Origin of the sequence: Pseudomonas sp. LFM046 (assembly GCF_000949385.2) — a bacterium.
GTDB lineage: Bacteria > Pseudomonadota > Gammaproteobacteria > Pseudomonadales > Pseudomonadaceae > Metapseudomonas.
Window position 1 is genome coordinate 4,796,619 of record NZ_JYKO02000001.1, and the last position, 110,738, is coordinate 4,907,356.

General features: G+C 64.2%; 111 protein-coding genes, 3 tRNA genes, 1 pseudogene and 1 riboswitch (2 of these 116 cut by a window edge). Of the genes and pseudogenes, 48 read left to right on the top strand and 67 right to left on the bottom strand.

What is annotated here, in order from left to right; all coding sequences use genetic code 11:
* The 6 genes from TQ98_RS22085 to TQ98_RS22110 form a co-directional block, all read right to left on the bottom strand.
* Positions 1–18, bottom strand: partial view of an SDR family oxidoreductase gene (locus tag TQ98_RS22085; protein ID WP_044873589.1) — the start only. The gene continues 894 nt to the left of window position 1, outside the view; the window shows 18 of its 912 coding nt (coding positions 1–18); the start codon lies at positions 16–18; its stop codon lies off the left edge, out of view.
* 106 nt (positions 19–124) lie between these two features.
* Positions 125–376 carry a hypothetical protein gene (locus tag TQ98_RS22090; protein WP_044873588.1) on the bottom strand — a complete coding sequence of 84 codons (252 nt, stop codon included), beginning with the start codon at positions 374–376 and terminating at the stop codon, positions 125–127.
* A 120-nt stretch (positions 377–496) separates the two neighbouring features.
* A complete protein-coding gene (locus tag TQ98_RS22095; protein ID WP_044874126.1) occupies positions 497–1,321 on the bottom strand; it encodes an alpha/beta hydrolase in 825 nt (274 codons plus the stop codon).
* 50 nt (positions 1,322–1,371) lie between these two features.
* On the bottom strand, positions 1,372–2,154 hold the full coding sequence (locus tag TQ98_RS22100; protein WP_044873587.1) for a class II aldolase/adducin family protein: 783 nt from the start codon (positions 2,152–2,154) through the stop codon (positions 1,372–1,374).
* 94 nt (positions 2,155–2,248) lie between these two features.
* Positions 2,249–2,935, bottom strand: a complete 687-nt coding sequence (locus tag TQ98_RS22105; protein ID WP_044873586.1) for an LrgB family protein — start codon at positions 2,933–2,935, stop codon at positions 2,249–2,251.
* Positions 2,925–3,311, bottom strand: coding sequence for a CidA/LrgA family protein (locus TQ98_RS22110; RefSeq protein WP_044873585.1), 387 nt, complete (start codon positions 3,309–3,311; stop codon positions 2,925–2,927). The genes TQ98_RS22105 and TQ98_RS22110 overlap by 11 nt, the downstream gene beginning before the upstream one ends.
* Positions 3,312–3,407: 96 nt before the next feature.
* On the opposite strand from TQ98_RS22110, the gene TQ98_RS22115 reads away from it, so the two are divergent.
* Entirely contained in the window at positions 3,408–4,298 is an 891-nt protein-coding gene (locus TQ98_RS22115; protein WP_044873584.1) for a LysR family transcriptional regulator, read from the top strand.
* A 5-nt stretch (positions 4,299–4,303) separates the two neighbouring features.
* Here the strand turns inward: TQ98_RS22115 and TQ98_RS22120 are convergent, their stop codons facing one another.
* Positions 4,304–4,762: a cupin domain-containing protein gene (locus TQ98_RS22120; protein WP_044873583.1), complete on the bottom strand. Its 459-nt coding sequence runs from the start codon at positions 4,760–4,762 to the stop codon at positions 4,304–4,306.
* Positions 4,762–5,211, bottom strand: a complete 450-nt coding sequence (locus tag TQ98_RS22125) for a flavodoxin (RefSeq protein WP_044873582.1) — start codon at positions 5,209–5,211, stop codon at positions 4,762–4,764. Before TQ98_RS22125 ends, TQ98_RS22120 begins: the two co-directional genes overlap by 1 nt.
* A gap of 105 nt (positions 5,212–5,316) precedes the next feature.
* Here TQ98_RS22125 and TQ98_RS22130 point away from each other — a divergent pair, with 105 nt between their 5' ends.
* Positions 5,317–5,763: a PAS sensor domain-containing protein gene (locus TQ98_RS22130; RefSeq protein WP_044873581.1), complete on the top strand. Its 447-nt coding sequence runs from the start codon at positions 5,317–5,319 to the stop codon at positions 5,761–5,763.
* An 83-nt stretch (positions 5,764–5,846) separates the two neighbouring features.
* Here TQ98_RS22130 and TQ98_RS22135 read toward each other — a convergent pair whose 3' ends face one another.
* On the bottom strand, positions 5,847–6,794 hold the full coding sequence (locus tag TQ98_RS22135) for a MerR family transcriptional regulator (protein ID WP_044873580.1): 948 nt from the start codon (positions 6,792–6,794) through the stop codon (positions 5,847–5,849).
* Between the two features lie 233 nt (positions 6,795–7,027).
* Between TQ98_RS22135 and TQ98_RS22140 the strand changes: the two genes are divergently transcribed.
* The 7 genes from TQ98_RS22140 (at position 7,028) to TQ98_RS22170 (ending at position 10,806) form a co-directional block, all read left to right on the top strand.
* On the top strand, positions 7,028–7,597 hold the full coding sequence (locus TQ98_RS22140; protein WP_044873579.1) for an antibiotic biosynthesis monooxygenase: 570 nt from the start codon (positions 7,028–7,030) through the stop codon (positions 7,595–7,597).
* Positions 7,598–7,697: 100 nt separating this feature from the next.
* Positions 7,698–8,408 (top strand): dihydromonapterin reductase, encoded by a 711-nt coding sequence (gene folM / locus TQ98_RS22145; protein WP_044873578.1) that lies wholly within the window; start codon positions 7,698–7,700, stop codon positions 8,406–8,408.
* A 22-nt stretch (positions 8,409–8,430) separates the two neighbouring features.
* Positions 8,431–8,991 carry a GTP cyclohydrolase I FolE gene (folE, locus tag TQ98_RS22150; RefSeq protein WP_044873577.1) on the top strand — a complete coding sequence of 187 codons (561 nt, stop codon included), beginning with the start codon at positions 8,431–8,433 and terminating at the stop codon, positions 8,989–8,991.
* Between the two features lie 3 nt (positions 8,992–8,994).
* Positions 8,995–9,366 carry a dihydroneopterin triphosphate 2'-epimerase gene (gene folX / locus TQ98_RS22155; RefSeq protein WP_044873576.1) on the top strand — a complete coding sequence of 124 codons (372 nt, stop codon included), beginning with the start codon at positions 8,995–8,997 and terminating at the stop codon, positions 9,364–9,366.
* Between the two features lie 74 nt (positions 9,367–9,440).
* On the top strand, positions 9,441–9,734 hold the full coding sequence (locus tag TQ98_RS22160) for a DUF1244 domain-containing protein (protein ID WP_044873575.1): 294 nt from the start codon (positions 9,441–9,443) through the stop codon (positions 9,732–9,734).
* Positions 9,731–10,072: a HopJ type III effector protein gene (locus TQ98_RS22165; RefSeq protein WP_044873574.1), complete on the top strand. Its 342-nt coding sequence runs from the start codon at positions 9,731–9,733 to the stop codon at positions 10,070–10,072. Before TQ98_RS22160 ends, TQ98_RS22165 begins: the two co-directional genes overlap by 4 nt.
* A 146-nt stretch (positions 10,073–10,218) precedes the next feature.
* Positions 10,219–10,806, top strand: a complete 588-nt coding sequence (locus tag TQ98_RS22170) for a putative glycolipid-binding domain-containing protein (RefSeq protein ID WP_044873573.1) — start codon at positions 10,219–10,221, stop codon at positions 10,804–10,806.
* Between the two features lie 51 nt (positions 10,807–10,857).
* On the opposite strand, the gene trxB is transcribed toward TQ98_RS22170, so the two are convergent.
* Positions 10,858–11,805: a thioredoxin-disulfide reductase gene (gene trxB / locus TQ98_RS22175; RefSeq protein ID WP_044873572.1), complete on the bottom strand. Its 948-nt coding sequence runs from the start codon at positions 11,803–11,805 to the stop codon at positions 10,858–10,860.
* A 283-nt stretch (positions 11,806–12,088) separates the two neighbouring features.
* On the opposite strand from trxB, the gene cysZ reads away from it, so the two are divergent.
* Positions 12,089–12,835 (top strand): sulfate transporter CysZ, encoded by a 747-nt coding sequence (gene cysZ / locus TQ98_RS22180; protein ID WP_044873571.1) that lies wholly within the window; start codon positions 12,089–12,091, stop codon positions 12,833–12,835.
* A 74-nt stretch (positions 12,836–12,909) separates the two neighbouring features.
* Here cysZ and TQ98_RS22185 read toward each other — a convergent pair whose 3' ends face one another.
* On the bottom strand, positions 12,910–13,272 hold the full coding sequence (locus TQ98_RS22185; protein ID WP_044873570.1) for a hypothetical protein: 363 nt from the start codon (positions 13,270–13,272) through the stop codon (positions 12,910–12,912).
* 364 nt (positions 13,273–13,636) lie between these two features.
* On the opposite strand from TQ98_RS22185, the gene TQ98_RS22190 reads away from it, so the two are divergent.
* On the top strand, positions 13,637–14,845 hold the full coding sequence (locus TQ98_RS22190; RefSeq protein ID WP_103103168.1) for a glycosyltransferase family 1 protein: 1,209 nt from the start codon (positions 13,637–13,639) through the stop codon (positions 14,843–14,845).
* On the opposite strand, the gene TQ98_RS22195 is transcribed toward TQ98_RS22190, so the two are convergent.
* From TQ98_RS22195 to TQ98_RS22215, 5 genes are all read right to left on the bottom strand, one after another.
* A complete protein-coding gene (locus TQ98_RS22195; protein WP_044873568.1) occupies positions 14,842–15,801 on the bottom strand; it encodes a DegV family protein in 960 nt (319 codons plus the stop codon). The two genes, TQ98_RS22190 and TQ98_RS22195, sit on opposite strands and share 4 nt — an antisense overlap.
* A gap of 191 nt (positions 15,802–15,992) precedes the next feature.
* Positions 15,993–17,102, bottom strand: coding sequence for an NADH:flavin oxidoreductase (locus TQ98_RS22200; RefSeq protein ID WP_044873567.1), 1,110 nt, complete (start codon positions 17,100–17,102; stop codon positions 15,993–15,995).
* Between the two features lie 56 nt (positions 17,103–17,158).
* Positions 17,159–17,749: a TetR/AcrR family transcriptional regulator gene (locus TQ98_RS22205; RefSeq protein WP_242443217.1), complete on the bottom strand. Its 591-nt coding sequence runs from the start codon at positions 17,747–17,749 to the stop codon at positions 17,159–17,161.
* A gap of 143 nt (positions 17,750–17,892) precedes the next feature.
* Complete coding sequence (locus tag TQ98_RS22210) at positions 17,893–18,375, bottom strand: glutathione peroxidase (protein ID WP_044873565.1); 483 nt, start codon at positions 18,373–18,375, stop codon at positions 17,893–17,895.
* A gap of 126 nt (positions 18,376–18,501) precedes the next feature.
* On the bottom strand, positions 18,502–18,987 hold the full coding sequence (locus TQ98_RS22215; RefSeq protein WP_044873564.1) for a peptidylprolyl isomerase: 486 nt from the start codon (positions 18,985–18,987) through the stop codon (positions 18,502–18,504).
* On the opposite strand from TQ98_RS22215, the pseudogene TQ98_RS22220 reads away from it, so the two are divergent.
* The 3 genes and pseudogenes from TQ98_RS22220 (at position 18,986) to TQ98_RS22230 (ending at position 22,561) form a co-directional block, all read left to right on the top strand.
* Positions 18,986–19,308 (top strand): annotated as a pseudogene (locus tag TQ98_RS22220) (DUF3565 domain-containing protein). The gene TQ98_RS22215 and the pseudogene TQ98_RS22220 sit on opposite strands and share 2 nt — an antisense overlap.
* 91 nt (positions 19,309–19,399) lie before the next feature.
* A complete protein-coding gene (gene pta / locus TQ98_RS22225; RefSeq protein ID WP_044873562.1) occupies positions 19,400–21,436 on the top strand; it encodes a phosphate acetyltransferase in 2,037 nt (678 codons plus the stop codon).
* A gap of 219 nt (positions 21,437–21,655) precedes the next feature.
* Complete coding sequence (locus TQ98_RS22230; RefSeq protein ID WP_044873561.1) at positions 21,656–22,561, top strand: acyltransferase; 906 nt, start codon at positions 21,656–21,658, stop codon at positions 22,559–22,561.
* 49 nt (positions 22,562–22,610) lie between these two features.
* Here the strand turns inward: TQ98_RS22230 and TQ98_RS22235 are convergent, their stop codons facing one another.
* The 6 genes from TQ98_RS22235 to TQ98_RS22260 form a co-directional block, all read right to left on the bottom strand.
* A complete protein-coding gene (locus TQ98_RS22235) occupies positions 22,611–22,925 on the bottom strand; it encodes an EthD family reductase (protein WP_044873560.1) in 315 nt (104 codons plus the stop codon).
* 140 nt (positions 22,926–23,065) lie between these two features.
* Positions 23,066–25,228, bottom strand: a complete 2,163-nt coding sequence (locus TQ98_RS22240; RefSeq protein WP_044873559.1) for an EAL domain-containing protein — start codon at positions 25,226–25,228, stop codon at positions 23,066–23,068.
* Positions 25,209–28,937: a response regulator gene (locus TQ98_RS22245; RefSeq protein WP_044873558.1), complete on the bottom strand. Its 3,729-nt coding sequence runs from the start codon at positions 28,935–28,937 to the stop codon at positions 25,209–25,211. The genes TQ98_RS22240 and TQ98_RS22245 overlap by 20 nt, the downstream gene beginning before the upstream one ends.
* A 198-nt stretch (positions 28,938–29,135) precedes the next feature.
* Positions 29,136–29,840, bottom strand: coding sequence for an OmpA family protein (locus TQ98_RS22250; RefSeq protein ID WP_044873557.1), 705 nt, complete (start codon positions 29,838–29,840; stop codon positions 29,136–29,138).
* 79 nt (positions 29,841–29,919) lie between these two features.
* Positions 29,920–30,561, bottom strand: coding sequence for an MBL fold metallo-hydrolase (locus tag TQ98_RS22255; protein WP_044873556.1), 642 nt, complete (start codon positions 30,559–30,561; stop codon positions 29,920–29,922).
* Between the two features lie 48 nt (positions 30,562–30,609).
* Positions 30,610–31,629 (bottom strand): AraC family transcriptional regulator, encoded by a 1,020-nt coding sequence (locus tag TQ98_RS22260; RefSeq protein ID WP_044873555.1) that lies wholly within the window; start codon positions 31,627–31,629, stop codon positions 30,610–30,612.
* Positions 31,630–31,752: 123 nt separating this feature from the next.
* On the opposite strand from TQ98_RS22260, the gene TQ98_RS22265 reads away from it, so the two are divergent.
* A complete protein-coding gene (locus TQ98_RS22265) occupies positions 31,753–32,589 on the top strand; it encodes a metal-dependent hydrolase (RefSeq protein WP_044873554.1) in 837 nt (278 codons plus the stop codon).
* Positions 32,590–32,742: 153 nt separating this feature from the next.
* Here the strand turns inward: TQ98_RS22265 and TQ98_RS22270 are convergent, their stop codons facing one another.
* Positions 32,743–33,684, bottom strand: coding sequence for an alpha/beta hydrolase (locus TQ98_RS22270; RefSeq protein ID WP_044873553.1), 942 nt, complete (start codon positions 33,682–33,684; stop codon positions 32,743–32,745).
* Positions 33,685–33,870: 186 nt separating this feature from the next.
* Between TQ98_RS22270 and TQ98_RS22275 the strand changes: the two genes are divergently transcribed.
* Complete coding sequence (locus TQ98_RS22275) at positions 33,871–34,734, top strand: hypothetical protein (RefSeq protein ID WP_044873552.1); 864 nt, start codon at positions 33,871–33,873, stop codon at positions 34,732–34,734.
* Here TQ98_RS22275 and TQ98_RS22280 read toward each other — a convergent pair.
* The 4 genes from TQ98_RS22280 to TQ98_RS22295 form a co-directional block, all read right to left on the bottom strand.
* Complete coding sequence (locus TQ98_RS22280) at positions 34,723–37,419, bottom strand: LuxR C-terminal-related transcriptional regulator (protein WP_242443171.1); 2,697 nt, start codon at positions 37,417–37,419, stop codon at positions 34,723–34,725. The genes TQ98_RS22275 and TQ98_RS22280 overlap by 12 nt on opposite strands.
* 176 nt (positions 37,420–37,595) lie before the next feature.
* A complete protein-coding gene (locus TQ98_RS22285; RefSeq protein ID WP_044874125.1) occupies positions 37,596–38,963 on the bottom strand; it encodes a DUF1329 domain-containing protein in 1,368 nt (455 codons plus the stop codon).
* Positions 38,964–38,993: 30 nt separating this feature from the next.
* Positions 38,994–40,886 carry a DUF1302 domain-containing protein gene (locus TQ98_RS22290; RefSeq protein WP_044873550.1) on the bottom strand — a complete coding sequence of 631 codons (1,893 nt, stop codon included), beginning with the start codon at positions 40,884–40,886 and terminating at the stop codon, positions 38,994–38,996.
* A 240-nt stretch (positions 40,887–41,126) separates the two neighbouring features.
* The gene (locus TQ98_RS22295) at positions 41,127–42,809 is read right to left on the bottom strand and encodes a fatty acid--CoA ligase (RefSeq protein ID WP_044873549.1); all 1,683 of its coding nucleotides are present in this window, start codon (positions 42,807–42,809) and stop codon (positions 41,127–41,129) included.
* Between the two features lie 178 nt (positions 42,810–42,987).
* Between TQ98_RS22295 and TQ98_RS22300 the strand changes: the two genes are divergently transcribed.
* Positions 42,988–44,163, top strand: a complete 1,176-nt coding sequence (locus TQ98_RS22300) for an acetyl-CoA C-acyltransferase (RefSeq protein WP_044873548.1) — start codon at positions 42,988–42,990, stop codon at positions 44,161–44,163.
* A 122-nt stretch (positions 44,164–44,285) separates the two neighbouring features.
* On the opposite strand, the gene TQ98_RS22305 is transcribed toward TQ98_RS22300, so the two are convergent.
* Positions 44,286–45,473 (bottom strand): MFS transporter, encoded by a 1,188-nt coding sequence (locus TQ98_RS22305; protein ID WP_044873547.1) that lies wholly within the window; start codon positions 45,471–45,473, stop codon positions 44,286–44,288.
* A gap of 89 nt (positions 45,474–45,562) precedes the next feature.
* Between TQ98_RS22305 and TQ98_RS22310 the strand changes: the two genes are divergently transcribed.
* Entirely contained in the window at positions 45,563–46,345 is a 783-nt protein-coding gene (locus TQ98_RS22310; protein WP_044873546.1) for a helix-turn-helix transcriptional regulator, read from the top strand.
* A gap of 131 nt (positions 46,346–46,476) precedes the next feature.
* Here the strand turns inward: TQ98_RS22310 and TQ98_RS22315 are convergent, their stop codons facing one another.
* Positions 46,477–47,106, bottom strand: a complete 630-nt coding sequence (locus TQ98_RS22315; RefSeq protein ID WP_103103047.1) for a LysE family transporter — start codon at positions 47,104–47,106, stop codon at positions 46,477–46,479.
* An 83-nt stretch (positions 47,107–47,189) separates the two neighbouring features.
* Between TQ98_RS22315 and TQ98_RS22320 the strand changes: the two genes are divergently transcribed.
* The 5 genes from TQ98_RS22320 (at position 47,190) to TQ98_RS22340 (ending at position 52,236) form a co-directional block, all read left to right on the top strand.
* Positions 47,190–48,152: a 2-hydroxyacid dehydrogenase gene (locus TQ98_RS22320; protein ID WP_044873543.1), complete on the top strand. Its 963-nt coding sequence runs from the start codon at positions 47,190–47,192 to the stop codon at positions 48,150–48,152.
* A 49-nt stretch (positions 48,153–48,201) separates the two neighbouring features.
* Positions 48,202–49,200: a class I SAM-dependent methyltransferase gene (locus TQ98_RS22325; protein ID WP_044873542.1), complete on the top strand. Its 999-nt coding sequence runs from the start codon at positions 48,202–48,204 to the stop codon at positions 49,198–49,200.
* A gap of 74 nt (positions 49,201–49,274) precedes the next feature.
* Positions 49,275–50,750, top strand: a complete 1,476-nt coding sequence (locus tag TQ98_RS22330; protein WP_103103048.1) for an amino acid permease — start codon at positions 49,275–49,277, stop codon at positions 50,748–50,750.
* A gap of 46 nt (positions 50,751–50,796) precedes the next feature.
* A riboswitch (yybP-ykoY riboswitch) is annotated at positions 50,797–50,916 on the top strand.
* Between the two features lie 95 nt (positions 50,917–51,011).
* Positions 51,012–51,593: a TMEM165/GDT1 family protein gene (locus TQ98_RS22335; protein WP_103103170.1), complete on the top strand. Its 582-nt coding sequence runs from the start codon at positions 51,012–51,014 to the stop codon at positions 51,591–51,593.
* A 199-nt stretch (positions 51,594–51,792) separates the two neighbouring features.
* A complete protein-coding gene (locus TQ98_RS22340; RefSeq protein WP_044873540.1) occupies positions 51,793–52,236 on the top strand; it encodes a ketosteroid isomerase-related protein in 444 nt (147 codons plus the stop codon).
* A gap of 11 nt (positions 52,237–52,247) precedes the next feature.
* Here the strand turns inward: TQ98_RS22340 and TQ98_RS22345 are convergent, their stop codons facing one another.
* On the bottom strand, positions 52,248–53,231 hold the full coding sequence (locus tag TQ98_RS22345) for an NAD-dependent epimerase/dehydratase family protein (protein ID WP_044873539.1): 984 nt from the start codon (positions 53,229–53,231) through the stop codon (positions 52,248–52,250).
* Positions 53,232–53,372: 141 nt separating this feature from the next.
* Positions 53,373–54,191: a M48 family metallopeptidase gene (locus TQ98_RS22350; protein WP_044873538.1), complete on the bottom strand. Its 819-nt coding sequence runs from the start codon at positions 54,189–54,191 to the stop codon at positions 53,373–53,375.
* 177 nt (positions 54,192–54,368) lie between these two features.
* Here TQ98_RS22350 and TQ98_RS22355 point away from each other — a divergent pair, with 177 nt between their 5' ends.
* Positions 54,369–56,507: a methyl-accepting chemotaxis protein gene (locus TQ98_RS22355; RefSeq protein WP_044873537.1), complete on the top strand. Its 2,139-nt coding sequence runs from the start codon at positions 54,369–54,371 to the stop codon at positions 56,505–56,507.
* A 69-nt stretch (positions 56,508–56,576) separates the two neighbouring features.
* On the opposite strand, the gene TQ98_RS22360 is transcribed toward TQ98_RS22355, so the two are convergent.
* From TQ98_RS22360 to TQ98_RS22370, 3 genes are read right to left on the bottom strand one after another with little or no spacing between them, the layout of a single operon-like run.
* Entirely contained in the window at positions 56,577–57,191 is a 615-nt protein-coding gene (locus tag TQ98_RS22360; RefSeq protein ID WP_044873536.1) for an SOS response-associated peptidase, read from the bottom strand.
* A gap of 24 nt (positions 57,192–57,215) precedes the next feature.
* Positions 57,216–57,476, bottom strand: coding sequence for a DUF2007 domain-containing protein (locus tag TQ98_RS22365; protein WP_103103049.1), 261 nt, complete (start codon positions 57,474–57,476; stop codon positions 57,216–57,218).
* Positions 57,476–57,658: a CPXCG motif-containing cysteine-rich protein gene (locus TQ98_RS22370; RefSeq protein WP_028629947.1), complete on the bottom strand. Its 183-nt coding sequence runs from the start codon at positions 57,656–57,658 to the stop codon at positions 57,476–57,478. The genes TQ98_RS22365 and TQ98_RS22370 overlap by 1 nt, the downstream gene beginning before the upstream one ends.
* Before the next feature lie 104 nt (positions 57,659–57,762).
* Here TQ98_RS22370 and TQ98_RS22375 point away from each other — a divergent pair, with 104 nt between their 5' ends.
* Positions 57,763–58,926 (top strand): 1-acyl-sn-glycerol-3-phosphate acyltransferase, encoded by a 1,164-nt coding sequence (locus TQ98_RS22375; RefSeq protein WP_044873533.1) that lies wholly within the window; start codon positions 57,763–57,765, stop codon positions 58,924–58,926.
* A gap of 62 nt (positions 58,927–58,988) precedes the next feature.
* On the opposite strand, the gene TQ98_RS22380 is transcribed toward TQ98_RS22375, so the two are convergent.
* Positions 58,989–59,276 (bottom strand): hypothetical protein, encoded by a 288-nt coding sequence (locus tag TQ98_RS22380; protein ID WP_044873532.1) that lies wholly within the window; start codon positions 59,274–59,276, stop codon positions 58,989–58,991.
* A gap of 230 nt (positions 59,277–59,506) precedes the next feature.
* Complete coding sequence (locus tag TQ98_RS22385; RefSeq protein ID WP_044873531.1) at positions 59,507–60,088, bottom strand: YajG family lipoprotein; 582 nt, start codon at positions 60,086–60,088, stop codon at positions 59,507–59,509.
* Positions 60,089–60,264: 176 nt separating this feature from the next.
* On the opposite strand from TQ98_RS22385, the gene TQ98_RS22390 reads away from it, so the two are divergent.
* Entirely contained in the window at positions 60,265–60,498 is a 234-nt protein-coding gene (locus tag TQ98_RS22390; RefSeq protein ID WP_044873530.1) for a hypothetical protein, read from the top strand.
* 338 nt (positions 60,499–60,836) lie between these two features.
* Positions 60,837–62,366: a malate dehydrogenase (quinone) gene (gene mqo / locus TQ98_RS22395; protein ID WP_277949295.1), complete on the top strand. Its 1,530-nt coding sequence runs from the start codon at positions 60,837–60,839 to the stop codon at positions 62,364–62,366.
* Positions 62,367–62,615: 249 nt separating this feature from the next.
* On the opposite strand, the gene TQ98_RS22400 is transcribed toward mqo, so the two are convergent.
* Both TQ98_RS22400 and TQ98_RS22405 read right to left on the bottom strand, forming a co-directional pair.
* Positions 62,616–62,903 carry a PA4642 family protein gene (locus TQ98_RS22400; RefSeq protein ID WP_044873528.1) on the bottom strand — a complete coding sequence of 96 codons (288 nt, stop codon included), beginning with the start codon at positions 62,901–62,903 and terminating at the stop codon, positions 62,616–62,618.
* A gap of 64 nt (positions 62,904–62,967) precedes the next feature.
* Entirely contained in the window at positions 62,968–63,456 is a 489-nt protein-coding gene (locus TQ98_RS22405; protein WP_044873527.1) for a hypothetical protein, read from the bottom strand.
* Between the two features lie 128 nt (positions 63,457–63,584).
* Here TQ98_RS22405 and dauA point away from each other — a divergent pair, with 128 nt between their 5' ends.
* Positions 63,585–65,339: a C4-dicarboxylic acid transporter DauA gene (dauA, locus tag TQ98_RS22410; protein ID WP_044873526.1), complete on the top strand. Its 1,755-nt coding sequence runs from the start codon at positions 63,585–63,587 to the stop codon at positions 65,337–65,339.
* Here dauA and TQ98_RS22415 read toward each other — a convergent pair.
* Together TQ98_RS22415 and TQ98_RS22420 are read right to left on the bottom strand one after the other, a co-directional pair.
* Positions 65,306–65,779, bottom strand: a complete 474-nt coding sequence (locus tag TQ98_RS22415; protein WP_044873525.1) for a WbuC family cupin fold metalloprotein — start codon at positions 65,777–65,779, stop codon at positions 65,306–65,308. The genes dauA and TQ98_RS22415 overlap by 34 nt on opposite strands.
* Before the next feature lie 3 nt (positions 65,780–65,782).
* Positions 65,783–66,340: a hypoxanthine-guanine phosphoribosyltransferase gene (locus TQ98_RS22420; RefSeq protein ID WP_103103050.1), complete on the bottom strand. Its 558-nt coding sequence runs from the start codon at positions 66,338–66,340 to the stop codon at positions 65,783–65,785.
* 279 nt (positions 66,341–66,619) lie between these two features.
* On the opposite strand from TQ98_RS22420, the gene upp reads away from it, so the two are divergent.
* A complete protein-coding gene (gene upp / locus TQ98_RS22425; RefSeq protein WP_044873522.1) occupies positions 66,620–67,258 on the top strand; it encodes a uracil phosphoribosyltransferase in 639 nt (212 codons plus the stop codon).
* Positions 67,259–67,261: 3 nt separating this feature from the next.
* Positions 67,262–68,539: a uracil-xanthine permease family protein gene (locus tag TQ98_RS22430; RefSeq protein ID WP_044873521.1), complete on the top strand. Its 1,278-nt coding sequence runs from the start codon at positions 67,262–67,264 to the stop codon at positions 68,537–68,539.
* 137 nt (positions 68,540–68,676) lie between these two features.
* Here TQ98_RS22430 and TQ98_RS22435 read toward each other — a convergent pair whose 3' ends face one another.
* The 3 genes from TQ98_RS22435 to TQ98_RS22445 form a co-directional block, all read right to left on the bottom strand.
* Positions 68,677–70,044, bottom strand: a complete 1,368-nt coding sequence (locus tag TQ98_RS22435; RefSeq protein ID WP_044873520.1) for an MFS transporter — start codon at positions 70,042–70,044, stop codon at positions 68,677–68,679.
* A 200-nt stretch (positions 70,045–70,244) separates the two neighbouring features.
* Positions 70,245–71,273 carry a ferrochelatase gene (gene hemH, locus TQ98_RS22440; RefSeq protein ID WP_044873519.1) on the bottom strand — a complete coding sequence of 343 codons (1,029 nt, stop codon included), beginning with the start codon at positions 71,271–71,273 and terminating at the stop codon, positions 70,245–70,247.
* On the bottom strand, positions 71,273–72,181 hold the full coding sequence (locus TQ98_RS22445) for a TIGR01777 family oxidoreductase (protein ID WP_044873518.1): 909 nt from the start codon (positions 72,179–72,181) through the stop codon (positions 71,273–71,275). The genes hemH and TQ98_RS22445 overlap by 1 nt, the downstream gene beginning before the upstream one ends.
* A 197-nt stretch (positions 72,182–72,378) precedes the next feature.
* On the opposite strand from TQ98_RS22445, the gene TQ98_RS22450 reads away from it, so the two are divergent.
* The 4 genes from TQ98_RS22450 to phrB all read left to right on the top strand — a co-directional run bounded on the left by TQ98_RS22450 (position 72,379) and on the right by phrB (position 76,878).
* Complete coding sequence (locus tag TQ98_RS22450; RefSeq protein WP_044873517.1) at positions 72,379–73,362, top strand: NAD(P)/FAD-dependent oxidoreductase; 984 nt, start codon at positions 72,379–72,381, stop codon at positions 73,360–73,362.
* Positions 73,363–73,550: 188 nt separating this feature from the next.
* Positions 73,551–74,519, top strand: a complete 969-nt coding sequence (locus TQ98_RS22455) for a DUF523 and DUF1722 domain-containing protein (RefSeq protein ID WP_103103051.1) — start codon at positions 73,551–73,553, stop codon at positions 74,517–74,519.
* Positions 74,520–74,521: 2 nt separating this feature from the next.
* Positions 74,522–75,442: a MerR family transcriptional regulator gene (locus tag TQ98_RS22460; RefSeq protein WP_044873514.1), complete on the top strand. Its 921-nt coding sequence runs from the start codon at positions 74,522–74,524 to the stop codon at positions 75,440–75,442.
* A gap of 11 nt (positions 75,443–75,453) precedes the next feature.
* Positions 75,454–76,878: a deoxyribodipyrimidine photo-lyase gene (gene phrB / locus TQ98_RS22465; protein ID WP_044873513.1), complete on the top strand. Its 1,425-nt coding sequence runs from the start codon at positions 75,454–75,456 to the stop codon at positions 76,876–76,878.
* A gap of 146 nt (positions 76,879–77,024) precedes the next feature.
* Here the strand turns inward: phrB and TQ98_RS22470 are convergent, their stop codons facing one another.
* The 6 genes from TQ98_RS22470 to hemA form a co-directional block, all read right to left on the bottom strand.
* Complete coding sequence (locus TQ98_RS22470) at positions 77,025–77,540, bottom strand: acyloxyacyl hydrolase (RefSeq protein ID WP_044873512.1); 516 nt, start codon at positions 77,538–77,540, stop codon at positions 77,025–77,027.
* Positions 77,541–77,643: 103 nt separating this feature from the next.
* A complete protein-coding gene (murI, locus tag TQ98_RS22475) occupies positions 77,644–78,438 on the bottom strand; it encodes a glutamate racemase (RefSeq protein ID WP_044873511.1) in 795 nt (264 codons plus the stop codon).
* Entirely contained in the window at positions 78,431–79,186 is a 756-nt protein-coding gene (locus TQ98_RS22480) for a molybdopterin-synthase adenylyltransferase MoeB (RefSeq protein WP_044874122.1), read from the bottom strand. Before TQ98_RS22480 ends, murI begins: the two co-directional genes overlap by 8 nt.
* Positions 79,180–80,010: a peptide chain release factor N(5)-glutamine methyltransferase gene (gene prmC, locus TQ98_RS22485; RefSeq protein ID WP_044873510.1), complete on the bottom strand. Its 831-nt coding sequence runs from the start codon at positions 80,008–80,010 to the stop codon at positions 79,180–79,182. The genes TQ98_RS22480 and prmC overlap by 7 nt, the downstream gene beginning before the upstream one ends.
* Position 80,011: 1 nt before the next feature.
* Complete coding sequence (gene prfA, locus TQ98_RS22490) at positions 80,012–81,094, bottom strand: peptide chain release factor 1 (RefSeq protein ID WP_044873509.1); 1,083 nt, start codon at positions 81,092–81,094, stop codon at positions 80,012–80,014.
* Positions 81,091–82,365 carry a glutamyl-tRNA reductase gene (gene hemA, locus TQ98_RS22495; RefSeq protein WP_044873508.1) on the bottom strand — a complete coding sequence of 425 codons (1,275 nt, stop codon included), beginning with the start codon at positions 82,363–82,365 and terminating at the stop codon, positions 81,091–81,093. The genes prfA and hemA overlap by 4 nt, the downstream gene beginning before the upstream one ends.
* Positions 82,366–82,551: 186 nt before the next feature.
* Here hemA and TQ98_RS22500 point away from each other — a divergent pair, with 186 nt between their 5' ends.
* From TQ98_RS22500 to ychF, 9 genes are all read left to right on the top strand, one after another.
* Entirely contained in the window at positions 82,552–84,282 is a 1,731-nt protein-coding gene (locus TQ98_RS22500) for a tetratricopeptide repeat protein (RefSeq protein WP_044873507.1), read from the top strand.
* Positions 84,283–84,285: 3 nt separating this feature from the next.
* On the top strand, positions 84,286–84,903 hold the full coding sequence (gene lolB, locus TQ98_RS22505; protein WP_044873506.1) for a lipoprotein insertase outer membrane protein LolB: 618 nt from the start codon (positions 84,286–84,288) through the stop codon (positions 84,901–84,903).
* Between the two features lie 2 nt (positions 84,904–84,905).
* Positions 84,906–85,757 (top strand): 4-(cytidine 5'-diphospho)-2-C-methyl-D-erythritol kinase, encoded by an 852-nt coding sequence (gene ispE, locus TQ98_RS22510; RefSeq protein ID WP_044873505.1) that lies wholly within the window; start codon positions 84,906–84,908, stop codon positions 85,755–85,757.
* Between the two features lie 32 nt (positions 85,758–85,789).
* Positions 85,790–85,864: transfer RNA gene (locus TQ98_RS22515), tRNA-Gln, on the top strand.
* Positions 85,865–85,924: 60 nt separating this feature from the next.
* A tRNA-Gln gene (locus TQ98_RS22520) sits at positions 85,925–85,999 on the top strand.
* An 86-nt stretch (positions 86,000–86,085) separates the two neighbouring features.
* Positions 86,086–87,027: a ribose-phosphate pyrophosphokinase gene (locus TQ98_RS22525; RefSeq protein WP_028629917.1), complete on the top strand. Its 942-nt coding sequence runs from the start codon at positions 86,086–86,088 to the stop codon at positions 87,025–87,027.
* Positions 87,028–87,132: 105 nt separating this feature from the next.
* Entirely contained in the window at positions 87,133–87,735 is a 603-nt protein-coding gene (locus TQ98_RS22530) for a 50S ribosomal protein L25/general stress protein Ctc (RefSeq protein ID WP_044873504.1), read from the top strand.
* 38 nt (positions 87,736–87,773) lie between these two features.
* The gene (gene pth / locus TQ98_RS22535; protein WP_044873503.1) at positions 87,774–88,358 is read left to right on the top strand and encodes an aminoacyl-tRNA hydrolase; all 585 of its coding nucleotides are present in this window, start codon (positions 87,774–87,776) and stop codon (positions 88,356–88,358) included.
* A 26-nt stretch (positions 88,359–88,384) separates the two neighbouring features.
* Positions 88,385–89,485, top strand: a complete 1,101-nt coding sequence (gene ychF / locus TQ98_RS22540) for a redox-regulated ATPase YchF (RefSeq protein ID WP_103103052.1) — start codon at positions 88,385–88,387, stop codon at positions 89,483–89,485.
* A gap of 88 nt (positions 89,486–89,573) precedes the next feature.
* Here ychF and TQ98_RS22545 read toward each other — a convergent pair whose 3' ends face one another.
* Entirely contained in the window at positions 89,574–91,139 is a 1,566-nt protein-coding gene (locus tag TQ98_RS22545) for a BCCT family transporter (protein ID WP_044873501.1), read from the bottom strand.
* Between the two features lie 474 nt (positions 91,140–91,613).
* Here TQ98_RS22545 and TQ98_RS22550 point away from each other — a divergent pair, with 474 nt between their 5' ends.
* On the top strand, positions 91,614–93,323 hold the full coding sequence (locus TQ98_RS22550) for a BCCT family transporter (protein ID WP_044873500.1): 1,710 nt from the start codon (positions 91,614–91,616) through the stop codon (positions 93,321–93,323).
* Positions 93,324–93,560: 237 nt separating this feature from the next.
* A tRNA-Met gene (locus TQ98_RS22555) sits at positions 93,561–93,637 on the top strand.
* 119 nt (positions 93,638–93,756) lie between these two features.
* Here TQ98_RS22555 and TQ98_RS22560 read toward each other — a convergent pair.
* The 6 genes from TQ98_RS22560 to TQ98_RS22585 all read right to left on the bottom strand — a co-directional run bounded on the left by TQ98_RS22560 (position 93,757) and on the right by TQ98_RS22585 (position 99,405).
* Complete coding sequence (locus TQ98_RS22560; protein ID WP_052659223.1) at positions 93,757–94,329, bottom strand: Arm DNA-binding domain-containing protein; 573 nt, start codon at positions 94,327–94,329, stop codon at positions 93,757–93,759.
* Between the two features lie 166 nt (positions 94,330–94,495).
* Positions 94,496–94,669, bottom strand: a complete 174-nt coding sequence (locus TQ98_RS27820) for a hypothetical protein (RefSeq protein ID WP_158249369.1) — start codon at positions 94,667–94,669, stop codon at positions 94,496–94,498.
* Between the two features lie 444 nt (positions 94,670–95,113).
* The gene (locus tag TQ98_RS22565; RefSeq protein ID WP_082073262.1) at positions 95,114–95,386 is read right to left on the bottom strand and encodes a hypothetical protein; all 273 of its coding nucleotides are present in this window, start codon (positions 95,384–95,386) and stop codon (positions 95,114–95,116) included.
* Positions 95,387–96,034: 648 nt separating this feature from the next.
* Positions 96,035–96,937, bottom strand: coding sequence for a hypothetical protein (locus TQ98_RS27700; protein WP_146036034.1), 903 nt, complete (start codon positions 96,935–96,937; stop codon positions 96,035–96,037).
* Entirely contained in the window at positions 96,938–98,269 is a 1,332-nt protein-coding gene (locus tag TQ98_RS22580) for an AAA family ATPase (RefSeq protein ID WP_146036035.1), read from the bottom strand.
* Positions 98,270–98,535: 266 nt separating this feature from the next.
* Entirely contained in the window at positions 98,536–99,405 is an 870-nt protein-coding gene (locus tag TQ98_RS22585; protein ID WP_044873496.1) for a restriction endonuclease, read from the bottom strand.
* A gap of 149 nt (positions 99,406–99,554) precedes the next feature.
* Between TQ98_RS22585 and TQ98_RS22590 the strand changes: the two genes are divergently transcribed.
* Positions 99,555–99,899 (top strand): hypothetical protein, encoded by a 345-nt coding sequence (locus tag TQ98_RS22590; protein WP_044873495.1) that lies wholly within the window; start codon positions 99,555–99,557, stop codon positions 99,897–99,899.
* Positions 99,871–100,548 carry a hypothetical protein gene (locus TQ98_RS27705; RefSeq protein ID WP_146036036.1) on the top strand — a complete coding sequence of 226 codons (678 nt, stop codon included), beginning with the start codon at positions 99,871–99,873 and terminating at the stop codon, positions 100,546–100,548. Before TQ98_RS22590 ends, TQ98_RS27705 begins: the two co-directional genes overlap by 29 nt.
* 21 nt (positions 100,549–100,569) lie before the next feature.
* Here TQ98_RS27705 and TQ98_RS22595 read toward each other — a convergent pair whose 3' ends face one another.
* The 3 genes from TQ98_RS22595 to TQ98_RS22605 are packed head-to-tail and all read right to left on the bottom strand — an operon-like array spanning position 100,570 to position 101,522.
* Positions 100,570–100,917 carry a hypothetical protein gene (locus TQ98_RS22595; protein WP_044873494.1) on the bottom strand — a complete coding sequence of 116 codons (348 nt, stop codon included), beginning with the start codon at positions 100,915–100,917 and terminating at the stop codon, positions 100,570–100,572.
* A gap of 46 nt (positions 100,918–100,963) precedes the next feature.
* On the bottom strand, positions 100,964–101,254 hold the full coding sequence (locus TQ98_RS22600; RefSeq protein WP_044873493.1) for a type II toxin-antitoxin system RelE/ParE family toxin: 291 nt from the start codon (positions 101,252–101,254) through the stop codon (positions 100,964–100,966).
* Positions 101,247–101,522, bottom strand: a complete 276-nt coding sequence (locus TQ98_RS22605; RefSeq protein ID WP_177410191.1) for a type II toxin-antitoxin system Phd/YefM family antitoxin — start codon at positions 101,520–101,522, stop codon at positions 101,247–101,249. The genes TQ98_RS22600 and TQ98_RS22605 overlap by 8 nt, the downstream gene beginning before the upstream one ends.
* Before the next feature lie 223 nt (positions 101,523–101,745).
* Between TQ98_RS22605 and TQ98_RS22610 the strand changes: the two genes are divergently transcribed.
* Positions 101,746–101,973, top strand: coding sequence for a hypothetical protein (locus TQ98_RS22610; protein ID WP_044873492.1), 228 nt, complete (start codon positions 101,746–101,748; stop codon positions 101,971–101,973).
* A 137-nt stretch (positions 101,974–102,110) separates the two neighbouring features.
* On the opposite strand, the gene TQ98_RS22615 is transcribed toward TQ98_RS22610, so the two are convergent.
* From TQ98_RS22615 to TQ98_RS22650, 8 genes are all read right to left on the bottom strand, one after another.
* Positions 102,111–103,106 (bottom strand): isocitrate/isopropylmalate family dehydrogenase, encoded by a 996-nt coding sequence (locus TQ98_RS22615; protein ID WP_044873491.1) that lies wholly within the window; start codon positions 103,104–103,106, stop codon positions 102,111–102,113.
* Positions 103,107–103,109: 3 nt separating this feature from the next.
* Positions 103,110–104,021, bottom strand: a complete 912-nt coding sequence (locus tag TQ98_RS22620) for a DMT family transporter (protein WP_044873490.1) — start codon at positions 104,019–104,021, stop codon at positions 103,110–103,112.
* 3 nt (positions 104,022–104,024) lie between these two features.
* Positions 104,025–104,669 (bottom strand): carbonate dehydratase, encoded by a 645-nt coding sequence (can, locus tag TQ98_RS22625; protein WP_044873489.1) that lies wholly within the window; start codon positions 104,667–104,669, stop codon positions 104,025–104,027.
* A 71-nt stretch (positions 104,670–104,740) separates the two neighbouring features.
* On the bottom strand, positions 104,741–105,193 hold the full coding sequence (gene rimI, locus TQ98_RS22630) for a ribosomal protein S18-alanine N-acetyltransferase (RefSeq protein WP_044873488.1): 453 nt from the start codon (positions 105,191–105,193) through the stop codon (positions 104,741–104,743).
* Positions 105,190–105,990: an energy transducer TonB gene (locus TQ98_RS22635; protein ID WP_103103053.1), complete on the bottom strand. Its 801-nt coding sequence runs from the start codon at positions 105,988–105,990 to the stop codon at positions 105,190–105,192. Before TQ98_RS22635 ends, rimI begins: the two co-directional genes overlap by 4 nt.
* On the bottom strand, positions 105,987–107,537 hold the full coding sequence (locus tag TQ98_RS22640; protein ID WP_044873487.1) for a 2-isopropylmalate synthase: 1,551 nt from the start codon (positions 107,535–107,537) through the stop codon (positions 105,987–105,989). The genes TQ98_RS22635 and TQ98_RS22640 overlap by 4 nt, the downstream gene beginning before the upstream one ends.
* 385 nt (positions 107,538–107,922) lie before the next feature.
* Entirely contained in the window at positions 107,923–110,247 is a 2,325-nt protein-coding gene (locus TQ98_RS22645; RefSeq protein ID WP_044873486.1) for a DUF6160 family protein, read from the bottom strand.
* Positions 110,248–110,257: 10 nt separating this feature from the next.
* Positions 110,258–110,738, bottom strand: the 3' portion of a protein-coding gene (locus TQ98_RS22650; RefSeq protein ID WP_044873485.1) for a DUF6160 family protein. The gene runs 128 nt beyond the window's last position; only the last 481 of its 609 coding nucleotides appear in the window; its start codon lies beyond the right edge, outside the window; its stop codon occupies positions 110,258–110,260.

A 110,738-nucleotide genomic window follows, 5' to 3' on the forward strand; every position in this document is an offset into this window, starting at 1 on the left:
GCGGATTGCATCGCTCATGGGGGTGGGCTCCTTGGCAGGCCAGTGAATGGGCCGAGTCTCCGGCAGCCGGCACTGCGCCCACAACGAAAGGAGCCGACATGAATGGTGCCCGATAAGGGCAACGCTACTTGAACGGGATGAACAGGCAGCCACGCGGCCGCAGCTTGAACAGCCACCACTGGTAACTGTCGTAGAGCAGCGCGAAGAACGCCGCCAGCAGCAGGCAGACGATGGCAGCCAGCCAGTTCAACAAGCTCGGATCGCGCATCAGGGCGTAGCCGATCAGGCTGAGGCCGATGATGAACAGCAGGGCGGCGACGGCAGGCCCCAGGGTGCGGATGACGGGATAGAGGAACACCAGGAGACGGAACAGCATGATCAGACCTCGATGCTGCCGGTCAACCTGTGACCGGCCAGTGGGTGAGGCCCGAAATGCTAGTTCCGCGCCGCCAGCGACTGGAGGCGGCGAATGCTGATTCGGCGGGGGAAAATTCCGTTATCCGTGTCGGTCGCGAAAGGCCAGGTAATGCTCCAGCACTTGCTCGGGGGCTTCGGTCTGCGGGTAGTGGCCGATGCCGTCGAGCAGCACCGTGTCGGCATGCGGGATCAGCTCGCGGTAGCGCGCCACCATGTGCGCCCCGGAGATCGGGTCCACGGCGCCATCGATCACCCGCAGTGGCACCCCGCCCTTCTGCATGGCCGCCACCCAGCGGTCGCGCTGCTGGCGCCGCTCGGGGATGTAGTGGATGAGCCGGTGCATTACGGCGGGGCCATCCTGTTCGGCGATCAGCCGCCAGAAGTCATCCAGCTCCGCCGCGCGCAGCTGGGTATGGGGACCGAACACCTGGGCGAAGCTGGCCGCCAGCTTGCGCCGCGAGAACCGCCGCCCCACCAGTCCGCCCAGCGGGCTCAGCAGCAGCTTCTGCACCAGCACCGGCCGGTGGGTTTCCGGGAACAGGCCGCCATTGAGGAACACGCAGCTGGCCATCGCGAAACGCCCTTCGTGGTGCCGCGCCAGCAGTTCCTGGGCGACGCTGTCGCCGTAGTCATGGGCCAGCACATGTACCGGCCCCGGGATGCCCAGGTGGGCGAGCAGGGCCTGGTTGATGTCCGCCTGCTCCAGCAGCCGGTAGTCATGGCCACGCGGTTTGTCGGAATAGCCGAAGCCCAGCAGGTCGCAGGCGATGACCCGGAAGCGCCGGGCCAGCGGTGCCCAGAGGTAGTGCCAATCCCAGGACGCGGTGGGGAAGCCGTGGATCAGCAGCAGCGGCTCGCCCTCCCCCGCCGTCCAGTAGCGGATGTGCTGGCCGTGGAAGTCCATGTCCCGTGCCCGGGCGCGCCAGTCGCCCAGGGGAATGCCGGCCAGCGCTGTCACTCGGCGAACCCGGGCATCTGCAGGTCGAGCTTGCGCAACAGTGCCGGCCAGGGCAGCGACCCGCCCATGCCCTGGGAGGTCTTCATCACGCCGGCGATCATCGCCCTGGCGCCGTCGAGGATCTGCTGCGGGATGTGGATAAGTTCGCCGCCACCCGCCTGGGCCATCACCTGAATCTCGCAGGCACGCTGGAAGGTGAACATGCCGAGGAAGGCGTCGGCGATGCTGCCGAAGGCGGTGAGCAAGCCGTGGTTGGGCAGGAGCATGAAGTTGGCCTGGCCAAGGTCGGCCTGCAGGCGGGCCTTCTCCTCATGGTGCAGGGCGACGCCCTCGTAGCCGTGGTAGGCGAGGCTGGCGAGCACGAACAACGACTGCTGGGACAGCGGCAGCAGGCCGTTCTTCTGCGCCGATACCGCAATCCCGGCGGGGGTGTGGATATGCAGCACGCAACCGACGTCCGGGCGCACCTCGTGCACGGCGCTGTGGATGGTGTAGCCGGCCGGGTTGATGTCGTAAGGGGTGTCCATGAGCTTGTTCCCAGCCAGGTCGATCTTCACCAGGCTGGAGGCGGTGATCTCATGGAACATCAGCCCATAGGGGTTGATCAGGAAGTCTTCGGTGCCAGGGATCTTGGCGGAGATGTGGGTGAAGATCAGGTCATCCCAGCCGTACAGGGCGATCAGGCGATAGCACGCAGCGAGGTCGACGCGGGTCTGCCACTCGGCGGCGGACACCTTGTCCTTGAGGTTGAGGGACGGGAGGGCTTGAGCGGCGGTCATGGCGAAACCTCGTTGTCGTTATCCGTGCGAGGAGTCTAGCCACGGGCTGCCTCGGCGATAGTCGCCTTGGCAGCCAGCTTAGTGGCCTTGCGAGTCAGATCAGGCTGGCCACCAGAGGCGCGGCGAAGAGGTTCAGCAGGCCCATCAGCACCATCACCAGACCGGCAACGGTGCCCTCTTCACGCCCCACTTCCTGGGCCCGGCTGACGCCCGCACCGTGGGCGCCGACGCCGAACAGCGCACCACGGGCCAGGGCGCTCTTGAGGGGCAGCCAGCGGATCAGCAGGCTGCCGGCCAGGGCACCGAACACCCCGGTGAGCATGACGAAGACCGCCGCCAGTTCAGGCACACCGCCCAGATCCTGGGCCACCGGCATGGCGAAGGGCGTGGTGATGGAACGCGGCACCAGCGACAGGCTCACCTGCGACTCCAGCGCCAGCGCGTTGGCCAGGCCCCAGGAGCTGGCGATGGCCACTCCACTGCCGGCCAGCATGCCCAGCAGCAACGCCGGCCAGTGCTTCGCGAGCAACGCCCGCTGCTGCCAGATGGGCACGGCGAACGCCACGGTGGCCGGGCCGAGCAGCAGCATCAGCCAGTGGGTGGCGCCGGCGTACTCGGCGTAAGCGGTGTGCAGGGGGACAGCCACGGCGAGCAGCAGGGCCGGAACGAAGATCAGCGGCGACAGGAGGTAGCGCCCGGTGCGCCGGTACATCCAGCGGCTCGCCAGATAGCCGGCCAGGGTCAGGGCCAGCCAGAACCAGGACATGGGCTCAATGTTCATGGCGCACGCTCCAGCGGCAGACGAACTCGACGGTCAGGGCGGTGGCCAACATCACCAGCAGGGTGCTGGCGCCGATCACCAGCAGGATGCGCCAGCCGTCCTGGCGCAGCAGCGCGCCGTAGTCCAGCAGGCTCATCAGGGCCGGGATGAAGAACAGCAGCATTTCCGCCATCAGCAGGCCGGCCCCCAGTTGCAGCGCCGCCGGCTTTACCCAGCCGCTGGCGAACGCCACCAGCAGCAGGCCCAGCCCGATCACCCCGCCGGGAATCGGCCAGCCCAGCACCGCTGCCAGTTTGCAGCCCAGGGCGTAGAGCCCCAGGAGGACGGCAAGTTCGGCGGCGAGACGGCTGAGGCGGAGCAATTGGGAACGGTTCATGGCGGTGACCCTCGGTACTGGTGGCCAGCTTAGGTCCGCGCCTATCATCCCAAAAGCGAATTGTTCGACTTGCAGCCATTCGAAATTGGAATAGCCATGGAATTCCGCCAGCTACGCAGCTTCGTCGAGGTGGTCCGCCAGGGCGGCTTCACCCAGGCCGCCAAGACCCTCCACGCCACCCAATCCACCATCAGCAAGCAGGTGGCCCAGCTGGAGCAGCGCATCGGCGTGCAGCTGCTGGAACGCAGCGGCCCCCAGCTGCGCCTGACCGACGCCGGCACGGTGGTGCTGCGCCACGCCGAGGAGATGTTGCGCCAGCGCCAGGACCTGCAGAGCGAGCTGGATGACCTGAGCCACCTGCGCCGTGGCGAACTGCGCCTCGGGCTGCCCCTGCTGGGTGGCGAGGTGCTGTTCGCCGAACTGTTCGCCGAGTACCGCCGGCGCTACCCGAACATCGTGGTGCGCCTTTCCGAAGGCGGCAGCAAATTGATGGAAGAGGCGCTGCTCCAGGGCGAGCTGGAGCTGGGCGGCAGTCTCACCCCCAGCGATCCGGCGCTGGACTACCAGCCCTTCTGCAATGAGCCGCTGGACGTCGTCCTACCGGCGGACCATCCCCTGGCCGGTGAAAAAAGCCTCGCGCTCGCGCAACTGGCCGACTCGCCCTTCCTGCTTTATCAGCAGAGCTTCACGCTCAACGATCGCCTGCTGCTGGCCTGCCGCCAGGCCGGATTCACGCCGCGCGAAGTCGGCCGCAGCGGCCAGGCGGATTTCCTTGCCGCCCTGGTGGCCGCCGGCCAGGGGCTGGTGCTGCTGCCACGCATCGTCGCCCGCCCCCTCCAGCGGCCCGGCCTGCGGCTGGTGCCCCTGCGGGAGCCGGACCTGCGCTGGGATATCGCCTTCGTCTGGCGCAGAGGGGCCTACCTGTCGCGGGCGGCGCAGGCGTGGTTGGAGTTGCTGCGGGAGTATTCGCCGCTACAGAACGTGTAGCCTCCTTACAGCAGTGCAGAATCCAGCAACGGCCAATCCTTCTGCGCCTGCGGTTCATCCGCCAGCAGGCGGAAGCCGGCGAACTCGAAGCCCGGCGCCACGGTGCAGCCCACCAGGGTATAGGCCCCCAGCGCGCGGGCGGCTTGCCAGGCGTGGGCGGGCACGGCGCGCTGGGGCAGGCTGTGTTCGGCCACCGGACCGAGGATTTCGCGGCGGACGTCCCGGGGAGACTCGGCGATCAGCAGCTCCAGCGGATCGCCTTCGTAGAAATGCCAGAGCTCGTCCGCGTCTACCCGGTGCCACCGGCTCACGACGCCTTCAGGCAGCAGGAACAGGATCGCCGACGACGCGGCGCGGCCACCCGGCAACCGGCTGGCCGACTCGAACACGCGCCGGTAGAAGCCGCCTTCGGGGTGCGGCTCCAGGCGCAGTTCGCGGATCAACTGCTCGGCGCGCGGGTGCATCAGGCTTTCAGCGCCGCGATGAAGCTGGCCAGCCAGGGCTCGGCATCCAATTCCGGGGTGACGGTCTCGCTGGCATCCAGGCGGTTCATCTCCACCACTTCCCGCAAGCCCAGCTCGGCGTAGAGCTCGCGGATCAGTTCGCCGCCGCCGCAGAACACGTCATAGCTGGAGTCACCCAACGCCAGCACGGCGCCGGGGCGGCCACGCCAGTTGGGCAGGCGGTCGCGCAGCTCGGCGTACAGCGGCATCAGGTTATCGGGCAGCTCGCCCATGCCGGTGGTGGCGGTAACGGTCAGCAGCGCCTCGGGATCGAAGGCGATCAGTTCATCCAGGGTCACGCGCTGCAGGTAGTGCGCATCGAGGCCGGCGGCCTTCAGCAGCTTCTCCGCATGACGAGCGACTTCTTCGGCGGTGCCGTACACCGAGCCGGACAGGATGGCGACTTTCATTGGGAACTCCGAATCTGGGGCGAAATGCCGAGCATTATGCCGCAACTGGCGGGGGCGGAAGGATGCCGTAGACTGCTTGGCGAAGGTTTCCAACAGGCTCCGAACATGATCAACGCCAAGCTGCTGCAACTGGTGATAGACGCGTCCAACGACGGCATAGTGGTGGCCGAGCAGGAAGGCGAGGACAACATCCTGATCTACGCCAATGCCGCCTTCGAGCGACTCACCGGCTATCCCCGCGACGAGATCCTCTACCAGGACTGCCGCTTCCTCCAGGGCCAGGACCGCAACCAGCTGGGCCTGGCCACGATTCGCCAGGCGATCCGCAGTCGCAAGCCCTGCCGGCAGATACTGCGCAACTACCGCAAGGACGGCAGCGCCTTCTGGAACGAGCTGTCCATCACCCCGGTGTTCAACGAGTCCGACCAGCTGACGTACTTCATCGGCATCCAGAAGGACGTCACCGAACAGGTGGAAGCCCGCCAGCGGGTGCGCGAACTGGAAGCGGAAGTGGCCGCGCTGAAGGCCGAGCTGGCGGCGCTTAGAAGCTAAGGGGCCAGGCCGTAGGAGCGAGCTCTGCTCGCGAAACCCAGTCGCGGAGCTATTCGCGAGCAGAGCTCGCTCCTACAACGTGTTCAGGTATCCAGGTGTCCGGCGAGAAACTGCCGCAGGCGCCGCTGCATCAGCCGCCCTTCACTGCCCAGGCAGGCGACGGGGCTGCCGTCCAGCTCGTCGCCCATCAGGTCGGCCGTCTCGCCGGCCAGGGCCACGGGGCAATCCAGCCCCAGGGCGAGGCGACCGAGCTGGAGACCAAGGTCGTCGGCCGGCGGATGGTTGGAGAAGAGCACCAGGGCCTGGGGCTGGACCTTGCCGCAGACCATCGCCAGCTCCGCAAGGGGCTGGCCCAGGCCGAGCACGCTGACCGCCACTTCGCTGCTGCCCAGCAACAGGCCGGCCACCAGCAGTTCCAGCTCTCGCCCGTGCCCCGGCAGGGGCGCCAGCAGCACCCGTTCCTGCTGGCCGCAGCGTGCCAATTGCAGGCGTTGCAGGGCGCGAGCGCGAAGGAAGCTGTCGAAGAACACCCATTCACTGCCACGGCCGAACTCGTCCTGGCGCAGCAGCAGTTCCCGCCAGACCGGCATCAGCACATCGGCGAACACCACGTGCAGCGGGTAGGTCGAGAACACCTGGCCGTAGACCCGCTCCAGCGCCACCTCATCCAGGGTGGAAACGGCACTGCGCACCTGGGTGCGCCATTCGCTCCACTCCGCCGTCGACGAAGCCTGGTAGACCGACGCCACCGGCGATCGCGCGGCATTGCTGCGGGCCAGCAGCTTGCCCACCTTGCTCACCGAGACGCCACGCTCGATCCAGGCGAGGATGCTGCGCACTGCCTCGACGTCGGCCAGCGAATAGAGACGGTGGCCGCTTTCGGTGCGGGTCGGCTGGATCAGGCCGTAGCGCCGCTCCCAGGCGCGCAGGGTGACCGGGTTGACGCCGGTCAGGCGAGAGACCTCCCGGATGGGGAAGAGCTCTTCCTGTTTCAGGGCGCCCGAGGCGCGGGATGCACCGGATTCGGTCATGGTGAGGACATCGTCAGGGAAGGATTCAGGCAGTTTAAACCCTGTTCCGTGGATTCCAATCGACGCCAGGCCACAGCCGGTGCGACACGACCCGCCGGTCATCGTTCGCGCTGGCGTCTTGACGAAAAAACGGAATAATCCTTGCCTGTCTTTCACCGCAGCCCATCACCCCGGCGCTGCGTGATAAGCGCCTGCCCTACCCGGGCGGGTGCCCGGTTGCAAGGAGATACACGATGTCTGCCGATCCCGTCACCCTGATGGTGGCCCGCCGCGTCCCGCGCGAGCGCTACCACGACTTCATGGCCTGGCTCCGCGAAGGCGAGCAACTGGCCGCCGACTTCCCCGGCTACCTCGGCTCGGGCGTGCTGGCACCGCCGCCGAATGATGATGAATTCCAGATGATCTTCCGCTTCGCGGACGAGCCGACCCTGGCCGCCTGGGAACATTCCGCCTCGCGCCGCGCCTGGCTCGAACGTGGCACCGGGCTGTTCGAGCAACCCCACGAACACCGTGCCCTGGGCCTGGACGCCTGGTTCGGCAAGGCCGAGCAGCGACCGCCACGCTGGAAGCAGAGCGTGGCCATCTGGCTGGCGTTCTTCCCGGTCTCCCTGGCCTTCAACCTGATGTTCGGAGGCTGGCTGGGCGACCTGCCGTTGGCGCCCCGGATTCTCCTCAGCACCCTGGTGCTGACGCCGCTGATGACCTACTGGTTCATCCCCCTCTCCACCCGCCTGCTGGCACCCTGGCTGCAGGGCGGCCGCACGGCCATGGCACGCCACGGAGCAGCGGTGCAGCCGCGCTGAGGCCATTTGTACATCCCCCACCCCTGGTATAACGTGGTGCAGATTCGGCCTGCACCACAGGCTGGCCCCCGCCTTCCGAACCTCGGACTTCGACGCGTCAATGAGCCGACCCGCTGCCCCTATCCTGATCACCGGCGCCAGCCAGCGCGTCGGCCTCTACTGCGCCGAACGCCTGCTGGACGATGGCCAGCCGGTGATCGTCAGCTACCGCACCGAACGCGACAGCGTGCAGCACCTGCGCGAGCGCGGCGCCCTGGCACTGCAGGGGGACTTTTCCAGCGAAGCCGGCATCCTCGCCTTCATCGCTGAACTCAAGGGCTGCACCGACAGCCTGCGCGCCATCGTCCACAACGCCTCGGACTGGCTGACGGAAAGTCCCGGCCAGGAAGCGGACGCCTTCCAGCGCATGTTCAGCGTGCACATGCTGGCGCCCTACCTGATCAACCTGCATTGCGAGGAACTGCTGCGTCGCAGTACGCCGGCGGACATCATCCACCTCAGCGACGACGTGGCGCGCCGGGGCAGCGAGAAGCGCATCGCCTACTGCGCCAGCAAGGCCGGGCTGGACAACCTGACCCTGTCCTTCGCCACGCGCTTCGCCCCGCACATCAAGGTCAACGGCATCGCCCCGGCGCTGGTGATGTTCAACCAGGGCGACGATGACGCGTATCGCCAGAAGACCCTGGCCAAGTCCGCGCTGGGGATCGAACCCGGCCCGCAGGTGGTCTACCAAAGCATTCGCTATCTCCTGGACAATCCCTACGTCACCGGAACGACGCTCACCCTGAACGGCGGCCGCCACCTCAAATGACGCGGCCGCGAGGACTGCCATCATGAGCGAAGAGCTGAACCGGCATTACCGGGAGATCCTCCTGGGCCTGGGGGAGGACCCGGACCGCGAAGGGCTGCGCGACACCCCCATGCGGGCCGCCAAGGCGATGCGCTACCTCTGCCACGGCTATCAGCAGAACCTGGAGGAAATCGTAAACGGCGCCCTGTTCTTCTCGGACAATGACGAAATGATCACGGTGAAGGACATCGAGCTCTATTCCCTCTGCGAGCACCACCTGCTGCCCTTCATCGGCAAGGCCCATGTAGCGTACATTCCCACGGGCAAGGTGCTGGGGCTGTCGAAGATCGCGCGCATCGTCGACATGTTCGCGCGGCGGCTGCAGATCCAGGAGAACCTCACCCGCGAGATCGCCGAAGCGGTGGAGAAAGTGACCGACGCCGCTGGGGTGGCGGTGGTGATCGAGGCCCAGCACATGTGCATGATGATGCGCGGTGTGGAGAAGCAGAACTCGGTGATGAGCACCTCAGTGATGCTGGGGTCCTTCCGGGAGTCCCAGAACACCCGCCACGAATTTCTGAAATTGATCGGACGGAGCAACTAGAGAATGCCGAGACTGGAGCCCGGAATGGCGCGAATCCGCGTCAAGGACCTGCGCCTGCGCACCTACATCGGAATCAAGGAAGAGGAAATCCTCAACAAGCAGGATGTGCTGATCAACCTCACCATCCTCTACCCGGCAGATGAGGCGGTGCGCGACAACGACATCGAGCACGCGCTGAACTACCGCACCATCACCAAGGCCATCATCCGCCACGTCGAAGAAAACCGCTTCGCCCTGCTGGAGCGCCTGACCCAGGAAATCCTCGACCTGGTGATGGCCAATCCCAGCGTGCGTTACGCCGAGGTGGAAGTGGACAAGCCTCACGCGCTGCGCTTCGCCGAGTCGGTGTCGATCACGCTGGCCAGTCATCGCTGAACAGATTGTCGGGGCCACGGAGGGCTCCTATCATCCCCGCCAATTCCTCCCGCAAGCCCCTGGAGAATCCTGCCATGACCGAGCAAGAACGCCTTGAACTCGAGGCCGCAGCCTTTCGCAGTCTGGTGCAACACCTGCGCAGTCGCCCCGACGTGCAGAACATCGACCTGATGAACCTCGCCGGCTTCTGCCGCAACTGCCTGTCGAAGTGGTACAAGGCCGCCGCCGACGACCTGGGCCTGGACGTAACCCCGGATCAGGCCCGCGAAGAGATCTACGGCATGCCCTACGCCGACTGGAAAGCCAAGTACCAGAAAGAAGCCAGCGCCGAGCAACAAGCGGCCTTCAACAAAGCGAACAAAGAATGAGCAACCTGAACGACTTCCGCGCCCGCCTGCACAGCGACCAGTACCTGTTTGCCGAAACCCTGGCCTTCATCGCCGACGGCTACGACTACCAGCAGAGTGCCTTCATCAACGGCTCTGTGGAGAACGCCGCCGGGCAGAACGAAGGTTCCTGCAAGACCCTCGGCCTGGCCCTGCTGGAAGGCTTCAGCCTGGAAGAAACCCTGCTGGCCTTCGGCGAGCACTACCGCTCGGTGCTGGCCACCCCGGACGGCACTGACCACGGCAATATCCGCGCCCTGATGGCCACCGGCCTCGCGGGTGTGCGCTTCGAGCGCCAGCCCCTCAGCCGCAAGGCCTGATCCCGCCCCGCCGCCCCGTCCGGGGCGGTCTTCTTACGCTTTGGCTTCGGCTTTCTGTCAGCAATGGCTGACATCAACTTTCCACCCCAGTGCGTAGGATTCTCATCCGTAGTGTCGGACGACTTCTCCCATCCCGGAGCGCACGGATGCAGCAGACTCTCGTATGGAAGCCACTGACCACGCCCGGCGTGGAAAGCCTTCGGCTGTCCATGGATGAACAGGGCATCCATGCCAGCAGCCACCTGATCCAGAACCGCAGCGGCCAGAGCATCGCCGCCACCTACGTGCTGGACAGCGATCCGCGCTGGCGCTTCCGCCATCTCTGGCTGAAGGTGGAAAACCACGGTCAAAGCAGCCTGCGCCTTGACCGCGATATCCGTGGCCGCTGGCTGCTGAACGGCCAGCACCGCCGCGATCTGGACTCGTGCCAGCTGGTGATGCTCTCCGGCACCCCCTTCACCCACACACCTGCTCTGCAGCGCTGCGCCCTGGAAACCGGCCAGAGCGAGCAACTCCAGGTTGCCTATATCGACCTGCCAAGCCTGCGGGTGGAAGCGCGCCAGCTGCGCTACCACTGCCTGCGCCAGCAGGCCCAGCAGACCCTCTATCGTTGCGAAACGGAGGGTCGCAGGCCAATGGAACTCATGGTGGACCGCCAGTCGGTGCTGCTGGAGGCCCAGGGCCTGTACCAGCTCATGAGCGCGCGCACCCTGTCGCTGAATACCTGGGTCTGAGCGCAAAAGAAAAAGCCCCGCATTCGCGGGGCTTTTCATCATCAGGCGTTCTTACTGCGCGTCGAGGTAACGCTCGACGTCCAGGGCCGCCATGCAACCGGCGCCGGCCGAGGTGATGGCCTGGCGATAGACATGGTCGGCCACGTCACCGGCGGCGAACACGCCGGGGATGTTGGTAGCGGTGGCGTTGCCGTCGCGACCGCCGTTGACCACCAGGTAGCCATCCTTGAGGGACAGCTGGCCCTCGAACAGCGAGGTGTTCGGGGTGTGGCCGATGGCGACGAACAGGCCGTCCACCTTCAGCTCGTCGCTGCCGCCGTCATTGCGCTTCAGGCGCACGCCGGTGACGCCCATGTCGTCGCCCAGCACTTCATCCACTGCGGCGTTCAGCTTGAGCACGATCTTGCCTTCGGCAACCCGCGCCATCAGCTTGTCCTGGAGGATCTTCTCGGCGCGGAAGGTCTCGCGGCGATGCACCAGGGTCACTTTGCTGGCGATGTTGGCCAGGTACAGCGCCTCTTCCACGGCGGTATTGCCGCCACCCACCACCGCCACTTCGCGGTTGCGGTAGAAGAAACCGTCGCACGTGGCGCAGGCGGACACGCCCTTGCCCATGAACGCCTCTTCCGAAGGCAGGCCCAGGTAACGGGCGCTGGCGCCGGTGGCGATGATCAGTGCGTCGCAGGTGTAGGTGCCGCTGTCACCCACCAGGGTGAACGGCTTGCCCGCCAGGTCCACGGCATTGATGTGGTCGAAGACGATTTCGGTCTCGAAGCGCTCGGCGTGCTCCTGCATGCGCTGCATCAGGGCCGGGCCGGTGAGGCCATGGGGGTCGCCCGGCCAGTTGTCGACTTCAGTGGTGGTGGTCAGCTGGCCGCCTGCCTGCATGCCGGTGATCAGCAGCGGCTTGAGGTTGGCGCGGGCAGCGTAGACAGCCGCGGAGTAACCGGCAGGGCCGGAACCGAGGATGATGACCCGCGAATGACGTGCTACGGACATGACTGACTCCTGCCCTGTGGGCAATAAAAAGGAGCCACTGCTGCACTTGGGGAAGGCTTGGGATGCAGTGGCTCCATTGAACGGGGTCTGGCCGTTTCCAGTTGGCCAGCAATGGTCGCAAGGTTACCGACCGCCCCTCGATAGCGGAAATACCCCCTCTCAATCCCACCCATAGGAAGCGCCTATTGGCCCGCGGCGAAATTGTTCCTGCCCGTTTCCGAACTATCCTCGATGCCGTCAAAGCCGGTAAGGTCGGCGCGTTTGCAACCTTGGGGGACCCAACATGCCCACACCCGCTCTTTCCGGGCCGCAATACCTCGGCGAAGGACTCAAGCTGGTCCTGAGCCCCGCCCTGCGCGCGTTCGTCCTGCTGCCGCTGACCGTCAACCTGCTGCTGTTCACCGCCCTGATCGGCTTCGCGACGCAGGAATTCAGCGGTTGGGTGGATGCCTTCATGCCCAGCCTCCCCGACTGGCTGAGCTTCCTCCAATACCTGCTCTGGCCGCTGTTCGTGCTGCTGGTGCTGGTGCTGGTGTTCTTCAGTTTCACCATGCTGGCCAACATCATCGCCGCGCCCTTCAATGGTTTCCTCGCGGAAAAGGTCGAAGTGGTGTTACGCGGCCAGGACGACTTCCCGGCCTTCAGCTGGGCCGAACTGATGGCGATGATCCCGCGCACCCTCGGCCGCGAGCTGCGCAAGCTGGCCTACTTCGTGCCACGCGCCGGTGCGCTGCTGATCCTCTCCTTCATCCCCGGCATCAACCTGCTGGCCACGCCCCTGTGGATCATCTTCGGTATCTGGATGATGGCGGTGCAGTACATCGACTACCCGGCGGACAACCACAAGCTGGGCTGGAACGAGATGCTCGCCTGGCTGCGGGAGAAGCGCTGGCAGAGCCTGGGTTTTGGCGGCATCACCTACCTGGCGCTGATGATTCCCTTCGTGAACATCCTGATGATGCCCGCCGCCGTGGCTGGCGCGACCCTGTTCTGGGTGCGCGAGGGTGGCGACAAGGCGCTGGTGAAGTAAGGCAGCGGCTCGATCACCGCAAGTCGCGGCAGGGCACCCCGTGTAACCCGTGGGGCACCCTGCCGGGGATGGGGCTATGAGCTCCGTTCGGGGGTGCAGGAAAGCCTGGCACTCGTGCTCCGGCCGATTGGCCGGCTGTCGACGATAACCAGTGCGCTGGTGCCCGGCTCGAGCAGCACTCGCTTGCCCGCCGGGCGCATGGCGTCGGCCACGCCCGGTTCGACCCGACACTGGGCAACCTGCGCACCGTGGTTGGTGAGCCTGAGGACCTGGCTGGCGCCCCGGCTGATGGCAGAAGAATCGACGGTATGGATCAACGGCGCACTCAGCGCCAGGTCGATATCGAGTCCGTTCAGTTCAGCCGCCATCCTGGCGTCGGCGAATGCCGTCAGCGGCAGGCATGCCGCGAATCCGCTTATGAGGAGCAGTTTGTTCATCTCGAACCTCCGGGAGATTCAGAGTGAGCCTCTACCTGGTTGTAGAGGCGGGCACCCAGCCCCGGACGGGAACAGTCCGTCGGCTGGATCGATCCGCTGCCGGTGAGGGTCCGGCGCAGATGCATTGCCCATCACGTCAGGAGGGACGTGGTCACTGCCGGGCCATCCGCTGGCCTATGCCTGGAGGCAAAGGATTGCGCGGCCCCGCCGGCATGAGGGACGTGCCCTATCAAGTCTAGGAGGGTCCCGCGAAGCACCCGGCAGCGGGCGACAGGCGTCCCCCCCTGGACGGGTCCTACCGCCCTGTGGACCGCGCCCCGGAGGCTACGTCATTCAGCGGTCATCCAGCTGTCATACGGGCTACATCGCCAGTACCGACACTGACGCCATGACCATAGCGCCCCTGTACATCTCGCTGATCAGCGAAACCTTCCTGCCCGAAGTCAATGGCGTGGCCAATACCCTTGGCCGCCTGTGCGACGGCCTGCGCGCCGCCGGGCACCGTCTTCAACTGGTGCGCCCGCGCCAGTCCTGCGACAACGGCCGCCGCAGCGACGACGACCTCTTGCTGATCCGCGGCTGGCCGCTGCCCGGCTACCCCGGCCTGCAGTGGGGCCAGTCCTGCCTGCACAAGCTGTTGCGCCGCTGGCGCCAGCGCAAGCCGGACGTGCTCTACATCGCGACTGAAGGCCCGCTGGGTCTGTCCGCCCTGCGCGCCGCACGGCGCCTGGGTATTCCGGTGGTGAGCGGCTTCCACACCAACTTCCAGCAGTACACCGGGCATTACGGCGCCGGCCTGCTGACCCGGGTGCTGACCAACTACCTGCGCTGGTTCCACAACGCCACGCGGCTGACCCTGGTTCCCAGCATCAGCCAGTTGCAGGACCTCACCCGGCGCGGCTTCGAGCGTCTGCAGTTGCTGTCACGGGGCGTCGACGGCCAATTGTTCAACCCGGCCCGCCGCTGCCCGGAACTGCGCGCGCAGTGGGGCCTGGGGGAGGCGGACATCGCGGTGATCCATGTCGGCCGCCTGGCCGTGGAGAAAAACCTCGGCCTCCTGGGCGAAACCTTCCAGCACCTTCAGCAGCGTTATCCACAGCTGCGCCTGAAGCTGGTGGTGGTAGGCGACGGCCCTCAGCGCGCACCGCTCCAGCGTGCCCTGCCGGACGCCATCTTCTGCGGCGTGCAGCGGGGCGATGATCTGGCGCGGCACTACGCCTCGGGAGACCTGTTCCTCTTCCCCAGCCTGTCAGAAACCTTCGGCAACGTGGTGCTCGAAGCCCTGGCTTCCGGGCTTGCCGTGGTGGCCTTCGATCAGGCCGCAGCAGCCCAGCACATTCGCCACGGCCACAACGGCGCCCTGGCCCTGCCCGATGAGCCGTCCAGCTTCACCGAAGCCGCCACCTGGCTGCTTGAGGACCCGGAAGTCCTGCGTCGCGTGCGCCTGAATGCGCGTATGCACGCCGGTCGCCAGGGCTGGGAAGCCATCGTCCAGCAGTTCGAGCAGTACCTGGTGCATGCCCGCCGGCCGGAGCTGGAAGCGCCCGCGGGTGGACTGCCACCTCACGCCTAGGAGAAGCCTACAGGCGGCGCGGCAAAGGCCAGGCTCAAGGCGCCCGGCCCCAGGTTGATCGCGCCGGTGGGGCTGAGCATGGCCAGATGCAGGGTCACGCCCCGTTCCCCGCAAGCCGCCTCCAGCTCGGCAAAGCCCGGCAGGTCCCGCACCTGCGACAGTTCGCCCGCGAAACTCATGCACAGCTGCGGCGCCAGCAGATCACCCGCCAGCACCCGCGCCCGGGCATGGGCCAGCAGCTTTTCCGCCGCCTTGTCGAAGCTGGGTGCCAGGGACACGGGCTTGTCTTCGCCCTGCTGCACGCTGATGACCGGTTTCACGTCCAACAGCGAACCCAGCCCGAGGGCCGCGCCGCGCAGATGATCGATCAGTCCGCCCCGCTCGCCCTTGCGGAAACCGCGCCGGCGAAGGTGGCCGAGGTCATCGGGAACCAGGAAGGTACACACCTGCCCGGACAGTTGCTCCAGCCTCGCCCGCAGACTGTTGGGATGGGCGCCGTCGCCGATCAGCCGGATCGCCTCGGCCGCCAGCACGGCGGTGCCGGCGAAGATGTTGCCGCCATCCAGCACCCGCATCGCGAAATGCCCCGCCACGCCTGCCGCCGCGCGCCGCTCGCGGTAACGCTGGAGCAGGCCGAAGGACGCCTGGGTGGCATGCTCGAAGATCAGGCTGCGCTGGGCCGAAAGGGTCAAGCAGAGGACCTGGTCGAAGCGGGTCACCAAGGTTTCCAGGAACCACTCCTGCATCTCCGCCACCTGCAGGGGCTCGCTGCGGTCCTCGCTACCGACCTTGGGCAACAGGTCACGGTAGAAGGCCTGAGTGGCCTGGGGCACACGACGGTCCATCAGCGACTGCCCGGCCAGGTGGATGCGGATGGGCAGCACCGGAATGCGGTGCTTCTGGAGGAAGTCCTGGGGCAGGTCACAGGTGGCGTCCACGACCAGGCCAATGCGCATGGGGTACTCCTTCGGCCGGTGACCGGCGCTTGTTGTGATGCGCGCACAGTGCCGGGAGGAGTGGATGGTGTCAGCCCAACTGATTGAGGGTTTGAGGGGGAAAGTCTAAGCGGTGAGGGCAGGTAGGACTGGCTGGGAACCGATCTTGCCGCAAAAAAAGCCCCGCATCAGCGGGGCTTCCTTCGGGCCTCTTACACCAGGCTGCCCAGCGCATCCCGGCTGAACGGCAGGATGTCGTCCATCCGGCCTTCACGCACTTTCACGGCCCAGTCCGGGTCCACCAGCAGGGCGCGACCCACGGCTACCAGGTCGAACTCTTCCTTGTTCAGGCGTTCCAGCAGGCCTTCGATATTGGCCGGCTGGGCGACCTTGTCGGTCTTGACCATGAACTGCAGGAACTCGCCATCCAGGCCGACACTGCCGACGGTGATGGTGGGCTTGCCGGTGAGCTGGCGGGTCCAGCCGGCGAGGTTGAGGTCGGAGCCTTCGAACTCCGGCTCCCAGAAGCGGCGGGTGGAGCAGTGGAAGATATCCACACCGGCCTCGGACAGCGGTTTGAGGAAGTCACCCAGGGCTTCGGCGGTGGTCACCAGGCGCGCGGTGTAGTCCTGCTGCTTCCACTGGGAGTAGCGGAAGATGATCGGGAAGTCCGGGCCGACGGCGGCGCGGATGGCCTGGATCACTTCGATGGCGAAGCGCGAGCGGTTGGCCAGGCTGCCGCCGTATTCGTCGGTGCGCTGGTTGGTGCCTTCCCAGAAGAACTGGTCGATCAGGTAACCGTGGGCGCCGTGGATTTCCACGCCGTCCATGCCGATGGCCTTGGCGTCGCGGGCGGCCTGGGCGTAGGCGGCGACCACTTCCTGGATGTCCTCGCGGGTCATGCCGTGGACCACCACCTGGCCGTCCTTCACCTTCTCCGTCGGGCCGTAGCCGGGAACGCTGGCATCCGGCTCGGTGCCCAGGCGGCGCACGTTACCCACGTGCCAGAGTTGCGGGACGATGCGGCCACCTTCGGCATGCACGGCGTCCACCACGTCTTTCCAGCCGGCCAGAGCATCTTCGCCGAAGAAGCGCGGCACATGGGGATAACCGTTGGCAGCCTTGTGACCGATGGTGGTGCCCTCGGTGATGATCAGGCCCACGCCGGCGGCGGCGCGGCGACGGTAGTACTCCACCACCTTGGCGTTGGGCACGCCGCCCGGAGAGAAGGAGCGGGTCATGGGCGCCATCACCACACGGGTGGGCAGCTCCAGGGCGCCGAGGCGGAAGGGTTCGAACAGGGCTTGTACGGGAGCGGACATGGGTTCTCCTGTGGCCGGCGATATGACCGGTAGTCTCGGTTTCAAGGCATTGAAAATCACGCCCGGAGCAGCAGCTCCAGACGGTCTACGAATGCAGTCATGGGTGCCGTCCCGCCGCCCACCTTCAGGCGGGTCAGCACGCCCTGCCAGGCGTTGGCGATAAAGGCGGCAAGGTTGGCGCAGTCTTCATCGGCCGGCAGTTCACCAACGGCCACGGCTTCTTCCAGGCAGCCCTGGAGAATATCCACCGAGCCCTGGAGGATGCTGTCCACCTGCTCGCCAATGGCGGGCGAAAGCTCGGCCATCTCGTAGCCGAGGCTGCCGATGAAACAGTGGTGCTCGGGCTTTTCGCGGCTGGCAAAGTGCGCCAGCAGGTCGCGGTAGTACGCGAGTATGCGCTGGCAGGGGCTCAGCGCCCGGTTGGCCAGAGCCTGTGCATAACGCTCCAGGCGCGGCTGGTACAGGTACTCCAGGGCCTGCAAGGCGAAGTCTTCCTTGCTGGCGAAGTAGTGATAGAAGGAGCCCTTGGGAATGCCCGCGGCCTGGACGATCTCCTGCACGCCGGTTCCGTGGTAGCCACGGCGAGTCATCACCTGGGAGCCCTTGGCGAGGATGAGGTCGCGCTTGTCGAGTCGGATGCTGTTCATGGCGGCGAGCATATGACCGGTCGTCTCGCCCTGCCCAGCACTATTGATCAGCGTGATTGGATGGCCAAAGGCCGGAAGGATGGAGGAAGGGAAGTGAGCGCGGGGCGAATCCGTCCGCCCCGGTCGTCATGAGTGGAGGTGGATCAGGCCAGGGCCTTTTCGACAGCCTGGATCAGCGTGGGATCTTCAGGCGCGGTGCGCGGCGAGAAGCGCGCCAGCACGCGGCCGTCCTTGCCAACGAGGAACTTCTCGAAGTTCCAGGTGATGTCGCCGGGGAACTCGGCACCCTCGCCCGCCAGCAGGCGGTACAGCGGATGGCGCGCCGAGCCGTTGACCTCGATCTTGCTGCCCAGGGGGAAGGTCACGCCATAGTTGAGGCTGCAGAACTCGCGGATCTCCTCCTCGCTGCCCGGTTCCTGGGCGGCGAACTGGTTGCACGGCAGGCCCAGTACGGTGAAGCCCTTGTCGCGGTATTGCTGGTAGAGCTTTTCCAGCCCGGCGTACTGCGGGGTCAGGCCGCACTTGGAGGCGACATTCACCACCAGAACCACCTGGCCCTTGTAGGGCGCCAACGGCAGATCCTGACCGTTGAGCGCACGCAGTTTTAGGTCGTGAAACACACTCATGACTGACTCCTCGAAAATCTCAGGGATTTCACAGCAGACAAAAAAGGCGCCCCGGGGCGCCTTTTCCGTTTTTTCAGCTTAGCAGCCGGGCCGCGGTTTGCCGGGTCGGCAGTCGCGGACGGCCGGTCAGTGGTGGTGACCGCCTTCACCGTGAATGTGGCCGTGGGCGATCTCTTCGTCGCTGGCGTCACGCACGGTGACGACCTTGACCTTGAAGTTCAGGCGCTGGCCAGCCAGCGGGTGGTTGCCGTCAACGGTCACGTCGTCGCCGTCGATGTCGCGGATGGTGACGATCTGCATGCTGCCGTCCGGGCCGGAAGCGTGGAACTGCATGCCGACTTCCAGCTGATCCACGCCTTCGAACATGGCGCGGTCCAGGGTGGCGACCAGCTCGGCGCTGTACTCGCCGTAGGCGTCTTCCGGCTCGATGGCAACGCTCAGCTCGTCGCCGGCCTGCTTGCCTTCGAGGGCGCGCTCCAGGCCGATGATGATGTTGCCGGCGCCGTGCAGGTAGACCAGCGGAGCACCGCCGGCGGAACTGTCGATCACCTCACCGGCGTCGTTGGTAAGGGTATAGTCGATGGACACGGCCTTGTTGGCGGCGATCAGCATGGTGCGAGACCTTCTGGAATGAATGATGAACGAGCGATTTTAACCGCGCAGGCAGTCGATTGCGACCAAAACACTGACGGGCGGCCGCGATTGGTCGGCTTTAGGCAGGATGACGACGGTCACTGGGTGGCGGTGCTTTCCTGCGGCCATACTCAGCATCTGCGGCACCAGCCGCCGTGGCAATCGCGGGCCTGGGTACTCGACCCCGCCCAGCGCGCTGCCCAGTTGGGTCGCCTCTTCCCCTGCGGCTGGTGTGCCCAGGGCCTGGCGCCCGAGCCCCCCGATGAAACTGATGCCGGCGCGCAAGACGTCGCCGACTGAATCGGGCTGAACTTCCCCGCCAAGATCGGCGAGAATTCAGCCTTCGATCCTCCGGCCCTGCCCGCCTGAACCGCCTTTGCCAAGGAGCCCCATGCACTGCTTTTTCATCGCCCCGACCGGCTTCGGCGTCGGCCTCACTTCCACCAGCCTGGGCCTGGTGCGCGCCCTTGAACTGGCCGGCCTGCAGGTCGGTTTCCTCAAGCCCGTGGCCCAACCCCACCCCGGCGATCTCGGCCCTGAGCGCTCCACCGAACTGGTGGCCCGCACCCACGGCCTGAAACCGCCCATGCCACTGGCCCAGTCCCACGTGGAACGGATGCTCGCCGACGGCCAGTTGGACGAGCTGCTGGAGGAGATCACCGGTCTCTTCCACCACGCCGCCCAAGGCAAGGACGTGGTGATTGTCGAAGGCATGGTCCCCACCCGCCACGCCAGCTATGCCGCGCGGATCAACTTCCATCTGGCCAAGAGCCTCGACGCCGACGTGATCCTGGTCTCGGCGCCGGAGGACGAGAGCCTGTCCGAGCTGTCCGACCGCCTGGAAATCCAGGCCCAGCAGTTCGGTGGCCCCCGCGATCCCAAGGTGCTCGGGGTGATCCTCAACAAGGTGCGCGACGACGATTTCGTCCGCCGCCTCAAGGAACAATCGCCACTGCTGCGGGGCAATGATTTCCGCGTGCTCGGCAGCGTGCCCTGGCTGGACGAGCTGAACGCGCCGCGTACCCGTGACGTGGCCGACCTGCTGCAGGCCCAGGTGATCAACGCCGGCGACTACGACCAGCGCCGCGTGCAGAAGATCGTGGTCTGCGCGCGCACCGTGCCCAACACCGTGCAGCAGCTGAAACCCGGCGTGCTGGTGGTGACCCCGGGCGACCGTGACGACATCATCCTCGCCGCCAGCCTGGCCTCCATGAACGGCGTGCCCCTGGCGGGCCTGCTGCTGTCCAGCGACATCCAGCCCGACCCGCGCACCCTGGAACTCTGCCGCGGTGCCTTGCAGGGCGGCCTGCCGGTGCTGGGGGTGGCCACCGGCACCTACGACACCGCCACCAACCTGAACCGGATGAACAAGGAAATCCCGGTGGACGACCGCGAGCGCGCGGAGAAGGTCACCGAGTTCGTCGCCCGCAATCTCGACCTCGACTGGCTGCGCGCCCGTTGCGGCGCCCCCAGCGCCACCCAGCGCCTGTCGCCGCCGGCCTTCCGTCACCGCCTGATCCAGCAGGCTCAGCAGGCCGGCAAGCGTATCGTCCTGCCCGAAGGCGGCGAGCCGCGCACCCTTCAGGCCGCAGCTGCCTGCCAGGCCCGAGGTATCGCCCATTGCGTGTTGCTGGCCAAGCCGGATGAGGTGCACGCCATGGCCCGCGCCCAGGGCATCGAGCTGCCCGAGGGCCTGGAAATCCTCGACCCGGACCTGATTCGCGAGCGCTATGTGCAGCCCATGGTCGAACTGCGCCAGAGCAAGAGCCTGAACGCCCCCATGGCCACCGCCCAGTTGGAGGACAACGTGGTGCTGGGGACCATGATGCTGGCCCTGGATGAAGTGGACGGCCTGGTTTCCGGCGCCATCCACACCACCGCCAACACCATTCGCCCGGCCCTGCAGCTGATCAAATCGGCCCCCGGCTATCGCATCGCCTCCTCGGTCTACCTGATGCTCATGCCCGAGCAGGTGGTGGTCTATGGCGACTGCGCGGTGAACCCCAATCCCGATGCCAGCGACCTGGCGGAAATCGCCCTGCAGAGCGCCGACTCCGCTGAGGCCCTGGGGATCGTCCCGCACGTGGCGCTGATCAGCGATTCGGGCAGTGCCGAGGAACAGGCCAAGGTCCAGGAAGCCATCCGCCTGGTGCGCGCCGCCCGCCCCGATCTGCCCGTCGACGGCCCCCTGCCCTATTCCGGCGTTGCCCGGGACGGTCGCACCACGGTGATCGTGTTCCCCGACCTCGCCACCGGCGATGCGGCCTACAAGGACGCCCAGCAGGACAGCTATGTGGTCAGCGGCGGCCTGATGCTGCAGGGCCTGCGCAAGCCGGTGAATGACCTGCCGCGTAACGTCCTGGTGGACGACATCATCCACACCATCGCCCTGACGGCGATCCAGGCGGCGTGCGGCAACGAGGGCTGACCTGCCTGCCTTCTGTGGGGGCGAATAGATTCGCCCCCACAATGGAGCCCCGGCCCCTGCGCCAACGAGCCACCCTGACCACCCGGTCACCCTTCTCGCTTGCAGTCCAGTGAACAACCGTTAACCTTGCCACCATTCTGCCCGTAGCCAGGGAACGCAGCGGGCCCGATCCATAACGAGGTGGCCATGACCACCCCACGGTGAGGCTCCATCCCTTCCATGCTCAGCTTTATTCCCGCCCCCCTGCGTGGCGTCCTGGCGGCGCTGCTGCTGGCCCTCAACACCCTGTTCTGGTGCATCCCGCTGTTCGCGATCACCCTGCTGAAGGTGCTGCTGCCGTTCCGTGCCACCAAGGGCTTGCTGAACTGGGCTCCGGCCGCGATCGCCGAAGGCTGGATCGGCTGCAACAAGCGGTGGATGCGCCTGGTGCGCGACACCCGGTGGGACGTGCAAGGCCTGGAGGGGCTGGACTACCAGCACAGCTACCTGGTCACCAGCAACCACCAGAGCTGGGTGGACATCCTGGTGCTGCAATTCCTGCTCAATCGCCGTACCCGCCTGCTGCGCTTCTTCCTCAAGCAGGAGCTGATCTGGGTTCCGGTGATCGGCCTGTGCTGGTGGGCGCTGGATTTCCCCTTCATGAAGCGCTACTCCAAGGCCTACCTCGCCAAGTACCCGGAGAAGAAAGGCAAGGACCTGGAAACCACCCGTCGCACCTGCGCCAAGTTCCGCGACAACCCAGTGGGCATCTTCAACTTCCTCGAAGGCACCCGTTTCACCCGCGCCAAGCATGACCAACAGGGGTCGCCCTTCCAGCACCTGCTCAAGCCCAAGGCCGGCGGCATCGCCTTCGTGCTGGACGCCATGGGCGAACAGCTGGATTCGCTGGTCAACGTCACCATCCACTATCCCGACGGCAACCCCAGCTTCTGGGCCCTGCTGTCCGGCCAACTGCGTCAGGTGGTGGTGCGTATCGAGAAGCTGGAGATCCCCCAGGAGTTCGTCGGCCGCAACTACGACCAAGAGGAGCAGTACCGCCTGGCGTTCCAGCAGTGGGTGAATCGTCTGTGGGAAGCCAAGGACACGCAGCTGGCGCAGCTGCACCAGCAGTTCCCGCCGGCCTGAGCCGGACAATGAAAAGCCCGCCGATCGGCGGGCTTTTTCTTTTGGGTTTCTAGGCCGTCTGTAGCACCTCATCCACCTGGAGCAGCGGCGCCAGGTTGGTGTAGTTGGGGATATCGGCGCTGATCTCATCGCCGTTGAGTTCCAGCGTGCTGCGCAGTTCCTCCACCGACAGCACCCATAGGTTGGCCATGCAAATGAAGGGCGCCACTGCGCCATCGGCCGCGGCCAGGCCCTTGCGCACTTCAACTTTCACCAGGTTTTCGCCGATCAGGCGGGTCAGGAGTGGAATGTGCTCCTCGCAGTAGTAGGTGAAATCGAACTTGGCGCCCGGCGCGTTGGGATACGCCACAACAAAGCAGTACATGAAACCTCCTTATCGCGATGTGCCGGGGGCGTTGTCCCGGATGCCCCGACAGGTGAAGTGTAGGCCTGGAGATCGGGGTGTGCGTGATGGCAACCCGCCCCCTGAGCGCCTGTCCGGCCTGGCTGGGGCCCCTCTCCTGGTCAGGGGGAGGGGCTGGGATCGAGGACTTCCTTGACGCTTTGCAGCGCGTTCCAGTCCACCACCCGCGAAAAGGCCTCGGCCTTGGCCACGGGCAGCCCTGGGGATACCAGGAAGCCCTGCATGTAGCTGCAGCCGTGCTCCAGCAGCCAGTCCCGCTGGGCCAGGGTTTCCACCCCTTCGGCGATGACTTCCAGGCCCAGGTGACGGCTGAGGTCGATGATGGTGCTGACCACCGCGGCGTCGCGCCGCGACTCCAGCATGTTGGCGATGAACAGGCGGTCGATCTTCAGGGTGTCCAGCTCGAAATGGCGCAGGTAGGCGAGGGACGAATAACCGGTGCCGAAATCGTCGATGGCGATTCGCACGCCCAACTCGCGCAGTTGCCTGAGCTGTTCGCGGGTCAGCTCCAGGTCCTGCATCAGGGCGCTTTCCGTGACCTCCACCTCCAGCTGCTCGGGCCGCATGCTGAAATCCCCCAGCACCCGGCGCAGGTCGTCCACCAACTGCGGCATGCTGAACTGCACCGGGCTGACGTTGAGGCTGACGATCAGGTTATCGCCGAAGGCCGGGCGCCAGGTGCTGCACTGCCTGGCCCCCTCCCGCAGCACCCAGTCGCCCAGGCGGTTGATCAGGCGGGTCTCCTCCAGCAATGGAATGAAGACGTTGGGCGCCACGGTGCCGGCAACCCGGTGCTCCCAGCGCAGCAAGGCCTCGAAGCCACGCAGGCGGCCGGTTTCCATGTGGACCTGGGGCTGGTAGACCAGGTGGAAGTCGTTCTGCTCGATGGCGTTGCGCAGGCTTTCTTCCAGCATCAGCCGGGAACGGGCGCGACCGTTCATTTCCGGCGAGTAGAAGCGGTACTGCTGGCGGCCGGCGCGCTTGGCCTCGTACATGGCGATGTCCGCCGCCCGCAGCAGGCCGTCGACGCTCTGCCCGCACTCGGGGAAGCAGGCGATGCCGACGCTGGCGCCGAGGGTGACGTCGATCCCCTCGATGCGATGACGCACCGAAACCAGCTCGATCAGCTTTTCCGCTACCCGCGCCGCGTCCTCCGGATGATCAAGCGTATCCAGCAGCGCGGTGAACTCATCGCCGCCCATGCGCGCGAGGATGTCGTACGGGCGCAGGCAGTTCTTCAGTTGCTCCGCCACCCGCCGCAGCACGCGGTCGCCTGCCTCATGACCGAGGGAATCGTTGATCAGCTTGAAACCGTCCAGGTCCAGGTAAAGCACCGCCATGCGCTTGCCGTTGCGCTCGATGCGCGCCAGGGAGGCCTCCAGGGCCTGGTGGAAACCCCGGCGATTGAGCAGCCCGGTCAGTGCGTCCGTGATGGCCTGGGACTCGAGCTGCGCATGGAGCTGGCGCACCACCGACATGTCCAGGGCGATGACCACCATGGAGCGCTGCAGGCGCGGCAGCGGCGAGGACGACAGCGCCACCGGCAGGCGCTCGCCGCTCATGGTCTTGAGGCTGGCGTCGTGGAGACGGTAGGTCTCGTTCTGCCGCCAGTGGCGGTAGAAATCCGACAGCTTCCACTCGCCACTCATCTCCGGGTGGGCGATCAGGCTCAGCAATGGTTTTCCCAGCAGGTCATCCACCGAGCCCAGGAGCATCTGCGCCATGGCCGGGTTGGCGAAGCTGATGATGCCGTCCTCGCCCACCACCAGGATGCCCTCGGCGGCGTTCTCCAGTACCGAGGCATTGAAGGCGCGGGCGCTGTCCAGTTGCTGGCTGAGCTGCAACAGGTCACGGCGGTTGCGTTCGTGGGACAGCAGGGACTGGATCTTGTGACGCAGCACCTGGGGGTCGAAGGGTTTGAGGATGAAGTCCACCGCACCGGAAGAGTAACCGTGCAGCACAGCGTCCTGGGTGTGGGCGATGGCGGAGATGAAGATGATCGGCGTGTAGCGGGTCAGCGGGCTGCTGCGCATCAGCCGGGCCACCTCGAAGCCGTCCATGCGAGGCATCTGCACGTCCAGCAGCACCAGCCCGACCTCTTCCTCCAGCATGCATTTCAGCGCGGCCTCCCCCGAGTCCACGGTGTGCACCTGCCATTCGCCGTCGTCCAGCAGCGCCTCCATGGCGACGAGGTTTTCATGGCGGTCGTCCACCACCAGCAAGACATTGGCCACAGGGGCCTCCTTAAGCTGCAGGCGCGCCATGGCGACCTCCCGGTTGTTCCAGCCAGCGGTAGAGCATGTCCAGCAACTCCTGGCGACTCACGGGCTTGGCCAGGTAGTCGTCGGCGCCAGCGGTGATGCATTTCTCCCGGTCGCCCTTCATGGCGTGGGCAGTCAAGGCGATGACGGGGATGCCACAGCCGTGGTCCTGCTTGAGGACCCGGGTGGCGGTGTAGCCGTCCATATTGGGCATGGCCATGTCCATCAGGATCAGGTCGAAGGGTTCGCGCTGGAAGCAGTCGATGGCCTCCAGGCCGTCGCGGGCAGCAGTGACTTTCAGCCCTGCTTCGTCGAGCAGGGAACTGAGGGCGTAGATATTGCGCACGTCGTCATCCACCAGCAGCACGCGGCTGCCTTCCAGCGGGTCCCCCAGCACAACGGCATCGGGCTGACGCACCGCGGCAAGGAAGCCCTGGACCGCCGAGCTGAGATTGCCGAGATCCTCACCGGCCTTGCGGACTACCACGGCCGAATAGCGGCGCAGGCGCTGCAGGTTCTGCTGGTTGACGTCGACGCCGGTATTGATGACCACCCGCGAGCCGTCCAGCGGTCGTTCGCGGTCGAGGCTGTCGAGCAGCTCGAAGCCATCCTGGTCGGGCAGGTCGAGGTCGATCACCAGGGCCGAGAAATCATTCTCCGCGTACGCCTTGCGGGCGCTCTCGCCGCTGGGGCTGGCCACCACGTCGAACCCCAGCTGCTCCAGGTGCTCGCGGTAGTGCTCGCGCTCCACTTCCACATCCTCGACCAGCAGCAGCTTGCGCGCCTGCGGCGGGTTGCCGCCTTCCAGGTCCTGGAACACCTGCTCCAGGTCTTCACGGGCGATGGGTTTGACCAGGTAGCGGGTCTCGTCCTCGTTCCAGTCCTGGGGCTGGGGCACGCAGGAGAGGATGTTCACCGGCGTGGTGCGGTGGTTCGCGTGGCTACGCAGGCGCCGGTAGATCTGCCAGCCGCTGATGTCCGGCAGCAGGATGTCGAGAATGACCGCGGCGAAACGCTCGCTCTGCAGCAGGCCGATGGCCTGCTTGCCACTGCGGCAATGGACGCTGGAGAAGCCGTGGGCCTGAGCCTCTTCGGCGATGACCGAGGCGAAGTTGACGTCGTCCTCGACGATCAGCACCGCCGGCCCCTGACCGCCGCGCACAGGCTGCGCGGGCGGGTCGTCGTCCTTCGGCTGGTTGGCGGCCACCGCCACCGGCAGCCGGACGATAAAGCGCGAGCCCCGCCCCGGCACGCTTTCCAGGCTGATATCGCCATCCAGCGCGAGTACCAGCTGGCGAGTGATGGCGAGGCCGAGGCCGGTGCCGCCGAAGCGCCGGCTGGTCGAGCCGTCGATCTGCTGGAAGGCCTGGAAGATGCGTTCGTGCTGGTCCTCGGGAATGCCGATACCGGTGTCGCGAACCACGAAGCGCAACACCTCGCGCTCGTCGGTGGCCGCCGTCGGGTCCAGCTCGACGGCCAGCTCCACCTCACCCTGCTCGGTGAACTTGAGCGCGTTGGACAGCAAGTTGCGAAGGATCTGATGCAGGCGTACCCGGTCGCTGTGGATAACGCGCGGCACGCCAGCCTGGACGTGGGTCGACAGGCGCAGGCCCTTGATCTCGGCCATGGGGCGCAGGCTGCCATCCAGCTCGGCGAGCATGTCCTGGACGTTCAGCGGCTCCAGCTTGAGCTGCATGCGTCCGGCTTCGACCTTCGCCAGGTCGAGCACATCGTTGATCAGCTGGAGCAGGTCGCTGCCGGCGCGGTGGACGATATCGGCGTGGCGCGTCTGTTTCTCGGTGAGGTTCCCCACCATGTTCTGCCGCAGCTGGTCGCTGAGAATCAGGATGCTGTTCAGCGGCGTGCGCAGTTCGTGGGACATGTTGGCGAGGAATTCGGACTTGTAGCGGTTGGCGAGCATCAGCTGCTCGGTCTGTTCGCGCAGCCGTTGCTCCGCCGCCCTGCGCTCGCTGATGTCGATGATCACCGCCTGCACCAGCAAATCGCGACCGCTGCGGATGGGTGACAGGCCGACTTCCAGGGGAATCATCTGGCCGTCGCGATGCTGACCGAACAGCTCGCGGTTGCTCCCCATGCGCCGTTGTTCGGGCTTGTCCTGGAAGCCTTCGCGCAGGGCCACATGGGCCTCACGCAGGGCCTCGGGCAGAAGCATCTCCACCGTCGATCCGAGCAGTTCCTGGCGGCCGTAGCCGAACAGCTGCTCGGTCTGGCGGTTGACCATGGCGATCCGCCCGTGGGTATCCACCAGCACGATGGCATTGGGCGAGGCTTCCACCACCAGGCGGAAGCGCTCCTCGGCGGTCTTGCGCGCCTGCAGGTCCACCAGGTTGAGCAGGTAGCGCTGGTCAGTGCCGTGGTTGAAGGTGCTCAGGCTGAAGGCCACGGCCGTCCGCGAGCCGTCTTCCTGCACAGCCTGGACCTCCGTCAATTCGGCCGGCTCCTGCCTGGCCTCCTGTTGCGGCAGGTCCACCAGATCCGGCAGGAAGCGGCGCAGGCGCTGGCCCACCAGGCTGTCCGTCGCACAGCCAAACAGTTCCCCGGCGCGGGCATTGGCCATTTCGATGCGGCCGTCATGGTCACAGGTCAGGGTGGCGACCGGCAGGTGCTGCAGCAGCAGACGGAAGCGCTCCTCCCGCTCGGCCAGTTCAGCGCCGGCGGACCGGCTGTGGAACAGCTGACGTTCCCGCTGGTAGAGGAAGCCCCCCACCAGCAGCGACAGCAGCAGCGCGGCGGACAGGCCGGTCCAGAGGCTGAAGGTGAGCCGGTTGTTGCTCTGCATGGCCTCGTATTCGGCCGTGCTGGCCACCCCCAGAGCCCAGGTGCGGCCGAACAACTTAATCTCCACGACTCGGTGGAAGCGCGGCTGGCGGGCGCCTTCGGAGCCTTGCAGCATGGGCGCTTCGGGGTTGCCCTGGTCTTTGAGGTCGATGCTGTAGAGGCTGCTCTGGGAGCCCAGGATGCCTTCCATCAGATCGTTCAAGCGGAAGGCGCCGCACACCATGCCCAGCAACGCGGTGTGGCGCTCTTCGGTGGTGCTGCTGGGTGCATCCGGACGGTACACCGGCATGTAGAGCAGCAGGCCAGTCTGCGCTTTCTGGTCGGTTTCCTGCCTGAGCCTGACCGGGCCGGTGAGACTGGCCTCGCCGCTATCCCGGGCAAGGTTGATGGCCTGCCGGCGCACTTCCTCGGTGAGCATGTCGAAACCCAGGGTACGGCGATTGCGCCAGTCCATCGGACTGCTGTACTGCACCACCACGTACTCTTCCCGCGCGTCCGAAGGGAAGACACGGAACTCGCGGCGGCCCTGCTCCCAGATATCACTGACGAACTCACTGAGCTCCGCATGCTTCAGATAAGGCGCCCAAGCCAGCGCCTGGATGCCGGGGTAACGGTCCTGCAACTGCAACTGGTCGGCGGCGCGGGCCCATTCCTCGGCCGACACGGACGTGCTGCCGACCATCAGGCCGGCCATGCCGCGCAACACCATTTCGTAGGCGCGCATCCGGTTGCTGACGCGCTGGGCGATTTCCTGCGCCTCGATGTTGAAGCGCTGCTCGTACTCGGCGCGATTGCGGGCTTCCAGGGCCAGCCATTGCCAGATCACCAGGCCGCCGAGCACGACCATCAGCGCCACGGTCACCAGCAGTGGCAAAAAGTACTTCCGGTAAAGGGGGGAATTTCGATCGTCCATGCCGTCTCCTGTCCGCTCCGTGGCCGCACACGCACCTCTGGGGGGCGCGAATCTACGGTTTAGGCTGCGCTCAGCGGAGCCTTGCATCGCAGTCTAGTCAGGAATATGGCAACTGGCGTTGCGCCAGTAATCGCACGACGAGCGGCAGAAACGACGAGGCCCGCAGATGCGGGCCTCGTACGGGGTGGAGCGCGATTATTACTGCTGCGGAGCCTGGGCGCCGGGGATGGGGGTCAGCTTGATCTCCACGCGGCGGTTCTGGGAACGACCCGCCTCGTTGGCGTTGCTGGCAACCGGCTGGTCCGGGCCCATGCCACGGGAAGATACGCGGGTGCCGTTGACGCCCTGCGCCATCAGGTAGTTGGCCACGCTCTGGGCGCGCTGCTGCGACAGGTTCATGTTGTACTGGTGGCTGCCGGTGCTGTCGGTGTGGCCAACCACTTCGATGTTGTTCTGGTCGTACTGCTTGAACGAAGTCGCCAGGTTGTTCAGCGGGGTGTAGAAGTTGCTGGCGATGTCAGCCGAGTTGGTGGCAAAGGTGATGTTGCCGGGCATGATCAGGTTGATGTTGTCGCCCTGGCGCTGCACCTGCACGCCGGTGCCTTCCATGCTGCGACGCAGCTCCGCTTCCTGCTTGTCGACGTAGTAGCCGTAGCCCGCACTGGCGGCGCCCGCCACGGCGGCGCCGATCAGCGCACCCTTGCCACGGTTGTCGTGGTTGATCGCAGCACCCGCTACGGCGCCCGCCAGGGCGCCCAGCGCACCGTACTTGGCGGTCTTGCTCATGCCGCCCTCGGCGGGAGCCTGGACTTCACCCTGTTGGTTGTAGGGATTCTGAGCAGCACAACCCGACAGCATGGCGAAGGCGGTAGCGGCGATGATCAGGCGACGCGGGGTGAACATGGACTTTTACTCCTGAGAAATCGTTCAGCCGATATGGCTGCGCGCAATTAGACATCAATGGGTGTAGAAATTCCGTGGTTCAGGCACGGACGAACGGATTTTCCCGCATCTCGTCACCGAGACGGGTATCCGGGCCGTGGCCGGTGACCACGGTGGCCTCCTCGTCCAGGCTGTAGAGGCGCTGCTTGATGGAGCGCTCGATGGTGTTGTAGTCGCCGCCCCAGAGATCGGTGCGGCCAATACCGCGGCGGAACAGGGTGTCGCCGGCGATCAGCAACTTGGCCTGGGGGAACCAGAAGCTCATGGAGCCCGGGGTATGACCCGGTGTGTGCAGGGCCACGCCGCAGCCGCAGGCCAGTTCCTCATCGTCGGCCAGCCACTGGTCCGGCGCGGGGACCGGCTTGTAGGGCACGCCGAACATGCGGCACTGCATTTCCAGGTTGTCCCAGAGGAACTGGTCTTCCTTATGCAGATGCAGGGTGGCGCCGGTGGCCTTCTTCAGTTCACCGGAGGCCAGGAAGTGATCCAGGTGGGCATGGGTGTGGATGATGCTCACCAGTTTCAGGCCGTGGGCCTCCAGGCGCGCCAGGATCTGTTCATGATTGCCGCCCGGATCGACGACGATGGCCTTCTTGCTGACCGGATCGCCGATCAGGGTGCAGTTGCACTGCAACGGGCCGACGGGGAAGGTTTCGCGGATCAGGGCGGTGGACTGGGTCATCGGGCATCTCCGGTACGGCTGCGCTCTACGGCGCTCGGCGAATGGGTATCACGGCCCGGCACGATAATCGCTCGGCAGCCTGCCCGTCCATTTGCGGAAGGCACGGCGGAAGTTCGAGGGGTCGCTGAAGCCCAGCAGGCTGGCGATCTCGAACAAGGGCAATTGGGTGGTGCTGAGGTACTGCAGGGCCAGGCCCTTGCGCACTTCATCGAGCACCTGTTGATAACTCGTCCCCATGGCCGCCAGGTGCCGGCGCAGGCTGCGGCCACTGGTGTACAGGGCGCGGGCGGCGCCATCGAGGTCGGGAAAGTCGCCGGGGCGCGCCAGTAGCAAGCGGCGCACGCGGGTGAGCAGAGCGTCCTGGACGTCCAGGCTGGCCAGCAGGGCCTCGCATTGCTGCTCGCACATCTGCGCCGTGGCGGGGTTGGCCAGGGCCATGGGGCGGTCCAGGTAGGCCTTGGGCAGGCTCAGCCAGTGGCAGGGCTGGTCGAACTGGACCGCCACGCCGAACACCTCGCCGTAGCGCGCCGCATAACCCGGCGCCGCATGGGCGAAGCCCACCTGCTGGCCGCGCAGGTCCTCTCCCACCAGGAATCGGGCGATGCTGAAAAAACTCGCCAGCAGCCCTTCACCGGCGAACCGCCCCAACGGCCCCATGGGGAAGGATTCGGTGGCACGCAGTTGCAGGCAGTCGCCCTGCTCCACCAGCTCCAGCTCATAGGCCAGACCCAGCACGCGGTAGTACTTCATGGCGAACTGCAAGGCGCGGCCCAGGTTGGCGCTGGAGAGCACCGCGTAGCCGAGGATGCCGTGGGTAGAGACGTTCAGTCGCTGGCCAAGGATCAGACCCAGGGCCGGTTCGCGACACAATTGCAAAGCCGCGCCGGCCAGCTGGTTGAAGTCGAGGAAGGAAATCCGGCCGTTCGGATTGCCGAGGATTTCCGGCCTGATCCTGGCGCTGGAGAACAGCGTTTCCCGTGCCACACCCAGCTCCCCGGCCAGGTCGAGCAAGGCTTCGGCGTAGGCGATGGGCACCAGTTCGGCGGAGAACGTCAGGGGATGCTTCATAGTGATGTCTTGTTCTGGTCGGTGGCCGGATATGACCCGAAGGTTGGCAGAAGATAACCTTGTCCGACAAAACCCGGCAGGCCGATAGTGGGACCATAGTCCAGATAGACTCAAGGAGCCCTCATGGCCAGCACCACCCCCGAAGGATTGGTTATTCGTCCTCGCCATATGGATTTCGATCTGCCCAGCCCGCTGCCGCGTCACTGGCACGGCGGCGACGCCTTCAAGAGCCACCTGTTCGACGCGATGTCGGTGCTGTTCCCCGATGGCGAGCGCTTCTTCATCGACTCGGTGCGCCAGTTTCGCGACCAGATCCACGATCCGGTGCTGAAGGAACAGATCCGTGGCTTCATCGGCCAGGAAGGCCACCACAGCCGCGAACACCTGGAGTACAGCAACCGCCTGCGGGAACTGGGCTATGACATCGGCGCCATCGAACGTCGTGCCCAGGCGCGCATCCGCTTCACCCAGAAGAAGTTCTCCGCCCGCCGCCAACTGGCTGCCACGGCCGCGCTGGAACACATCACCGCGATCATGGCTGACGGCCTGCTGAAGAACCCCGAGTACATGGCCGGCGCCCACCCCACCATGGCGCGCCTGTGGCGCTGGCACGCGCTGGAAGAAACCGAGCACAAAGCGGTGGCCTTCGACGTCTACAACCAGGTCTGCGGCAGCCATCGCCTGCTGCGCCGGGCCATGGTGATGGGCACCTTCTTCTTCGTCCTCGACACCACCCGCGGCCTGGCCCACATGCTCAAGCGCGACGGCCTGCTGTGGAACTGGCGTGTCTGGCGCGACGGCCTGGTGTGGACCTGGGGCCGCAACGGCATCTTCCGGCCGCTGGTGCGCACCTACCTGGACTTCTTCATGAAGGGCTTCCACCCCTGGCAGCACGACAACCTGGACCTGCTGCACAAGGCAAGGGAGGAGTTCGATGGGGTGCGGGTGAGTGCGGCGTGAGCATCATCTGAACGAGAAAACGGCCCTTCGGGGCCGTTTTCTTTTGAGCTCGTGGTGACTGGGTAGGGTGCGCCGTGCGCACCGGGACGTCCGCACGGAAATTCAGTGCGCGCGGCGCACCCTAGGGTCAAGTTCGAGCAGCTGCTGTGGCCCTCACCCCAACAAAAACCTCATCGCATCCGCCGCGCTCTGCTGCGGAATTTCCTCCATGGGGATATGCCCCACGCCGGGATAGGTCTTCACCTGGATCCCCGGCAGGTCGCGCTGCCACAGCGGCACGTGCTTCGGTGAGATCCAGCGGTCCTTCTCGCCCCAGAGCAGCAGGGTCGGCGCCTTGATTTCCGCCACTCGCCGGCCGGTCCCCGCCAGCTCCTCGCGGTTGACCTTCAGCAGCACGCGGAAGATGTCCATCATCGCGCGGCGATTGCCCGGTCGGCGGGAGAGGTCGTAATAGCGGTCCACTACGCCGGGCTTGATCCGCCCGGGCTCGCCATAGACCTCCTTGATGCCCTGGGCAATCAATGCCCGCGGCATCCACAGGGGCATGGCCAGGGTGGCACCGGGCAGGTCGGCGGCGGCGATCATCCAGGGCACTTTGCGCATCGGGTAGCCCGCCGGGTCGATCAGCACGAGCTTTTCCACCCGCTGCGGCTGGGTCAGGGCGAAGTTCCAGGCGATGTAACCGCCCAGGGAGTTTCCGGCAATGGACGCCTTGGCGATGCCCAGGTAGTCCATGAGCAAGCCGAGGATGCCGATCATACGTTCGGCAGAGTAGTCGCCACTGCGCTTGGGGCCGGTGAGGCCGAAGCCCGGCACGTCGAAGCGGATGATGCGGTAGTGGGGTGCGAAGGCGTCCACCCAGTCGTCCCAGGTGTGCAGGGAGGCGACCACGCCGTGGATCATCACCAGGGCCGGTTTGTCGCGGCTGCCTTCGTCGCGGTAATGGACATTGAAGCCATCCAGTTCGATGAAGCGGGAACCGCTGTCGGCACTGGCGTAGCGCGCCTTGAGGCGATCGAGTGGCAGGGAGCCGAAGCCCAGGCGGGCGAAACCGGCGGCAAGCGGCGGCGACAGCGGCAGACTGGATGCGGACATGCGGGGCACCTCGTGATTGTTGTTATCGAGGGGCTATCACAGCACGCGATCCGTCCCGCCGCGCCCAACCTAGGTAGAGCGCGGCGGTCGGCAGGTCGCCCCCTCGCGCGCCCAACCAAGGCGCGGGTGACGGCGCATTCCGGCCTCGCTACTCTTGGCCGGCCCTCCTGCGCAGGATTGTCCAGATTGATGACGCCACCCCGCCCACTGCTCTGGCCGCTGGCCGCCCTTCTGATGTGTTTCGTCCTGCACGCGTCGGCCGCCGAGCTGTTCTACCTGGGGCAGAAGATTCCCGACATCCAGCGCCCCTGGAGCAGCGCCGACTACCACCAGTTGATCCAGGCCCTGCAGAAAATCGACACCACCCAGGTGAACGCCCTGCCCCGGCGCAGTGGCGAATTCACCGGTCCGATCTACACGCGCATGGTCAGCGAGGAGAACTTCAAGCCGCAGCTGAACATCTATGCCCCCCTGGAACTTCGTCAGAACGAGGCCCGTGAGGTTCTCTTCCAGCTGAAGGAGCTGATGCGCCTGTACTTCGACTTCAAGGCGCCGCAGCAGCCTTATGGCGCCGAAGCCCTGGGCCTGATGACCTATTCGCTGCGCCAGCAGGCCATCCTTTTCACCCTGACGGTGGAGTTCTGGATGACGCTTTCGGAGAAGGAACAAGGCAGCCCGATCCGCCTTCAAGGCCTGCAAGAAACCAAGGCCGCCGCCGCCATGCTGACCTCCAGTTCCCTGGACTACCTGGGCCTGACCCGCCAGTTCAACCGCGAAGACCTGGTGCTCTACAGCGCCGAACTGGCCAAGCAGTTGCCGGAGCTGTTCGTCCACCTTCAGGGAGATGTGCGCGGGCAACTGCTGGGGAGGGTCGCCGAGCTGGCGGAGAAACATCCCTACAGCGAAGTACGCGGCAACATGGCAGACCTGTTGCCGGTGCTGGCAGGTATTCAGCAGGACGTGGATGCGCAACTGGCCGCGCCGGCGAAACATAAGCCCACGGCGCCGGCACTGGACCTCTCGGCGTCTCCGGAAGCGTCAGCGAAGTAGGCCGAGCGCCTTGGCCCGGGCCACTGCCTGGGTGCGCCGCTCCACCCCGAGCTTGCTGTTGATGTGGCGGGCGTGGCTTTTCACCGTGTGCAGGGAGATGAACAGGCGCTCGCTGATTTCCTGGTTCGAGCAGCCCTGGGCGATCAATTGCAGCACCGCCAGCTCCCGAGAGCTGAGCGCCTCGGCGGGACCGGCATCGGCCGGCACTACGGATTCCATGCCTGGCAACAGTTCGAGCAGTTCGCGAACATCGTCCGGCGAACGGGTCGACAGCTGTTCACGCAGCCACTGGGGATGCTGCTCCAGCAACTGCCGGTACGGCAGCAAGGCACCGGCGGGCAGCGATTCCAGCGCACACCCCAGCAGCGCCGCAGCTTCTCGCTCGCGCGTTCCGCGCAGCAGCGCCACCAGTTGCAGCCGCGCGATCAGCGCGACGTGCTGGGCGCCCAGGCCTTCAGTCGCCTCCATCAGCGTCCGCAGGCGGGCTTCGGCTTCCACGATCTTGCCCTGAGCGCGATCCAGGGCAGCCTGTTGCAGCTCGATGTAGTGCGGCAGCTGCGGATGGAACTCGGGCGCTGCGGCAGCCTGGTCGCCTGAATAGGTTTCCGCCAGGCGTGGCAGCCAGGCTTCGGCCAGCTCCACCTGCCCCTGGGCCAGCCACAGCTCGCATTTGGACAGGGTGATCATGGCCAGGTAGTAGATGGGCGGCACGTCCCAGATGTGCATCAAGCGCTCGGCCTCGGCCAACTGCGCGAAGGCAGCGGCGAAGCGCCCTTCTCGCCCTTCCAGCCCAGCCAGGGCGCAGTGGCCGATCAACAGGCTGATATCCCGGCAGGCGCGGGCTTCGGCGATGCCGGCCTGAAGGCAGACCCGCGCCGCCTGGGGCTGCATGCGCACCGCGTGCAGGTAGCCCTGGTAGAGCATCAGCCGCGCCCGCGCGACGCAGGCCCGGGGCGTCGCCGCACCACGCAGGCGCTCCAGGCCCTGCTGCACCTCGGCCTGGGAGCGCAGGATCTCGCCGCGCACTTGCAGCACCCGTGCACGGTCATAGTGGACCAGGGCCTCGAACAGCGGATTGGCGCCCCGCTGGGCCATTTCCAGGGCCTCGCGATTGAAGCCGCGTGCGCGCCAGAGATCGCCACGCACCAGCGAGACATTGCTCAGCAGAGAGAGGCACATATGCCGCTGGCCGTAGTTTTCCGGCGGCAGGGCGGACAGGGCTTCGGTGCAGAAATGCTCGGCCCGGTCGATGTCACCCCGTCCTCGCGCGATCAGGCCACTGATGGCCTGCCATTGCACCAGCAGGTGACGCTGTTGCACGGCATCCGGCGCCGGCAGGAAGCGCGCCAGGTTGCCGGCCAGCTCCTCCGCCGCATCCAGCTGGCAGGCCAGGCCCAGGGCCAGGCTGTAGAGCACGATGAGCCGGGGCGTGCTGGACAGCAGGCTGTCAGGCAAGTCCATCTTCCAGCGCAACAGCATGGCGATGTTCTGGTTGGCCAGCAGTTGTTCTTCCGACAGGTTCTGTACCAGCGAAGCGGCCACGTCGGGTTGGCCGGCGCGCAGGGCCTGCTCCACCGCTTCGTCGAGCAGGCCTCGCGCACTGAACCAGCGACAAGCGCGCAGGTGTGCACCGGACGGTGCCAGGTCACGGTTGGCCCGGGTCCGCAGCAGGTCGGAGAACAGGTGGTGGTAACGGAACCACTGGCCCTGCTCGTCCAGCGGCACCAGGAACACCTGGTGGGCCTGCAGGTGGCGCAGGATGGCGGCGCTGTCGTGGCTTTCGCGCACGGCGTCGCAGAGTTCGGCACAGAAGCGCTCGAAGCGGGCGGTTTCGTAAAGGAAGGTCTGGACTTCCGGCGGCTGGCGCTCGATCACTTCTTCCAGCAGGTATTCACGGATCAGGCTCTCGTCGCCGTGGGCCGTGTGTGCCGGCTCGGGCCCCGTCGTCGCAACCTGGCCGGCCAACAGCCACAGGCGCAGTCCCGCCACCCAGCCTTCGCTGCGCTGCAGCAGGCCGTCCAATTCGTCGCCCTCGACCTTGGCGCCCTGGCTGCGCAACAGCGCATGGCCTTCGTCTTCGGTCAGGCGCAGGTCCTGCTCGTTCATTTCCAGCAGGTGCCGCGACAGGCGCAACCGCGCCAGGTGCCAGTCCGGGCGCTGGCGGCTGGTCACCAGCAGCACCCAGCCATCGGGCAGGTGATTGAGGAGAAATTGCAGGCAACGGTCGAGGACTGCGTTCTGCGCCAGGTGGTAGTCGTCCAGCACCAGCAGCAGGGGCTGGCCGGCATCGAAACGCCCGGCGACTTCATCCAGCAGGCCGTCCAGCCATTGCTCGAAGGCGAAGGGCTGGTGACGCTGGCGCATCTTGAGGTGACCCATGGCCTCGTCGCCCAGGCCCGGATGGAACTGCCGCAGGCCATCCAGCAGGCGTTCGAGGAAACGTCCGGGGTCGCTGTCTCGACGGCTGAGGCTGAGCCAGAGACTCTGCCACTCAGGCGGAAGGCTTTCGCAGAATTCGATGGCCAGGGAGCTTTTGCCGAAACCGGCCGGAGCGCTGAGCATCAGCAGACGGCCGTCCAGCCCAGCCGCAAGCCGCTCGCACAGGCGCGGGCGCGGCACATGGCCGGCGGGGCGCGGCGGGCGGAAGAAGCGTGCATCGGCCGTAGGTCCGGTGGCCGAAGTCATGGTTCGCGAACTGCTCAGGACGGTCATCACCCAGGGTCTAGGAATGGTGTGCTTGCAGGGGCACGGACCTGAAGGAGCCTAGCCGTTCAGTTGAGCCAATAGAAGCCCCGGCAAGAACAGGAGTCCAAGAAAAAGCCGGCCCGCAGGCCGGCTTCCTTACAACGTGTTGCAGGACGTTAGCGAACGCCCGCCTGGCGCAGGGCCGCGGGGGTGTAGTCGCTTTCAGAGGCGGTGTAGCCGAAGTCGTAGGACTGCTTCTCCTCGTTCTTCATGCCCAGGGCCAGGTAGCGGCCGGAAAGCAGGTCGTAGAGGCTTTCCAGGGTGTACCAGGGCACCTGGTTGTTGTAGTAGTACTGGGCATGGGCTTCGGCTACGCGCCACAGGGTGCCACGACCGTCGTAGTGGTCGATGGCGGCGGCCTGCCAGGTGTCTTCGTCGATGTAGAAGTCACGCTTGGCGTAGATGTGGCGCTCGCCCGGCTTCAGGGTGGCCACCACGTGCCACACGCGGTGCAGCTCGTAGCGGGTCAGGTCCTGGTTGATGTGGCCGGCCTTGATGATGTCGCTGTACTTCAGATTCGGATCATCCAGCTTGTAGCTGTTGTAGGGGATGTAGATCTCCTTCTTGCCTTCCAGCTTCCAGTCGTAACGGTCCGGAGCACCGTTGTAGAGATCGAAGTTGTCGGAAGTACGCAGACCGTCGGCGGCAGTACCCGGACCGTCGTAGGACACCTGCGGGGCGCGGCGCACGCGGCGCTGACCAGCGTTGTAAAGCCAGGCCAGGCGCGGCTCCTTCACCTGGTTGAGGGTTTCGTGCACCAGCAGCACGTTACCGGCCAGGCGGGACGGCGCGGTTACGCGCTGCTTGAAATAGAACAGGATGTTGCTCGGCTTGCTCGGGTCGTAGTCCTTCAGTTGGTCGCGGAAGGTGAACTCGTCCTGGAAGTACACCAGGCTGTAGGAGCCGTTCGGCTGCGGGGTCGCCTGGGTCACCAGACGACGCACGCTGCCACCGCGATAGCGGGTGATGTGGTTCCAGATCGCTTCCAGGCCGTTCTGCGGAATCGGGAACGGGTTGGCGGTGTGGAAGTCCTCCAGGCCGTTGCCGCCTTCCACCAGCTTGGTGTGGGTGGCGTTGTACTGGGTGGCCTCGATCACCTTGGCAGGCACAGTGGCGGTGCGGTGGGTCGTGTACACCGGCATCTTGTAGGTGTCGGGGTAACGCTTGAACATCGCCAGCTGGCCGGGGGTCAGCTTGTCCTTGTACTGGTCGACGTTCTGCGCGGTGATGGTGAACAGCGGCTGTTCGCTGGCGAAGGGGTTCGACAGGAACCCGCGGGCATCGGCGTTGCCCGCGCTCTGCGGCAGGCCGCCGGTCCACGCGGGAATCGAGCCATCGGCGTTGCCGGCTTTCTCGGCGCCCAGCGGGGTCAGGCTGGTGCCCAGCTTGGCTGCTTCGTCAGCAGAGACCGCAGCCATGACGCTGGTGGCCAGCAGGGACAGCGCGAGCGCGCCGGTTTGCAGCAGACTCTTTGTTGTTTTCATCTTCATGGTCTTCCTCAAAATCCAGTCCGCTTAGAAGTTCACGCCGAAGCTGAGCGCGAGGAAATCGCGGTCGATCAGGGTGTTGTACTTGCCGCCAAAGAAGTCGGTGTATGCCAGGCTGGCCGTGTAGGTGTTCTGGTACTCGGCATCAAGGCCCAGGCTCACAGCCTTGGCGTCTTCAGTGAACAGGCCGTTCGGACCGTAACCGTCGACGTCATGGGACCAGGCAACGTTCGGCTTCAGGTTCACGCCGGCGAACACGTCGTTGTAATCCCACACGGCGCGGACGCGGTAACCCCAGGCGGTGCTGGTGACAAAGCCGTCGTCTTCGCAGTACTTGCTCACGTTCTCGGCGTTCGGGTTGCCCAGGGTGCTGGCGTTGAGGGTTGTACAGGTATTGAGGGGACCGGTCGCCGGCAGCGGTCCGGGGCCGAACACCGGGTCACGGCCGTAGCGGGCTTCGCTGGTGCTCTCCAGACCACCGGTATGCACGACACCGACTTCGCCCACCAGGGTCAGACGGCTGGCGCCCATCACCTGATCGAAGAAGTGGGTGAAGGTGGTCTGGAACTGAGTAATTTCCTTGCGGCGATAGCCATGCAGGTCCTGGCCCGGAGCGCCATCCAGCACCGATGCGTTACCGAACAGGCCGCCCAGGGAACCGACGCCCGCGAAGAGGATATCGGTGGTGTTCAGCTGGACCGGAGCGTTCGGCCGGTAGCTCACTTCACCGCTCCAGGCGGTACCGGTGGGCAGCGTGGTGGAGAAGCTCAGGCCGTACAGGCGAATGTCTTCCGGGTATTCGATGAAGTAGTTCGAAGAGCCTGCGACGGCCAGGGGCCGCAGGTTTGCCGGGTTGTTCGCACCGAGGGCCGGAACGTTCGGCAAGCCGGCATTGATGGCATTCAGTTGAGCCTGAGTTGCGCTGTGACCACTGAAGATCGGCCCACGGCTGTGATAGTTGATGAAGTAAGCACCGAACTCGGTATCCAGGGGCTCCGAGAAATAGCGCAGTGCAGTGCCCCACTGGCCACTGTCTCTGGCGTCACGGTCAGGACCACGAGGGACCAGAACACCTTCCTCGTTGACATCCACACCGAACCTGCCCAGAGCGCCAAGGGCAGCAGGGCTCAGGCTGGATGCCTTTCTGAGCACGCGCAGGTTGTCATTACAACCATCCGCCACCACGTCCGGCTGGGAGAAGAAGGTGCCGCAGTTGTCGATGACGGTCTGGTCCCACTCCAGTTGGTAGAAGGCTTCGGCCGACAGGTTGTCGGTCAGGCTCTGGGACACATAGAACATGTTGACCGGGATCAGGCCTTCCTTGATCTCGGCGCCGGGGCGGCGGAAGGCGGACACGTCGATCGGGTTGATCGCGTTGATGCTGTTGCCGATGAAGGTGCTTTCACCCCAGCTCACCACCTGCTTGCCCAGGCGCACGCTGCCCGGCAGGTCGGCAATGTTGTAGTTGTGGTAGATGAAGGCGTCGAGCAGTTCGGCGCCAGACGATTTGGCGCCTTCCTTGCGACCGTGGTCGTCGATGTCCTTGAACAGGCGGTGCTCGTCCTTCAGCTCGAAGTCGTACCAGTACTTGCCGCGCATGAAGACGCCGGTGTCGCCGTACTTCAGCTCGAGGTCATGGATACCCTTGAAGATCTTCGAGAATGTTTCGCCCTTCTTGAAGTTCAGGTGGCCGTCGTCGGAGGTCTGGGACAGGCCGTCCCCACCGTTGTTCACACCGATCAGGTCCTTGTCGGCCCCCCGCATCGACCAACTGGCCCCCACGGACAGAGAGGAGTCGAACTGACCTTCGATCTCACCGATGTTGAAACTCACGCCAAATGCCGGAGCGGCGAGCGTGGAAGCGAGGCTGACGGCCAGTGGCAGTTTCGCCAGGCGCCAGAGTTTTGTGGTTGTTGTCATCGACGCTACTCCATGTGTTTTTTGTTATTGATGCTTGCGGACTATAGCCAGCAGGTATTAGCGCTTGATCCCTCGAAAGTGTGATTTGGAACCCCCAGGTAGTCTGGCTCGCCCTTTCCCGCGGACTAGTCCGATCCGTCGGTAAGAAAGATAGCCAGTAATGGTCAGAACGCAGCAATTAACAAGCCAAGCGTTTGCTTGGTTGCCGGGCCGCGCCTCGCAAGGCGCGGCCCGTATTGCTTAGAGAGCGGAGAGGAAAGTGCTGCCAGCAGCCTGCCATTGGGCGATGTCGACGCGAATGCGTTTCTTGTCCAGCTTGCCCACGCTGGTCTTGGGAATTTCAGTAACAAGCGCGATCTGGCTGGGAATGGCCCACTTATTGATGTGACCTTGCTCGACAAAGGGCTTGAGGTGTTCCTTCAGTGCCTTGGCATCCAGGGCCTGGTTGTCACGAACGATCACCAGGGCGAAGGGACGCTCACCCCATTGCGGGTCGGGTACCCCTACCACCGCCACTTCCTTCACGGCGGGGTGACGGCTGATGAGGTCTTCCAGCTCCAGGGAGGAAATCCACTCGCCGCCGGTCTTGATCACATCCTTGATGCGGTCGCGGATGTCGATGTAGCCCATTCCGTCGAGGGTGGCGACGTCACCGGTGTGCAGCCAGCCGTGCTCCCAGAGTTCCTCGCTCTTCTCCGGCTCATTGAAGTAACCCTGGGTCAGCCAGGGGGCGCGCAGGACCAGCTCGCCCTGGGACTCGCCATCCACCGGCTGGAAATTGCCGTTTGCGTCCATCAGCGCCGTTTCCACCAGAGGCACCGGCACGCCGGCCTTGATGCGGTAGGTAATGCACTCGTCTTCGCTGCCGGCCAGCAGCTCCTCGTTGAGGTAGCCCACCGAGATCAACGGGCAGGTCTCGGACATGCCGTACGCGGCGGTGAGCTGGATGCCACGGGACTTGGCCGCCTCATAAAGGGAGCGGTTCAGCGCGCTGCCACCGATGATCATCTTCAGGCCGCCGAAGTCGTAGCCCTGGGCGGTGGGGGCATTCATCACCATCTGCAGGATGGTGGGCACGCAGTGGGAGAAGGAGACCTTTTCCTCGCGGATCAGGTGGCAGAGCATGTCCGGCTCGTAGCGGCCGGGATATACCTGCTTCACGCCCAGCATGGTGGCCACGTAAGGCACGCCCCAGGCGTGGACGTGGAACATCGGGGTGATGGGCATGTAGACGTCGTTGGTGCCCATCAGGCGGATGCTATCCAGGGCGCCAATGGTGGAGGCCATGGACAGGGTGTGCAGCACCAGCTGGCGGTGGGTGAAGTAGACGCCCTTCGGGTTACCGGTGGTGCCGGTGGTGTAGAAGGTGGTGGCCACCGAGTTTTCGTCGAAATCGGGGAAGTCGTACTGGGTGCTTGCCGCCGACAGCAGGGTTTCGTACTCGCCCACCAGGTTGGGCAGGTCGGCCTCGTGGTCGGTGCCGTCGGTGAGTAGCAGGGTCTTCTCCACCGTAGTCATCTGGCTGCGGATGGAGTTGAAGACCGGCACGAACTCGCTGTTGACCAGCACGAAGCGGTCTTCGGCGTGGTTGATGGTGTAGAGGATCTGTTCCGGCGAAAGACGGATGTTGATGGTGTGCAGCACGGCGCCAATCATCGGGATGGCGAACATGCACTCCAGGTAGCGGTGGCTGTCCCAGTCCATCACCGCCACGGTATCACCCGCCTTCACCCCGGCCTCGGTGAGGACGTTGGCCAGGCGCGCGACGCGCTCATTGAAAGTGGCGTAGTTGTAACGGATACGGTCGCGGTAGACGATCTCGCGGGTCTTCTCGAAGCGGCTGCCAGACATCAACAGACGCTTGATCAGCAGGGGAAAGACGTAGGCGTTGTCAGCGGGTTTGATGACGCGGGTCTGGAGCATGAGGCGTACCTGGTGAGATTGAGGACTTATTGTGGATACCGACTTTAGGGTGCTTCCGTCCTCCGCAAATCAGTCAAAAGAGTGATTTGACCGGTGACTCTATGGCTGATTCTGGTCACGAGTTAGAATGGCGGGCTCCGGCCGGTCGCGGTCAGTCAAACAAGAAGGTAGGTTCGAGATGTCCGATATCGTTATCGTCAGTGGCGCCCGTACTCCCATGGGCGGCTTCCAGGGCAGCCTGTCCGGCGTTCCCGCCGTGGACCTGGGGGCACTGGCCATACGCGAGGCCGTCAGCCGCGCCGGCATCGAGCCGACGGACGTGCAGGAAGTGATCATGGGCAACGTACTGCCCGCCGGCCTCAAGCAGGGCCCGGCCCGCCAGGCTGCACTGAACGCCGGCCTGCCCTCCGCTACCGGTTGCACCACCATCAACAAGTTGTGCGGCTCCGGCATGAAAGCCGTGATGCTGGCCCACGACCTGCTCAAGGCAGGCACCAACTCCGTGATGGTGGCCGGCGGCATGGAAAGCATGTCCAACGCCCCCTACGTGCTGGAAAAGGCCCGCACCGGCCTGCGCATGGGCCACGGCGAGATCAAGGACCACATGTTCCTCGACGGCCTGGAAGACGCCCGCACCGGTCGCCTGATGGGTTCCTTCGCCCAGGAAACCGCCGACAAGTACGGCGTGACCCGTGAAGAGATGGACGCCTACGCCATCGAGTCCCTGAAGCGCGCCCAGGCCGCCATCGCCGACGGTTCCCTGGCCGCTGAGATCGCCCCGGTGACCGTGACCACCCGTAAGGGTGAGGTCGTGGTGAAGGACGACGAGCAGCCGCTTACCGCCAACCTGGACAAGATCCCGGGCCTGAAGCCGGCCTTCAAGAAAGACGGCACCATCACCGCCGCCAACGCCAGCTCCATCTCCGACGGCGCCAGCGCCCTGGTCCTGATGACTGCCGAAGAAGCGTCCCGCCGTGGCCTCAAGCCCCTGGCCAGGATCGTCGGCCACGCCACCCAGAGCCAGGACCCGAGCGAATTCACCCTGGCCCCCATCGGCGCCATGACCAACCTGTTCAAGAAGACCGGCTGGAACAAGGACGACGTGGACCTGTTCGAGATCAACGAAGCCTTCGCCATGGTGACCATGCTGGCCATGCGCGAACACGGCCTGGACCACGCCAAGGTCAACGTCTACGGCGGCGCCTGCGCCCAGGGCCACCCGGTGGGCTCCACCGGCTCCCGCATCATCATCACCCTGATCAACGCCCTGCGTAACAAGGGTGGCAAGCGCGGCGTGGCTTCGCTCTGCATCGGTGGCGGTGAAGCGACTGCAGTGGCGATCGAGCTGCTGTAAGCGCTGTTGCCGGATTGAAAAAGGCGCGGCTCTGACCGCGCCTTTTTCATTGGGCTCTCGCTTCCCCGCAGGATGGGTCGGGCGAAGCGAAACCCATTACATTTCCACGCCCCTGGCCTCTTTTACTGTGCAGTGGCCACGCTTGGCGCATGGGCCGGCGTCCTCGGAAACACCAGCGCCGCCGTGAAGGTCAGCACCGCGAAGCCCGCCAGCACCAGGTACAGCCCCACCAACCCTTCACGCGGTTCGATGAACGCGATCATCGGGATTGCTGCCGCGCTGGCACCGAAGGAGACGAAGTAGCGCAGCGCGAACACCCGCGCCTGCCACTGGGGCGCCACGAAATTGGCCACCATGGAATCGTTCACCGTCACCTGGCCGAACACCACGAACATGAACGCGGCCCCCAGCGGAATGACGGCCCAGCCGTCGCTCCACGCCATGGCCAGCAGCAACGGCGCCTGAAAGAAGGTCAACACAACGAAGGGCAGCTTCAGGCTGACGCGATCGATAACCCGGCCGATCAGCAGTTGTGCCACGGCGCCGAAGGCATAGGCCAGGCTGACCACCAGGCCGAGGGCTTCCGGCGACGCAAACAGTTCATGCAGGCGCTCCTGGAACAGCTTGGGATAGGTCACCGTGGAGGCGTTGAACACCACGCCGCCGGTGGCGGTCACCAGGGCCAGTACGCCGAACACCAGCGGCATCGAAATGCGTGAACCACTCCCCGCACGCCCGGCATTGGCGGCTAATACGGGAGGCGCCTCGTCCTTCACGCACCAGGCGAACCAGAACCCCAGCAGCAGGGCCACCGCCCCCGGCAGGATGAAGGCTGCACGCCAGCCAAAGCGGGCAGTCAAAAAGCCGGTCAGCAGGGCGGCGAAGGCCACGCCCAGGTTGCCCCACATGCCATTGATGCCGATCTCTCGCCCACGGTTCTCGGCATGGGCCACCAGCATGGCGGTACCCACCGGGTGATAGATGGCGGCGAATACCCCCATCAGCGTCAGACCCGCCACCAGAGCCGGGACGCTGCCGCTTAGACCAGTGAGGATGGCCGAGGCGCCGATCCCGAGGAAGAACACCAGCAACATCTGCCTCCGACTCCAGCGGTCCCCCAGCCAGCCGGCCGGTAGCGAACAGGCACCGAAGGCGATGAAGCCGCCCAGGGAAAGGCCGATCAGCTCGCCGTAGGCCAGGCCGAAGTCACGGCCCATACCCAGCACGGCGGCCGGGAAGATCAGCATGAACATGTGATCGATCACATGGGCGGCATTGATGAAGCGAATGACGGTAGCGGGTCGGTTCATGGCAGTTCCACTGCAGCTTGGTTGGTGTGGAACTCCATGCTAGGTTGGCCGAACTTTGCCTTTCAGACAAAGAAGTCATCGAATCGGCCATGTTGATCGAACACCTGCCCCAGGGGCGGATCGCGGCCATCGCCCGCGACTACCGGGACGGTGACCACGTCGCCCCCCATCTCCATCGCGAAGCACAATTCCTCTATGCCGCCGAGGGGCTGATGCGCCTGGTCACCGCGGCCGGCGCCTGGGTCATCCCGCCCACCCGCGCCGTGTGGATACCGCCGGGGATCGAGCACCAGATATTCATGTCCGGCCAGGTGCAGATGCGCACCCTGTACATTGCCGCCGACGCTGCGCCACCCGCCCTGGACGCCTGCTGCGTGCTGGCGGTGCCGCCACTGCTGCGTGAGCTCATCCTGCGACTGGTGGAACTGGATGCGAAGGGTTCGGAAGACGAGCGCCGCAGCCTGGTGCAACGCCTCATCCTCCACGAGATCGCCGCCCTGGAGCGTATGCCGCTCCACCTGCCCATGCCGAGGGATCGCCGATTGCAGGCCATCTGCCTGGCCCTGCTGGAAGCGCCGGACAGCACGCGGACGCTGGAAGAATGGGGATTGGACGTGGGCGCCAGCACCCGCACCCTGGCCCGGCTGTTCGCCCAGGAACTGGGCATGAGTTTCAACGAGTGGCGCCAGCACCTGCGCCTCACCGAAGCCCTGCCCCGATTGCTCGCCGGGCAGGACGTGCAATCGGTGGCGAGGGACCTGGGCTACGGCAGCGGCCGGGCCTTCAGCGCCATGTTCCGACGCCTGCTGGGAGAGAATCCGAGGGACTACGTGGCCAGCCTGGGCTTGCTGGCCACGCTGGAGCGGGATTGAAGCGGAATTCGCGCCCACAACAGACGATGCGATCCGTCCAGTTCAACCTTGTAGGGTGGGCTTCAGCCCACCCGCAGAGACCCGCATGGGGGCCGAAGGCCGCCCCCTTCTCGTGGGCCTTTTCCTTCCGGTTACTTCAGCTCGGTGAACGCCAGCTTGACCCCCAGCCCCACCAACACCGCCCCCATCAGCCGATCGAACCAATGCCCCATGCGAGCGAAGCCCGCGCGTACGCGACGCTGACTGAACAGCAGGGCCACCAGGCTGAACCACGCGGCGGTGGCGAAGGCCAGGTAAACGCCGTAGCCCGCCTGGATCGCCAGCGGCGTATGGGGGTTGATCACCACCGTGAACAGCGAGAGGAAAAACAGCGTCGCCTTGGGGTTCAGCCCATTGGTGACGAAACCGGTGACGAAGGCACCGCGCGGGCTGCGCTCGCCCGCCATGAGCGCAGCCTCGGCGGCCACCGGGTCAGCCGGACGGGCACGCAGGGCCTTGATGCCGATGTACAGCAGGTAGGCGGCGGCGGCCCACTTCAGCGCGTTGAACAGCATGATCGACTGGGACACGATCAGGCCGATGCCCAGCAGCGAGTAAGTCACGTGCACGAAGATGCCGGTCCCCACTCCCAGGGCTGTCCAGGTGCCGGCGCGGCGACCGTGGGCCACGCTTTCGCGCACGACGATGGCGAAGTCCGGTCCCGGGCTGGCGACGGCCAGCAGGTGGATCAGGGCAACGGTCAGGAATTCCGTCCAGTACATGAGGCCTCCAGCGAAGGGGAACGGGTCTGATAGGCTGGCAACCTTACGCCTACCGATGCACCGGAGAAAAGGTAAAGCCGAACATGAACAATCGCCGCGCCGTCTTCCTCGACCACGCCTCCCTCGACCTTGGCGACCTGGACCTGGCCCCGCTGCGCCAGGCCTTCGGCGAACTGCACCTGCACCCGCAAACCGCCGCCGAAGACGTGCCTGGCCGCCTGCACGGTGCACAGGTCGCCATCAGCAACAAGGTGCGAATCGACGCCGCTGCCATGGCCGCCAACCCGGAGCTGAAACTGATCCTGGTCGCCGCCACCGGCACCAACAATATCGACCTGGAAGCGGCCCGCGCCCAGGGCATCGCCGTCTGCAATTGCCAGGCCTACGGCACGCCTTCGGTGGCCCAGCACACCCTGATGCTGCTGCTCGCCCTGGCCACCAGCCTGCCGGACTACCAGACCGCCGTGCGCGCCGGCCGTTGGCAGCAGGCGAGCCAGTTCTGCCTGCTGGACTTCCCTATCATGGAGCTGGAAGGCAAGACCCTCGGCCTGCTCGGCCATGGTGAGCTGGGTGGTGCCGTGGCGCGCCTGGCGGAAGCCTTCGGCATGCGCGTGCTACTTGGCCAATTGCCGGGCCGCCCGGCTCGCGCCGACCGCCTGCCCCTCGCCGAGCTGCTGCCCCAAGTGGACGCACTGACCCTGCACTGCCCCCTCAATGAGCAGACCCGCGACATGATCGGCGCCGCCGAACTGGCCCTGATGAAGCCCGGCGCCCTACTGGTGAACACCGCCCGGGGCGGCCTGGTGAACGAGGAAGCCCTGGCTGCGGCCCTGCGCAATGGCCATCTGGGCGGTGCCGCCACCGACGTGCTGACCCAGGAACCGCCACAGAACGGCAACCCGCTGCTGGCCGCCGATATCCCGCGCCTGATCGTCACCCCCCACAGCGCCTGGGGCAGCCGCGAGGCGCGCCAGCGCATCGTCGGCCAGTTGGCCGAAAACGCCCGGTGTTTCTTCGACGGCACGCCGCGCCGGGTGGTCGGTTGAAGGGAGCGGGCTTCTGCTAGAATCCCCGGCTTTTTTCGAGGACGCCCCCATGGACCCGCGCAGTGAAGTGCTGCTTCGCCAGTCGGAACTCTTCCAGGGCCCGTTGCTGCTGGCCGGCCTGCCGGCCGACGACCTGCTGGGCGCCCTGCACCAGGCGCGGGGCTGGAGCTGGCACGCGGGCGAGCAGGTAGCGCTCGAAGCACGCTTCCCCGGCCGTTGCCAGTTCGGCACGACCGCGCCGGCGGGCGAATTTGGCGCCGCGGTTCTCTTTCTGCCGAAATCCCGCGAACTGACCGATTACCTGCTGGCGGCCCTGGCCGCCTGCCTGCCGAGCGGGGAACTCTTCCTGGTCGGCGAGAAACGCGGCGGCATCGAGCGGGCCGCCAAGCAGTTGGCCGTTTTCGGCAAACCGCGCAAGCTGGACAGCGCACGCCACTGCCAGCTCTGGCAGGTGAGCATCGAACAAGCCCCCGCCGCACCCGACCTGGAGGCCCTGGCCCAGCATTACCAGTTGGACCTGAGCGACGGCCCGCTGGACGTGATCAGTCTGCCGGGCGTCTTCAGCCACGGCCGACTGGATCGCGGTTCCGCCCTTCTTCTGCAGCAACTGGACGGCCTTCCGACCGGCCATGTGCTGGACTTCGGCTGCGGTGCCGGAGTGCTCGGCGCGGTGCTCAAGCGGCGTTATCCACAGAGCCGCCTGACCCTGCTGGACGTGGACGCCTTCGCCGTGGCCAGCAGCCGCCTGACCCTGGCGGCCAACGGCCTGGAGGGCGAGGTGATCGCCGCCGACGGTATCCATGGCGCGCCCGAGGGCCTGTCCGTGATCGTCAGCAACCCGCCCTTCCATCAGGGCGTGCACACCGATTACCAGGCCAGCGAGGACCTGCTGCGCGAAGCCCGGCGGCACCTGGCTCCCGGTGGTGAATTGCGCCTGGTGGCAAACAGTTTCCTCAAGTACCCGCCGCTGATCGAACAGCACCTGGGAGCGTGTCGCACCCTCGCCGAGGGCGATGGCTTCCGTATCTACAGCGCCCGCCGGGGCTGATCCGAACTTTCGATATTCAAGCGGCAGCCAATAGCCGCCCACCCCGGCACGCGCCGGGAGACCTGGAGTTTTTCGTGACCGATCTGAACACTGCCTGCGCCCTTCCACCCAAGGAAGGGCTGCACCGCGCCCTCAAACCCCGCCACCTGAACATGATCGCCATCGGCGGCTCCATCGGCACCGGCCTTTTCGTCGCCTCCGGTGCCACCGTGGCCACTGCCGGTCCAGGCGGTGCGCTGCTGGCGTATGCGCTGATCGGGCTGATGGTTTACTTCCTCATGACCAGCCTCGGCGAAATGGCCGCCCACATGCCGGTTTCCGGCTCCTTCAGCACCTATGGCAGCCGCTTCGTCGACGACGGTTTCGGCTTCGCCCTGGGCTGGAACTATTGGTACAACTGGGCGGTGACCATTGCCGCCGAGCTGGTCGCGGCCCAACTGATCATGAGCTTCTGGCTGCCGGACGTGCCGGGCCTCTACTGGAGCGCCCTGTTCCTCGGCCTGATGTTCCTGCTCAACTTCCTGTCGGTGAAGGGCTTCGGTGAGAGCGAATTCTGGTTCGCCCTGATCAAGGTGGTGACGGTGGTGGTATTCATCGGCATTGGCCTGGCCACCATCTTCGGCATCCTGGGCGGCATCGAGTCCCCGGGCTTCAGCAATTTCACCCTGGGCGATGCGCCCTTCGTCGGCGGTCTGCAGGCCATGGTGGGCGTGGCAATGATCGCCGGCTTCTCCTTCCAGGGCACCGAGCTGATCGGCATTGCCGCGGGCGAATCGGAGAACCCGAAGAAGAACATCCCCATCGCCATCCGCCAGGTGTTCTGGCGAATCCTGATGTTCTACATCCTCGCCATCTTCGTGATCGGCATGCTGATCCCCTACACCGATCCGAACCTGTTGAAGACCGACGCCAGCGACATCAGCGTCTCGCCCTTCACCCTGCTCTTCGAGCGCGCCGGCTTCGCCGCCGCGGCCAGCGTGATGAACGCGGTGATCCTCACCGCCATTCTCTCGGCCGGCAACTCGGGCATGTATGCCTCCACCCGCATGCTTTACAACCTGGCGATGCAGGGCAAGGCTCCGAAGCTGTTCGCCCGCCTCTCCGCCAGCGGCGTCCCGCGCAATGCACTGTACGCCACCACCCTGGTGGGCGCGCTGTGCTTCTTCACCTCCATCGTCGGCGACAGCACCCTCTACACCTGGCTGCTGAACACCTCGGGCATGTGCGGCTTCATCGCCTGGCTGGGCATCGCCATCTCCCACTACCGTTTCCGCAAGGGTTACCTGGCCCAGGGAGGTCGCCTGGAAGACCTGCCCTACCGCGCCAAGCTGTTCCCCTTCGGCCCGCTGTTCGCCTTCACCCTGTGCCTGCTGATCACCCTCGGGCAGAACTACCAGGCGTTCTTCGGCGATCGCATCGACTGGGCCGGTCTGGCCGCTACCTACATCAGCCTGCCGCTGTTCTTCGCCATCTGGCTGGGCTACCGGCTGAAGAGAGGCAGCCGCCTGGTGAGCTACGCGGAGATGGACGTTCGCGCTGGCGGCCACTGAGTCGGACGCTTCGTACTTGCCGGGGAGACCCGGCTTGTGCAAAATGCGCCCCGTCCTAGGGGAGTAGTCTCCCGCGAGCGCCCAGCTCGCCCGGCATGCGTCAACACACTTGGTCCGCAGACCATGGCGCATGCGACCCCGTGCCTGCACAGACAGGCCTGCGGTTTGACAAGACCTATGACGCATGCGAACTGACCCGGGGCGGGCAGTCTTGCGTGCGTCATGGTGATTAGTCGACCCGCCCCCGTAGGAACCCTGATGCTGGAATCCCTCTTCGTACCGACGCTGATCGTTGCCCTCGCCGAAATCGGCGACAAGACGCAACTGCTCGCCCTGCTCCTCGCCGCCCGTTTCCGCAAGCCCTGGCCGATCATCTGGGGCATCATCGCCGCCACCCTGGCGAACCACTTCGCCGCCGGCGCCGTGGGTTCCTGGGTCGCCAGCTTCTTCTCCGCCGCTACCCTGAGCTGGGTGCTCGCCGCCTCCTTCGCCGCCGTGGCCCTCTGGACCCTGGTGCCGGACAAGCTGGATGACGACGAGGAATCCGGTCTGAAGAAGTACGGTCCGTTCCTCACCACCCTGATCGCCTTCTTCCTTGCCGAGATGGGTGACAAGACCCAAGTGGCTACCGTGATGCTGGCCGCCCAGTACCCGGACTTCGTCATGGTGGTGATGGGCACTACCCTCGGCATGCTGATCGCCAACGTGCCCGTGGTGCTGGCCGGCAACTTTGCCGCCGACCGCCTGCCCCTGGCGCTGATCCGCCGCCTGGCCGCCGCTGCCTTCGCTGCCCTGGCCGCTTATGCCGTGTACGAGGCGATGAAGCTCACTGGCTTGCTCTGACCGGTAGGTGGGTGCTGAGCCCGCGAAGCCCAACGTGGAGAGGCCGAACAGCGGCCCGTTGGGCCTCGCTGCGCTCGGCACCAGCGTGACCCGCACCAACCTGCGATGACTGCGCCACGGATTGGCGGCGTTTCGGCCAATGGCTGGCACTGCCGTACTGGTAAAGTGGCGCACTGGATCAAGGCGCAGGGAGCGCATCGTGGCACTGGACGATATGAAACGGCTGGTTCGCCAGCACATCGAACTGTCGTGGAACAAGGGCCGCCTGGCTCTGGCGGAGCAACTGCAGAGCAAGGACTTCCTCTACAAGAGCTCATTCATCGGCCGTTCCTTCAACAGCGCCGCCTACTGCCAGATGGTGCAGAACATCCGCGACGCCATGCCCGACCTGGAAGTGGTGGTTGAGGAATGCATCGCCGAAGGCAACAAAGTGGTGACCTGGTGCACCCTGATCGGCAGCATCCGCAAGCCCGCCCTGGGCTACCCGCCCAGTGACAAGATTCTCAGCATCTCGGCCATGGCCTTCTGGACCTTCAACAGCCTGGGCGAGGTGCAGGAGATCTGCACCATGTTCGACATGGAAAGCTTCCGCGCCCAGTTGGGCCTCTCGACCCAGCACCTGGCCGAGAAAGCCCTGCCCTGATGCCAGATTGATCAGAGATAGCCGTTGGCCCTGAACCAACCGATGGTGCGTTCCAGGGTGACGTCCAGCGGCGTCTCTGCGACGAAGCCGAGCTCGTGGCGCGCCTTGCTGCCGTCGAGGAACTGCCCGCCGGCCATGACCGCGATCGCGGTATCGTCCAGCTTCGGCATTTCCCCGGACAGGCGAAAACGCAACCGCCCCAGGGCCGCAATTCCCTTGGCCATGGCCAGCGGCATCGGCTGCGGTGGCGGTACGCCCAGGAACGTGGCGATGCGCGCGGTCAATTCGGCCATCTCGATGTTTCGCCCGGTGAGCAGGTAACGCTCGCCCACCCTGCCCTTTTCCAGCGCCAGCACCAGGCCGCGACCGGCATCGGCGGCATCCACCAGATTGCGCTGGCCAGGGACGTAGTGGGTCATCCAGCCGCGAGCAATGGCGGTGACGATGCGCCCGGTGCTGGGACCGGCATCGAACTCCCCCAGGCACATGGCGGGAATGCCGATGACCACCGGCAGGCCATTGCGGGCCTGCTCGCGGGCCTGTTCGTCCAGCGCCCACTTGCTGAGCAGGTAAGGATTCTTCCAGCGCGGCATTTCTTCGTAGAACAGCCCCTCGTGGCCCGGCAGGCCCTGCGGGTGGCGCGGCAGGGCGATGGCGGCTCCGGTATAGAGAATGCGTGGCACATGGGCGGCCAGGCAGGCGGCATAGAAGTGGTTGGTCTGGTCGAGGGCGCTGGCGACTTCTTCCTGCCAGCGGCGCGGCCGCTTCGGATAGCCCGCGGCGCAGAAGATGACGCCATCCAGGCCACCCAGGGCGCGGGTCAGGCCGGCATGATCGAGCAGATCAGCAGCCCGGTATTCAGGCTCCAGATAGGCCAGTCGTTCGATCCGTGACGACGGCCTGTGGATCAGCACCAGCTCGTGCCCCGCAGCCTTCACCGCCCGTGCCGCGTGATGGCCGAGCAGGCCGGTTGCTCCAAGTACGGCGATTTTCACTGCGACTCCTCATCCACTGGAGAATCGCCACCCCGAAAGCTTCGAGGTAGCGGCGAGCAGTCTAGAACGGGGGTTGCAGGGATGCCAGGTTCAACCCCCTGAGGCTGCGAAAAACTCGGCGAGCGACGTGCGGCCGGTTTCTCAGCGCTGCCCCTTGGCCTGCTCGTAGAACGGCATCACCTTGGGAATGGCCGCCTGCAGATTTGCCATGCGCGAGCTGGACGACGGGTGAGTGCTCATGAACTCCGGCGGCGCGCCGCCACCGGCCTTGGCCATTTTCTGCCAAAGGGTGATAGCGGCATTCGGGTTGTAGCCGGCGCGAGCGGCCAGCTCCAGACCGATCAGGTCGGCCTCGTTCTCGTTTTCACGGCTGTTGGGAAGGGTCATCAGGTACTCGACCCCGGCGTTGGCCATCCCCAGGCCGGCCTGGCCCATACCCAGCACGGAGCCGATCTGGTTGGCCATCTGCACGCCGTAGGCCTTGGACATGGCCTCGCGGCTGTGTTCGCGCAGGGCGTGGGCGACCTCGTGGCCCATCACCGCCGCCAGCTCGTCATCGGTGAGCTTGAGCTGCTCGATCAGGCCGCTGTAGACGATGATCTTGCCGCCCGGGCCGCAGTTGGCGTTGAGTTCGTCGTTCTTGATCACGTTGGCATCCCAGGCCCATTGCGCGGCATCCGGACGGAACACCGGAGCCTGAGCGATCAGGCGCTTGGCGATGGCATCGACACGGCGCGCATTGCTGCTGCTCTTGTCCAGTTCGCCCTTTTGCGCGGCTTCGTTCAGGGTCTGCTGGTAGGACTGAGCGTACGTCTGGTTCAGTTCGGCGCTCGAAACGCCGCTGAACATGTACTGCTGGCGGTTGACGCCCACCGCTCCACCGCTGGTCGTGTTGACGGCCTGGCATCCTGCCAGGAGCAGGGCCGCGGTCAGCCCGGACAGGTAAAACAGCTTGGCCATATTGGCTCTCCATCTCTTTGCGAGGTCGGTAATGCTACGGCCCACCCGGAACCCGGGCAACCGCGTCGCATGTAGACAAGCCGGCGACGCATTTGTCCGCACTCCGCACTTAGGAAATTTCACCGGGCTGCCGATATAGAAAGCAAAGGCGAAATCTTCTTTTTCCTCGGAGCCCTCATGAAGTTCAGGTCCATTCAGTTCTCCATCGCAGCCCTGGCAGGAGCCAGCGTGCTGGCGGTGGTCGCAGCCCTGGTGCTCTATGCACTGTTTTCCGGCGCCCGCACCCAGGAACTGGTGCAGCAGCGCACCCAGGCACTGCTGGAACAGGTGATCGAGCAACGCCTGATTGCCCTGGCCGGTTCCCAGGTCAGTCAGATCCAGCGCGAACTGGAGCTGCCACTGGGCATCGCCAAGAACATGGCCAACCTCAACAGCCTGCTGGGGGAAACGGATGAAGCCGGCAATGCGAAGCTGACCATCAGCCGCGAGCAGCTGAACAACCTGGTGCGCCAGACCACAGAACGCAATCCCAAGCTGAACGGCAGCTACGTCGGCTGGGAGCCCAACGGGATTGATGGCATGGACGCCAACTACGCAGGGCAGAAGGGCAATGGCTACGACGGCAGCGGCCGCTTCCTGCCCTGGTGGTTCCGCAACGCGGACGGCAGCGTGGGCCAGGATGCCATCGGCTACATGGAAAGCCAGAAGATGCTCAACACCGGTGTTCGCGAGGGCGAGTACTACCTCTGCCCGAAGGAACGCAAGAAGCCATGTGCTATCGACCCCGCTCCCTATGACGTGGGCGGCAAAATCACGATCCTCTCCTCCTTTACCGCGCCCATCCTGATCAAGGGCGAGTTCCGTGGCATTGCAGGTGCTGACTTCTCCCTCAACTTCATCCAGGACCTGCTCAGCAAGTCTGACCAGCAGCTCTACGAGGGCGCCGGCGACCTGGCACTGATCGCCAGCAACAACCGCCTGGTGGCCTACTCGAAAGACGCCTCCAAACTTGGTGAGGAAGCCGCCAAGGTCTTCGACACCGGCACCATGGACGCCCTGCGCGGATTTTCCGGCGCACAACCTGCCTATCGCATCGACCAGGCCAGCCAGCGCATCGTGCTGATGGTGCCCTTCGGCATCGGCGACACCGACGCCCGCTGGGTGCTGCTGATCCAGCTGCCGGTCGAGGCGGTGATGAAGGAACTGACCCAACTGCAGAACGATCTGCATGCCCAACGCGACGCCGACATCTTCGGCATGACCCTGGTGGGCCTGCTAATCGCCGGTCTCGGCCTGCTGGTGATCTGGTTCGTCGGCTACGGCATCGCCCGTCCACTGCGCCAGATGGTCGGCATGCTCGACGACATCGCCAAGGGAGACGGTGACCTGACCCAGCGCCTGCACAACCAGCGTGCGGACGAGATGGGCGCCATCGCCACCGGCTTCAACACCTTCCTTGGCAAGCTGCAGGCCATGATCAGCCAGGTGGTGACCTCGGTGCAGAAGGTCAGCGACTCTTCCGAGCACACCGCCGACATCGCCATCCGCACCAACCAGGGCGTGCAGCGGCAGCTGGCGGAGATCGAACTGGTCGCCACCGCCGTCCATGAGATGACCGCCACTGCCCAGGACGTGGCCCGCAACGCCACCCACGCGGCGGAAGCGGCCAGCCACGCCGACCAGGCGGCCAACCACGGCAAGCGGATCGTCCATAGCACGGCTGAAGCCATCACCGCCCTGGCGACCGAGATCGGTCGTGCCGTGGGTGTGGTGCAGAACCTGGCCAAGGACAGCGAGAACATCAATGCCATCCTGGTGGCCATCCGCGGCATCGCCGAGCAGACCAACCTGCTGGCCTTGAACGCGGCCATCGAAGCGGCGCGTGCCGGCGAACAGGGCCGTGGCTTCGCCGTGGTGGCGGACGAAGTGCGCAACCTGGCGCAGAAGACCCAGCAGGCCACCGAAGAGATCCAGGCCATGATCCAGCAACTGCAGAACGGCACCCGCGAAGTGGTGAAGGTGATGCAGGACAGCCAGGACAAGACCGACACCAGCGTGCAGCACGCCAACGAAGCGGCCCATGCGCTGGACTCCATCACCCAGGCGGTTTCGGTGATCAACGACATGAACACCCAGATCGCCAGCGCCGCCGAGGAGCAGAGCGCGGTCGCGGAAGACATCAACCGCAACGTCATCAACATCGGCCAGGTGGCCAATGAAGTCGCCGGCGGCGCCGACGAGGCCTCCCAGGCCAGCGCCGAGCTGACCAAGCTGGCGGAGCAGCAGCGGCGGCTGATCAATCAGTTCAAGGTGTAAGGCAAAAGCCCCTCTTCGGAGGGGCTTTTTCTATAGGGGCGATTTCAATCGCCCCTACCGGTGGACCGGCTACGCCGGTGTCAGGCACTCCGGGCCGTCCAGCTTCGGGTCGTTCACCAGGGTCGCCAAGGCCCGTTCGCGCAACTGCGGGCCGGGTTTGGTCAGCAGTTCCAGCAACTGCACGGGTGTCGCCTCGGCGGACAGCCAGAGACGCTGCCCTTCCTCATCCAGCACCAGTGGCCGGCGCAGGTCGGCTGCCGCCTGCGTGATCATGGCCAGACTGAGGTATTCCATATCCCCGGCCGGGTAGGCCTCCCAGAGTGCCGCGAAGTACAACGTCCCGCCCTCGGCACTCATCCAGTAAGGCCGCTTGCGCACACCCCGCCACTCGTAGAAACCGTTGGCCGGCATCAGGCAACGGCGGGAGCGGAACGGCTCGCGGAACATCGGCTGGTCGGCGAGGGTTTCGACCCTGGCGTGGGCGGGCGTCTTCGACAGGTCGGTGAGCCAGGCCGGGGTCAGGCCCCAGCGGGCCATGTCGGCACGGCGCTGGCCATCCAGTTCGCGCAACATCAGCACCCGGCTGCCAGGGGCCAGGTTCCAATGGGGCTGGTGATCAGAGGGAAAACCGGGAAGCGCCGCCAGCGCGGGCGACCAGCGGAACAGGGCAAAACGTCCAGACATGGGGCGGCCAGTGCGGGTCGGTGCTCAGCAGAGCAAGGTGCCGGGGTAGCTGTCAGGCTCCTCGCCCGGCAGCGGTTGCGCGGCATTGTACGCGGCGATCAGCCGGCTGGCGCGCTCGGCGTCTTCATCCTCCACCAGCAGGCCGAGCAATCCGAATACCGGCAGCTCGCCAATGCCACCCAGCAAGTGCCGGCCGGCGAGATGGGCATCCACACCCTCGCTGGCGAGCATGCCCAGCAACAGTTCAGCTTCGATCAGGTCGCGAGGCTCATAGATTCGCCGCATCAGTCATCCTCCCGGCGAACCTCCAGGCTCCAGTCCTGGCCATCGGTCCAGAGCAGGAACAGGATGGGCCGGCAGCACACCGGACAGTCCTCGATGTATTGCTGGTCCCCGCCCGAGAGATCGAGCACGGCCTCGGCCGGTTCGCCACAGTAGGGGCATTGGTAGTCCTCTGTTTCCAGCATCCCGCCTCCCGTGTGACTTGCCTGTATAATCGCCGGTCTACTTCAGGCCCCGTTTCGCGGGGCCTGCACCCTTTATCCAGCCGATACCAGAACAAGAGTGACCAATGGGCGAATTTGAAGCCATCCGACCCTATGACGATGCCGAGGTCCCGGCGGTGCTGACGCGCCTCTTCGCCGACGACGCCTTCCTCGGCACCCTCACCCGCTATCGATTTCCGAAGCTGGCGGGCCCACTGGGCTGGCTCCTCAAGCCTGTTATAGCTCATCGCTTGCGAAGCGAGTTCGCCAGCATCAAATCCGTGGCAGCGCTGCAGGACCGCATCGAGCCCTACGTCGACAACACCATCGAACGCGCCACCGACGGTGTGACCTACTCCGGCGTCGAGCGCCTGAAACCGGGCACCGCCTACCTGTTCCTGGCCAACCACCGCGATATCGTGATGGACCCGGCCTTCGTCAACTACGCCGTGTACCACGCCGGCCTGCCGACGCCGCGTATCGCCATCGGTGACAACCTGCTGCAGAAGCCCTTCGTCAGCGACCTGATGCGCCTGAACAAGAGCTTCATCGTGCACCGCAACCTCGCCGGCCGCCGCGAGAAGTTGGCCTCGTTCCAGCTGCTGTCGGCCTACATCAACCACTCCATCCGCAACGATGGCCAGTCGATCTGGATCGCCCAGGCCGAAGGTCGCGCCAAGGACGGTGACGACCGTACCGATTCGGCGATCCTCAAGATGTTCCACATGAGCCGCAAGGACGAGCCCTTCGCCGATGTGATCCGCGATCTGCACCTGATCCCGGTGTCCATCAGCTACGAGTACGACCCGTGCGACCAGGCCAAGGCCCGTGAACTGCAGATCCGCGCCAGCACCGGCAGCTACGCCAAGGCGCCGGGTGAGGACGACGCGAGCATCGCCCTGGGCATCACTGGCTACAAAGGCCGGGTGCACATCAACTTCGGTAGCGAGATCGGCAGCGCCAGCGAAGACGCCAAGCAACTCGCCCAGGAAATCGACAAGCAGATTCTCGGCGGCTACCGCCTGTTCCCCGTGCACTACCTCGCCTACGCCATGTGGAGCGAGCGCGACCCCGAGCTGTCCGTCCCGGCGGCGACCGAGCTCTTCGGTGCCGACGAACTGGAGCGTGCCAAGGAGCAGTGGCAGAAGCGCCTGGACGCCTGCCCGGCAGAGCAGCGTCCCTACCTGATCCAGCAGTACGCGACCCCCGTGCGCAACCAGTACCGGATCAAGGCGGGCCTACCGCTTTAAGCGCCAGCCACAATGCAAAACGGCGACCATCTGGTCGCCGTTTTGCATTCGCCCCGAAGGACTTAAATCTGGGTACTGGCCCAGGAAACCCCGAGCGCCACGGCGAGGCTGAAGTGGCCGAAGGCGTAGAAGAACCGGTTCAGGCGCACCGCAGCGGCGTCCTGCACGGAGGCGGGCTGGCCCACTTCCTCCAGTTCGCTCTCGGCGGCCAGGCGGGCGATGGAACGCTGCTCGCGCAAACGAGTGGCCACCAGCACCCAGGCTCCAGCACACGCAAAGAACAGGGCCAGGCCATTCACGGCCTGTGCGGGATGAGCCAGGAAAAACTCCAAGAACGCCTGCAGCGACATCTTCAACTCCGCTTCAGGCGGTGCGACCGTGCACTCAACCTGCAAGACAAGGATCAATCCGCCCCGACCCGGGCGGTAAGTTCGACGGCGCCGAGTTTACCGAAGGAGGAACCTGACCGGGCGGCCCATCCGACGAATGCCGCCGGCCTGACCGACGAATCCGCCCCCGTGCGCGTGCACCAGAAACGAAAAAGCCCGGCGCAGGCCGGGCTTCTCTAGGCGGGGACCGCTTACTGGACCAGCACCTGACCGATGGTCGGATCCTTGAAGGCGCGAGTCAGGGCATCGCTCAGCACATCACCCACCAGCTTGGTGTTGGTCTGTGCGTTCGGCGCGGTGCCGAAGCGCTGGTTCATCGAAGCGCCGTACTTGCCGCTGTAACGACGGGTGCTGTTCTGCACATCGACGCGGAAGCTGGCGCTGATGTTCGCCTCGGTGACATAGGTCTCCTTAGGCGACTGGTACTTCAGGTCAGACAGGGTCAGGGTCAATTGCGGGGCGTTGTAGGCGTTCGGCGACGGGGTGAAGCCCAGCAGACGCACAGCCGCTTCGGCCTCGGCCTGCAGGCGCGGCAGGATGTCCTGGCTCTGCACGCTGATGGCGCTGGTGTCGGCGTAGATGCCGCCACGGGTGCCAAGAACGGGAGACGGACGACCGTCGGCGACGCGGACCACCACCGGCTGGCCCTGGCCGACCGGAGTCAGCGGGCCGGTGAGCTTGGGTTGCGGGCTGAGTTGTTGCGGGCTGAGGGCACAGCCGACCAGGGTCAGGCTGAGGGCGGCCAGCAGGCCAAGCAACGAGCGTTTCAGCATGCTTACTCTCTCCAGAAATGAAGGCAAAACGGCCGGCAGTATACCCAGCCGGCGAGGCGACTGACAGACCGTCAGTGCTCCTGAAAATTCAGACATCTGCGTCGGAACGCGGTTCCTGTCATGCCCCTGTCACGGCCGCGTGGGATAACGGCTCGGTACTTTTCGGAGTAATCCCGATGAGCCTGTTCTGGTCCCTGTTCAGCCGCCGCCCGCAACGCCGCAACTTCGCCCTTCTGGACGCAGCCGGAATCTGCCGCGGCCTGCACCTGGGGACCGAGTGCCCCGCCAACGGCAACTGGGTGGAAGTGCAGGAATCCAGCCTGACCTGGCTCGACCACCCCCTGCCCGCCAGTGCCCAGGTCATACCGGTCGTCGGACAGCCTGAGCGCCGCCGCGCGTTGGCAGCCTGACCGGTGGACGAATAAAAGTCACACCGAACGCCCTATTCGCCCGATTTCACCGTTATAATCGCCCCCCGATTATAAGGTCGTCTCCTGATCGGGCCTCGCAACACCGCACCTCGCGCCAGCTTGGGCATCCGCACAGTCCCACAGAGAGCCGTCCACTATTCGCGTTGCCATTCATTGGCTCGCCGCATCCTTCCGCCCGAAACGCAATTTTTTTGCAGGGACGCACGCGTAGTTGCACGCGCGCAGACGGACGCGGTCTGCCTTCAGGCAGGCGATTCTTTTGAGGTTCACGACTCCAAAAGAGCGTGAGAGACGGTTTTTCACTACTTCACGAGAGAGTGGCGAGCAAAATGGCGCAAAACGATTACGAAGCAGTGGACGTGTTGCTGGTCGGGGCCGGCATCATGAGCGCTACGCTAGCGGTACTGCTTAAAGAGCTCGATCCCGGCATCAAGCTGGAGATCGCTGAACTTCGGGAGTCCGGGGCCATCGAGAGCTCCAACCCGTGGAACAACGCAGGCACCGGCCACGCCGGCCTCTGCGAGCTGAACTACACCCCCCAGGCGGCCGATGGCAGCATCGACATCAAGAAGGCCGTCAACATCAACGCCCAATTCGAGGTGTCGAAGCAGTTCTGGGCCTACATGAGTGGCAAGAGCGCCTTCGGTTCGCCCAAGACCTTCATCAATCCGGTCCCGCACCTCTCCTTCGTGCGCGGCGAGAAGGACACCGCATTCCTCAAGAAGCGCCATGAGCTGCTGCGTCAGCACCATGCCTTCACTGACATGGAATACACCGAAGACCGCGCCACCATGGGCAAATGGGCGCCGCTGATGATGAAGGGCCGCGACGCGGCCGAGAAAATCGCCGCGACCCGCGCCATGAATGGCACCGACGTCAACTTCGGCGCGGTCACCAACCAGCTCCTGCAGTATCTGGAAAGCCTTCAAGGCACCCGTGTCAGCTACTTCCAGAAGGTCACCGACCTCAACCGTACTGACAGCGGCTGGAAAGTCAGCATCAAGAACACCCAGACCGGCGCCAATCGCGAAGTGTCCGCACGCTTCGTGTTCCTCGGTGCCGGTGGTGGCGCGCTGCCGCTGCTCCAGCTGTCCGGCATCCCCGAGGGCAAAGGCTTCGGCGGCTTCCCGGTCAGCGGCCAGTGGCTGCGTTGCGACAACCCGGAAGTGGTCAAGCAGCACCAGGCCAAGGTCTATAGCCAGGCGGAGGTCGGCGCCCCGCCGATGTCCGTGCCGCACCTGGACACCCGCGTGGTCGATGGCAAGAAGTCCCTGCTGTTCGGACCCTACGCCGGCTTCACCACCAAGTTCCTCAAGCACGGTTCCTTCATGGACCTGCCGCTCTCCGTCCGTCCGGGCAATCTGCTGCCGATGCTCTCGGTCGCCCGCGACAACATGGACCTGACCCGCTACCTGATCAAGGAAGTGATGCAGTCCCAGGAGCAGCGTCTGGACGCCCTGCGCAAGTTCTACCCGGAGCTGGATCCGGCGGACTGGCGCCTGGAAGTGGCGGGCCAGCGCGTGCAAATCATCAAGAAGGACAACAAGAAAGGCGGCGTCCTGCAGTTCGGTACCGAACTGGTCTCCTCCGAGGACGGCAGCATCGCTGCCCTGCTAGGCGCCTCGCCGGGCGCGTCGGTCACCGTCTCCATCATGCTCAACCTGATCGAGCGCTGCTTCGCCGAGCAGGCCCGTTCCGAGCAGTGGACGGCCAAGCTGAAGGAAATCTTCCCGGCTCGCGAGAAGGCCCTGGAAAGCGATGCAGCCCTGTATCGCGAAGTCAGCGCCAACTCGGACGCACGCCTGGGTCTGACCAGCGTCGACACCACGGCCCAGAGCTTCGCCTGAGCCTTGGCGTTCCGCTGAAAAAAACCGCCCTTCGGGGCGGTTTTTTTATTGTCGGCACCTCGTTGACGCCATCATCCGTAGGGTGGATCACGCTTCACCGATCCACCATCGCGGTCCGGCATTGGCCGAGTTGGTGGAAATAAAAAGCGATATCTCCCCAACGGGACTGCCCATCTCACCGGCCACGGCACGCACCTCTTCCACAAAAAAGCCCGCACTCTGGCGGGCTTTTTCATTAGCGCGAAAGGATCAGCCGCGGGCGGCCTTGATCACTTCGATATAGGGCTCAGCCATGCGCTGGTCCTGGACCAGGGCGATGAAGTCGTTGCCCTGCTCGTCCTTGGCATTCAGGTCGTAACCAGCCTGGACGAAGAAGCCGACGAAGCGCTCGAAGTCGTCGATGCGCAAGCCGCGGTAGGCTTTGATCAGTTTGTGCAGCGAAGGGGGCGTGGAGTCGGCGGGCTCGACCGCGAGGAACAGCTTGATCGAGTCATCGGAAATTTCTTCGCCAATCACCTGCTTCTTGTCTTTACGCATCGCTCACATCTCTCAGGCCGGGTATCTCGGGGGCGGGCAGTTTACCCCCGCCCGGCCTTCGTGCTCAACGCACGCGAACCGAGCCGCTGTGCAGGTCCGCCCAGATGTGACCGTTGGGATAGCTGAGGAACTGGCAATAAACCGGCCCATTGCGCAGCAGGTCGAGCACCTCGGCGTACTGGGCCAGCGGGTAGTTCAGGCTGAGGGTGCGGGTCTGGGCATCATAACCCGGCTTCTTCAGGCTCTTGCCCTCGGCGTCGAACTGGATCACCACCTGGCGTACGTCCGCGCCTTTACTCAGCGGTTTTCCTTTCAGGCGCACCACGGTGGGCGAGGTGATGGGAATCGGCTGCTGGTTGGACTGGCGCTGGCTGCCGAGTACCACCGAGAACTCGGTGATCTGGATCAGTTGTTGCTGTTCAGGTTGCTCCTGGCGCAACGAAAGATCGTCCGGCGGCAGGAACTGGTCATGCATGGGTGCCGTTTCGGCGGCGCACAGGGGCAGGCTCAGGAACAGGACCAGACAGGCCCCAAGGCGCAGGGGGACAGGCATCAAACACTCCGGATCGAGACGGGCGCAACACTCTAGCACGGGGCTTTCCGACAGGGACATTCGACCCAGGTCGACCTCTCGACAGCGCCTCAGCCCCTATACTCGGAGCGTCTGCCACAGGAGTGACCATGCGCCGTTACCTGCCTCCCCTGTTCGCGGCCCTGCGCCAGTCGGCGCGCGAGGGCTACTCCCTGACAAGCCTGCGCGGGGACCTGGCCGCCGGGATCACGGTCGGCATCATTGCCATCCCGCTGGCCATGGCCCTGGCCATCGCCGTCGGCGTAGCGCCGCAGCATGGCCTCTACACGGTGCTGGTGGCGGCACCGCTGATCGCCCTCTGCGGCGGCTCGCGCTTCAACATTTCCGGCCCCACCGCCGCCTTCGTGGTGATCCTGCTGCCCATCACCCAGCAGTTCGGCGTGGGTGGCCTGCTGCTTTGCACCCTGATGGCCGGGGTGATCCTGATCACCATGGGTCTGGCGCGCCTGGGCCGGCTGATCCAGTTCATCCCCTATCCTGTGACCCTGGGCTTCACCGCCGGCATCGGCATCGTCATCGCCACCTTGCAGATCAAGGACCTGCTGGGCCTGCAGCTGTCCCATCCCCCGCAGAACTACGTGGAACAGCTGCAACTGCTGGCTGAAGCCGTGCCCACCGCGCACGTGGGCGATGCCCTGGTGGCCGGCGCCTGCCTGGCGGTGCTGCTGATCTGGCCGCGATTCGTGCCCAAAGTGCCAGGGCATCTGGTGGCCCTGGCTGTGGGCGCCCTCCTCGGCCTGCTGCTGGAAGCGCTGAATCTGCCCGTCGCCACCCTGGGCGAGCGTTTCAGCTATGTGATGGACGGTGTCAGCCACCCCGGCATCCCGCCCTTGCTACCCAGCTTCGCCTGGCCCTGGCAGCTTCCCGGCCCCGACGGCCAGCCGCTCGGCCTGTCCTTCGAACTGATCCGCCAATTACTGGCACCCGCCTTCGCCATCGCCATGCTCGGCGCCATCGAATCCCTGCTCTGCGCCGTGGTGGCCGACGGCATGGCCGGCACCCGCCACGACCCCAATGCCGAGTTGCTCGGGCAGGGTCTGGGCAACCTGGTAGCGCCGCTGTTCGGCGGCATCACCGCCACTGCGGCCATCGCTCGCAGCGCCGCCAACGTGCGCGCCGGCGCCAGCTCTCCCATCGCCGCCATCATCCATGCCGGCGTGGTGCTGTTGGCGATGCTGTTGCTCGCGCCGCTGTTCAGCTACCTGCCCATGGCGGCCCTGGCAGCCCTGCTGGTGATGGTGGCCTGGAACATGAGCGAAGCACGCCACGTGGTGCACACCCTGCGCATTGCACCGCGCAACGACGTGCTCGTGTTGCTGACCTGCCTGCTGCTGACGGTGCTCTTCGACATGGTGCTGGCGGTGGGCGTCGGCCTGCTACTGGCCGCCGGCCTCTTCATCAAGCGCATGAGCGATCTCACCGATACCGCGCCCCTGCCCCAGCACTTCCACGAAGCCCTGCGCGAGCTGCCGGAGGGCGTGCTGGCCTATGCCATTCGCGGGCCGCTGTTCTTCGGCGCGGCAGAAAAAGCCCTCAGCGTGCTGCGCCGCTTCAACCCGGAAGTGAAGGTCGTGATCGTGGAAATGAGCGCCGTGCCCATGCTGGACATGACGGCGCTGGCTGCCCTGGAAAACCTGCTGCACGACTATGGCCGCCAGGGCGTCGGCCTGGTACTGGCGGGCACCACACCGAGGGTACGGCTGAAACTGCGCCGCGCCGGGGTACACCGTGAAAGCGGCAAGCTGGCCTATGTGCAATCGCTGGAACAGGCGCGGGCCAAGGCCCTGCAATGGCTGGAGGGGGATGCGCCTCAGGAGAAGAAAGAGCGCATCCAGGCCATGTAGTCGGCCACCCCGGCTTCACCCTCACGCGGCGCCCAGGGAGCCTGTTCGCCCTCGCCTACCGGGCGATAGGGGCCGGCCTTGCACTCGAACAGCATGCTGTCCGGCTCCAGTACCACCAGGGCGTGGAACACGCCGGGCGGCAGGTCGACACCGACGCAATCGCCGCCCGTAGCCAGTTCGCGCTGGTCGATGACCGCGCCTTGCTCGTCGAAGATCAACAGCCCCAGGCGGCCCTTGAGCACCAGCAGGCTTTCCGCCTTGTCAGGGGAAAGGTGGCGGTGCGGCGGAATGTAGGTTTCGGGCTGCAGCCCCACCGCCATGCGGTGGCAGGGCTCTTCCATGGCGTGGAAGTTGTGGTGCTGGCGCTTGCGCGGGCTCGCCGCGGCCTTCTCCGCCAGTTCGGTGAACAGCGTCTGGTCGAGAAAACGCGGCGCGCTCATGGCTCAGAGCCCTTTTACCGCGAAGATGCCAGCGGCGTTGCGCCAGTAGCCCTTGTAGTCCATGCCGTAACCGAAGATGTAGCGATCCACGCAGGGCAGGCCCACGTAGTCGGCCTTCAGGTCCGGACGCGCCTTGCGGTCGTGGGTCTTGTCGATCAGCACGGCGGTGTGCACATGGGCGGCGCCGGCGTGTTTGCAGAAGTCGATGATGGCCGCCAGGGTGTGCCCCTCGTCGAGGATGTCGTCGATGATCAGCACGTCGCGGTCGATGAAGGAAATTTCCGGCTTGGCCTTCCAGAACAACTCGCCGCCGCTGGTTTCGTTGCGATAGCGGGTGGCGTGCAGGTAGGACAGTTCCAGCGGGAAGCCCAGCTTGGGCAGCAATTTGCCGGCGAAGATCAGGCCGCCGTTCATGACGCAGAAGACCACCGGGTTGCGCTCGGCCAGTTCTCCATTGATGGCTTCGGCAACCTGACTGATGGCCGCTTCGACCTGGGCGTCGGTGTACAGGCAATCGGCTTCGGCCATCACCTGGCGGATGTGTGCGAGATCGGCGGACATGGCAATTCCTCTGGGTTCAACGGGAAGCAAGCACGGCTCCCTCGGGAAAACTTGAACAGGGCGTCAAGATAAAAGTCGGCAAAGGTACTCATCCGCCTGCCCCGGAGCAAGTGCCGATGGACGAGCGTCGACCATACTGCTGCATGTTGCGCCGCTGGCGGACAGAACCTTGCATGGCCGCGACATCGCGGCCAGGACCCGCCAGTCAGTTCAGCACAGGCTGTAGTCGATGGATTAAGCTAACGCAATTTTTTTGCCAGCCCGCCGGAGAATCCTCCCATGCCTATCCGTGAGATCCGCCATCCGCTGATCCGCCACAAGCTCGGCCTGATGCGCCGCGCCGACATCAGCACCAAGAACTTCCGCGAATTGGCACAGGAAGTCGGCGCCCTTCTGACCTACGAAGCGACCAATGACCTGCCCCTGGAAAGCTACGAAATCCAGGGCTGGGCCGGCACCGTGCAAGTGGAGAAGATCGCTGGCAAGAAGATCACCGTGGTGCCGATCCTGCGCGCCGGCATCGGCATGCTCGACGGTGTGCTCAGCCTGATTCCGGGTGCCAAGGTCAGCGCCGTCGGCGTGGCCCGCAACGAGGAAACCCTCGAAGCCCATACCTACCTGGAAAAGCTGGCCCCGGAAATCGACGAGCGCCTGGCCCTGATCATCGACCCGATGCTGGCCACCGGCGGTTCCATGGTCGCCACCATCGACCTGCTCAAGCGCGCGGGCTGCAAGGAAATCCGCGCCATGGTGCTGGTGGCCGCGCCGGAAGGCATCAAGACGGTCAACGACGCCCACCCGGACGTGATGATCTTCACCGCCTCCATCGATCAGAAGCTCAACGAGCACGGCTACATCATCCCGGGCCTCGGGGATGCCGGCGACAAGATCTTCGGCACCAAGCAGAAGGAAAACTGATCGATGATCGACGAATTCAAGGACCCGCTCTGGCGCCAGGTTCTCTCCGGCGCGCAGATGCTTTTCGTGGCCTTCGGCGCCCTGGTGCTGATGCCACTGATCACCGGGCTGGACCCCAACGTTGCGCTGTTCACCGCCGGTCTCGGCACCCTGCTGTTCCAGCTGGTCACCGGCCGCCAGGTTCCGGTCTTCCTGGCCTCCAGCTTCGCCTTCATCACCCCCATCATCCTTGCCAAGGGCCAGTTCGGCCTGGCCGCGACCATGGGCGGCGTGGTAGCGGCGGGCTTCGTCTACACCTTCCTCGGCCTGGCCGTGAAGCTCAAGGGCACCGGTTTCATCGACCGCCTGCTGCCGCCGGTGGTGATCGGCCCGGTGGTGATTTCCATCGGCCTGGCCATGGCCCCCATCGCCGCCAACATGGCCATGGGCAAGGGCGGTGACGGCGCTGAGCTGATCCCCTACGCCACCGCCATGTGGATTTCCATGCCGGCGCTGCTGACCACCCTGATCGTCGCCGTGTTCGGCAAGGGCATCTTCCGCCTGGTGCCGATCATCTCCGGTGTGATCGTCGGCTTCGCGCTGTCCTTCTGGTTCGGCGTGGTAGATACCGCGAAGATCGCCGCCGCGCCCTGGCTGGCGCTGCCGAACTTCGTCGCGCCGGAGTTCAACCTGCAGGCCATCCTGTTCATCGTCCCGGTGGCCCTGGCGCCGGCCATCGAGCATATCGGTGGCGTGATCGCCGTCGGCAGCGTGACCGGCCGCAACTACCTGCAGAAGCCCGGCCTGCATCGCACCCTGCTGGGTGACGGCCTGGCCACCTCCGCCGCCGGCCTGTTCGGCGGTCCGCCGAACACCACCTATGCCGAAGTGACCGGCGCGGTGATGCTGACCAAGAACTACAACCCGAAGATCATGACCTGGGCCGCCATCTTCGCCATCAGCCTGGCGTTCATCGGCAAGTTCGGCGCGGTGCTGCAGAGCATCCCCGTGCCGGTAATGGGCGGCATCCTCTGCCTGCTGTTTGGCTCCATCGCCGCGGTGGGCCTGAACACCATGATCCGCCATCAGGTGGACCTGGCCGAGGCGCGCAACCTGGTGATCGTTTCCGTGACCCTGGTGTTCGGCATCGGCGGCATGCTGGTGGGCACCGGAACCGGCCAGGACGACTTCGGCCTGAAGGGCATCGCCCTCTGCGCCATCGTCGCCATTGCCTTGAACCTGATCCTGCCGGGCCACCAGACCTGGAAGCATCAAGCTGCGGACGATGCTCCGCATATCTGATGCAGCCTCATGAAAAAGCCCCGCGATTGCGGGGCTTTTTATTGGGCTTCACCACCGCAGGATGGGTCGGGCGGCGTTCCGCGAGCTTGCGAAGCCCATCGCTCCGACTTGATGGGTTTCGCTCCGCTCTACCCATTCTACGAGGACAGCTGCACCGTCTGTGGCATGGCGTCATGCTGGACCTCCACGCCCCATGTCTGAAGCCGCTGCACGCTCTCGCGATAGGGCTTGAGGCCAAGCCCCAGCAGCAGCACCGAGCTGGCCACCGCAAGGGTGGTGACGATCAGCAAGGAATAGCGCAGCGCCTGATCGTCCGCGAACACGTAGTCGGTGACCAGGGCCACGGCGGTTGGACCAAAGCCGAGGCCGATCAAGGTGATCACGAAAAGGTAGATGGCCGACGCCTGACCGCGCATGGCATTGGGCATGATTTCCTGGATCGCCGCAGGCGCCACGCCGAAGGGCATGCTCAGACAGAACACGGTCGGCGCCATCAGCAGCGTGACCCAGAAGCTGTCATTCAGCAGCGGGAACAGCACCACCAGGGGCAGCGCACCGATGGCGGCAAACAGGCCGACGCGCATATTGGCGTCGCTGCGTCCGTGCTTGGCCATCCAGTCCGCCAGGCGCCCGCCGAAGACGATGCCGAGACAGCCGAACACCGCCACCAGGCTGCCGTAGATGACGCCCACCTGACCGGCATCCCAGCCATGGGTGCGAATGTAGAAGGTGGGAATCCAGGCGGCGCTGCCGTAACCGGCGAAGGCCAGGCCGGCAAAGCCGAAATTGTGGCAAACCACAGTGCGCCGGTTACTGCGCAGGTAGCGGCCCACTTCCGAGAACGGCACCACCACCCCGGCACCGACGCCGCGCCGCTGGGGTTCGCGCACGGCCAGCATCAATAGGGTGAAGAGCAGGCCGGCGGCCCCCAGCGCCAGGAATATCAACTGCCAGGGCCGCACTTCGCCCAGCAGGGGCAGATGCACGTCGCCCTGGGCGGATGCGAACCGGATGACCAGGCCACCCAGCAGGAACGCCAGCCCGGAGCCCAGGTACACGCCCATGGAATAGACGCTGATGGCGGTGGCGCGGCGCTCGCGAGGGAAGCTATCGGCGATCAGCGAATAGGCCGCTGGCGACAGCGCCGCCTCCCCCACACCGACGCCGATACGGCAAAGCAGAAACTGCCAATAGAGCCTCGCCATGCCACAGGCTGCGGTGGCGGCGCTCCAGAACAGCACGCCGATGGCGATCAGCCCGCGTCGGCTGCGCGTGTCGGCCAGACGTCCGAGGGGAATGCCGCAAACGGTGTAGAAGAGTGCGAACGACAGCCCCATCAGGAGGCTCATCTGCGTGTCGCTGATGACGAGATCGCGGCGGATAGGCTCCACCAGGAGATTGAGGATCTGCCTGTCGATGAAGGACAGCACGTACGCCACCATCAGGATGGCCACGGTGGTCCAGGCACGCAGGTTCGAGGGATAGCCGTTGTTGTTGTTCTGCATGGGCTCTCCTCGGCGCCGCCGGTGCGGCGCACGACGGTTGAAGGAGTTCCCAGCTTAGGTGGCCATGGGCAGGCTGAATACCGGAGAGGGCCCGCTATAGGCGACGTGAATGCGCCCATTGCCCTCTGCGTGATACTTCGTAGGAGCGAGCTCTGCTCGCGAAGCTTTCCCGTCGCGAGCAGGGAGCGCCTACCTGGGCCTCAAAGCGGACGCACCGCCGTCTCGCAGAGTTTCACCAGGGCCGACACCCACTGCGGATGGCTGTTCAGGCAGGGCACCAGCACCAGCTCCTGGCCACCGGCTTCCTGGAATTGCTCGCTGCCGCGCTGGCCGATTTCTTCCAGCGTCTCGATGCAGTCCGCGACGAAGGCCGGACACATCACCAGCAGCTTCTTCACCCCTTGCTTGCCCAGCTCGTCGAGGCGGGTCTCGGTGTAGGGCTCGATCCACTTATCCCGGCCCAGGCGCGACTGGAAGGACACCGACCACTGCGAAGGCGCCAGCCCCGCGCGCTCCGCGAACGCTTCGGCGGTGCGCAGGCACTGGCTGCGGTAGCAGACCGTCAGGACTTGATCACTGACCTCGCGGCTGTCATCGGCGCGCAGGTCGTGCTGCGGATCGATACCCTTCACCAGCTTGCGGATGTGCCGCTCGGGCAGGCCGTGGAAGCTCAGCAGCAGATGATCGAACCCCTGCTCCAGGTAGGGCTTGGCGCTGGCCACCAGCGCGTCCAGGTAGTCCGGCTCGGCGAAGAACGGCGCCAGCACCGACACCTCAAGCTTCAGGCCCGACTCACGGATCACCCGGCGGGCTTCTTCGATGGCGGTGGTGGTGGTGCTTTCAGCGAACTGCGGATACAGCGGCGCCAGGGTCACGCGCTTCACCCCCTGCCCTGCCAGCTTGCGCAGGGCGCCTTCGATGGACGGCTCGCCGTAACGCATGGCCAGTTCCACCGGGCCGTGGGGCCAGTGCGGGCCGATGGCCTCCTGCAGCTGGCGACTGAGCACGATCAGGGGCGAGCCTTCCGGCCACCAGATGGACGAATAGGCATGGGCCGATTGCGCCGGGCGTTTGATCAGGATCAGCGAAACCAGCAGGCGCCGCAGGGGCCAGGGCAGGTCGACCACATAGGGGTCCATGAGGAACTGGTCGAGGTAGCTCCGCACATCTTCCACACGGGTGGAGGCCGGAGAACCCAGGTTGACCAGCAGCAGCGCGTGATCAGTCATCAAACATCCTTAGGCTTCAGCAGGTTGCCGAGCGCCGTGTCCAGATCAGTGAATGCAAAAGTGAATCCCGCCGCCGAGAGGCGCGCCGGTAGCGCACGCTGCCCCCCCAGCATCAGCCCCGCCAGCTCGCCCAGCACCAGACGCAGGACGAAGGCCGGTGCCGGCATGAAGGCCGGCCGCCCCAGGGTGCGCCCGAGGCTACGGGCAAAGTCGCGGTTACGCACCGGCTGCGGCGAGCACGCATTATAGGGACCGCGAGCATCTTCTCGCCGCAAGAGAAAATCCATCAGGGCGATCTGATCCTCCAGATGGACCCAGGGCATCCACTGCCGGCCATTGCCCAGCGGCCCGCCGAGTCCCAGACGGAAAGGCGGCACCAGGCGCTTGAGGAAGCCACCGTCTCGCGCCAGCACCAATCCGGTGCGCACCAGCACCACACGGATGCCCAGTGCTTCAGCGCGTTGCGCGGTTTCCTCCCAGGCCACGCACAGCTGACTGGCAAAGTCGTCGGTCACCGGCGTGGAGGTCTCCGTCAGCTCACGCTCGCCACCGTCGCCATACCAGCCCACGGCTGAGCCGTTGAGCAACACCCGCGGCTTTTGGTCGCGCTTCTCCAGCCACTCCAGCATCTGTTCGGTCAGCGTGATGCGGCTGCCCCAGAGTTGTGCCTTGCGCTTGTTGCTCCAGGGCCGATCGGCGATGGGTTCGCCGGCCAGATTGACCACGGCGTCCAGCGGTTCATCGCCATAATCGGAGAACTGGCCGATGCCCCGCACCGCGCGACCACACAGGCTGGCCACGCTCTGCGGCCGGCGACTCAGCACCGTGAGCTGATGGCCGTCATCCAGCCAGCGCCCGCAGAGCGCCCGGCCGATCAGACCAGTACCGCCGGTCAGCAATATGTGCATGGCATCCTCCTCGCATGGCGCTAAGGCCGAATATCGCCCTAGTCTGGTTTATGGCGTTGCGACGTGCCCCGGTTCGGGCCACGCACCGTCAGAAATACAGAAGTCCGCGATTGGAACCGATCAACCTGTACAGCGCTTGAATATTGTACAGGTCTTGTCTAAAGCGTAGCCTGTAGCCATAGGTAACGAGGTAGACCATGAGTGCACCTATCGCCATCATCGGTACCGGCATAGCCGGCCTCTCCGCCGCCCAGGCGCTACACGCGGCTGGGCAGAACGTGGAACTCTTCGACAAGAGCCGCGGCAGTGGCGGGCGCATGGCCAGCAAGCGCAGCGACTCCGGCTCCGTGGATCTTGGCGCGCAATACTTCACCGCCCGTGATCGCCGCTTCGCCGAAGTGGTGCAGCAATGGCGCGACCGGGGCTGGGTCGCCGAGTGGTCGCCGAGCCTCTACAACTTCAGCGACGGCCAGTTGCTTCCCTCCCCTGATGAGCAGATCCGCTGGGTCGGCACGCCACGCATGAGCGCTATCACCCGAGCCCTTCTGGGTGCCCTGCCGGTGAACTTCGCCTGCCGCATCACCGAGGTCTTCCGCGGTGAACGCCACTGGGGCCTGCAGGATGCAGAAGGCCTCAGCCACGGTCCCTTCAGCCATGTAATCGTCGCGACTCCGGCCCCCCAGGCCGCCGCCCTGCTGGCCGCTGCTCCGAAACTCGCGGGCGCCGCCGCAAGCATTGCCATGGAACCGGCCTGGGCCGTGGCCATGGGCTTCACCGACCCGCTGGACACCCGCGTCGAAGGCTGCTTCGTACAGGACAACCCGTTGGATTGGGTTGCCCGCAATCGCTCCAAGCCCGGCCGCGAAAGCAGCATCGATACCTGGGTCCTGCATGCCAGCAGCACCTGGAGCAAGCAGCATCTGGATATGCCCAAGGAAACCGTGATCGAACATCTCCATGGCGCCTTCGCCGAGATGATTGGTTGCGCCGTGCCAGCCCCCAACTTCAGCCTCGCCCACCGCTGGCTCTATGCCCGTCCGAGTCAGGCCCACCAGTGGGGAGCTCTGGCCGACGCCGACCTGGGCCTCTATGCCTGCGGCGACTGGTGCCTGTCCGGCCGCGTGGAAGGTGCATGGCTCAGCGGCCAGGAAGCAGCCCGCCGCCTGCTCGAACACCTGTGACACGCGCAGCAGCTGGACCCGCGCCAGCTGCTGCTTTGTGAAATGGACAGCCGCGCGGCCGTCCAGACACGCGCTCCCTCCCACCCAAAACTTATACAAGGCATTTGACTTGTACAAGTTCATATCTATGATTTCTTAAAAGCTGTACACAAACCACGACCTGTACAGCTCATGTCCAGGTAGCCTTCATGTCCCTGCCCTTTGACTTGCCGCAGCGCCCCAGACTTGGGATCAGCGCCTGCCTGCTTGGCGAGCCCGTGCGTTACAACGGCGGGCACAAGGAATCGAGCCTGTGCAGCCTCACCCTGGCGCAACACGTCGACTTCGTTCCCCTGTGCCCGGAAGTGGCCATCGGACTCGGCACGCCCCGCGAACCGATACGCCTGGTAGGTGATCCCTCTGCCCCCCGCGCGGTGGGGAGCACCAGGCGCCAACTCGACGCCACCGAAGCCCTGGCCGCGTACGGCAGGACCATGGCCAACGAACTCTCCGATATCAGCGGCTACATCTTCATGCAGAAGTCGCCGTCCTGCGGACTGGAGCGGGTCACGGTTTACCAGACCGACGGCCAGCACGCGGCCCGAAGCGGTCGCGGCATTTTCGCCAGAGCCTTCTGCGCCCTGCGTCCGGATCTACCAGTGGAAGAGGCCGGCCGCCTCGATGACCCGGTGCTGCGGGAGAACTTCCTCACCCGCGTCTACGCCTTCGCCCAGTGGCAAGCGCTGTGCCGCCAGGGCCTCAGCCACAATGCGATCATCGCTTTCCACTCGCGCTACAAGTACCAACTGATGGCGAACGACCCGGTGCAATACAAAGCGCTGGGCCGCCTGGTCGGCACTGCCGGCGAGCACCCGGCAGAGGAACTGGGCCCGCGCTATTTCTCGGCGCTGATGGCCGCCCTGACGAAGCGCGCCACCCGCCGCACCCACAGCAATGTGCTGCAGCACCTGTGCGGCTACCTCAAGAAGCACCTCAACCGCGCGGAGAAGGCCGAACTCCAGCGCCTGATCGAGCAGTACCGCAGCGGTATCGTCCCGCTGGTGGTGCCCATCACCCTCCTCAAGCACCACTTCAACGGCCATCCGGATCGCTACATCGCCCAGCAGGCGTATCTGCAGCCGCATCCGGAAGCACTCGGCCTGCGCAACGCCCTCTAGCCATGGATAGCACGACCGAAGGCCCACGGGAAAACGACTACCAGGCCGCCCTGGCGAGAGGCCTGCTGCCCATTCGCGAAGTGGCGCGCCAGACCGGCGTCAACCCGGTGACCCTGCGCGCCTGGGAGCGGCGCTACGGCTTGGTCGCCCCCCTGCGGACCAGCAAGGGGCACCGGCTCTACACGGCGGACGAGGTGGCACGCATCCGCCTCATCCTCACCTGGCTGGACCGGGGCGTGGCCGTGGGCCAGGTCAAGGGCCTGCTGACGGTCCCGTCGGCACCGTCTCCCATCGGCGCATCCCCCTGGGCAGAGCAGCACCGGTATCTGCTGGATGCCATCGGAAAACTTGCCGAACGCCAGTTGGATGAAGGCTTCAACACCGCCATGGCGCTCTACCCTCCCCTGACCGTCTACCGCCAGTTGCTGCATCCGCTGCTGGAAGACCTGGAGCAGCGCTGGCGCGTGCGATTCGGCGCGCAGGTGGAACGTGTGTTTTTCCTCTCCTGGCTGCGCACCAAGCTGGGGGCGCGCATCTACCACAACAATCGCCAGTGCAGTGGGGCGCCGATCCTCCTGGTGAACGCCTCCGAACGCACCATGGAGCCCGGCCTCTGGATCACCGCCTGGCTCGCCAGCAGCGCCGAGTGCAATGTGGAAGTACTCGACGGCCCGCTCCCGGCCGCGGAACTGGCACTGGCCGTCGCACATATCCAGCCCCGCGCCCTGCTGCTGTATTCCAGCCAGCCCATCATCTCCGGCCAGTTATCCCGGCTGCTCAACGGCCACCCTTGCCCCTGCCTCCTGGCGGGCCCCGTCGCCGCCATCCACCCGGATGAACTCAAACCCGGCGCCATCCTGGCCGCAGGCCCGTTGGACGCCCTGCAAGCCCTTGCCCACCTGGGCCTGATGCACAACCGATAAAGGAACGTCCCATGCGACAGCTCATGTGGTTCCGCACCGATCTGCGGGTGCAGGACAACACCGCTCTGAACGCTGCCCTTTCCGCGGGCCCCACCCTTGCCCTGTTCATCATCAGCCCCGGCCAGTGGCAAGCCCACGACGACGCCCCGGCCAAGGTGGACTTCTGGCTGCGCAACCTGGCCGAACTGTCCAGCGCCCTTCGCCGGCTGAACGTGCCGTTGCTGATCCGCCGCATCGGGACCTGGGCCGAAGCGCCGCGCCTGATCCTGGACCTCTGCCATGAGTTTGCGATCGGCTCGGTGCAGGTGAACGAGGAATACGGGGTCAACGAGGGCGAACGTGACCGCAAGGTGAGCGAGCAACTGACTGCCGCTGGCATCGGCCTGCGCAGCCACCTCGACCAACTGTTCTTCCGGCCCGGTAGCCTGCTGACCCGTACAGGTGGCTACTTCCAGGTCTACAGCCAGTTCCGCAAACAGGCCTATCAACGCCTGCACAGCGCACTCCCCACCTGCCTGCCCGCTCCTCGGGCACAACCCGACCCGGGCATTCCCAGCGACATTCCACCCACCACGGTGGAAGGATTCCCCACCCCGCCGGAAAGCCTGCGCCAGCTCTGGCCGGCGGGCGAGGACGTGGCCCGCGAGCGTCTGGAAGCCTTTGCAGTGGAAGAACTCTGGTGCTATGCGGAACGCCGCAACTTCCCCGCACAGCTCGGCACCAGCCAGCTCTCGCCCTATCTCGCCGCCGGGTTGCTCTCGCCTCGCCAATGCCTGCACGCAGCCTTGCGGAACAATCAGGGCGAGTTCGACAGCGGCAATCCCGGCGCCATCAGCTGGATCAACGAGCTGCTCTGGCGGGAGTTCTACAAGCACATTCTGGCGGGCTTCCCACGGGTATCCCGACACCGTCCCTTCCGCTGGGAGACCGAGGCGCTCCACTGGCGCCACGCTCCGGATGAGCTGACAGCCTGGCAGCAGGGCCGCACCGGCATTCCCATCGTCGACGCGGCCATGCGCCAATTGCTGGCCACGGGCTGGATGCACAATCGCCTGCGCATGGTGGTGGCCATGTTCCTGACCAAGAACCTGTTGATCGACTGGCGTGAAGGAGAGCGCTGGTTCATGCGCCACCTGATCGATGGAGACCTGGCGGCCAACAACGGCGGCTGGCAGTGGAGCGCCTCGACCGGCACGGACGCCGCGCCCTATTTCCGCATCTTCAACCCCATCAGCCAGTCCCAGCGATTCGACCCGGACGGCCGATTCCTGCGTCACTGGCTGCCCGAACTGGCACACCTGGATGCGCGGGATATCCACAACCCCGCCGGCCTCGGCGGCCTGTTCGGCATCGACGACTATCCATTGCCACTGGTGGACCTGGGCGCCAGCCGGGAGCGGGCCCTGTCCGCATTCCGAAATCTCGCCCAGGGCTAAACGGCCGGCAATAAGAAAGGTTCGTCGCGAACTTTCGGGGAATTCGTAGGATGGGTAGAGCGGAGCGAAACCCATGCTGTTGAGCCGTCAACCAGCACGCAAAAAAAACCGGGCACGTGGCCCGGTTCTTTCGTTGCAGCTTCGCCTCAGAAAGACAGGCGATAGTGCAGGGTGTATGCCTCGACCCCGTCATTGGGCTGCTCGAGGCCGGCGTTGGAATAGTGGGTAGCGCGCAGGCCCAGTTCCTGGCCGCTGAAGCGCAGCCCCACGCCCAGACGGTCTTCGAACTGGAAGGACGAACCCAGGTCGTTGTCCTCCAGTTCGGTGTTCTCGAAGAAGGCCACGCCGATACCGGCCTCGACATAGGGCTTCACGGTTTCGCCGGAGAACTCGTAGATGAACACGGGGGAGAAGGAAAGGCTGTGGTTGCTGGACGCCTCGTCACCCTCCCAGTAGGTATAGGCGCCGTCCCAGTAACCGGTCAGACGGCCAACGTCGCTCTGGAACCAGCTGCTGGAGAAATCGAACTGAGCGCCCAGGCGATACACCATGGTGGACTCGCCCGTCTGACCGATATCGAGCGAAACGCCCGCAGCTTGAGCGGAAATGACCTGGCCCACGGAAAATGCTGCGGCTGCGGCCCAGCAAAGGAACTTCTTCATAAAAACAGTCCTTATTCTGACGTGCTGACAGATTTTTTTAATACCTGACCGCGATTATAGATAGCTTTTTAGTCCGAGCAGGAAGTTGCCTGAGAGATTTCCCTCAGGCCGGCAATTTATCGACCTGGGCAGGTTCGCCCCAGAGGACAGGCAGGACTTCCTGCATCGCCGCCGGGTTCCCGCTGGACCAGAAACGGCAGGGCTCGGCACTCCCTTCGGCGAGCAGGCCATGGGAATCCAGCAGGCGTTGCACCTGACGGGCCACAGCGGCGCCGGTGTCGATCAGGCTGACCGAGTCCGGCACCATCTGGTGCAGCAGTGGGCGCAGGAAGGGGTAATGGGTGCAGCCGAGGATCAGGGTGTCGCACCCCTCGGCCAACAGCGGATCGACGTAGCCAGCCAGCAGTTCGCGGGTGTCCGGCCCCATCAGGTCGCCGGCTTCGATGCGCTCCACCAGACCCGGGCAGGGCTGGGTGACCACCCTCACATCGGCGGCAAAGCGGTCCAGCAGCGCGGCGAATTTGGCACTCTTCAGGGTTCCCGTGGTCGCCAGGACTCCCACCACGCCACTGCGGGTGGCGGCGGCGGCCGGCTTTACGGCCGGTTCCATGCCGACGATGGGGAGTTGTGGATAACGTTCGCGCAGGTCAGCGACAGCAGCCACGGTGGCGGTGTTGCAGGCCAGCACCAGAGCCTTGGCACCCTGGTCGAGGAGGAATTCGGCGATGTGGTGGCTGCGCTCACGGATGAAGTCGGCGCTCTTTTCGCCGTAAGGCACGTGGCCGCTGTCAGCGACGTAGAGAAGCGACTCACTGGGCAGCAGCCCGCGAATCTCCCGCAGCACCGAAAGGCCGCCAACCCCCGAGTCGAAGACCCCGACCGTAGCCGACTCAGGCATGCCTTGCCCCACAGACTTCGCAGGCCGGGTCGCGCTTGACGCGCAGTTCACGGAAGCGGCTGCCCAAGGCATCGACCAGCAGCAGGCGGCCCACCATGGGCTCACCGAAACCGGCCAGCAGCTTGAGGGCCTCCAGGGCCTGCAGGCTGCCCACCAAGCCCACGAGCGGGCCCACCACGCCGGCTTCGCTGCAGGTCAGTTCGGCTTCGCTGCCGTGGCCATAGAGGCAGTGGTAGCACGGGCTGTCGTCGCGGCGCGGATCGAAGACCGAAAGCTGGCCTTCGAGGCGGATGGCGGCGCCGGATACCAGCGGCTTGCCGGCAGCCACGCAGGCGGCATTGACCGCCTCGCGGGTGCTGAAGTTGTCGGTGCAGTCCAGCACCAGGTCCACCGCTGCCACGGCGGCGGCCAGGGAGTCCTCGTCCAGCGCGCGGGAATGGGGTACCAGGCGCACTTCAGGATTCAGCGCCGCGAGGCGGGCCATGGCCGAGTCGACCTTGCTCCGGCCCACGCTCTGGCTGTCATGCACGATCTGCCGCTGCAGGTTGGTCAGGTCGACCTGGTCGAAGTCCGCCAGGTGCAGCTCGCCGACACCGGCGGCGGCCAGATAGAGGGAAACAGGCGAGCCCAGGCCGCCGAGCCCCACGATCAGGGCGCGGGCCTGCTTCAGGCGCAGCTGACCGTCCACATCGATCTGCGGCAGGAGGATCTGCCGGCTGTAGCGGAGGAGTTCCTGGTCGCTCAGCATGGCCATTGTCCAAGGGAGATACGTTCATGGCCGCCCAGGTCGCGGCGGCTTTCCACCTGGGAGAATCCCTGGTGGGCCAGCAGATCGCGGACTGCCACGGCCTGGTCGTAACCGTGTTCCAGCAGCAGCCAGCCGCCAGGCAGCAGGTGACGGGGCGCGTCCTTGATGATCTGGCGAATGTCGTCCAGGCCATCAGCGCCGGCCACCAGGGCGCTGGCGGGCTCAAAGCGCACATCGCCCTCGGCCAGGTGCGGGTCCTTGGCAGCGATGTAGGGCGGATTACTGACGATCAGGGCGAAACGCTGGTCGCCCAGGGCAGAGAACCAGTGGCTCTCGATGAAGCAGGCGTTGTTCAGTTTCAGCCGCGCACGGTTGCGCTCGGCCAACTGCACGGCGGCGGAAACGCGGTCCACGCCCGTGACCTTCCAGCCCAGGCGCTCACAGGCCAGGGCCAGTGCGATGGCGCCAGTGCCGGTGCCCAGGTCGAGCACGTCGGCAGGGTTCGCCGGCAGCAGGGCCAGTGCGGTTTCCACCAGCAGTTCGGTATCCGGGCGCGGGATCAGGGTATCCGGCGCCACTTCCAGGTCCAGGCTCCAGAAGCCCTGGTGCCCGAGGATGTAGGCCACCGGCTCACCGCCGCGGCGGCGCTCCAGGTAGATGGCGTAACGCTCGGCCACTTCGCTGGAAACCACCCGCTCCGGCCAGGTGTGGAGGAAGCTGCGCGGCTTGCCGAGGGCGGCGGCCAGCAGCAGTTCGGCATCCAGGCGCGGGGTGGGCGAGTCCGGCAGGCGGGCTTCGCCGAGAAGGCTGGCAATGATGGTCACGTCAGTCTCCCAGCGCCGCCAGCTGATCAGCCTGGTATTCGGCGAGCAGCGGCTCGATCACCGCTTCCACGCTGCCGGCCATGACATCGTCCAGTGCGTAGAGGGTGAGGTTGATGCGGTGATCGGTGACCCGGCCCTGGGGATAGTTGTAGGTGCGGATACGCTCGGAGCGGTCGCCGGACCCCACCAGCAGGCGGCGGGTATCGGACATTTCCTTGTGGGCGGCCGCTTCCTGCTGGTCGTTCAGCTTGGCCGCCAGCCAGGCCATGGCCTTGGCGCGGTTCTTGTGCTGGGAACGTTCTTCCTGGCACTCGACGACGATGCCCGACGGGATGTGGGTGATACGCACCGCCGAGTCGGTCTTGTTCACGTGCTGACCACCGGCACCGGAGGCGCGGTAGGTGTCCACGCGCAGGTCGGCTGTGTTGATTTCGATGGCGGCCTGCTCGTCCGGCTCAGGCAACACGGCAACGGTGCAGGCGGACGTGTGAATGCGGCCTTGGGATTCGGTTTCCGGTACCCGCTGCACGCGGTGCGCGCCGGACTCGAACTTGAGCTTGGCGTATACGTTGTCGCCTTCGACCCGGGCGATCACCTCCTTGTAGCCGCCGTGCTCACCCTCGCTCTCGGAGAGGATTTCAACGCGCCAGCCCTGGCGCTCGGCGTAGCGGGAATACATGCGGAACAGGTCGCCGGAGAAGATCGCCGCCTCGTCACCGCCGGTGCCGGCGCGGATTTCGAGGAAGACGTTACGGCCGTCGTTGGGGTCCTTGGGCAGCAGCATGCGCTGCAGGCGGTCTTCCAGCTCCACCAGTTGCTCGCGGGCCTGGGCCACTTCTTCTTCGGCCATCTCGCGCAGGTCCGGGTCGCTGTCCTTGAGCAGCGCCTGGGCGCCTTCGAGGTCGTCCTGAACCTTGCGGAATTCGCGGAAAGCCAGGATTACCGGCTCGACTTCGGCGAACTCCTTGGAATAGGCGCGGAACTTGCCTTGGTCACTGATGACTTCGGCATCGCCAAGCAGGGCGGTGAGCTCCTCGTAGCGGTTCTGAAGGAGGTCGAGCTTGTTCAGCAGGGAAGCTTTCATTGCGAACTTTTATCCGAGCCCTCGTCGAGGGCAAAGAGCTCCTGGGCCACGGCCAGCGCATCGAAGCGACCGTCGGCGGAGAGTTTCTTCAGCTGCACGCTGGGGGCGTGCAGCAGCTTGTTGGTCAGGCCACGGGCCAGCTGCGCCATCACCTCTTCAGCGGCGGCGCCGTTCTGCAGCAGGCGCTGGGCTTTCGCCAGCTCGTCATCACGCAGACGCTCGGCCTGCTGGCGGTAGGCACGCAGTACGTCGACCGCTGCCAGTTCACGCAGGCGCTGCATGAAGTCGGTGACGCCGGCGCCCACCAGCTCCTCGGCGGCCAGGGCCGCGCCCTGGCGGTTCTTGAGGTTCTCCGCAACCACCTCGTGCAGGTCGTCCACGGTATAGAGGTAGACATCGTCCAGCTCGCCCACTTCGGGCTCGATGTCGCGGGGGACGGCGATGTCCACCATGAAGATCGGCTTGTGCCGGCGCTGCTTCAGCGCCCGCTCCACCGCGCCCTTGCCGAGGATGGGCAGCTGGCTGGCGGTGGAACTGATGACGATGTCGCTGTGCACCAGTTCCTGGGGCATGTCGGCCAGGAGCACGGCGTGGGCGCCGAACTCCTCGGCCAGGACGCTGGCGCGCTCCAGGGTGCGGTTGGCGACCACGATGCGCTTCACGCCCTGCTCGTGCAGGTGGCGGGCGACCAGGGTGATGGTTTCGCCAGCGCCGATCAGCAGTGCCTGGCTGCGGTGCAGGTCGGAGAAGATCTGCTTGGCCAGGCTGACGGCGGCGAACGCCACGGAAACCGGGTTCTCACCGATGGCGGTGTCGGTGCGTACCGTCTTGGCGGTGCTGAAGGTGGCCTGGAACAGGCGACCGAGCAGCGGGCCGACGGTGCCGGCCTCACGCGCCACGGCGTAGGCGGACTTCATCTGGCCGAGGATCTGCGGTTCGCCGAGGACCATGGAGTCCAGCCCGGACGCAACACGCATCATATGACGCACGGCTTCGTCGTCCTGATGCACATAGGCACAGGCACGCAGCTCTTCCAGGCTAAGGTTGTGGTATCCGGCCAGCCAGGCGAGCACCTCATCGATGCTGGGGTGATCCTGCTCCAGATAGAGCTCGCTGCGGTTGCAGGTGGAGAGGATGGCCGCCTCGCGGCTGGGCGTGATGCGACACAACTGCTGCAGGGCCTCCACCAACTGCTCGGGGGTGAAAGCCACGCGTTCGCGGACGTCCACCGAGGCGGTCTTGTGGTTGATACCAAGAGCAATGAAGGCCATGCAGGGTCGCTAACTGAAACGGGAGGGCGCGCAATTGTCCTACTTCACCCGAACGACGACAACCACTGCCGATAATTGTCGCCTTGAACAGGTTTTTGCCCGCCGCGGGTTGGGGCGCGCCCCATGTGCTTGCCTGGCGGCTTGTGTCATGATGAGCCACTCGCTGGTTAGACGCCTTCCGCCTCTATGAATAGATCCCTCGCGTTGCTGGCCGCCCTGCTGTTCCTCGGCGGCTGCCAGAGTTTGACCCACAAGTCCCCGGACGGCACACCCCCGGTCGAGGGAGGCACCCAGGCCCCAACGCCGGCCAAGCCCGAGGTCTATGGCTCGTTCAGCAGCGAAACCCTCTACGCCCTGCTCGCCGCCGAACTGGCGGGCCAGCGCAACCGCTTCGACATCGCCCTTGGCAACTACGTCCAGCAGGCCAACGCTACCCAGGACCCGGCCGTGGCGGAGCGTGCGTTCCGCATCGCCGAGTACCTGGGCGCCGAGCAGGCCGCGCTGGATACCGCGATGATCTGGGCCAAGAACGCCCCGGACAACCTCGACGCCCAGCGCGCCGCCGCCATCCAACTGGCCCGTGCCGGCCGCTATGACGAAGCCATGGCTTATATGGAGAAAGTGCTCCAGGGCCAGGGCGACACCCATTTCGACTTCCTCGCCCTCTCCGCCGCAGAAACCGACGCCGACACCCGCGCCGGCCTGCTCCAGAGCTTCGACCGCCTGCTCGCCAAGCACCCCGACAACGGCCAACTGGTGTTCGGCAAGGCCGTACTGCTGCAACAGGATGGCCGTACCGAGGAAGCACTCACGCTGCTGGAAGGCCTGCCTTCCGATAACAAGGAAATCGCCCCGATCCTGCTTCGCGCCCGCCTGCTGCAAAGCCAGAAACGCGGCGACGAGGCCCTGCCCCTGCTGCAAAAGGCCATCAAGCAGCACCCGGACGACAAGCGTCTGCGCCTGACCTACGCCCGCATGCTCGTGGAGCAGGGTCGCCTGGACGAAGCCAAGTCCGAGTTCTCCGGCCTGGTGCAGCAGTTCCCCGATGACGACGACCTGCGCTACTCCCTGGCCCTGGTCTGCATGGAAGGCGAAGCCTGGGACGAAGCCCAGGTCTACCTGGAAGAACTGGTGGATCGCGGCAGCCATCTCGACTCGGCCCACTTCAATCTGGGTCAGGTCTACGAGAAGCGCGGCGACAAGCAGAGCGCACTGATCGAGTACGCCCTGGTCGGTGCCGGTAACGACTACCTGCCGGCGCAGATGCGCCAGGTGGAAATCCTGCTGGAAAGCGGCCGCGCCGAAGAGGCCGAAGCGCGTCTGGCCAAGGCCCGCGAGGCCCAGCCCGATTACGCCATCCAGCTCTACCTGATCGAAGCCGAGAGCCTGGCCGAGCGCCAGCAGCCGGAACGCGCCTGGAAAGTCATCCACCAGGGCCTGCAGCAATTCCCGGACGACCTGAACCTGCTCTACACCCGCGCCATGCTGGCCGAGAAGCGTAACGACCTGGCCCAACTGGAGAAGGACCTGCGCTTCATCATCGAGCGCGAGCCGGAAAACGCCATGGCGCTGAATGCCCTCGGCTACACGCTGGCCGACCGCACCACGCGCTACGACGAAGCCAAGAAGCTGGTAGAGCAAGCCCACAAGCTCAACCCGGACGACCCCGCCATCCTCGACAGCCTCGGCTGGGTGAATTACCGCATGGGCAACCTGGACGAGGCCGAGCGCCTGCTGCGCCTGGCCCTGCAGGAGTTCCCCGACCACGAAGTGGCCGCCCACCTGGGCGAGGTGCTCTGGGCCCGTGGCAAACAGGTCGAAGCCCGGAAAGTGTGGTCCGATGCCCTGCAGAAACAACCCGACAGCAGCATCCTGCGCAACACCCTGCAACGCCTGACAGGCTCGGGAACCCTCTGATCCATGCGTTTACGTAATCTCCTGGCCGCCGGTGCGCTTGTCCTGCTCACCGGCTGTGCCGCCCTGGCCCCCCACGAAACCCTCGAAGGCCAGGGCGACGAAGCCACCTGGAATGCCCACAAGGCCCAGGTCACTGCACTCGATGGCTGGCAGATCAGCGGCAAAGTCGGCATCCGCGCCCCCAAAGACTCCGGCAGCGGCACCCTGTTCTGGCTACAACGCCAGGACTACTACGACATCCGCCTCTCCGGCCCCCTGGGCCGTGGCGCCGCACGCCTGACTGGCCGCCCGGGCAAGATCGAACTGGAAGTGGCCAATCAGGGCCGCTATCAGGCCGAGTCCCCCGAAGCCCTGCTGGAAGAACAACTCGGCTGGCGCCTGCCGGTGTCCCACCTGCTCTGGTGGGTGCGCGGCCTGCCCGCCCCCGACAGCCGCAGCCGCCTGACCCTCGATGGCGCCAGCCGCCTGGCCGCCCTGGAACAGGATGGCTGGCAAGTGCAGTACCTGAGTTACGTGGAACAGAACGGCTTTGCCCTGCCCGAGCGCATCAAGCTCAGTGGCGAGAACCTTGACGTCACCCTGGTGATCAAGGACTGGCAACCGCGTCAGCTCGGCCACTGAACATGCAGGACGCGCAACTCATCCTGCCGGCCCCGGCCAAGCTCAACCTCATGCTGCACATCCTCGGCCGCCGCGCCGATGGCTATCACGAGCTGCAGACCCTTTTTCAGTTCCTCGACCATGGCGACGAACTGGGCTTTTCCCTGCGCCCGGACGGAGCAATCCACCTGCGCACCGAAGTGCCCGGCGTCCCCCATGACAGCAACCTGATCGTCCGCGCTGCCCGCAAGCTGCAGGCCGAATCCGGCTGCCGGTTGGGCGTCGACATCTGGCTGGACAAGCGACTGCCCATGGGCGGCGGCATCGGCGGCGGCAGTTCCGACGCCGCCACCACCCTCCTCGCCCTGGACCGCCTGTGGAACCTGGGCTGGAGCGAAGATCGCCTGGCCGCCCTGGGCCTCACGCTGGGCGCAGATGTACCGGTCTTCGTGCGCGGTCGCGCGGCGTTCGCAGAGGGGGTCGGCGAGCAGCTGACGCCAGTGGAACTGCCCGAACCGTGGTTCCTCGTCGCAGTTCCGCAAGTCTTTGTCAGCACAGCAGAAGTTTTCTCCGATCCCGAGTTGACACGGAATACTCCGCCCATTAAAGTTCGCAGCCTTCTTGAGGGGGGCGGTCGAAATGACTGTCAGCCGGTGGTCGAGAAGCGTTACCCGGATGTTCGTAACGCGCTGATCTTGTTGAATAAATTCACATCAGCTAGATTGACCGGCACTGGAGCTTGTGTGTTTGGGAGCTTCCCAAACAAAGGCGATGCTGATAAAGTTCGCCGCCAACTTCCGGCCACTCTGCCAAGCTTTGTTGCCCAAGGCCGCAACATCTCCATGTTGCACCGCAAGCTTCAAGGGCTGGCTTGAGAAGGAATGCAAGGCATTCGGTTGTACGATACAGGGGCGTCGCCAAGCGGTAAGGCAGCAGGTTTTGATCCTGCCATGCGTTGGTTCGAATCCAGCCGCCCCTGCCATTAACCCCACGGGTTATGCGCACAACGAAACGAAGGTCCTGCATAGCAAGTTATACACATAGGGGCGTCGCCAAGCGGTAAGGCAGCAGGTTTTGATCCTGCCATGCGTTGGTTCGAATCCAGCCGCCCCTGCCATACACTTGAAAAGCTGTTCAAAAGCCCACGGCCTTTGAACGGCTTTTTGATTCATCAGGTCTACCCTCAGCCGGCAGGTACTGCGCGTGTCCAAGATGATGGTCTTCACGGGGAACGCCAACCCCGATCTGGCGCGTCGCGTCGTTCGTCAACTGCATATTCCCCTCGGTGATGCCTCCGTAGGCAAGTTCTCCGACGGCGAAATCAGTGCTGAAATCAATGAAAACGTCCGCGGCAAGGACGTCTTCCTGATCCAGCCGACTTGCGCACCGACCAACGATAACCTGATGGAACTGGTCGTGATGGCTGACGCCTTCCGTCGTTCCTCGGCTTCCCGCATCACCGCGGTCATCCCCTACTTCGGCTATGCCCGCCAGGATCGCCGTCCGCGTTCCGCCCGCGTGGCCATCAGCGCCAAGGTAGTGGCTGACATGCTGACCGTCGTCGGTATCGACCGTGTACTCACCGTCGACCTGCACGCCGACCAGATCCAGGGCTTCTTCGACATTCCGGTGGACAACATCTACGGCTCCCCGGTCCTGGTCGATGACATCGAAGACCAGCGCTTCGAAAACCTGATGATCGTTTCCCCGGACATCGGCGGCGTGGTTCGCGCCCGTGCCGTGGCCAAGTCCCTGGGCGTTGACCTTGCCATCATCGACAAGCGTCGCCCGAAGGCCAACCAGTCCGAAGTCATGCACATCATCGGCGATGTCGAAGGCCGCACCTGCGTGCTGGTCGACGACATGGTCGACACCGCTGGCACCCTGGGCCACGCAGCCAAGGCCCTGAAGGACCACGGCGCCGCCAAGGTCTACGCCTACTGCACCCACCCGGTGCTGTCCGGCCGTGCCATCGAGAACATCGAAAACTCCGTGCTGGACGAGCTGGTGGTGACCAACACCATCCCCCTGTCCGCCGCGGCACAAGCCTGCTCGCGTATCCGTCAGCTGGATATCGCGCCGGTTGTGGCTGAAGCGGTTCGCCGCATCAGCAATGAGGAATCGATCAGCGCGATGTTCCGTTAAGGACATCCCTGATGAAAGCGCCCCGCTTCGGCGGGGCTTTTTGCCCAACCGCCCGGATGCTGGTCGCAAGCATTACGGGCGTTTTGGTTATTTTGGAGAACTGTAATGACTGATTTTGCCCTGAACGCCTCCGTACGTTCCGACCTGGGGAAAGGTGCGAGCCGCCGCCTGCGTCGTAACGAAGCCCAAGTTCCCGCTGTTGTATACGGCGGCGAAAAGGCTCCGCAATCCGTAAGCCTGCTGGCCAAAGAACTGGCCAAGCTGCTGGAAAACGAAGCTGCCTTCAGCCACGTGATCGCTCTGAACGTTGCCGGTGCTACCGAAACCGTTCTGATCAAGGCCCTGCAGCGTCACCCGTCCAAAGGCTTCGTAGTACACGCTGACTTCCAGCGCGTAGTTGCCGGCCAGAAACTGACCGCCCACGTACCCCTGCACTTCATCAACGAAGCTACCTCCGTTGGCGTGAAGCAAGGCGGCGGCGAAGTTTCCCACACCATCGCTGAAGTCGAAGTCTCCTGCCTGCCGAAAGACCTGCCGGAGTTCATCGAAGTTGACCTGGCCAAGGTCGAAGTCGGTCAGACCCTGCACCTGTCCGACCTCAAGCTGCCGAAGGGCGTTGAGCTGGTGGCCCTGGCCCACGGCAACGACCTGGCTGTTGCCAACATCCATGCTTCCCGCGTGGTGAAGGAAGAAGGCGAAGCCGAGTAATTTCTTACTCTGCGTCAGCCTGAAAAAGGGCCCCTGTAGTGACTGCCATTCAACTGATCGTCGGCCTGGGTAATCCAGGCCCCGAATACGACCAGACCCGGCATAACGCAGGGGCCCTTTTCGTTGAGCGCCTGGCGGACCGTGAACGCGTCAACCTGAGCCTCGACAAGAAATACTTCGGCCTGGTCGGAAAATTCTCCCATCAAGGCCGCGATGTTCGTCTGCTGATCCCCACCACCTACATGAACCGCAGCGGCCAGTCCGTGGCGGCCCTGGCTGGGTTCTTCCGCATTCCCCCCGAGGCCATCCTGGTGGCCCACGACGAACTCGACATGCCCCCCGGCGTCGCCAAGCTCAAGAAAGGCGGCGGCCACGGTGGCCACAACGGGTTGCGCGACATCATCGCCCAGCTCGGCAACCAGAATTCGTTCCATCGCCTGCGGCTTGGCATCGGCCATCCGGGGCACAGCAGCCTGGTTTCCGGTTTCGTGCTCAGCCGCGCCCCGCGCAGCGAGCAGGAACTGCTGGATACCAGCATCGACTTCGCCCTCGGCGTGCTGCCGGAAATGCTCGCCGGTGATTGGACCAAAGCGATGCAGAAGCTGCACAGCCAGAAGGCCTGAAACCACTCCGCGCAGAGGCACATTCCATGGGATTCAATTGCGGCATCGTCGGCCTGCCCAACGTCGGCAAGTCCACCCTGTTCAACGCCCTGACCAAGTCCGGCATTGCGGCGGAGAACTTCCCCTTCTGCACCATCGAGCCGAACAGCGGCATCGTGCCGATGCCCGACCTGCGCCTCAATGCGCTGGCCGAGATCGTCAAGCCCGAGCGCGTGATCCCCACCACCATGGAATTCGTCGACATCGCCGGCCTGGTAGCGGGCGCGTCGAAAGGTGAAGGCCTGGGCAACAAGTTCCTCGCCAACATCCGCGAAACCGACGCCATCGCCCACGTGGTGCGCTGCTTCGAAGACGAGAACGTCATTCACGTCTCCAATAGCGTCGACCCCAAGCGTGACATCGAGATCATCGACCTCGAACTGATCTTCGCCGACCTCGACAGCTGCGAGAAGCAACTGCAGAAAGTCGCCCGCAACGCCAAGGGCGGCGACAAGGACGCCCTGGCCCAGAAGGCCCTGCTGGAAAAACTCATCCCCCACTTCAGCGAAGGCAAGCCGGCGCGCTCCCTGCTGAAGAACCTGGGCGACGACGAAAAGCGCCTGGTGCGCGGCTTCCACCTGCTCACCAGCAAGCCGGTGATGTACATCGCCAACGTGGCCGAAGACGGCTTCGAGAACAACCCGCACCTGGACGTGGTTAAAGCCATCGCCGAAGAAGAAGGCGCCATCGTGGTGCCGGTGTGCAACAAGATCGAAGCCGAAATCGCCGAGCTCGATGACGGCGAAGAGAAGGACATGTTCCTCGAAGCCCTCGGCCTCGAAGAGCCGGGCCTGAACCGCGTGATCCGCGCCGGTTACGACCTGCTCAACCTGCAGACCTACTTCACCGCTGGCGTGAAGGAAGTCCGCGCCTGGACCGTCCGCGTCGGCGCCACTGCCCCCCAGGCAGCCGCCGTTATCCACACCGACTTCGAAAAGGGCTTCATCCGCGCCGAAGTGGTCGCGTATGACGACTTCATCCAGTTCAAGGGTGAAAACGGCGCGAAGGAAGCCGGCAAATGGCGCCTGGAAGGCAAGGAATACATCGTCAAGGACGGCGACGTTATGCACTTCCGCTTCAACGTCTGATCCAAGCCGGGGCTCCTCACGGAACCCAATAAACACAAAACCCCTTGAAGCTCGCCGCTTCAAGGGGTTTTTCCTTTCCGGCGGGCCTTTAGTCCGACGTGGCCCGCACCGGTTTGTGGAGAGCGCCAAGCGAAGCACGTGGTGCTTCCTCCGGCTGGTCATCCAGCAGCGCCTTCCACAGCGACACGCACAACCCCACCATCACCGCCAGGAACGGCGCGGCGAAGATGATGGCGGCCGTCTGCAGCGCATTCAGGCCGCCCATCACCAGCAGCACCGAGGCTGCCGCACTGGTCAGCACGCCCCACAGCGCCACCAGCCAGCTCGGCGGCTTCAGGTTGCCACGGGCACAGAGCATGCCCATGACGATGGCGCCCGCATCAGCCCCCGAGATGAAGAACACGCCCACCAGCAGGATGGCTGCGAACGAGGTCAGCGCCGCGGCGGGATACTGCGCCAGCAGCATGAACAGCGCCACCGCCGGGCCCTGGTCCTTCACGGCTGCGGCGATGCCGCCGGCGCCTGCCAGCTCCGAGTACAGCGCCGAGCCGCCCATGATCGCGAACCACACCATCGTCACTCCGCTGGGAATCAGGATCACGCCGACGACGAACTCGCGAACGGTACGGCCGCGCGAAATTCGCGCGATGAAGGTGCCCACGAAGGGCGCCCAGGAGACCCACCAGGCCCAGTAGAAGATGGTCCAGCCAGCGAGCCACTTGCCGTCACTGAACGCTGCGGTGCGGAACGACATCGGCACCAGCTCCTGCAGGTATTCGCCTATCGAAGCGACCAGCGTATTGACGATGAACACGGTGGGGCCCACCGCTGCCAGGAACAACAACAGCACCACCGCGACCCACATGTTCAGATTGCTCAGGAACTGCACGCCCTTACCCACGCCCGAAATCGCGGACAGGATGAAGAGCACCGTCATCACGGCGATGATCACCAACGCAATGCTGTTCGATTCGCCGGTGTTCCAGAGGTAGTTCAGGCCGCTGTTGATCTGCTGCGCGCCCAGGCCGAGCGAGGTGGCGGTGCCGAACAGCGTGGCCAGAACCGCCAGGATGTCGATGGACTTGCCCAGTGGCCCGCGTACGCCCGCTTCACCAATCAGCGGTGTAAAGGCACTGGAGATCAGGTTTGGCAGCCCCTTGCGGAACGAGAAGTAGGCGATCACCAGGCCGACGATCGCGTAGATCGCCCAGGGGTGAAACGCCCAATGGAAGTAGGCGTACCCCATTGCGATCTTGGCCGCTTCCCTGGAATGAGGTGCCGCCTGGTCGGCCGGTAGAGTCGAAAAGTGGGTGATCGGCTCGGCCCCCCCCCAGAACATGAGCCCAATCCCCATGCCGACGCTGAACATCATCGCGATCCACGACGACGTACTGAACTCGGGTTGTTCGTCGTCCATGCCCAGCTTGATCTGGCCGAAGCGGCTGAAAGCCAGGAACAGCGCGAAGCAGAGGAAGAATGCGGTGGAGAGGACGAAGCTCCAGCCAAACCAGTCGATGATGGTATTCAGCACCGCCTGCGCCAACGTCGACAAAGCCTCGGGCCAGATCGCCCCGTAGGTGACCAGCGAGGCCGATATTACGACAGCCCCCCAGAAAACGACCTTGTCGACGGGTGATTTGGGTGTCTTGTGCATAGGCCTCCTCAAGCTTTGAGCGCTTTTTCTTGTATGTAGCTAAACCTGTCGGCTGGGCGACAGCGGGTATCCCTCAATGGTCGCGTGGCGCGTGAACGGTCTCTTGCGCATGGACGCTGCCCGCCGATCCAAATGCGACAGGCACGCGTCGACCGGACGATGGCCAAGACGACGGATGCCTGCTGCCAGACACGCTGGAATCCTCATCCTTGACGCTTCCTGGCAGGGCCTTGGCGGTAATGGATATGCGCCGACGCATGCACTCCGGTATCTATGCGTGCCCCGCCACTGACCTGATGAGGAGGACTGTGTTGCCGCCAGGTCGTGTCACCCCTTCTGGTGCCACCTCCCGGACCTGGATCGACCAAGGCGACATCCCATGCAAGGCGTCAAGGCAGCAGGCAACCGCCAACGCCTGGCGCTTCGCTCCAACCCGCAAAGCCTCACCCGTGAACAAGAAAAATGGGGACAACAATGCGCGCAGAATCGGGCCTCCTGAAAGGTCTAAACCCGAACGTAACGCTGACTTCGATAACGACCGTAATCCTGTTTGTGCTGTTCTGTGCGCTCAAGGATGAAGAGGCCGCCAAGGCATTCGAATCAGCCTCCACAACCATCCTGAACAACTTCAAGTGGTATTACCTGGCCCTCGTCAGCAGTGTGCTTTGCCTGCTGCTGTACATCACCACCAGCCGGTTCGGAAACCTGAAACTCGGCGCCGAGAACGACCAGCCTGAGTTCAGTTTCGCGTCCTGGATCGCCATGCTCTTCAGCGCCGGCATGGGGATCGGCCTGATCTTCTGGTCCGTCGCCGAGCCCATGCTGCATTACGCCAGCAACCCGTTCGCCACCGGGCTGACGGATGAAGCGGCAACCGTCTCGATGCGGATCACGCTGTTCCACTGGGCGCTTCACCCCTGGGCGATCTTCACCCTGATCGGCCTCGGCATGGCCTACTTCTCCTACCGCAAGGGCTTGCCCCTGGCGCTTCGCTCACTGCTCTACCCGCTCATCGGCGACCGGATCTATGGATGGATCGGCCACCTCGTCGACATCCTGGGCGTGACGATCACGGCGTTCGGCGTCTCCCAATCCCTGGGCATGGGCGTCGCGCAGATCAACACCGGGCTCAATGAAGTCTTCGGACTGCCAGTCAGCGTCGGCTTCCAGCTGTCCATCATCGTCGTCGTCACCATCATCGCGTCCATCTCGCTCCTGGCCGGCCTGTCCAAGGGGATGAAGCGGATTTCCACGCTCAACATGTACATGTCGTTCGGCCTGATGCTGGTCGTCCTGGTCATCGGACCGACGCGCTACATCCTGAACCTCATGTTCGAATCCACCGGGGATTACCTGCAGAACCTGCCCGGCCTGAGCCTCTGGATGGACACCCAGAAGAACGGCGACTGGCAGAACTGGTGGACCGCTTTCTACTGGGCGTGGTGGATGACCTGGGGCCCCTTCGTAGGCCTGTTCATTGCGCGGATTTCCCGGGGGCGCACCATCCGTGAACTCGTCGTGGGCGCCCTGCTGGTGCCGACGCTGGTCACCATCCTCTGGATGGCCGTGTTCGGTGGTAGCGCGCTGAAGAGCGAGCAGGATGATCGCCAGCACTACCAGCAAGCGGTCGCCAGCGGTGAGCTGGTCCAGGAGCAGAATTCATACGAAGGCGGTGCCGTTCTTCAGGCCACCAAGAAGGACCACACCGCCGCCATGTTCACCCTGCTGGGGCAACTGGACAGCCCGGCTGTCGGCGGCGTGCTGTCGGTTCTGGTCTGCCTGCTGCTCGCCGTGCACTTCGTCACCACCGCTGATGCGGGCACCCAGGTGCTCTGCACCTTGAACGCACTGGGCAGCACCAACCCGCCCCGCTGGATCAGGTTGCTCTGGTGCGTTCTGGAAGGCGCCATCGCCGGCGGCCTGCTCCTGGCAGGCGGGCTCAAGGCCATGCAAACGGCGAGCATCGTCGTCGCCCTGCCCATCGCATTCCTGATGACGGTCATGAGCTACACCCTGATGCGCAGCCTGCGACAGGAACCGACCGGCGACCTGCCCCACCACCCGGGTAGCCGCCTGCCCATTCATGAGCATTCCCACAGCGGTGCTTCGCATCGACACAGATCGGTAACGGGCGGGGCGACGGTCACCCCGCTGACCGCACGCAAGGCCGGCACCCCATCCTGATGGCCTGATGTTCGCCACAAAAAAGCCCCGGACTTCCGGGGCTTTTTCTTTGCAGCGCCACCTCATTCCCCCGACAAAACACGAAGCGCCGCCTCCCCGACCAGGCCGTGCCGAAGGGCAACCCCCAGTGCGCGCCCCTGAAAACGCTCCCGCCGCCTAAACAATTGAAAGATCACAAAATTATCTAAGCGAAGGGGTTGACAGCCTGCCTGGAGATACGGACAATGCGCGCCACTCGGCTACATAGCTCAGTCGGTTAGAGCGCAGCATTCATAATGCTGATGTCCCAGGTTCAAGTCCCGGTGTAGCCACCATACAAAACAAAGGGTTAGCACAAGCTAACCCTTTGTGCTTTCTGGGGTAGTCATTGTCCTGATGACTACCCCTTTTTGTTTCCGCTCCTCGCACCCTCCTCCACAGTCACTCGCCGTACTCACTCGCCGTACTGCGCCGTGCAGTGACGGGCCGGCAACGCACAAACCAAGGCCTCGATTTCAGCAGAGCGCTCGCGAGTACGGCGCAGAAAAATGTTGTCAGGTTCGGAGCCGCCATTACCCGCTTCGCGGCACTCTGCAAACGGGTTTTTCCCAAGCCAGAAGTCGAAGTGAATCAAATCGGCGTACACCGTCGACAGGCAGTTCCTTTCTTGCCTTATCAGCGAGGGTACGACCTGCGTACGCCGGGTGTGCTCGTAGCGCTCCCAGGACTCCGCAGTGAATTCGCTGACACGCGGGTTACCCAGACGCTTCACCGTCCCTCGCAGCCTCAACAGCCGCCATTCGGGCTTCCGGAGAAAGCGACCGCGCCGGTCGCACCAGAGCTCCACCAGGTCCGAAAGGCGTTCATCCAGCGGAATGCCCGTCATCTGCCGCAGGGCGATGAAGTCCGCCTCGTACCGCTCAGCGTCCTCACGGGAGGCGAAGCCAGATTTGCAAATGCGCCTCCCGTCCTGGCCGTTCTCGTAAAAGTCTGCCAACCACCCTTCGCCCTCCCGACGAACTGTCATGCCATCCTCCTTGGTGCGCCGCACTCATCCGTCTGCCGGGCGATCATCTCAACGCTCGACGCCCGGCAGGGTCCTTCTCTTAGAAATTCATCGTCATTTTCCCCTCCCTCACCGTGCTTCATCCAAAACCTGCTCTATAGAGGCCCTGAGTCCCGCAACCCAAGGCTCAATCCAGTCCAACCGTCAGCAACAACAACTCCAGCGCGACCACCGTGAACAGCATGTTCTCGATCCAGCGCCAGAGCCTGGCCGGCTCCCGTTCAATGCCTTTCTGATCATGGCGATAAATGAACGTCGCCATGGCCAAGGCCGGAAAAAGCGCAAGCAGCACGTCCGCCATATTCCTTTTATCCCTGTTCAAAATGCTTCCCGCTCAAGACGAACGCGCCCCTCGGTGACTGCACCGTGATCGCCAAACAACAAACATGAGCCTGGTTATCGAAGGGACGGCACCTGGCCTACTTCGGCCGTACCGTCACCCGGCCGATCCGCACACGTGCGCCGCCAGGAACAGCGGGCCAGCACTTCGGCACGCGGCGGCCGTACGGGGACATAACGCAGATAGATTCCCGGCCCCTCCGGCAGACCGCGCATATCGATGGAAACCGACCCCACGCAAATGGCGGCCTGCGGGTAACGGCCGGACGGCCCCCTGAAAGGGGCCCTTCGATGGTGCGTCAGGATCAGCACCGACCTGGACATGCCGCGAGGGGCCTTGTACAGCAGGCAGAGCAACCTCAGCCCCGGACTCAGCAGGGCTTTGGAAAAGCGACGACCCACAGCCTCATTCATCGGCGTAATCCCCCGCGCTGAACACCGTCTTGCCGTCGTCCAGGTCCCTGCGCAGACGGTGCAGGTTGATGACGCGGCGGCGGCCGATCTTCACCGTCGGCAACGTGGCCGACTCTACCCAGCCGCGCACTACGTCCTCGGTGATCTGCTCGATGCCCAGCATTCGCGCCAGCGCGAGCTGCGAGCAGAAAGGTGGGTCGCGGAAATCGGGGGTACGATCATTCGGATAATCGAGCGAAACCCTCGTTACACCAGACTGTTCCATACAATGTCCCTATAATCGCGTCCAAGCATTGGAATAACCATGTATCAATTACACGTTTAGGTTACACGCAAAATATACATAAAGGCTAAGCGACCTAAATGTAGGAAAATTCTGGGAAGAATGTATGAATGAGGGAGTTACAAAGCGCGGGCTTAAGCTGTTAGAGATGGCAAGCATCACGGAGCTATCCGAGGCCGGTAGCACCGGATATGTACGCTGGCAGAATATTAAACGCGGACGCGCCAGGCTTGGAGCCGATGAGATTGGGATTCTTGTGGCAGTTTTCCCACAATATCGCTGGTGGCTTATTTCTGGAGAAGTAATGCCGGAGAAAGGCCAAACGAGCCCAGAATACGACGAGGCCCATCGAAACTTGCCCAATCAGACTGCGGGATAGCGATCACTAAGGAAGTAGCTAGGCGCTGGTACGCCCGAAAAAAATGAAATAAGCAAGTGAGCGAAGGATACTCGACGGCATGATTTATTAGCCATGCCCATTATTACTGCAATTACAAATTTATTTCAACTTAGTCAAGACAGCTCATATTACCAATCAAAAAACAGGGCACCTGCCAGTTTTTCTTGAGTAACCACAGGTAGCAATGACTTATAAATCGCTTAAAGCCATTGCCACCCCTAACTGCTCAGCTATTCCCTTCTCAAAACATCCGCTCCAACCCTTCCATCCCATCCCAATAACGACTGATAGAGTTGCGTTTTAGAGAACTCAACGAAATCGAAAGACAACGAAAGCGCAGACTCAACGGAATCAGGACCGCTTAACAATTCGCTAGTGCTATTCAACCCCTTCTTAAGAACCATGAAAAGAACTTCAGCGACATCGTGCCCATTAACCAACTCCAGCAAAGAGTATCCTTGCCCCTGGACCGAATTATAAGCGGCCAATATATCGACCTGAGAGGCCATACCTGGACTTCTGGCCCTAGAATAATCGCAAACGGTTCGAATAAGATCATCAACACCAAGAAAAACAAGGCGTCGGTCACAGATAAATTTCTTAAACTTAATCCTATTCCCCTCCGGATTTTCTGGCTTAAACAACAGACCTAAGCCATACCTCTTACTCGCATATCTAAGACAAGCTATGGGGAGACAAAGATTATAAACCAAATCCCTTATAGAGCATCCTCTTGAACGTTGAAAGTCATCGACCTTCTCTCTGGCCGACACCACATCCAAGAAGGCGTACAGGGCATCACTATTAAAAATCATAACCTCTGAATCATGATGATCTGTCACAAAAACATCATCAGAGTACTGAGGATCGTACTTTCCGTTACCAGGAATCCTAAGAAAATCAGCGTCTCTGACACCGAGCTTCTCATTGAAGCCTCGCTGATTAAGAATTGCAAAAACTTGACGCTGCAAATACTTTCCGAAAGTTTGAATTAGCCGTGTTCTTTCACGATCAAAAAATTTGCTGTAAAGCCTTAAATCCTTCACACCCTCAACAAGGACAAAATGCCCCTTAAAATCAACAGACTGCATTATAGAATTGGCTATTCTATCCGGGGATATATGCTTCTCCACTCACTCAACCCCCACCAATTCCACTTTCAGATCCCAGTTCTCAGAGATAATGTCCGGCGAGTGCGTAGCGATAACTGCAGATATCCCATTCATGGCAGCAACTTCCTTCAAATCATTAATAAACTTATTCTGCCAAGATATATGCAGGGAAAGCTCCGGCTCATCAACCAGAACCAAATCTCCAACCTTAGAATTGAAGATCAGCTTATAGAACAACACCAGCTCGTGTTGCTCTCCCGACGAAAGTTTAGAATGCGGAATCTTCGCATATGTTCCGTCATCAAGTCGAATCACTGTCGACCTGAATATGAAGCCTTCAGCTTTATTTATTTCAAGTCGCTTATGCTTAAACCTTTTGTTCACAATTGACATAAATAGCCGAATTTTCTTCGAGAGATCCTCATAGGGATTCAGCTTTTCGTGGCTATCATCGACATACAGCTTGAGCAAGACGATTAAATCGTTTTGCTCCGTTTCAATTCTCGCCATATCCGAGTCTTGCGCATCAACAAGAAGTCCCGCAGAAGAAAAATTCTTACGACGTTCATCTAGCTTCAGAAGCGCATCATTCAACTCTTGGTAAGAATACTCGGCCCTTAGCTTTAGCTTCTCAACCAAACGGTTCGGATAGGTGCTATCTAAAGCAGAGGCAATATCAGCAGATTCTTTAACGGCTCTTGAGATGAAATCTTTTAGCTCAGACGAGCAACTCCCAACCGTACTAACGTAAGACTCTCCACCAATTTCTTTTGGCGAGATAATACGCTGAGTCTCAATAAGCCTAACATTAACACTTGCCAAACCGTCTTTAAACCACTTAGGGAGATCATTCTTCTCCGGTCTATCGCCCGAATGAACATACTTACTTTCATAATAAAATACTTCTTCAGCATGACGTCGACGCACTAATGCACGATAATAATCATCTCGACTCATAAGCTCACGATCAAGATCGGAGAGCACTGCATAATCCCCCCTTAGCTTTCTCAGTTCCGCCCTATCAAAGTCAGAGTATATCTTCTGAAACTTAGGCTTTAATCCAGCCTTATCCGCCCACCCGCGAGCAATTTGAAGAGTATATCCGTCTTGATATTTATTCCTCTGCAACAACCAATGCTCACCATTACTAAAATGAAATCCAAAAGACGCAAAATCCAAGCTCGAAAAGAATTTATAATTTCCACCAAAAAAAGCATTTATTGACTCAAGTATTACTGTCTTTCCGAGACCATTTTCGCCAATAATTATAGTAACGTCGCTATTCGTCATGAATGCAATATCATGATCAAAAACACCGAATAGCTTTTCAACAACCACTCTAGTCAGTTTCACTCATCACCTCGCAAGACATCAAAATAAGTGTTTCTCAGCCCATTAAAGATAGAAATAAATAGATTATCCTTATTCAACTAACTTGCAACTAGCATTACAGCCAAGATAGCACCGCATAAACTCCAAATCCCACGCTATCGTCATATCTGAACCTTCATTTGCAACGCATCAATAGGAAACCCCGCCCAGAAGCACAATAGCAATGCAGCTCAGGTCAAATGAACCAGTGCAGCGTCTGTATGCCCATTTTTAGGACTTGGGTTGGTTCACGCGGAGACATCCTCTAGCTGGCGTATGCCTCGGCAGGCCGGGTACTTAGCACAGCCCCAGAATTGATTGCCCTGGTTCATCCCACGCTTAGCTGTGCGAAGGATCATTGAAGAACTACAGACGGGGCAGAGCGGAACGGCCGGCTGAACCGATGGTTTAGGCAGCTCCGGAGCAGCAGTCAGTGGCCGCGTGGGCTCGGATCGGTTGGCAATCCAGCGCTTCAGCAAGGTGCCATCTACCAACTGAATATTGCGTCCCTGGGCGAACGCCTTGGCCTCTTCGGTATAGGTACCGGAGGTCACAACAAAGCCACCCGCCGCGCCTTCGGCCGCCATTACGCCGAAGAACTCTCGGATCACAGTGACGCCGACCTTGATGGCCTTCCATTGCTTGCACTGGACCAGGTACTTGTCGGTCCCCATGTGCAGGATGAGATCGACCCCACCATCCGGGCCACCGCCACCGCTCTCGATAACGGTGAACCCCTTGCGTCGGAATGCTTCGCCCACCAGCTGCTCAAACTCGCGCCAGCTGATGCCGTCGACGGTTTTGCCTGGCTGAGTGGCGGCGGCTACATCCTTGATGAGTTTCTTGCGCTTGGCCCTGCCGGCGATTGAACCGATAGCACCGCAAACGAAGGCAAACGGGATGAGGTACTGCCCAACCAATGCAAAGCTGCGCAGGACAGTCCCCGTCATTGCCTCGGAAAACTGATTGGGGTGGGTCATAGCAGGAGGTGTGCTGGTCGCGAATCCGTGGAGCAGGAACCAAGACACCAGGGCAATCAGCAGGCTGGCCCACCAGGGCAATAGTGCTGCGAGGGAGATGAGGTCTTCAAAGGGGGAGGTCTTGCGACGACGTGCCATTCCGTGGGCTCTCGTGATATCCGTATGTGGCACAAGGCCATTCGCGAAGCTAACGCGGTATGCTGCCCGTCGTAAATAGCCACCAGCAAAGACTTTGGGCTAACTGGACGAACGACAGCGAGCCCCCACTGAACCAAGGAGCGGTCCAGGTGAAAGCCCTATCCACCCTCTTCCTGCTTGCAGGCCTTACGGCCACTGCTCAGCAATCCATCGCCGCCGAACCTAAGCCCCTCGCCACTCAGGCAGCAGAAGCGATCCAGCCCTACGCCAAGAAGATTGGCGAAGCGGTTGACCAAACCGTAAATGAATTCCTTGCCGGCACCGATGGCCCACTTGGTGATGCCGCGCGCAGCAACCTTCAGAGCCGAGAACAAGCCGAGCGAGAGGCCAATCGGGGGACACGTAAGTCCATGAAGGAGTGCATCAAGCCGGGGAACGTCATCGATGATGATGTGAAGGAATGTATTGAAGGACTACGAGAGAAAACTTGGTGAGATTATGAGACAAGGTAATGAGGAAATTTTGGCAATCGAGGAAGCCTTTGATTTGCCACCTGGCTTCGTGGTTTCACTCAAGGATGAAAATGACTGGTCGCTAATTATAAAATCCCATGCACTAATTGAGTCAGCTTGCTCTGAAATGCTTTGCCATCATTTCGGGAAATATGAACTGACAGACATTTTTTCGAACCTAGAAATGAGCAACAAAAAATGCGGAAAAATAGCTTTTATATCCGCCCTAGGGCTTCTAAGCAAAGCTGAAAGAAAATTCATATCCGAACTGTCCGAGCTACGCAACCTCATCGTCCACAATGCATCAAATGTAACATTCTCACTAAAAGACCACCTGAATGGCCTATCAATTGAAAAAAGAAAGAAAACCATTTCCGCACTAAACATAAGACTAGAAAGCATCTCCATTCAAGGCAAAGTAATGACCCCCGACAACATTTCCTTGGAGCGCCCAAGCTTAGTCATCTGGACGTCCCTTTTAACTTGCTTACTCAGCATTTATGCACAGGATGTGTTTGGTATAAAAAGAAATGAAATGATAGGAAAATTCATAGAAGAAGCCAAAAAAAACGGCCCCATATTCATCCAACGACAAGACCTACCAAAATCAATAAGCGCCCGAAAGAAATAATTCAAAATCCACTCAATTTGGTTAGTTTCGTTGACCGATATGCTTGGCGCCAGTGTTAAGCAGAAACCATAGAGACATCGGCGCTGCAAAAAAGATAAATGGAATCATCAGGAACATGCCATGGCCAACCAGCGCGGTAACGTCGATACCATTGGCATAGCACGCATGAACGTTCTTTGCGCCGCCCTGGCAACCAAAATGGTCGTAAGCCAGGACACCAAGCCGCCAGCCTATCCACGTATACGCCACCGGCATGAGCGAGAGCACGTATCTGGCCCACCATCTCAGCTGGTTTTCACGCCATATCAAGAAGATGGGGCAAGCGACCAAAGCAGAAATCAGAAGAAGCATCATCAAAGCGTCCAACATCCCAGTCTCCTATGCGTTTGGAAGAAACGCACAAACGCTTACATCGCTAATCAAGCCGTTTCTTAGCGGTGTCATAGACCTCTGAGCGCTCACGTTTTCCAACCGCAATCACAGTGACAACCAAACGCTGATCCACCACCTCATAAACGAGACGGTAGCCCACGGAACGCAGCTTGATCTTGTAGCAATCCGGCATGCCCTTGAGCCGGTCGGCTTCAACTCGTGGCAGGTCGAGGCGCTCTTTCAGCTTCTTGGCGAACTGCAGCCGGATGGTGGAGTCCAGCTTGTTCCATTCCTTGAGTGCCTTAGCGTTGAACTCCAGGCTGAACTTATGCACTGGTATCGGTTGCCTGGGCGATCAGCTCATCGATGTCCACAGCCACGGTCGGCTCCCCTTGGCGGGCGCGGACCAGTTCGGCTAAACGAAGGTCGTCGATGAGTTCGAGCATGGCTTGGTAGCGCGCAGGCGGAACGGCGTAGAAAGCCGGCTCGTTACGGTTGAGGATAACGACGGTTTCGCCATGACCTTCGCGGATGGTTCCCATTGGGTCCCGCTTGAGGTCAGTAACGGAGGCGGCAATATCCGCCAGGATCTGGAAGGTCATTCGAGCCTCCTAAAGCATCATTAAAAGCACCAATCACAGCCCTTAAAGGATAGCTTCAAGCGGTGACTTCAAGAAGCGCTTTTTCCGGAATGCTCTGTCGGAGTGCGTTTTCATCTACACCACCTCCATTCCGCGTAAGCGCAATCCGATTCCCCATCCAATCCATAGACCCACCCCACGCTTCGTGATGATCTTGCGCGGTTATCCATGCGAGGTAATCCACATGCAGATTCATGTTGGCGAACGCAGGGAAGGTGATGTGCTTACGCTGAGGGTGCTGGAAGGAGTCAGCGAATCAGTGTTGATGGAAAGGTTGAAGGCCGAAGGGATCGAGATTGTGGTTGGGCCGGTTGTGAATGGTTCGGCGCGGCTTGAGGTTCGGGCGCCCAAGAGGATGTTGGTGCTGGTGGAGAAGGCTCTGCCGGGGCCCGTGGAGGTTGAGTCTGGTTGAGAGTGAGAGCCCCGCTTTGGCGGGGTTTTCTTTTTGTGGGGGGCGGGGATTGGAGCGGGGTTGTCCTTGGTAGGCCGAGCGGGGATTGGCTTTCCTCTCCCCTCTCCAGCTTCCAGAGGGAGAGGGGAGCAAAAGCCTTAGAGCGCGGCGAGGATGCCTTGGCCGACGATGCGGGTGGTGTCGAAGCCGAAGTCGGCTTTGCCTTCGTCCAGCAGGAAGTTTTCCACAGCCTTCTCCAGGCGCTTGGCGAGGGCAGGTTTCTGCCAGTGGTAGCGCAGCAGCAGGGCGATGCTGAGGATGGCGGCGATGGGGTTGGCGCGGCCGCTGCCGGCGATGTCGGGGGCGCTGCCGTGGACGGGTTCGGCCAGGGCGATGCCGTTGCCCCAGTTGAGGGAGGGCGCCAGCCCGAGGCCGCCGCTCCAGTGGCAGGCGAGGTCGGAGAGGATGTCGCCGAAGAGGTTGGTGGTGACGATCAGGTCGAAGGCTTCGGGTTGTTCCACCAGCTGCAGGGCCATGAGGTCCACCAGGCGCTCGTCCAGTTCGGCGGCCCAGCCCTCCCCTTCCAGCACTTCGCGGCAGGTGTCGCGGAACAGGCCGCAGGTGATGGGCAGGACGTTGGCCTTGTGGACCAGGGTGATGCGCCGCGCCTTGCGCGCCTTGGCCACTTCCAGTGCGCGGCGGGCCAGGGCTTCGCTGGCGCCGCGGCTGATGACCCGTTCGGCGATGGCCACGTCTTCGGTTTCCCAGTGCTCGCGGCCGCTGTAGAGGCCTTCGCTGTTCTCGCGGAGGATGATCAGGTCGACACCCGGTCGGGACGAGACGCAGGGCCAGCTGCGCACCGGGCGCAGGTTGGTGTTGAGTTTGAGGGTCTGGCGCAGCTGGAGGATGGCGCTGCGGTAGCCGGGCACTCGCTGGCTGGGGGAGGAAACGGCACCGAAAATCCCCGCCCCGCAGTCGCGCAGGGCCTGGAAGGTGGCTTCCGGAACGGCGCAGCCGCTGCGCTGGAAGGTTTCCCAGCCGGCTTGGGCCTCAACCGTTTGCAGGTCGGGCAGGAGTTTTTCCAGGGCCTCGACCGCCAATGGCACCACTTCGCGGCCGATGCCGTCCCCGGGGATGACGACTAGCTTGTGCATGGCTCACCTCAGTGAGGGGCGTGTCGCCAACAGCAGGCCGGCGAAAATCAGCGCCCCTCCGAACCAATGGTAGGCCTGGAGTCCCTCGTCCAACAGCAGGTAGGCGAGCAAAGCGGTGAACACCGGCATCAGGTAGTTGGTGAGCACGGCCTTGGCCACGCCCAGCACGCGGATGCCCTGGTTCCACAGCAGGTAGGCCAGCAGCGAGGCACAGATGCCGGTGTAGGCGATGGCGGCGAGGTTATCCACAGAGGGTTCGAAACGCTGCCCGCTGGCCAGTTCCAGCAGGTAGAACGGCAGCAGCATGGGCACGCCGCACAGCACCAAAGCACCCAACAGCACCAGCGGCGGCAGCTGGAGGTACTGGCTCCAGCGTCGCTGCAGCAGGGTGTAGAGGGCCCAGTCCACCACGGCGACCAGCATGATCAGGTCGCCGGGGTTGAAGGTCAGCGCGGCCAGTTGTGCCAGTTGCCCCTGGGCGATCAGCACCAGCAGGCCGATGGTCGCCACTCCGAGGCCCAGCCAGGCGCGGCGCGGCGGCCATTCATGGAGCAGCACCCCGGCGCCGATGAAGGTGGCCAGCGGCAGGCAGGTGTTGAGCAGGGTGAGGTTGATGGCCACCGTGGTACGGGCGGCGAAGTAGAGCAAGACGCTGTAGGTGCTGATGCCAAGAGCCGCCACCACCACCAGGCGCCAGCCGGCGTAACGCAGCGCACTGCGATGTTCCCACATGGGGCGGGCGACGAAGGGCAGGAGGATGGCCAGCGCAAGGCTCCAGCGCCAGAACGCCAGGGTGAACGGTGGAATGGCATCGTGGAAGGCGCGAGCCACCAGGGCGTTGCCGGCCCAGAAAACGCTGGCCACAAGCAGGCCAAGCCAGGCCAGGGTAACGGCCCGGCTGTTGGGTTTTGACATGGTTCAGTTCTGTCCGAGGGGACGCAGGCGGTACTGCGGCGGCAGTTGTTCCATGCCGCTGACGGTGACGTTGAGGTTTTTCCAGATGCCGTCCTTGATGCCGTAGATGCAGCCGTGGACGGAAAGCTCCTGGCCACGGTGCCAGGCGTTCTGGACGATGGTGGTGTGGCTGACGTTGGCCACCTGCTGGATGACGTTGAGCTCGCAGAGGCGGTCGACGCGCTCTTCCTCGGTGGCGAAGGTCGCGAGGTGTTCGCGCTGCTCGTAGTAGAGGTCGCGGATAGTGCGCAGCCAGCCGTCGATCAGGCCGTACTGGGTGTCGCGCATGGCAGCGCGGACGCCACCGCAGCCGTAGTGGCCGGTGACCAGGATGTGTTTCACCTTGAGCACGTCCACGGCGTACTGGATGACCGACAGGCAGTTGAGGTCGGTGTGCAGCACCACGTTGGCGACGTTGCGGTGGACGAAGAGGTCGCCGGGCAGCATGCCGACGATTTCGTTGGCCGGCACGCGGGCGTCGGAACAGCCGATCCAGAGGAACTCCGGCACCTGCTGTTTGGCCAGCTTGGCGAAGAAGTCCGGGTCTTGCTGCTTGATCTGCTCGGCCCAGCGCGCGTTGTTGTCGATCAGCTCTTGCAGGTCGCTCATTGCGTCTTCTCCTCTTTTGGCTGGCGCACCTTACGGAGCGTCGGGAGCTTTGGCAATGGCCTGCACGGGGCTCAATCGATCAGCGTGCAGGCCATCACCAGGGCGTCTTCACGGCCGCCGACTGCGGGGTAGTAGTCGCGGCGCCGGCCGATTTCGTTGAAGCCGTAGCGCTCGTAAAGGCGGTAGGCGGACTGGTTGCTGGCTCGCACTTCGAGGAAGCATTCCGCCGCCTCGAGTTCGCGGGCGCGGTCCATCAGGTGCTCTAGCAGGCGCAGGCCGAGGCCGCGCCCCTGGCTTTCGGGTTTGACGGTGATGTTCAGCAGATGGGCCTCGCCGACGATGACGTTGATGACGCCATGGCCGACCTGCTGGCCGCCTTCGAACATCAGCCAGCAGTCGTAGGACTTGAGGCTGTCGGTGAAGATGCCGCGGGTCCAGGGGTGGCTGAAGGCGGCGAATTCGATTTTCAGAACAGCATCGAGATCCGCCTCGGTCATCGGGCGGAAGGAAACGGCATCGGTCATTCGGTGGTCTTCCAGCGGCGCATCACACGGCGCATCGCTTGCCAGAGTTCGCCCTTGCGCTCGGGCTCGTCCATCAGCAGTTCCAGGCCCGGCAGGGCCCAGGCGGCGCCCAGGCCTTCGACCTGCAGTTCACGATTGTAGGCGCCAGCGTCGGCTTCACCGGCGAAGCGCACCGCCGGCAGGCCCACCAGCCAGAGGCAGGCGCAATCGCCCTGCTCTTCCACGCGCATGCCGACAAAGCCCTGGACGAAGTCGCGGGCGGCGTCCGGGCCCTGATCCATGCTGCTGCGGGCAAGGAGCGGCCAGCGCACCGGCTCGCCGAGGATCTGCGGGCTGTCCGGCAGGCCGGCGGCACGCAGCAGGTCTTTCAGCAGCAGGTAGGCCGGGTCGCGGCTCTGGAAGGGTTCGCCGGTCGGCAGTTCCACCAGCAGCAGGCAATTGCCGGCCCGCAGCAGCTGCAGGGAGAAGCGCGGCGGCGGCAGCACTTCCACCTTGGCCGGCGAGGCTTCGGGCTCGGGGCTGGCCTCGGGTTCGGGCTCGACCGCAGCGCGTGGGGCGCTGCCGGGGCGGGGAACCTCGATCTTCGCCCGCACGGTGGTGGTCGGGTGCGCTTCGGCGGCCGGGGCGCTGGGTGCGGCCTCGGCGACGGGTGCCGGCGCGTCTTCCAGGACGGGTTCCGGGACCGGCGCCAGCAGTTCGGGATTGGAGGGCGCGGCAAAGGGCAATGCCACGCGGGGTAGCCAGGTGGCTACCTGCATGGCATCGAGATACGCGCGACGACGGTGTTCAGCTATCAAACGTCAGCAACCTGTGGATGAGCCTTGCGCACGCCTGCCTGCATCAGGTTCAGCGCATTGAGGTAGGCCTTGGCGGAAGCGACAACTATATCGGTATCCGCACCATTTCCGTTGACGATTCGTCCGCCTTTTTCCAGGCGGACGGTCACTTCGCCCTGGGAATCGGTGCCCTGGGTGATGGCGTTGACCGAGTAGAGCTGCAGGTTGGAGTCGGAGCCCGCCAGGCTTTCGATGGCCTTGAAGGTGGCGTCTACCGGGCCGGAGCCTTCGGCGCTGGAGCCTTGCTCCACGCCGTCGATGGCCAGCACCAGCTTGGCCTGGGGCACTTCGCCGGTCTTGGAGGCAACCTCTAGGTAGACCAGCTTGAAGTGTTCCGGGGCTTCCTCGCCCAGGGTGTCGGAGACCAGCGCCTGCAGGTCTTCGTCGAAGATTTCGTGCTTCTTGTCCGCCAGTTCCTTGAAGCGGGCGAAGGCGGCGTTCAGCTCGGCCTCGGTGCTCAGTTGGATGCCCAGTTCGTCGAGGCGGGTACGGAAGGCGTTCCGCCCGGAGTGCTTGCCCAGCACCATCTTGTTGGTGTTCCAGCCGACCGACTGGGCGGACATGATCTCGTAGGTCTCGCGGTGCTTGAGCACACCGTCCTGGTGGATGCCCGACTCGTGGGCAAAGGCGTTGGCGCCGACGATGGCCTTGTTCGGCTGCACCGGGAAGCCGGTGATGCCGGACACCATGCGCGAGGTGCTGAGGATGTGCGGGGTGTCGATGTTGGTGTAGACGCCGAGCACGTCCTGGCGGGTCTTGATGGCCATGACGATCTCTTCCAGCGCGGCGTTGCCGGCGCGCTCGCCCAGGCCGTTGATGGTGCATTCCACCTGGCGGGCACCGACGGCCACCGCAGCCAGGGAGTTGGCCACGGCCAGGCCCAGGTCGTTGTGGCAGTGCACAGAGAAGATGGCCTTGTCGGCATTGGGGATGCGCTGCAACAGCTGGCGCATGGTCTCCGCGTACTGGTGCGGGATGGCGTAGCCCACGGTGTCGGGGATGTTGATGGTGCGGGCGCCCGCGTCGATGGCGGCCTCGATGATGCGGCAGAGGAAGTCGATCTCGGAGCGGCCGGCGTCTTCGCAGGAGAATTCCACGTCTTCGCACAGGTTGCGTGCGCGCTTGACCGCACGGACGGCCTGCTCCACCACCTGATCCGGCTGCATACGCAGCTTGTACTGCATGTGGATGGGGCTGGTGGCGATGAAGGTGTGGATACGCGCGGAATTGGCGCCCGCCAAGGCTTCGGCGGCACGGTCGATATCGGCATCCACGGCGCGGGACAGGCTGCACACGGTGCTGTCCTTGATGCTGTCGGCAATGGCCTTGACCGCCTCGAAGTCGCCGGGGCTGGCGATGGCGAAGCCGGCCTCGATCACGTCCACCCGCAGGCGTTCCAGCGCCTTGGCGATGCGCAGCTTCTCTTCCTTGGTCATGGAAGCGCCGGGGCTCTGCTCGCCGTCGCGCAGGGTGGTGTCGAAGATGATGACGCGATCGTTATTGCTCATTGTCTCGCTCCTCACGGCCCCACCGTGCGTGCGGCCGGGGCTCAGGCTGATGGTGCCGGACTGCTTGTGGCGACGGCTCCAGATCAGGGAATTGTGGCGTGAAAAGCGGTGGGCGGAAAGGTCGGTGGGCGGGTGAGTCCTGGGCAGGGCGGAGTCGGGAAACAGCTGTAGGGGCGAATTCATTCGCCAAGCAGGCCGAAGGGCTGCCTTTGCAGGTCCCTGGGGGCTGCTGCGCTGCCCTTGGCGAATGAATTCGCTCCTACAACGAAGGGCTGGGGCCTGAGGAGCCGCCGTAGGATGGGTAGAGCCTGCGAAACCCATCGACTCCCATTGATGAGTTTCGCTCCGCTCTACCCATCCTACGAATTGCCCCCTCCCCCTCCGATCAGTTGATCGGCGTAGCCGTCAGGTTGGCGCTGATATCAGCGTTCTGCACCTTGATGCCGTACATGGAAGTGACGGCGCCGCCGGTGGGGTGGACGTGTTGCAGACGGTCGACGTTGATTTCCTTGAAGTGGATGCGGCCGTTCACGGCGAAGCCCAGGGGGTCGGGGTTGACCGGGGTGCAGCTGCCGCCGTTCTTGGTGCAGACCTTGGTGGGGGCCACGTCGAGGTTGATGTCGGCGTTGAAGCCGTAGGTGTTGGCGTTGGGGTCGTTGGGGTTGCCGTCGGAGGTGTAGAAGTTATCCACAACCAGTTGGCTGCCGGTGCCGGCGGCGCCGTTGACGCGGTTGGTTTCCCAGACCACCTGGTTGCGCTTCTCGTCCGTGGCGACGCCGTTGCTGCTGCTTTCCACGGCGGAGTCGCGGACGAAGACGTTCTTCAGCTTCACCGATACGCCTTCGTTGCCCCGGTCCTCCCAGCGCCCGCCGCTGGCGGAGCACGCCCCGGCATTGGCGCCGCTGCCGCCCACGCACAGGGCGCCAGCGCCGCCGGAGCTCAGCGCCAGCGTGGAGCCCTGCTCGTAGCGCTTGAGCACCAGCCGGCCGAGGCTGGTGCCGGTGTTGCGGTCGCCCCAACGCAGGTCGCTGACTTCCAGCTTCGACCAATAGGTGCCCTTGCGCAGCTCCACGCCGTTGTTGCTCACGTCCACCGAGCCGTCGCGGAAGTGCATGTCGTAATTGGTGCCGGCCAGCCACAGGCCCTTGCCGTTTTCGTCCACGGTGATGGCGGCGCGGGCGTCGGTGAAGAACAGGTCGCCGTTGTAACGCAGGCCATCCCCGCTGCTGCCGCCCGGCAGCAGCGCCAGTTGGCCGTTCAGGGTGAAGTCGTAGGCCGGGAAGATTTCCATCAGCACCAGCAATTCGGTGCCGCCTTGCAGCGGGGCGTTGGCCGAACCCACCCGCAGGCCGTCGAAGCTGTAGCCGCCCTTGATGTTGGAAAGGCCGATGCGCAGGCCGTCGAAATGGCCGTTGTAGCTGCCCTTGCTCATGTCGCTCTGGGTGCCGGCGTAGCAGCCGGTGCTCGCCCCACCCGCGCAGCTTCTGGTCAGGTCCAGGGTGAGCTGGCCGGTGCCGTTGGTGCGCAGGCCGCTGAACCACATGCTGTTGCCGTTATCGGTCAGGGAAACCGAGCTGTTGGCCATGTTCCAGCTGATGTCGGCGGTCAGGCCCTTGGTGCCGGAGTTGGGGTCGCCGCCCGGACGCAGTTTCAGCCAGTTCTGCCGGGCGCCTTCGTCGACGAAGTTGAGGTCGATGGCCAGGCTGCCGAGCTTCTGGTTGGTGGGGTTGCCGAGGATCAGGCCGCCCAGGGTGGCGTTCAGCTTGAGGTCCTGGAACGCCAACTGTGCATAACTGCCGCCCACGTCCTGGGCCAGGTCAAGGGTCAGGCCGCTGAGGCTGCGCAGGGTGCCGGAGAAGTTCTCGGCACGCAGGATGCCCTCGTCCTGATACTGGAACAGGCTGCTGCCGATGGTGAGGTCCGGACGGATGCGGATGCCTTCGCCACTGGCGCCACCGCTGGCGACGCTGAGGCTGCCGCCAAGACGCAGGTCCATGGTCAGCGTGCCGAAGCTGCGGCTGGCGTTGGGGTCGCGCAGGTCTGGCGCGCCGGGCGTTGCCGGGGAGGCGGTGGGGTCACCGTGGGCGAGGTCGAGGCTGATGCCGCCGATGGTGCCGACGAAGCGGGCATCCCCCAGGTTCAGCTTGACCTCCTGGCCAGTGCCGCCGCTGACGATGTCGAGGTAGGCGTTGTCCAGGTAGGTGTCGAAGGAGAGCCCTTTGACGATGAGGTCGAAGCCGTTGTCGCGGTAGTAGAAGGTCACATCGGTGAGGGATAGCCGGCTTTCGTCCACGGAGATGCCGCTGACGCCGCTGGCCCCGCCGCCCCTGAGGTTCAGGGTGGCGCCCAGCGTGTAGAAGGCGCGGAAGGCGCCGAAGCTCTTGCTGCTGCCGTCCATCTCGATGTTGTTCACCGCCAGCACCTGGGGACTGGTGCTGTGCTGGACCCGCAGCTGGCCGCCCTCGACATCCAGGGTGGTGTTCGAGGTGCTGGTGGTGCCCGTGGCGGCACCGTTGCTGACGCCCTTCAGGCTCAGGCTGCGGCCGTCCTGGCCGTAGCTGACGGAAGTGGCCGACCAGCCCTGGCTGGAGGTTTCCAGGCTGAGGCCGCCCTGCCCGCTGACCGAGGACATGGCGGAGTCGTCCAGCGCTTCCATGGCCTGGGCCTGGGAGGCGAGGAGCAGGCCAAGCAGCAAGGGGGCTGGGCGCATGGTCGGCTCCTCAGTTCTTCGGGAAGATCAGCACGCTGCCCTGCATGCGCAGGGTGCCGTCGATCTTGGCCGAGAAGACGATGGTCTGCTGATAGCTGGGGCTGCCGCCGTTGGCGATGGTGCCGGCCTTGTTCCGCCAGCCGCCCTCGTTGGCCACGGCGAAGGTGTAGCTGCCGTTCTTGAAGCGCATCTCGTTGGGCAGGCCGAAGTCCAGCACGTCCTGGTTGAAACCGGCGCCATCGCCACCGAATCCGCTGTTGATGGTGCGGGTAGTCAGGGTCAGGCCCTCGAAGCTGAAGATGCCCTTGAGGTTGTCCAGCACGTACCAGCCGCCATTCTGCTCGGCGCGGATGGCGAGGCGCAGGCCGCAGCTTTCCGGGGTACTGGCGCCAGCGGCGGCGCAGCTGCGCTGGTTGACCGTCCAGGTGGCCGGGTCGTTGGAGGCCGGGGTATTCCAGAGCACCCCGCCATTTTTGTTGATGCTGAACTCG

What these genes read in the sequence shown, in the direction of transcription:
- TQ98_RS22585 (WP_044873496.1), bottom strand. Translation starts at nt 99,405, where the DNA reads ATGGCACGTCGTCGCAAGACCTCCCCCTTTGAAGACCTCATCTCCCTC.
- TQ98_RS22110 (WP_044873585.1), bottom strand. Translation starts at nt 3,311, where the DNA reads ATGAACCGTTCCCAATTGCTCCGCCTCAGCCGTCTCGCCGCCGAACTT.
- TQ98_RS22645 (WP_044873486.1), bottom strand. Translation starts at nt 110,247, where the DNA reads ATGCGCCCAGCCCCCTTGCTGCTTGGCCTGCTCCTCGCCTCCCAGGCC.
- TQ98_RS22615 (WP_044873491.1), bottom strand. Translation starts at nt 103,106, where the DNA reads ATGCACAAGCTAGTCGTCATCCCCGGGGACGGCATCGGCCGCGAAGTG.
- TQ98_RS22255 (WP_044873556.1), bottom strand. Translation starts at nt 30,561, where the DNA reads ATGACCCAGTCCACCGCCCTGATCCGCGAAACCTTCCCCGTCGGCCCG.
- TQ98_RS22250 (WP_044873557.1), bottom strand. Translation starts at nt 29,840, where the DNA reads ATGTTCACCCCGCGTCGCCTGATCATCGCCGCTACCGCCTTCGCCATG.
- rimI (WP_044873488.1), bottom strand. Translation starts at nt 105,193, where the DNA reads ATGACCGATGCCGTTTCCTTCCGCCCGATGACCGAGGCGGATCTCGAT.
- TQ98_RS22470 (WP_044873512.1), bottom strand. Translation starts at nt 77,540, where the DNA reads ATGAAGAAGTTCCTTTGCTGGGCCGCAGCCGCAGCATTTTCCGTGGGC.
- TQ98_RS22405 (WP_044873527.1), bottom strand. Translation starts at nt 63,456, where the DNA reads ATGCCTGTCCCCCTGCGCCTTGGGGCCTGTCTGGTCCTGTTCCTGAGC.
- lolB (WP_044873506.1), top strand. Translation starts at nt 84,286, where the DNA reads ATGCGTTTACGTAATCTCCTGGCCGCCGGTGCGCTTGTCCTGCTCACC.
- TQ98_RS22090 (WP_044873588.1), bottom strand. Translation starts at nt 376, where the DNA reads ATGCTGTTCCGTCTCCTGGTGTTCCTCTATCCCGTCATCCGCACCCTG.
- TQ98_RS22355 (WP_044873537.1), top strand. Translation starts at nt 54,369, where the DNA reads ATGAAGTTCAGGTCCATTCAGTTCTCCATCGCAGCCCTGGCAGGAGCC.
- TQ98_RS22315 (WP_103103047.1), bottom strand. Translation starts at nt 47,106, where the DNA reads ATGTACTGGACGGAATTCCTGACCGTTGCCCTGATCCACCTGCTGGCC.
- trxB (WP_044873572.1), bottom strand. Translation starts at nt 11,805, where the DNA reads ATGTCCGTAGCACGTCATTCGCGGGTCATCATCCTCGGTTCCGGCCCT.
- can (WP_044873489.1), bottom strand. Translation starts at nt 104,669, where the DNA reads ATGAGCGACCTGCAAGAGCTGATCGACAACAACGCGCGCTGGGCCGAG.
- TQ98_RS22205 (WP_242443217.1), bottom strand. Translation starts at nt 17,749, where the DNA reads ATGAACAGCATCCGACTCGACAAGCGCGACCTCATCCTCGCCAAGGGC.
- phrB (WP_044873513.1), top strand. Translation starts at nt 75,454, where the DNA reads ATGCGACAGCTCATGTGGTTCCGCACCGATCTGCGGGTGCAGGACAAC.
- TQ98_RS22370 (WP_028629947.1), bottom strand. Translation starts at nt 57,658, where the DNA reads ATGCTGGAAACAGAGGACTACCAATGCCCCTACTGTGGCGAACCGGCC.
- TQ98_RS22210 (WP_044873565.1), bottom strand. Translation starts at nt 18,375, where the DNA reads ATGAGTGTGTTTCACGACCTAAAACTGCGTGCGCTCAACGGTCAGGAT.
- TQ98_RS22310 (WP_044873546.1), top strand. Translation starts at nt 45,563, where the DNA reads ATGTTGATCGAACACCTGCCCCAGGGGCGGATCGCGGCCATCGCCCGC.
- TQ98_RS22290 (WP_044873550.1), bottom strand. Translation starts at nt 40,886, where the DNA reads ATGACAACAACCACAAAACTCTGGCGCCTGGCGAAACTGCCACTGGCC.
- TQ98_RS22450 (WP_044873517.1), top strand. Translation starts at nt 72,379, where the DNA reads ATGAGTGCACCTATCGCCATCATCGGTACCGGCATAGCCGGCCTCTCC.
- ychF (WP_103103052.1), top strand. Translation starts at nt 88,385, where the DNA reads ATGGGATTCAATTGCGGCATCGTCGGCCTGCCCAACGTCGGCAAGTCC.
- TQ98_RS22350 (WP_044873538.1), bottom strand. Translation starts at nt 54,191, where the DNA reads ATGGCCAAGCTGTTTTACCTGTCCGGGCTGACCGCGGCCCTGCTCCTG.
- TQ98_RS22595 (WP_044873494.1), bottom strand. Translation starts at nt 100,917, where the DNA reads ATGTTGGACGCTTTGATGATGCTTCTTCTGATTTCTGCTTTGGTCGCT.
- pta (WP_044873562.1), top strand. Translation starts at nt 19,400, where the DNA reads ATGCACTGCTTTTTCATCGCCCCGACCGGCTTCGGCGTCGGCCTCACT.
- TQ98_RS22500 (WP_044873507.1), top strand. Translation starts at nt 82,552, where the DNA reads ATGAATAGATCCCTCGCGTTGCTGGCCGCCCTGCTGTTCCTCGGCGGC.
- TQ98_RS22360 (WP_044873536.1), bottom strand. Translation starts at nt 57,191, where the DNA reads ATGTCTGGACGTTTTGCCCTGTTCCGCTGGTCGCCCGCGCTGGCGGCG.
- TQ98_RS22415 (WP_044873525.1), bottom strand. Translation starts at nt 65,779, where the DNA reads ATGAGCGCGCCGCGTTTTCTCGACCAGACGCTGTTCACCGAACTGGCG.
- TQ98_RS22240 (WP_044873559.1), bottom strand. Translation starts at nt 25,228, where the DNA reads ATGGCGCGCCTGCAGCTTAAGGAGGCCCCTGTGGCCAATGTCTTGCTG.
- TQ98_RS22640 (WP_044873487.1), bottom strand. Translation starts at nt 107,537, where the DNA reads ATGAGCAATAACGATCGCGTCATCATCTTCGACACCACCCTGCGCGAC.
- prfA (WP_044873509.1), bottom strand. Translation starts at nt 81,094, where the DNA reads ATGAAAGCTTCCCTGCTGAACAAGCTCGACCTCCTTCAGAACCGCTAC.
- TQ98_RS22460 (WP_044873514.1), top strand. Translation starts at nt 74,522, where the DNA reads ATGGATAGCACGACCGAAGGCCCACGGGAAAACGACTACCAGGCCGCC.
- TQ98_RS22285 (WP_044874125.1), bottom strand. Translation starts at nt 38,963, where the DNA reads ATGAAAACAACAAAGAGTCTGCTGCAAACCGGCGCGCTCGCGCTGTCC.
- TQ98_RS22435 (WP_044873520.1), bottom strand. Translation starts at nt 70,044, where the DNA reads ATGCAGAACAACAACAACGGCTATCCCTCGAACCTGCGTGCCTGGACC.
- TQ98_RS22320 (WP_044873543.1), top strand. Translation starts at nt 47,190, where the DNA reads ATGAACAATCGCCGCGCCGTCTTCCTCGACCACGCCTCCCTCGACCTT.
- TQ98_RS22160 (WP_044873575.1), top strand. Translation starts at nt 9,441, where the DNA reads ATGACCGAGCAAGAACGCCTTGAACTCGAGGCCGCAGCCTTTCGCAGT.
- TQ98_RS22620 (WP_044873490.1), bottom strand. Translation starts at nt 104,021, where the DNA reads ATGTCAAAACCCAACAGCCGGGCCGTTACCCTGGCCTGGCTTGGCCTG.
- TQ98_RS22305 (WP_044873547.1), bottom strand. Translation starts at nt 45,473, where the DNA reads ATGAACCGACCCGCTACCGTCATTCGCTTCATCAATGCCGCCCATGTG.
- TQ98_RS22420 (WP_103103050.1), bottom strand. Translation starts at nt 66,340, where the DNA reads ATGTCCGCCGATCTCGCACACATCCGCCAGGTGATGGCCGAAGCCGAT.
- TQ98_RS22200 (WP_044873567.1), bottom strand. Translation starts at nt 17,102, where the DNA reads ATGTCCGCTCCCGTACAAGCCCTGTTCGAACCCTTCCGCCTCGGCGCC.
- TQ98_RS22455 (WP_103103051.1), top strand. Translation starts at nt 73,551, where the DNA reads ATGTCCCTGCCCTTTGACTTGCCGCAGCGCCCCAGACTTGGGATCAGC.
- TQ98_RS22300 (WP_044873548.1), top strand. Translation starts at nt 42,988, where the DNA reads ATGTCCGATATCGTTATCGTCAGTGGCGCCCGTACTCCCATGGGCGGC.
- TQ98_RS22165 (WP_044873574.1), top strand. Translation starts at nt 9,731, where the DNA reads ATGAGCAACCTGAACGACTTCCGCGCCCGCCTGCACAGCGACCAGTAC.
- TQ98_RS22260 (WP_044873555.1), bottom strand. Translation starts at nt 31,629, where the DNA reads ATGAAGCATCCCCTGACGTTCTCCGCCGAACTGGTGCCCATCGCCTAC.
- TQ98_RS22195 (WP_044873568.1), bottom strand. Translation starts at nt 15,801, where the DNA reads ATGCGCATTGGCCTGGTCGTGGACGCCACCTGTGACCTGCCCCAGGAC.
- TQ98_RS22245 (WP_044873558.1), bottom strand. Translation starts at nt 28,937, where the DNA reads ATGGACGATCGAAATTCCCCCCTTTACCGGAAGTACTTTTTGCCACTG.
- TQ98_RS22125 (WP_044873582.1), bottom strand. Translation starts at nt 5,211, where the DNA reads ATGAAAGTCGCCATCCTGTCCGGCTCGGTGTACGGCACCGCCGAAGAA.
- TQ98_RS22550 (WP_044873500.1), top strand. Translation starts at nt 91,614, where the DNA reads ATGCGCGCAGAATCGGGCCTCCTGAAAGGTCTAAACCCGAACGTAACG.
- TQ98_RS22100 (WP_044873587.1), bottom strand. Translation starts at nt 2,154, where the DNA reads ATGACCGCCGCTCAAGCCCTCCCGTCCCTCAACCTCAAGGACAAGGTG.
- TQ98_RS22135 (WP_044873580.1), bottom strand. Translation starts at nt 6,794, where the DNA reads ATGACCGAATCCGGTGCATCCCGCGCCTCGGGCGCCCTGAAACAGGAA.
- TQ98_RS22185 (WP_044873570.1), bottom strand. Translation starts at nt 13,272, where the DNA reads ATGAACAAACTGCTCCTCATAAGCGGATTCGCGGCATGCCTGCCGCTG.
- TQ98_RS22560 (WP_052659223.1), bottom strand. Translation starts at nt 94,329, where the DNA reads ATGACAGTTCGTCGGGAGGGCGAAGGGTGGTTGGCAGACTTTTACGAG.
- TQ98_RS22095 (WP_044874126.1), bottom strand. Translation starts at nt 1,321, where the DNA reads ATGGACTTCCACGGCCAGCACATCCGCTACTGGACGGCGGGGGAGGGC.
- TQ98_RS22270 (WP_044873553.1), bottom strand. Translation starts at nt 33,684, where the DNA reads ATGTCCGCATCCAGTCTGCCGCTGTCGCCGCCGCTTGCCGCCGGTTTC.
- TQ98_RS22140 (WP_044873579.1), top strand. Translation starts at nt 7,028, where the DNA reads ATGTCTGCCGATCCCGTCACCCTGATGGTGGCCCGCCGCGTCCCGCGC.
- TQ98_RS22530 (WP_044873504.1), top strand. Translation starts at nt 87,133, where the DNA reads ATGACTGATTTTGCCCTGAACGCCTCCGTACGTTCCGACCTGGGGAAA.
- hemH (WP_044873519.1), bottom strand. Translation starts at nt 71,273, where the DNA reads ATGACTGATCACGCGCTGCTGCTGGTCAACCTGGGTTCTCCGGCCTCC.
- dauA (WP_044873526.1), top strand. Translation starts at nt 63,585, where the DNA reads ATGCGCCGTTACCTGCCTCCCCTGTTCGCGGCCCTGCGCCAGTCGGCG.
- TQ98_RS22105 (WP_044873586.1), bottom strand. Translation starts at nt 2,935, where the DNA reads ATGAACATTGAGCCCATGTCCTGGTTCTGGCTGGCCCTGACCCTGGCC.
- hemA (WP_044873508.1), bottom strand. Translation starts at nt 82,365, where the DNA reads ATGGCCTTCATTGCTCTTGGTATCAACCACAAGACCGCCTCGGTGGAC.
- cysZ (WP_044873571.1), top strand. Translation starts at nt 12,089, where the DNA reads ATGCCCACACCCGCTCTTTCCGGGCCGCAATACCTCGGCGAAGGACTC.
- TQ98_RS22325 (WP_044873542.1), top strand. Translation starts at nt 48,202, where the DNA reads ATGGACCCGCGCAGTGAAGTGCTGCTTCGCCAGTCGGAACTCTTCCAG.
- TQ98_RS22365 (WP_103103049.1), bottom strand. Translation starts at nt 57,476, where the DNA reads ATGCGGCGAATCTATGAGCCTCGCGACCTGATCGAAGCTGAACTGTTG.
- TQ98_RS22380 (WP_044873532.1), bottom strand. Translation starts at nt 59,276, where the DNA reads ATGTCGCTGCAGGCGTTCTTGGAGTTTTTCCTGGCTCATCCCGCACAG.
- murI (WP_044873511.1), bottom strand. Translation starts at nt 78,438, where the DNA reads ATGCCTGAGTCGGCTACGGTCGGGGTCTTCGACTCGGGGGTTGGCGGC.
- TQ98_RS22385 (WP_044873531.1), bottom strand. Translation starts at nt 60,088, where the DNA reads ATGCTGAAACGCTCGTTGCTTGGCCTGCTGGCCGCCCTCAGCCTGACC.
- ispE (WP_044873505.1), top strand. Translation starts at nt 84,906, where the DNA reads ATGCAGGACGCGCAACTCATCCTGCCGGCCCCGGCCAAGCTCAACCTC.
- TQ98_RS22280 (WP_242443171.1), bottom strand. Translation starts at nt 37,419, where the DNA reads ATGACTTCGGCCACCGGACCTACGGCCGATGCACGCTTCTTCCGCCCG.
- TQ98_RS22170 (WP_044873573.1), top strand. Translation starts at nt 10,219, where the DNA reads ATGCAGCAGACTCTCGTATGGAAGCCACTGACCACGCCCGGCGTGGAA.
- TQ98_RS22545 (WP_044873501.1), bottom strand. Translation starts at nt 91,139, where the DNA reads ATGCACAAGACACCCAAATCACCCGTCGACAAGGTCGTTTTCTGGGGG.
- TQ98_RS27820 (WP_158249369.1), bottom strand. Translation starts at nt 94,669, where the DNA reads ATGGCGGACGTGCTGCTTGCGCTTTTTCCGGCCTTGGCCATGGCGACG.
- TQ98_RS22610 (WP_044873492.1), top strand. Translation starts at nt 101,746, where the DNA reads ATGCAGATTCATGTTGGCGAACGCAGGGAAGGTGATGTGCTTACGCTG.
- TQ98_RS22565 (WP_082073262.1), bottom strand. Translation starts at nt 95,386, where the DNA reads ATGGAACAGTCTGGTGTAACGAGGGTTTCGCTCGATTATCCGAATGAT.
- TQ98_RS22295 (WP_044873549.1), bottom strand. Translation starts at nt 42,809, where the DNA reads ATGCTCCAGACCCGCGTCATCAAACCCGCTGACAACGCCTACGTCTTT.
- TQ98_RS22265 (WP_044873554.1), top strand. Translation starts at nt 31,753, where the DNA reads ATGGCCAGCACCACCCCCGAAGGATTGGTTATTCGTCCTCGCCATATG.
- TQ98_RS22115 (WP_044873584.1), top strand. Translation starts at nt 3,408, where the DNA reads ATGGAATTCCGCCAGCTACGCAGCTTCGTCGAGGTGGTCCGCCAGGGC.
- TQ98_RS22400 (WP_044873528.1), bottom strand. Translation starts at nt 62,903, where the DNA reads ATGCGTAAAGACAAGAAGCAGGTGATTGGCGAAGAAATTTCCGATGAC.
- TQ98_RS22605 (WP_177410191.1), bottom strand. Translation starts at nt 101,522, where the DNA reads ATGACCTTCCAGATCCTGGCGGATATTGCCGCCTCCGTTACTGACCTC.
- TQ98_RS22215 (WP_044873564.1), bottom strand. Translation starts at nt 18,987, where the DNA reads ATGCTGATCGCCGCCAACAAGGCCGTGTCCATCGACTATACCCTTACC.
- TQ98_RS22445 (WP_044873518.1), bottom strand. Translation starts at nt 72,181, where the DNA reads ATGCACATATTGCTGACCGGCGGTACTGGTCTGATCGGCCGGGCGCTC.
- TQ98_RS22120 (WP_044873583.1), bottom strand. Translation starts at nt 4,762, where the DNA reads ATGCACCCGCGCGCCGAGCAGTTGATCCGCGAACTGCGCCTGGAGCCG.
- folM (WP_044873578.1), top strand. Translation starts at nt 7,698, where the DNA reads ATGAGCCGACCCGCTGCCCCTATCCTGATCACCGGCGCCAGCCAGCGC.
- TQ98_RS22235 (WP_044873560.1), bottom strand. Translation starts at nt 22,925, where the DNA reads ATGTACTGCTTTGTTGTGGCGTATCCCAACGCGCCGGGCGCCAAGTTC.
- TQ98_RS22375 (WP_044873533.1), top strand. Translation starts at nt 57,763, where the DNA reads ATGGGCGAATTTGAAGCCATCCGACCCTATGACGATGCCGAGGTCCCG.
- TQ98_RS22390 (WP_044873530.1), top strand. Translation starts at nt 60,265, where the DNA reads ATGAGCCTGTTCTGGTCCCTGTTCAGCCGCCGCCCGCAACGCCGCAAC.
- upp (WP_044873522.1), top strand. Translation starts at nt 66,620, where the DNA reads ATGCCTATCCGTGAGATCCGCCATCCGCTGATCCGCCACAAGCTCGGC.
- folE (WP_044873577.1), top strand. Translation starts at nt 8,431, where the DNA reads ATGAGCGAAGAGCTGAACCGGCATTACCGGGAGATCCTCCTGGGCCTG.
- TQ98_RS22480 (WP_044874122.1), bottom strand. Translation starts at nt 79,186, where the DNA reads ATGCTGAGCGACCAGGAACTCCTCCGCTACAGCCGGCAGATCCTCCTG.
- TQ98_RS22430 (WP_044873521.1), top strand. Translation starts at nt 67,262, where the DNA reads ATGATCGACGAATTCAAGGACCCGCTCTGGCGCCAGGTTCTCTCCGGC.
- folX (WP_044873576.1), top strand. Translation starts at nt 8,995, where the DNA reads ATGCCGAGACTGGAGCCCGGAATGGCGCGAATCCGCGTCAAGGACCTG.
- TQ98_RS22230 (WP_044873561.1), top strand. Translation starts at nt 21,656, where the DNA reads ATGCTCAGCTTTATTCCCGCCCCCCTGCGTGGCGTCCTGGCGGCGCTG.
- TQ98_RS22130 (WP_044873581.1), top strand. Translation starts at nt 5,317, where the DNA reads ATGATCAACGCCAAGCTGCTGCAACTGGTGATAGACGCGTCCAACGAC.